The 115,343-nt window shown below is 39.9% G+C and carries 115 protein-coding genes, 1 tRNA gene, 1 other RNA gene, 1 pseudogene, 1 riboswitch and 2 other annotated features (2 of these 121 cut by a window edge); of the genes and pseudogenes, 16 read left to right on the plus strand and 102 right to left on the minus strand.

Annotated features, from left to right (window positions below; genetic code table 11):
• Nucleotides 1-624 carry the 3' portion of a cytochrome d ubiquinol oxidase subunit II gene (locus EDD58_RS06690; protein WP_131924088.1) on the plus strand. It extends 390 nt beyond the left edge of the window, so the window shows 624 of its 1,014 coding nt (coding positions 391-1,014); the start codon falls outside the window, past its left edge; it ends in the stop codon at nt 622-624.
• A gap of 40 nt (nt 625-664) precedes the next feature.
• Here EDD58_RS06690 and EDD58_RS06695 read toward each other — a convergent pair whose 3' ends face one another.
• From EDD58_RS06695 to EDD58_RS06750, 12 genes are all read right to left on the minus strand, one after another.
• On the minus strand, nt 665-1,414 hold the full coding sequence (locus EDD58_RS06695; protein ID WP_341539266.1) for a gamma-glutamyl-gamma-aminobutyrate hydrolase family protein: 750 nt from the start codon (nt 1,412-1,414) through the stop codon (nt 665-667).
• 108 nt (nt 1,415-1,522) lie between these two features.
• Nucleotides 1,523-1,741 (minus strand): DUF378 domain-containing protein, encoded by a 219-nt coding sequence (locus EDD58_RS06700; RefSeq protein ID WP_131924090.1) that lies wholly within the window; start codon nt 1,739-1,741, stop codon nt 1,523-1,525.
• A gap of 116 nt (nt 1,742-1,857) precedes the next feature.
• The gene (gene ispG, locus EDD58_RS06705) at nt 1,858-2,961 is read right to left on the minus strand and encodes a flavodoxin-dependent (E)-4-hydroxy-3-methylbut-2-enyl-diphosphate synthase (RefSeq protein ID WP_131924091.1); all 1,104 of its coding nucleotides are present in this window, start codon (nt 2,959-2,961) and stop codon (nt 1,858-1,860) included.
• A gap of 348 nt (nt 2,962-3,309) precedes the next feature.
• Complete coding sequence (locus EDD58_RS06710; RefSeq protein ID WP_131924092.1) at nt 3,310-3,513, minus strand: YqzE family protein; 204 nt, start codon at nt 3,511-3,513, stop codon at nt 3,310-3,312.
• 42 nt (nt 3,514-3,555) lie between these two features.
• Nucleotides 3,556-4,080, minus strand: a complete 525-nt coding sequence (locus EDD58_RS06715) for a shikimate kinase (protein ID WP_165875850.1) — start codon at nt 4,078-4,080, stop codon at nt 3,556-3,558.
• 23 nt (nt 4,081-4,103) lie between these two features.
• Entirely contained in the window at nt 4,104-4,484 is a 381-nt protein-coding gene (locus EDD58_RS06720; RefSeq protein ID WP_131924094.1) for a hypothetical protein, read from the minus strand.
• Complete coding sequence (locus EDD58_RS06725; RefSeq protein ID WP_131924095.1) at nt 4,468-4,785, minus strand: hypothetical protein; 318 nt, start codon at nt 4,783-4,785, stop codon at nt 4,468-4,470. The genes EDD58_RS06720 and EDD58_RS06725 overlap by 17 nt, the downstream gene beginning before the upstream one ends.
• A gap of 122 nt (nt 4,786-4,907) precedes the next feature.
• Nucleotides 4,908-5,318: a pilus assembly FimT family protein gene (locus EDD58_RS06730; protein ID WP_131924096.1), complete on the minus strand. Its 411-nt coding sequence runs from the start codon at nt 5,316-5,318 to the stop codon at nt 4,908-4,910.
• Nucleotides 5,315-5,767 carry a GspH/FimT family pseudopilin gene (locus tag EDD58_RS06735; RefSeq protein WP_131924097.1) on the minus strand — a complete coding sequence of 151 codons (453 nt, stop codon included), beginning with the start codon at nt 5,765-5,767 and terminating at the stop codon, nt 5,315-5,317. Before EDD58_RS06735 ends, EDD58_RS06730 begins: the two co-directional genes overlap by 4 nt.
• A complete protein-coding gene (locus tag EDD58_RS06740) occupies nt 5,757-6,107 on the minus strand; it encodes a competence type IV pilus major pilin ComGC (protein ID WP_165875851.1) in 351 nt (116 codons plus the stop codon). Before EDD58_RS06740 ends, EDD58_RS06735 begins: the two co-directional genes overlap by 11 nt.
• A 13-nt stretch (nt 6,108-6,120) precedes the next feature.
• Nucleotides 6,121-7,161 carry a type II secretion system F family protein gene (locus tag EDD58_RS06745; RefSeq protein WP_165875852.1) on the minus strand — a complete coding sequence of 347 codons (1,041 nt, stop codon included), beginning with the start codon at nt 7,159-7,161 and terminating at the stop codon, nt 6,121-6,123.
• The gene (locus EDD58_RS06750) at nt 7,133-8,233 is read right to left on the minus strand and encodes a GspE/PulE family protein (protein WP_165875853.1); all 1,101 of its coding nucleotides are present in this window, start codon (nt 8,231-8,233) and stop codon (nt 7,133-7,135) included. Before EDD58_RS06750 ends, EDD58_RS06745 begins: the two co-directional genes overlap by 29 nt.
• 415 nt (nt 8,234-8,648) lie before the next feature.
• Between EDD58_RS06750 and EDD58_RS06755 the strand changes: the two genes are divergently transcribed.
• A tRNA-Gln gene (locus EDD58_RS06755) sits at nt 8,649-8,723 on the plus strand.
• Between the two features lie 85 nt (nt 8,724-8,808).
• Here the strand turns inward: EDD58_RS06755 and EDD58_RS06760 are convergent.
• The 3 genes from EDD58_RS06760 to EDD58_RS06770 form a co-directional block, all read right to left on the minus strand.
• The gene (locus EDD58_RS06760; RefSeq protein ID WP_131924101.1) at nt 8,809-9,507 is read right to left on the minus strand and encodes a TerC family protein; all 699 of its coding nucleotides are present in this window, start codon (nt 9,505-9,507) and stop codon (nt 8,809-8,811) included.
• 291 nt (nt 9,508-9,798) lie between these two features.
• Nucleotides 9,799-11,001, minus strand: a complete 1,203-nt coding sequence (gene thiI / locus EDD58_RS06765; RefSeq protein WP_131924102.1) for a tRNA uracil 4-sulfurtransferase ThiI — start codon at nt 10,999-11,001, stop codon at nt 9,799-9,801.
• Nucleotides 11,001-12,161, minus strand: a complete 1,161-nt coding sequence (locus EDD58_RS06770; RefSeq protein WP_131924103.1) for a cysteine desulfurase family protein — start codon at nt 12,159-12,161, stop codon at nt 11,001-11,003. The genes thiI and EDD58_RS06770 overlap by 1 nt, the downstream gene beginning before the upstream one ends.
• A gap of 404 nt (nt 12,162-12,565) precedes the next feature.
• Between EDD58_RS06770 and EDD58_RS06775 the strand changes: the two genes are divergently transcribed.
• Nucleotides 12,566-13,849, plus strand: a complete 1,284-nt coding sequence (locus tag EDD58_RS06775; protein WP_243648668.1) for an MFS transporter — start codon at nt 12,566-12,568, stop codon at nt 13,847-13,849.
• 69 nt (nt 13,850-13,918) lie between these two features.
• On the opposite strand, the gene msrA is transcribed toward EDD58_RS06775, so the two are convergent.
• Nucleotides 13,919-14,389 carry a peptide-methionine (S)-S-oxide reductase MsrA gene (gene msrA, locus EDD58_RS06780; protein WP_131924105.1) on the minus strand — a complete coding sequence of 157 codons (471 nt, stop codon included), beginning with the start codon at nt 14,387-14,389 and terminating at the stop codon, nt 13,919-13,921.
• Between the two features lie 46 nt (nt 14,390-14,435).
• Nucleotides 14,436-14,981 carry a DUF6042 family protein gene (locus EDD58_RS06785; protein WP_131924106.1) on the minus strand — a complete coding sequence of 182 codons (546 nt, stop codon included), beginning with the start codon at nt 14,979-14,981 and terminating at the stop codon, nt 14,436-14,438.
• Nucleotides 14,982-15,021: 40 nt separating this feature from the next.
• Between EDD58_RS06785 and EDD58_RS15340 the strand changes: the two genes are divergently transcribed.
• Nucleotides 15,022-15,432 (plus strand): PGPGW domain-containing protein, encoded by a 411-nt coding sequence (locus EDD58_RS15340; protein ID WP_424321658.1) that lies wholly within the window; start codon nt 15,022-15,024, stop codon nt 15,430-15,432.
• Nucleotides 15,433-15,477: 45 nt separating this feature from the next.
• On the opposite strand, the gene EDD58_RS06795 is transcribed toward EDD58_RS15340, so the two are convergent.
• The 8 genes from EDD58_RS06795 to EDD58_RS06830 all read right to left on the minus strand — a co-directional run bounded on the left by EDD58_RS06795 (nt 15,478) and on the right by EDD58_RS06830 (nt 22,660).
• Nucleotides 15,478-16,047, minus strand: coding sequence for a DUF4126 domain-containing protein (locus EDD58_RS06795; protein ID WP_131924107.1), 570 nt, complete (start codon nt 16,045-16,047; stop codon nt 15,478-15,480).
• 59 nt (nt 16,048-16,106) lie between these two features.
• Complete coding sequence (locus EDD58_RS06800; RefSeq protein WP_131924108.1) at nt 16,107-16,736, minus strand: O-methyltransferase; 630 nt, start codon at nt 16,734-16,736, stop codon at nt 16,107-16,109.
• A 205-nt stretch (nt 16,737-16,941) separates the two neighbouring features.
• Nucleotides 16,942-17,514 (minus strand): DUF4190 domain-containing protein, encoded by a 573-nt coding sequence (locus EDD58_RS06805; protein WP_131924109.1) that lies wholly within the window; start codon nt 17,512-17,514, stop codon nt 16,942-16,944.
• Between the two features lie 131 nt (nt 17,515-17,645).
• Nucleotides 17,646-19,241 carry a peptide ABC transporter substrate-binding protein gene (locus EDD58_RS06810; RefSeq protein ID WP_131924110.1) on the minus strand — a complete coding sequence of 532 codons (1,596 nt, stop codon included), beginning with the start codon at nt 19,239-19,241 and terminating at the stop codon, nt 17,646-17,648.
• Between the two features lie 161 nt (nt 19,242-19,402).
• Complete coding sequence (gene dacB / locus EDD58_RS06815; RefSeq protein WP_131924111.1) at nt 19,403-20,743, minus strand: D-alanyl-D-alanine carboxypeptidase/D-alanyl-D-alanine endopeptidase; 1,341 nt, start codon at nt 20,741-20,743, stop codon at nt 19,403-19,405.
• 25 nt (nt 20,744-20,768) lie between these two features.
• Nucleotides 20,769-21,053: a DivIVA domain-containing protein gene (locus EDD58_RS15245; protein WP_341539267.1), complete on the minus strand. Its 285-nt coding sequence runs from the start codon at nt 21,051-21,053 to the stop codon at nt 20,769-20,771.
• 149 nt (nt 21,054-21,202) lie between these two features.
• Nucleotides 21,203-21,823 (minus strand): YhcN/YlaJ family sporulation lipoprotein, encoded by a 621-nt coding sequence (locus tag EDD58_RS06825; protein ID WP_131924113.1) that lies wholly within the window; start codon nt 21,821-21,823, stop codon nt 21,203-21,205.
• Between the two features lie 150 nt (nt 21,824-21,973).
• Nucleotides 21,974-22,660: a zinc metallopeptidase gene (locus EDD58_RS06830; protein ID WP_279389098.1), complete on the minus strand. Its 687-nt coding sequence runs from the start codon at nt 22,658-22,660 to the stop codon at nt 21,974-21,976.
• A 296-nt stretch (nt 22,661-22,956) separates the two neighbouring features.
• Between EDD58_RS06830 and EDD58_RS06835 the strand changes: the two genes are divergently transcribed.
• Nucleotides 22,957-24,174: a cation:proton antiporter gene (locus tag EDD58_RS06835; RefSeq protein WP_131924114.1), complete on the plus strand. Its 1,218-nt coding sequence runs from the start codon at nt 22,957-22,959 to the stop codon at nt 24,172-24,174.
• Nucleotides 24,175-24,230: 56 nt separating this feature from the next.
• On the opposite strand, the gene EDD58_RS06840 is transcribed toward EDD58_RS06835, so the two are convergent.
• Together EDD58_RS06840 and rodA are read right to left on the minus strand one after the other, a co-directional pair.
• Nucleotides 24,231-24,512: a hypothetical protein gene (locus tag EDD58_RS06840; protein ID WP_131924115.1), complete on the minus strand. Its 282-nt coding sequence runs from the start codon at nt 24,510-24,512 to the stop codon at nt 24,231-24,233.
• Between the two features lie 23 nt (nt 24,513-24,535).
• Nucleotides 24,536-25,678 (minus strand): rod shape-determining protein RodA, encoded by a 1,143-nt coding sequence (rodA, locus tag EDD58_RS06845; protein WP_131924116.1) that lies wholly within the window; start codon nt 25,676-25,678, stop codon nt 24,536-24,538.
• Between the two features lie 165 nt (nt 25,679-25,843).
• On the opposite strand from rodA, the gene ftsW reads away from it, so the two are divergent.
• Nucleotides 25,844-26,986 (plus strand): putative lipid II flippase FtsW, encoded by a 1,143-nt coding sequence (ftsW, locus tag EDD58_RS06850; RefSeq protein WP_131924117.1) that lies wholly within the window; start codon nt 25,844-25,846, stop codon nt 26,984-26,986.
• Nucleotides 26,987-27,080: 94 nt separating this feature from the next.
• Here ftsW and EDD58_RS06855 read toward each other — a convergent pair whose 3' ends face one another.
• From EDD58_RS06855 to EDD58_RS06875, 5 genes are all read right to left on the minus strand, one after another.
• Complete coding sequence (locus EDD58_RS06855) at nt 27,081-27,533, minus strand: GNAT family N-acetyltransferase (RefSeq protein WP_131924118.1); 453 nt, start codon at nt 27,531-27,533, stop codon at nt 27,081-27,083.
• A 19-nt stretch (nt 27,534-27,552) separates the two neighbouring features.
• Nucleotides 27,553-27,852 carry a 2Fe-2S iron-sulfur cluster-binding protein gene (locus EDD58_RS06860; RefSeq protein WP_131924119.1) on the minus strand — a complete coding sequence of 100 codons (300 nt, stop codon included), beginning with the start codon at nt 27,850-27,852 and terminating at the stop codon, nt 27,553-27,555.
• 158 nt (nt 27,853-28,010) lie between these two features.
• Nucleotides 28,011-28,622, minus strand: coding sequence for a DedA family protein (locus EDD58_RS06865; RefSeq protein ID WP_131924120.1), 612 nt, complete (start codon nt 28,620-28,622; stop codon nt 28,011-28,013).
• Between the two features lie 111 nt (nt 28,623-28,733).
• Nucleotides 28,734-29,474 (minus strand): isochorismatase family protein, encoded by a 741-nt coding sequence (locus EDD58_RS06870; RefSeq protein WP_131924121.1) that lies wholly within the window; start codon nt 29,472-29,474, stop codon nt 28,734-28,736.
• An 87-nt stretch (nt 29,475-29,561) separates the two neighbouring features.
• Nucleotides 29,562-30,626: a M42 family metallopeptidase gene (locus EDD58_RS06875; RefSeq protein ID WP_131924122.1), complete on the minus strand. Its 1,065-nt coding sequence runs from the start codon at nt 30,624-30,626 to the stop codon at nt 29,562-29,564.
• 194 nt (nt 30,627-30,820) lie between these two features.
• Between EDD58_RS06875 and EDD58_RS06880 the strand changes: the two genes are divergently transcribed.
• Nucleotides 30,821-32,524, plus strand: a complete 1,704-nt coding sequence (locus tag EDD58_RS06880; RefSeq protein ID WP_131924123.1) for a S8 family serine peptidase — start codon at nt 30,821-30,823, stop codon at nt 32,522-32,524.
• Between the two features lie 52 nt (nt 32,525-32,576).
• On the opposite strand, the gene EDD58_RS06885 is transcribed toward EDD58_RS06880, so the two are convergent.
• From EDD58_RS06885 to EDD58_RS06905, 5 genes are all read right to left on the minus strand, one after another.
• The gene (locus EDD58_RS06885) at nt 32,577-32,846 is read right to left on the minus strand and encodes a hypothetical protein (protein WP_131924124.1); all 270 of its coding nucleotides are present in this window, start codon (nt 32,844-32,846) and stop codon (nt 32,577-32,579) included.
• Between the two features lie 93 nt (nt 32,847-32,939).
• Nucleotides 32,940-33,305: a YidH family protein gene (locus EDD58_RS06890; RefSeq protein WP_131924125.1), complete on the minus strand. Its 366-nt coding sequence runs from the start codon at nt 33,303-33,305 to the stop codon at nt 32,940-32,942.
• 166 nt (nt 33,306-33,471) lie between these two features.
• An RNA gene (gene rnpB / locus EDD58_RS06895) (RNase P RNA component class A) lies at nt 33,472-33,887 on the minus strand.
• Nucleotides 33,888-34,086: 199 nt separating this feature from the next.
• The gene (locus tag EDD58_RS06900) at nt 34,087-35,193 is read right to left on the minus strand and encodes a Nif3-like dinuclear metal center hexameric protein (RefSeq protein ID WP_131924126.1); all 1,107 of its coding nucleotides are present in this window, start codon (nt 35,191-35,193) and stop codon (nt 34,087-34,089) included.
• Nucleotides 35,169-35,918, minus strand: coding sequence for a tRNA (adenine(22)-N(1))-methyltransferase (locus EDD58_RS06905; protein ID WP_243648685.1), 750 nt, complete (start codon nt 35,916-35,918; stop codon nt 35,169-35,171). Before EDD58_RS06905 ends, EDD58_RS06900 begins: the two co-directional genes overlap by 25 nt.
• 105 nt (nt 35,919-36,023) lie before the next feature.
• On the opposite strand from EDD58_RS06905, the gene EDD58_RS06910 reads away from it, so the two are divergent.
• Nucleotides 36,024-36,248 (plus strand): spore germination protein, encoded by a 225-nt coding sequence (locus EDD58_RS06910; protein WP_131924128.1) that lies wholly within the window; start codon nt 36,024-36,026, stop codon nt 36,246-36,248.
• 47 nt (nt 36,249-36,295) lie between these two features.
• On the opposite strand, the gene EDD58_RS06915 is transcribed toward EDD58_RS06910, so the two are convergent.
• The 27 genes from EDD58_RS06915 to EDD58_RS07045 form a co-directional block, all read right to left on the minus strand.
• Complete coding sequence (locus tag EDD58_RS06915) at nt 36,296-37,762, minus strand: M1 family metallopeptidase (protein ID WP_131924129.1); 1,467 nt, start codon at nt 37,760-37,762, stop codon at nt 36,296-36,298.
• 173 nt (nt 37,763-37,935) lie between these two features.
• A complete protein-coding gene (gene hppD, locus EDD58_RS06920) occupies nt 37,936-39,054 on the minus strand; it encodes a 4-hydroxyphenylpyruvate dioxygenase (RefSeq protein WP_131924130.1) in 1,119 nt (372 codons plus the stop codon).
• Between the two features lie 210 nt (nt 39,055-39,264).
• Nucleotides 39,265-39,879 carry a GNAT family N-acetyltransferase gene (locus EDD58_RS06925; RefSeq protein WP_131924131.1) on the minus strand — a complete coding sequence of 205 codons (615 nt, stop codon included), beginning with the start codon at nt 39,877-39,879 and terminating at the stop codon, nt 39,265-39,267.
• A 343-nt stretch (nt 39,880-40,222) separates the two neighbouring features.
• Nucleotides 40,223-41,869: an AMP-binding protein gene (locus EDD58_RS06930; protein ID WP_207903267.1), complete on the minus strand. Its 1,647-nt coding sequence runs from the start codon at nt 41,867-41,869 to the stop codon at nt 40,223-40,225.
• A 14-nt stretch (nt 41,870-41,883) separates the two neighbouring features.
• Complete coding sequence (locus EDD58_RS06935; protein ID WP_131924132.1) at nt 41,884-43,023, minus strand: acyl-CoA dehydrogenase family protein; 1,140 nt, start codon at nt 43,021-43,023, stop codon at nt 41,884-41,886.
• Nucleotides 43,024-43,223: 200 nt separating this feature from the next.
• A complete protein-coding gene (rpoD, locus tag EDD58_RS06940; protein WP_131924133.1) occupies nt 43,224-44,363 on the minus strand; it encodes an RNA polymerase sigma factor RpoD in 1,140 nt (379 codons plus the stop codon).
• A 31-nt stretch (nt 44,364-44,394) separates the two neighbouring features.
• Nucleotides 44,395-46,227 carry a DNA primase gene (dnaG, locus tag EDD58_RS06945; RefSeq protein ID WP_131924134.1) on the minus strand — a complete coding sequence of 611 codons (1,833 nt, stop codon included), beginning with the start codon at nt 46,225-46,227 and terminating at the stop codon, nt 44,395-44,397.
• A 606-nt stretch (nt 46,228-46,833) separates the two neighbouring features.
• Nucleotides 46,834-49,503 (minus strand): pyruvate, phosphate dikinase, encoded by a 2,670-nt coding sequence (ppdK, locus tag EDD58_RS06950; protein WP_131924135.1) that lies wholly within the window; start codon nt 49,501-49,503, stop codon nt 46,834-46,836.
• Entirely contained in the window at nt 49,500-50,321 is an 822-nt protein-coding gene (locus EDD58_RS06955) for a pyruvate, water dikinase regulatory protein (RefSeq protein WP_207903281.1), read from the minus strand. The genes ppdK and EDD58_RS06955 overlap by 4 nt, the downstream gene beginning before the upstream one ends.
• A 21-nt stretch (nt 50,322-50,342) precedes the next feature.
• Entirely contained in the window at nt 50,343-50,981 is a 639-nt protein-coding gene (gene ccpN, locus EDD58_RS06960) for a transcriptional regulator CcpN (protein ID WP_131924137.1), read from the minus strand.
• A gap of 474 nt (nt 50,982-51,455) precedes the next feature.
• On the minus strand, nt 51,456-52,010 hold the full coding sequence (locus tag EDD58_RS06965) for a GNAT family N-acetyltransferase (RefSeq protein ID WP_131924138.1): 555 nt from the start codon (nt 52,008-52,010) through the stop codon (nt 51,456-51,458).
• A gap of 177 nt (nt 52,011-52,187) precedes the next feature.
• The gene (gene glyS, locus EDD58_RS06970; protein ID WP_131924139.1) at nt 52,188-54,275 is read right to left on the minus strand and encodes a glycine--tRNA ligase subunit beta; all 2,088 of its coding nucleotides are present in this window, start codon (nt 54,273-54,275) and stop codon (nt 52,188-52,190) included.
• Entirely contained in the window at nt 54,268-55,158 is an 891-nt protein-coding gene (glyQ, locus tag EDD58_RS06975; RefSeq protein WP_131924140.1) for a glycine--tRNA ligase subunit alpha, read from the minus strand. Before glyQ ends, glyS begins: the two co-directional genes overlap by 8 nt.
• 306 nt (nt 55,159-55,464) lie before the next feature.
• Nucleotides 55,465-56,214, minus strand: a complete 750-nt coding sequence (gene recO / locus EDD58_RS06980) for a DNA repair protein RecO (RefSeq protein WP_131924141.1) — start codon at nt 56,212-56,214, stop codon at nt 55,465-55,467.
• Between the two features lie 12 nt (nt 56,215-56,226).
• Complete coding sequence (locus EDD58_RS06985; RefSeq protein WP_131924142.1) at nt 56,227-56,367, minus strand: YqzL family protein; 141 nt, start codon at nt 56,365-56,367, stop codon at nt 56,227-56,229.
• A 97-nt stretch (nt 56,368-56,464) separates the two neighbouring features.
• The gene (era, locus tag EDD58_RS06990; protein WP_131924143.1) at nt 56,465-57,370 is read right to left on the minus strand and encodes a GTPase Era; all 906 of its coding nucleotides are present in this window, start codon (nt 57,368-57,370) and stop codon (nt 56,465-56,467) included.
• Nucleotides 57,363-57,755: a cytidine deaminase gene (locus EDD58_RS06995; RefSeq protein WP_131924144.1), complete on the minus strand. Its 393-nt coding sequence runs from the start codon at nt 57,753-57,755 to the stop codon at nt 57,363-57,365. Before EDD58_RS06995 ends, era begins: the two co-directional genes overlap by 8 nt.
• 67 nt (nt 57,756-57,822) lie before the next feature.
• Entirely contained in the window at nt 57,823-58,512 is a 690-nt protein-coding gene (locus tag EDD58_RS07000) for a diacylglycerol kinase (RefSeq protein ID WP_131924145.1), read from the minus strand.
• Nucleotides 58,513-58,522: 10 nt separating this feature from the next.
• Nucleotides 58,523-58,996, minus strand: a complete 474-nt coding sequence (gene ybeY / locus EDD58_RS07005; RefSeq protein ID WP_131924146.1) for an rRNA maturation RNase YbeY — start codon at nt 58,994-58,996, stop codon at nt 58,523-58,525.
• A 6-nt stretch (nt 58,997-59,002) separates the two neighbouring features.
• Complete coding sequence (locus EDD58_RS07010) at nt 59,003-61,162, minus strand: HD family phosphohydrolase (protein ID WP_131924147.1); 2,160 nt, start codon at nt 61,160-61,162, stop codon at nt 59,003-59,005.
• Nucleotides 61,163-61,182: 20 nt separating this feature from the next.
• On the minus strand, nt 61,183-62,154 hold the full coding sequence (locus tag EDD58_RS07015; protein ID WP_131924148.1) for a PhoH family protein: 972 nt from the start codon (nt 62,152-62,154) through the stop codon (nt 61,183-61,185).
• A gap of 4 nt (nt 62,155-62,158) precedes the next feature.
• The gene (yqfD, locus tag EDD58_RS07020) at nt 62,159-63,370 is read right to left on the minus strand and encodes a sporulation protein YqfD (protein WP_131924149.1); all 1,212 of its coding nucleotides are present in this window, start codon (nt 63,368-63,370) and stop codon (nt 62,159-62,161) included.
• A 13-nt stretch (nt 63,371-63,383) separates the two neighbouring features.
• Nucleotides 63,384-63,641, minus strand: a complete 258-nt coding sequence (yqfC, locus tag EDD58_RS07025) for a sporulation protein YqfC (RefSeq protein ID WP_131924150.1) — start codon at nt 63,639-63,641, stop codon at nt 63,384-63,386.
• Nucleotides 63,642-63,814: 173 nt separating this feature from the next.
• Entirely contained in the window at nt 63,815-64,006 is a 192-nt protein-coding gene (locus EDD58_RS07030) for an alpha/beta-type small acid-soluble spore protein (RefSeq protein ID WP_131924151.1), read from the minus strand.
• A 154-nt stretch (nt 64,007-64,160) separates the two neighbouring features.
• Nucleotides 64,161-64,604, minus strand: a complete 444-nt coding sequence (locus EDD58_RS07035; protein WP_131924152.1) for a GatB/YqeY domain-containing protein — start codon at nt 64,602-64,604, stop codon at nt 64,161-64,163.
• A 15-nt stretch (nt 64,605-64,619) separates the two neighbouring features.
• A complete protein-coding gene (gene rpsU, locus EDD58_RS07040; protein WP_131924153.1) occupies nt 64,620-64,793 on the minus strand; it encodes a 30S ribosomal protein S21 in 174 nt (57 codons plus the stop codon).
• Between the two features lie 276 nt (nt 64,794-65,069).
• On the minus strand, nt 65,070-65,414 hold the full coding sequence (locus EDD58_RS07045) for a histidine triad nucleotide-binding protein (RefSeq protein ID WP_131924154.1): 345 nt from the start codon (nt 65,412-65,414) through the stop codon (nt 65,070-65,072).
• Nucleotides 65,415-65,591: 177 nt separating this feature from the next.
• Here EDD58_RS07045 and EDD58_RS07050 point away from each other — a divergent pair, with 177 nt between their 5' ends.
• Both EDD58_RS07050 and EDD58_RS07055 read left to right on the plus strand, forming a co-directional pair.
• On the plus strand, nt 65,592-65,897 hold the full coding sequence (locus EDD58_RS07050) for a hypothetical protein (RefSeq protein ID WP_131924155.1): 306 nt from the start codon (nt 65,592-65,594) through the stop codon (nt 65,895-65,897).
• Nucleotides 65,898-65,991: 94 nt separating this feature from the next.
• Nucleotides 65,992-66,954, plus strand: coding sequence for a Na/Pi cotransporter family protein (locus tag EDD58_RS07055; protein WP_131924156.1), 963 nt, complete (start codon nt 65,992-65,994; stop codon nt 66,952-66,954).
• A gap of 20 nt (nt 66,955-66,974) precedes the next feature.
• On the opposite strand, the gene deoC is transcribed toward EDD58_RS07055, so the two are convergent.
• The 15 genes and pseudogenes from deoC to gpr form a co-directional block, all read right to left on the minus strand.
• Nucleotides 66,975-67,646 carry a deoxyribose-phosphate aldolase gene (deoC, locus tag EDD58_RS15110; protein WP_243648686.1) on the minus strand — a complete coding sequence of 224 codons (672 nt, stop codon included), beginning with the start codon at nt 67,644-67,646 and terminating at the stop codon, nt 66,975-66,977.
• 93 nt (nt 67,647-67,739) lie between these two features.
• Nucleotides 67,740-68,078, minus strand: a pseudogene (locus tag EDD58_RS15115) (NUDIX hydrolase); the annotation flags it as partial.
• Nucleotides 68,079-68,254: 176 nt separating this feature from the next.
• The gene (mtaB, locus tag EDD58_RS07065; RefSeq protein ID WP_131924158.1) at nt 68,255-69,601 is read right to left on the minus strand and encodes a tRNA (N(6)-L-threonylcarbamoyladenosine(37)-C(2))-methylthiotransferase MtaB; all 1,347 of its coding nucleotides are present in this window, start codon (nt 69,599-69,601) and stop codon (nt 68,255-68,257) included.
• A 6-nt stretch (nt 69,602-69,607) separates the two neighbouring features.
• Entirely contained in the window at nt 69,608-70,342 is a 735-nt protein-coding gene (locus tag EDD58_RS07070; RefSeq protein ID WP_131924159.1) for a 16S rRNA (uracil(1498)-N(3))-methyltransferase, read from the minus strand.
• Between the two features lie 17 nt (nt 70,343-70,359).
• Complete coding sequence (prmA, locus tag EDD58_RS07075; RefSeq protein WP_131924160.1) at nt 70,360-71,304, minus strand: 50S ribosomal protein L11 methyltransferase; 945 nt, start codon at nt 71,302-71,304, stop codon at nt 70,360-70,362.
• 130 nt (nt 71,305-71,434) lie between these two features.
• On the minus strand, nt 71,435-72,553 hold the full coding sequence (dnaJ, locus tag EDD58_RS07080; RefSeq protein ID WP_207903269.1) for a molecular chaperone DnaJ: 1,119 nt from the start codon (nt 72,551-72,553) through the stop codon (nt 71,435-71,437).
• 151 nt (nt 72,554-72,704) lie between these two features.
• Nucleotides 72,705-74,534, minus strand: coding sequence for a molecular chaperone DnaK (gene dnaK / locus EDD58_RS07085; RefSeq protein WP_131924161.1), 1,830 nt, complete (start codon nt 74,532-74,534; stop codon nt 72,705-72,707).
• 48 nt (nt 74,535-74,582) lie between these two features.
• Nucleotides 74,583-75,212, minus strand: coding sequence for a nucleotide exchange factor GrpE (gene grpE, locus EDD58_RS07090; protein ID WP_131924162.1), 630 nt, complete (start codon nt 75,210-75,212; stop codon nt 74,583-74,585).
• An 18-nt stretch (nt 75,213-75,230) separates the two neighbouring features.
• Nucleotides 75,231-76,775 (minus strand): TCP-1/cpn60 chaperonin family protein, encoded by a 1,545-nt coding sequence (locus EDD58_RS07095; RefSeq protein ID WP_207903270.1) that lies wholly within the window; start codon nt 76,773-76,775, stop codon nt 75,231-75,233.
• 117 nt (nt 76,776-76,892) lie between these two features.
• On the minus strand, nt 76,893-77,924 hold the full coding sequence (hrcA, locus tag EDD58_RS07100) for a heat-inducible transcriptional repressor HrcA (RefSeq protein ID WP_131924163.1): 1,032 nt from the start codon (nt 77,922-77,924) through the stop codon (nt 76,893-76,895).
• Nucleotides 77,925-78,026: 102 nt separating this feature from the next.
• Complete coding sequence (gene hemW / locus EDD58_RS07105) at nt 78,027-79,169, minus strand: radical SAM family heme chaperone HemW (RefSeq protein WP_131924164.1); 1,143 nt, start codon at nt 79,167-79,169, stop codon at nt 78,027-78,029.
• Between the two features lie 63 nt (nt 79,170-79,232).
• The gene (gene lepA / locus EDD58_RS07110; protein WP_131924165.1) at nt 79,233-81,050 is read right to left on the minus strand and encodes a translation elongation factor 4; all 1,818 of its coding nucleotides are present in this window, start codon (nt 81,048-81,050) and stop codon (nt 79,233-79,235) included.
• Nucleotides 81,051-81,182: 132 nt separating this feature from the next.
• On the minus strand, nt 81,183-81,545 hold the full coding sequence (locus tag EDD58_RS07115; protein WP_165875855.1) for a DUF3679 domain-containing protein: 363 nt from the start codon (nt 81,543-81,545) through the stop codon (nt 81,183-81,185).
• 36 nt (nt 81,546-81,581) lie between these two features.
• On the minus strand, nt 81,582-82,643 hold the full coding sequence (gene spoIIP / locus EDD58_RS07120; RefSeq protein ID WP_131924167.1) for a stage II sporulation protein P: 1,062 nt from the start codon (nt 82,641-82,643) through the stop codon (nt 81,582-81,584).
• Nucleotides 82,644-82,890: 247 nt separating this feature from the next.
• Entirely contained in the window at nt 82,891-83,979 is a 1,089-nt protein-coding gene (gene gpr / locus EDD58_RS07125; protein ID WP_424321656.1) for a GPR endopeptidase, read from the minus strand.
• 158 nt (nt 83,980-84,137) lie between these two features.
• On the opposite strand from gpr, the gene rpsT reads away from it, so the two are divergent.
• Nucleotides 84,138-84,404, plus strand: coding sequence for a 30S ribosomal protein S20 (rpsT, locus tag EDD58_RS07130; RefSeq protein WP_131924169.1), 267 nt, complete (start codon nt 84,138-84,140; stop codon nt 84,402-84,404).
• Between the two features lie 56 nt (nt 84,405-84,460).
• Here the strand turns inward: rpsT and trpS are convergent, their stop codons facing one another.
• On the minus strand, nt 84,461-85,444 hold the full coding sequence (gene trpS / locus EDD58_RS07135) for a tryptophan--tRNA ligase (RefSeq protein ID WP_207903271.1): 984 nt from the start codon (nt 85,442-85,444) through the stop codon (nt 84,461-84,463).
• A 34-nt stretch (nt 85,445-85,478) separates the two neighbouring features.
• Nucleotides 85,479-85,704: a binding site (T-box leader), on the minus strand.
• Between the two features lie 178 nt (nt 85,705-85,882).
• On the opposite strand from trpS, the gene EDD58_RS07140 reads away from it, so the two are divergent.
• Nucleotides 85,883-86,392 carry a CcdC family protein gene (locus EDD58_RS07140; RefSeq protein ID WP_131924170.1) on the plus strand — a complete coding sequence of 170 codons (510 nt, stop codon included), beginning with the start codon at nt 85,883-85,885 and terminating at the stop codon, nt 86,390-86,392.
• Nucleotides 86,393-86,410: 18 nt separating this feature from the next.
• Here EDD58_RS07140 and EDD58_RS07145 read toward each other — a convergent pair whose 3' ends face one another.
• Nucleotides 86,411-86,881, minus strand: coding sequence for a 2-thiouracil desulfurase family protein (locus tag EDD58_RS07145; RefSeq protein WP_131924171.1), 471 nt, complete (start codon nt 86,879-86,881; stop codon nt 86,411-86,413).
• 323 nt (nt 86,882-87,204) lie between these two features.
• Here EDD58_RS07145 and EDD58_RS07150 point away from each other — a divergent pair, with 323 nt between their 5' ends.
• Nucleotides 87,205-88,509 carry a phytoene desaturase family protein gene (locus EDD58_RS07150; RefSeq protein WP_131924172.1) on the plus strand — a complete coding sequence of 435 codons (1,305 nt, stop codon included), beginning with the start codon at nt 87,205-87,207 and terminating at the stop codon, nt 88,507-88,509.
• Nucleotides 88,510-88,640: 131 nt separating this feature from the next.
• Here EDD58_RS07150 and EDD58_RS07155 read toward each other — a convergent pair whose 3' ends face one another.
• The 9 genes from EDD58_RS07155 to EDD58_RS07185 form a co-directional block, all read right to left on the minus strand.
• The gene (locus EDD58_RS07155) at nt 88,641-89,228 is read right to left on the minus strand and encodes a hypothetical protein (protein WP_131924173.1); all 588 of its coding nucleotides are present in this window, start codon (nt 89,226-89,228) and stop codon (nt 88,641-88,643) included.
• A 14-nt stretch (nt 89,229-89,242) separates the two neighbouring features.
• Complete coding sequence (locus tag EDD58_RS07160) at nt 89,243-89,968, minus strand: nucleotidyltransferase domain-containing protein (protein ID WP_131924174.1); 726 nt, start codon at nt 89,966-89,968, stop codon at nt 89,243-89,245.
• A 326-nt stretch (nt 89,969-90,294) separates the two neighbouring features.
• Nucleotides 90,295-91,317, minus strand: a complete 1,023-nt coding sequence (gene holA / locus EDD58_RS07165; protein ID WP_165875856.1) for a DNA polymerase III subunit delta — start codon at nt 91,315-91,317, stop codon at nt 90,295-90,297.
• A 19-nt stretch (nt 91,318-91,336) separates the two neighbouring features.
• Nucleotides 91,337-91,459 carry a hypothetical protein gene (locus tag EDD58_RS15250; RefSeq protein WP_279389099.1) on the minus strand — a complete coding sequence of 41 codons (123 nt, stop codon included), beginning with the start codon at nt 91,457-91,459 and terminating at the stop codon, nt 91,337-91,339.
• Nucleotides 91,460-91,517: 58 nt separating this feature from the next.
• On the minus strand, nt 91,518-93,932 hold the full coding sequence (locus EDD58_RS07170) for a DNA internalization-related competence protein ComEC/Rec2 (protein ID WP_131924176.1): 2,415 nt from the start codon (nt 93,930-93,932) through the stop codon (nt 91,518-91,520).
• Nucleotides 93,933-94,061: 129 nt separating this feature from the next.
• Nucleotides 94,062-95,699: a ribosomal protection-like ABC-F family protein gene (gene abc-f, locus EDD58_RS07175; RefSeq protein WP_243648670.1), complete on the minus strand. Its 1,638-nt coding sequence runs from the start codon at nt 95,697-95,699 to the stop codon at nt 94,062-94,064.
• Nucleotides 95,700-95,793: 94 nt separating this feature from the next.
• On the minus strand, nt 95,794-95,925 hold the full coding sequence (locus EDD58_RS15255; protein ID WP_279389100.1) for a hypothetical protein: 132 nt from the start codon (nt 95,923-95,925) through the stop codon (nt 95,794-95,796).
• Nucleotides 95,926-96,284: 359 nt separating this feature from the next.
• Nucleotides 96,285-96,842, minus strand: coding sequence for a dCTP deaminase (gene dcd, locus EDD58_RS07180; RefSeq protein ID WP_131924177.1), 558 nt, complete (start codon nt 96,840-96,842; stop codon nt 96,285-96,287).
• A 91-nt stretch (nt 96,843-96,933) separates the two neighbouring features.
• Nucleotides 96,934-98,094: an aminotransferase class I/II-fold pyridoxal phosphate-dependent enzyme gene (locus EDD58_RS07185; protein ID WP_131924178.1), complete on the minus strand. Its 1,161-nt coding sequence runs from the start codon at nt 98,092-98,094 to the stop codon at nt 96,934-96,936.
• Between the two features lie 149 nt (nt 98,095-98,243).
• Nucleotides 98,244-98,360, minus strand: a riboswitch (SAM riboswitch).
• 406 nt (nt 98,361-98,766) lie between these two features.
• Between EDD58_RS07185 and EDD58_RS07190 the strand changes: the two genes are divergently transcribed.
• Nucleotides 98,767-99,957, plus strand: a complete 1,191-nt coding sequence (locus tag EDD58_RS07190; RefSeq protein ID WP_131924179.1) for an ornithine--oxo-acid transaminase — start codon at nt 98,767-98,769, stop codon at nt 99,955-99,957.
• A 131-nt stretch (nt 99,958-100,088) separates the two neighbouring features.
• On the opposite strand, the gene EDD58_RS07195 is transcribed toward EDD58_RS07190, so the two are convergent.
• The 9 genes from EDD58_RS07195 to EDD58_RS07235 form a co-directional block, all read right to left on the minus strand.
• On the minus strand, nt 100,089-100,709 hold the full coding sequence (locus tag EDD58_RS07195; protein ID WP_131924180.1) for a helix-hairpin-helix domain-containing protein: 621 nt from the start codon (nt 100,707-100,709) through the stop codon (nt 100,089-100,091).
• A gap of 312 nt (nt 100,710-101,021) precedes the next feature.
• On the minus strand, nt 101,022-103,484 hold the full coding sequence (leuS, locus tag EDD58_RS07200; RefSeq protein ID WP_131924181.1) for a leucine--tRNA ligase: 2,463 nt from the start codon (nt 103,482-103,484) through the stop codon (nt 101,022-101,024).
• 65 nt (nt 103,485-103,549) lie between these two features.
• Nucleotides 103,550-103,790 (minus strand) — a binding site (T-box leader).
• 80 nt (nt 103,791-103,870) lie between these two features.
• Nucleotides 103,871-104,260, minus strand: coding sequence for a ribosome silencing factor (rsfS, locus tag EDD58_RS07205; RefSeq protein ID WP_131924182.1), 390 nt, complete (start codon nt 104,258-104,260; stop codon nt 103,871-103,873).
• Nucleotides 104,226-104,798: a bis(5'-nucleosyl)-tetraphosphatase (symmetrical) YqeK gene (gene yqeK / locus EDD58_RS07210; RefSeq protein ID WP_131924183.1), complete on the minus strand. Its 573-nt coding sequence runs from the start codon at nt 104,796-104,798 to the stop codon at nt 104,226-104,228. Before yqeK ends, rsfS begins: the two co-directional genes overlap by 35 nt.
• Nucleotides 104,788-105,372, minus strand: a complete 585-nt coding sequence (locus EDD58_RS07215) for a nicotinate-nucleotide adenylyltransferase (RefSeq protein ID WP_131924184.1) — start codon at nt 105,370-105,372, stop codon at nt 104,788-104,790. The genes yqeK and EDD58_RS07215 overlap by 11 nt, the downstream gene beginning before the upstream one ends.
• Before the next feature lie 30 nt (nt 105,373-105,402).
• Nucleotides 105,403-106,248, minus strand: a complete 846-nt coding sequence (gene aroE, locus EDD58_RS07220) for a shikimate dehydrogenase (protein WP_131924185.1) — start codon at nt 106,246-106,248, stop codon at nt 105,403-105,405.
• Nucleotides 106,249-106,344: 96 nt separating this feature from the next.
• Complete coding sequence (yqeH, locus tag EDD58_RS07225; RefSeq protein WP_131924186.1) at nt 106,345-107,451, minus strand: ribosome biogenesis GTPase YqeH; 1,107 nt, start codon at nt 107,449-107,451, stop codon at nt 106,345-106,347.
• A complete protein-coding gene (locus tag EDD58_RS07230; RefSeq protein WP_131924187.1) occupies nt 107,448-107,984 on the minus strand; it encodes a YqeG family HAD IIIA-type phosphatase in 537 nt (178 codons plus the stop codon). The genes yqeH and EDD58_RS07230 overlap by 4 nt, the downstream gene beginning before the upstream one ends.
• Before the next feature lie 109 nt (nt 107,985-108,093).
• Nucleotides 108,094-108,474 (minus strand): TM2 domain-containing protein, encoded by a 381-nt coding sequence (locus EDD58_RS07235; RefSeq protein ID WP_243648687.1) that lies wholly within the window; start codon nt 108,472-108,474, stop codon nt 108,094-108,096.
• A gap of 257 nt (nt 108,475-108,731) precedes the next feature.
• Between EDD58_RS07235 and EDD58_RS07240 the strand changes: the two genes are divergently transcribed.
• Nucleotides 108,732-109,949, plus strand: a complete 1,218-nt coding sequence (locus EDD58_RS07240) for an MFS transporter (protein ID WP_131924189.1) — start codon at nt 108,732-108,734, stop codon at nt 109,947-109,949.
• 35 nt (nt 109,950-109,984) lie between these two features.
• Here EDD58_RS07240 and EDD58_RS07245 read toward each other — a convergent pair whose 3' ends face one another.
• Nucleotides 109,985-110,587: a DedA family protein gene (locus EDD58_RS07245; protein WP_131924190.1), complete on the minus strand. Its 603-nt coding sequence runs from the start codon at nt 110,585-110,587 to the stop codon at nt 109,985-109,987.
• Nucleotides 110,588-110,908: 321 nt separating this feature from the next.
• Between EDD58_RS07245 and EDD58_RS07250 the strand changes: the two genes are divergently transcribed.
• Nucleotides 110,909-112,003, plus strand: coding sequence for an SDR family oxidoreductase (locus EDD58_RS07250; protein ID WP_131924191.1), 1,095 nt, complete (start codon nt 110,909-110,911; stop codon nt 112,001-112,003).
• Between the two features lie 113 nt (nt 112,004-112,116).
• On the opposite strand, the gene EDD58_RS07255 is transcribed toward EDD58_RS07250, so the two are convergent.
• Nucleotides 112,117-113,217, minus strand: coding sequence for a M24 family metallopeptidase (locus tag EDD58_RS07255; RefSeq protein ID WP_131924192.1), 1,101 nt, complete (start codon nt 113,215-113,217; stop codon nt 112,117-112,119).
• A 983-nt stretch (nt 113,218-114,200) separates the two neighbouring features.
• Nucleotides 114,201-115,343: the 3' portion of a nucleobase:cation symporter-2 family protein gene (locus EDD58_RS07260; RefSeq protein ID WP_131924193.1), read on the minus strand. The gene runs 159 nt beyond the window's last position; only the last 1,143 of its 1,302 coding nucleotides appear in the window; its start codon lies off the right edge, out of view — the gene reads right to left on this strand; its stop codon occupies nt 114,201-114,203.

Consider the following 115,343-nt stretch of genomic DNA (forward strand, 5'->3'; position numbering starts at 1 on the left):
CTTTCCACTGTATTAACCATCTCTGAAGGTGGTTTTATTGAAGAAGTAAATGGAAAAATCCATTTTTATGCAGAGCGTTTATTTACAAGCCCCTACTCGTGGGCAGTTGTCTTCTTGGCATTAGTGAGTGTTCTATTTATAAGTGCAAGCTTCCTCACCTTTTATGCACAGCGAGCGAAAGATGAGCAAGCAATGAATCTATTACGCCGATATGCCCTCTTTTGGGCAGGACCTACGATTTTGGCTAGCCTTTTAGTTTTTTGGAGTTTATCTAAACATAATCCACAGCATTTTGCAGCAGCTCTTGATGTCGGTTGGATGTTTGGGGCTTCACTTCTTTGCTTTATCGTTGCTGTCTATTTCATTTGGAAGAAACGAAATCTAGGACTCGCCTTTGTATCGGTCATGTGCCAATTTGCTTTCGCCTTTTTTGGTTATGGGATCTCCCATATGCCCTATCTACTTTACCCATATATCACCGTACAAAGTGCTCTCACCAACACCACAATGGGATGGGCCTTAGTAGCAGCCTTTATCGGAGGATTACTCTTACTCATTCCTTCCTTGGGACTATTGGCGTGGCTATTTCTTTTCAACCCTGATTATGTACGGGGAAAAAAATGACTCATGTGAAGACCACTTTTAGGAGTGGTCTTCTTTTTGATTACTTACATGCTTGAACAAAGGCTTGAAATAATTTTTTCGCATCCTCCGTGGTTTGAGTCATATGTTCAGGATGCCATTGAACTCCGATCATAAATGGATAGGAAGTTCCTTCAACCGCTTCAACCACACCATCACTAGCAGTTGCGGACACTCTTAGTGAAGGGGCAGGATTACGATTGGCCTGATGATGGTAAGTATTTACTTTTGTAGAGATTTTACCAATGATTTGATGAAGCAAAGTATTTTCTTCGATTCGAATGAGATGAGCACCATGACTTCGAGGTGCTCGTTGGGAATGTTGAAGTAACTCTTGCTTCTGACTTGGAAGATCTTGATACATATCTCCACCTAAAGCAACATTGAGGATTTGGCAACCCCGACAGATTCCAAAAATCGGTTTTTGATGAACCATGCATTGTTCAATTAAAGCAATCTCCATCTCATCTCTTTCTGGCTCGATGCCTCCTAAACCTGGGATGGGTTCTTCATCAAACAAAATAGGGTCAATATCTCCCCCACCAGTTAGTAGCAATCCATCAATATAATGAGCCCACTGATTGATGACTGTTTGATCCACTGTATATGGTAATAGGACAGGAATTCCTCCAGCTTGAATAATAGCATCCGTATATTGACGGGCCGTAAATTGTTTGTTTTCTTCCAAAGACATTGTTATTCCGATAATTGGCTTCATAAAGACACCTCTATTTTTTCTGATCTGGGTGTTGATTGTTTTTAACTCTCCCATAGTCGATTATATGCAATAGTCATTGATTTCAAAAGTCATTCGTTTTCAATCTAAATAAAAAGTAAAAACTCCAGACAAAACCGTCTAGAGTTTAAAATAAATATTATCTTATTCTACATTAGCTCGGGTACGATCATCTGTAAACAGGTATCTAATTGCATAAATTCCTGCTATGCCAACTAAGGTATAAATGAGGCGGCTAAATCCTGAAGATTCACGAATTGCATCGCCACCAAAAATGGCTGCAACTAAATCCCATTGAAAAATCCCCACTAATAACCAGTTAATCGCACCAACAATCACTAAGGTTAATGCTACTCTACCCATGATGATTGTCCTCCTTTAATTTGGGTCACAGTTAGTATGGGAAAGGGACTCTTTTTTTATACAAAAACAACCCTTAGTTATTTTAACTAAGGGTTGTAATGCTGATTCAAGCATTTTTATTTTGCATGGATCGCATTTTCAGCCTGTTGTTTTTGAAAATATTCTTCTGCTAATTTATCAATTTCTTTTTTCAATTCGGTGACCATGTCTTTCTCAGGGATTTTGCGGATAATTTCACCATGGCGGAATAAAAGTCCTTCTCCACGAGCCCCTGCGATTCCGATATCTGCTTCTTTTGCTTCACCAGGACCATTAACGGCACAACCTAGGACTGACACTTTAATCGGTGCGTGAATGGAGGAAATATACTCCTCAACTTCATTCGCAATACTGATCAGATCAATTTCAATCCGTCCACAGGTTGGACAAGAAATTAAGGTCGCTGCATTGGCTGCCAATCCAAATGATTTTAACAGTTCACGCCCTACTTTTACTTCTTCAACTGGGTCTGCGCTTAAGCTGATCCGCATCGTGTTCCCAATCCCCATAGACAAAATAGCACCTAATCCTGCGGCACTTTTAACTGTTCCTGAGAATAAGGTTCCAGACTCAGTAATTCCTAAATGCAAGGGATAATTAAACGCTTCAGATGCCTTTTTATAAGCTTCAATCGCTAAACGGACATCAGAGGCTTTTAAGGAGACAATAATATCATGAAAATCTAAGTCCTCTAAGATTCCAATGTGATACAAAGCACTCTCTACCATACCTTCAGCCGTTGGATATCCATATTTATCTAAAATTCTTTTTTCGAGTGATCCGGCATTTACACCAATTCGAATTGGAATACCACGTTCTTTCGCTGCCTTTACAACAGCCTCTACTTTTTCACGGCGACCAATATTCCCTGGATTGATTCGGATTTTATCAATTCCACCTTCAATCGCTTTGAGGGCCAATTTATAATCGAAATGAATGTCAGCAACTAAAGGCACTGAAATTTCCTTTTTAATTTCAGGTATCGCTTCAGCTGCTCTCATGTCTGGACAAGCAACCCTAACAATTTGACACCCCGCCTCGGTAAGACGATTAATTTCGGCGACTGTTGCTTTTACATCATGTGTTTTAGTCGTGGTCATACTCTGAATTACAACTTGATCATTTCCACCAATTTGTATATTTCCAACTTTAACTGGTCTAGTTTCCGTACGATGGTACATGAAGCAATCGCTCCTTTTATTCATACATAGAAGTTTCCACTGATGATACTCAATTTATGCGGTTGTTGCATCAACCCGTCACAGATCACTTTAAGTTTTGAACGAATGTCTTATTCCTTATTCCATTTATGCAACAAGCTCCAACTGATTAGAGGCTTCAGTAGAATGGCATAGTCAATGAATCGGCAAGTACCTTACTCCCAATTCATAAAAAAAGTATACCATACATCTACAACAAAAAAGGAGCTAACCTAGCTCCTTAACATAAAACTAAAGGTAATCTCTGTACTTGTCCAGTCATTTTTTGAAAAAAAGATAAATCCTAAAGAGAAAAATAAACTCATTTTTTTATTTTTCAGTGAACCGTCCACGTTGCAAACGGCTTTTTTGTTTATCCACATACATTTTCATTGAAAAAGGAATCATCCCAAACCATCTTGTAGACCAAGCTTCTCGATTTGATTTTTTAATCGCTTTTCTTTCAGTTCTAGGTGTTTCCATAAACCAAACCATTCGCTCCAATAAATAAGTAAACCAATCTCTAAATGACATATTCATACACCTCATCTATAGCATCGACGCATATGGAGAGATTTAAACTGTATTTGTCTGCCAATGGGTTAGGATCTCCTGTACAATTTCATCAATCGTTCGGTCGGTGGTATCAATCATCCAGTCTGCAAAGTCATACATACCCTCTCGTTCTTTCAACAATTGTTTTACACGTGTCTCAGGATTTCCCTTTAACAGAGGTCGATGGGGATCCTGTTTGACTCGACGTATGATCTCTGAAGGAGAAGCCGTCAGTTGGTACACCCAACCAGCTTCTTTCATTTGGGTCTGATTGATTGATCTTAGAACAATGCCACCCCCTGTTGTCACTACTGTGGGAGAATGCGACGGCTCAAGTGCTTTACAAAGAAGTTGAGATTCCTTTTGTCGAAATGAATCTTCTCCGTAAGTAGTAAAATACTCATCAATCGTCATCTTTTGTTGTTCCTCAAACCACTGATCTAAATCAACCCATGGGATTTCCATCTGTTTGGAGAGTTTTTTACCCACGGTTGTTTTTCCAGTCCCCATAAATCCAACTAAAATCAAGTGTTTTTTTGTATTCATCATTCACTCACCCAGTTTTTATCTTATCGAAACCACTTTTGAATAGCTAGTGTACGAGGTGAGAGATACACTTGAACCGTTTGCTTTACTCCTAACGAGCCAAATGCTGTTGCTTGTAGATGAATCTGATCTGAATCACGTGCTTTTACCTTCACATGAACTTTGAGTCCATCTACTTGATATTCAACTTCACTGGATCGATCCTGACTTTTACTTAATCTTTGCTGCATCAAAGCAATTCCACTTTCTGCTGCATACTGGACACGTAACTTTTCCCAGTATAAATTCTCCGTTTGCCGACTTCTAATTGATTCTGCGATTAGCAAAGACACCAAAATAAAAATAATGATAGAAACTGCTGATACAATGGGTAAAACCATTCCCTCTTCATCTCGCAGATGCATTGAGGTCTGACCTCCCCGAAATCGTGGTCATGATCTCTAAACTGGTATGCCAATTTTGTAAACCAATATCGAAGGTAACTCTATTTTGATCTGGAATGAAAACAACCATGTAGACATGGTTCATCAAAACTGTATAGCCTTGAAAAGTATTTTCTCCTTTGACTTTCACGCTTCGAATAATCTTTCGACCTTTTAATTGATATCGAATCTGGTCTCCATTGGATAAATCAAAGATGAGTGCTTGCTGTTGGTCTGTGTGGAATCCTTTTCCCTGTTTGATCTCTTCTTGTACCCAATTCATGAAAGATAGATACTCCATTTTTAAACGATGGGTACCCACCATTTGCTTAACTTCCATCTCAACTGTATGCGAAATCAAAAACAAAGAAGGGAGTAAAAAACATAGGATGGAAAGAGAAATGATCAATTCAATATAAGTAAATCCTTCTTCTTGTTGACAGAAGGAGCGAAATAATGCGTAACGAGATGGTATCTTTGCGTTTTTCCATTTGAATCTTTCCATGTAATTTCTACTTTCACCTCATTTAATGAACTAGAGGGGTGCTTCGTTTCCCATTTTAGATGATAGGTGAGAGATGATTGATTACGGCTATTCACCTTTTCTTCTCCATTTGCGGAAGCTACTTCTCGCACCTTTTCGATCTTTCCTTGAAGGAGTGCCAATGCTTCACCTTTTGCTTTGTCTCTTAACTGCTGTGACTTTAATTCACTAAAAAGCGGTATGGTAAATGAAACTAGTATCCCTAAAATGAATAACCCTGTTATCATTTCTGGGAGGGTAAATCCTTTTTCTCCTTGCCACAATTTCTTCATGGTTCAATCACCACCTCAGGAGTCCCTGAAGCCACTTGAACTCGAACCTCTCCAACCCTTTGACCATTTAACAATAGTTGAATGGTTCCTCCTCTGACTTGTCCACTTTTCCTAAATACCATCTCATCCTGTGGATAATTTGTGGTAATAAGGTAACGATTTGGAATCTTTGTTTGCCTGAGAATCGTATTTTTCTGTTGAACTATCATCTGGTGTTGGGAACTTTTAAAAATGACTTTCACTTCCTCTTCTCTACTGATCGCTTCAGTACGAGCAAATTGTAAGTCAGAAGCTAAAAAATCAAGAAATAATTCCCGCTCCATCCTTTCACCTAAATGAGCAAACGCTGGGTAAGATAACGTTACGATCATACCCAAGATTGATAAGGTAATGATTAACTCGACGAATGTCCAACCTGCATCGTTGCGAAAATCATTTCTATTTCCCATTCTTCTTACAGTAAATCCGCTCCTCAGGAGAAGCCTTTGGGGATGAGTTTATAACATATTTCCCTTTTCCACCTGGACATGGCGGAACAGATCGAAGATAACCTCTTTTCACCAACTCATCGACATTAGAAGGATATTCACCATATTCCAAATAATAATTATCCGCTTGTGCGCTAATCAGTCTTCGGTTCGCTTGGTCAGCACGCTCCTGAGCCGACTCCCCTGCAGATTTCAAGTTAGGTAATGCAATCGTAATAATAATCCCAATAATAAAGAGAACCACTAACATTTCAATCAACGTAAATCCATGTTCCTCATGAAGCTTGTTTTTCCACTTCAAAAAGATCTCCTCCTTAGATTGCCTTTACCAGTTGGAGTAAAGGTAAAAACATAGAAATAACTGTAATTGCAATCCAGACACCGATAACAAAGATTAAGATCGGCTCAAGGCTTCTTGTCCATTGTTCCGCCTTTCTTCGCATCATCCACTCAATACTTTTAGCTAAACTGAGTAGTGATTCATCCAACCTCCCTGATTGTTCTCCTAATGCAATCATCTTTGTTAATGTAGGTAAAAAGATATCGGGCTTGGACTGAATCGCAGTATATAATGGCATTCCTTTCATCAACTGTTCCTTAGTATGTTGAATACTTTTATTTAGACTTGCCCATGGAGCAGTTCTTTCAATTAGATTAAGTGAAGAGAGTAATGGGATGCCAGCTTGAAGCAAAGAACCTAATTGCAATGAATAAAAATGAGTAAATCGATATCGATATATTTTCTTGATCCATGGAAGATAAAATAACCTCTTTTCCCAGTGAGCTCTCATTTCTTTAGAGCTTTTTCGGATCAATATCACAAAGATCAGGAATAGAACAAACACAATAAAAACCCAAAAGACTAGAATGCGAAGATAGGAGTAAGCAATGATTAACCCTTGTGTAACTAGAGGTAATTCAATCCCCATCACTGTATAAAGCTCTGAGAAATTAGGTAAAACAACTGTAATCATAAATACAAATGCAATTCCTACCAAGATCAACACTATTGCTGGATAAAGAGAAGCTTGTACTAACTCTCGGTACAGCTTAGCTTTTGACTCATAATATTGTTCACACTGCTTTAAACCTTGGGCATAATTTCCGTATTCCTCAGAGGCTCTCATCAATGAGATACACAAATACGGAAGTTGTATCTTTTCTAATGCCTCTGAAAAACTAGAACCCTGTTGAATCATATGTATCAGACATTCTCCTTGTTGTTTTGCAATTAATTGTTGATCTATTAACAATTGAATGCTTTCCAACAAAGGAATCCCGCTTGCAAGTAAATTTCCAAGTTGTTGACTAAACAAAACCACTTGCTCAGACTTCCATCTTTTCTTTTTCCACATCATCCATCACCCGCAAATATTCAGTAAAAGTAGTCTGTTTTTCCTGAACCTTCAACTCTAGGATTTGATTGAGCGAACGCATTCCTTGTTGACGAAAATACTGACGAAGGTGTGTTAAGGTGGATTTTTGGATAATCATTCGCTCTACCTCTTCGTCGATTGTAATCACTTCAAATGCACCTTTTCTCCCTCGATACCCTGTCTCACTACATCGATCACATCCAACTCCCTTGCACTCTATACAAATCAATCGTACTAAACGCTGGGCAATCACTCCTGATAAAGAGGCTGCAATCCGATAAGGCTCTACATTCATATCTAACAATCGAGTGATGGCACTCGCTCCATCGACAGTATGTAAAGTAGATAATACAAGATGACCTGTTAACGCAGCACCAATTGCAATATCAGCTGTTTCACGATCACGAATCTCCCCAATCATAATCACATTAGGATCTTGACGAAGAACAGCTCTTAATCCTTGGGCAAAAGTAAATCCGATCTTCGGTTGAACCTGAATCTGATTAATTCCTCGAAGTTGCAGTTCGATCGGATCCTCAAGTGAAACTAAATTAATTTCAGTTCGATTCAGCTTTTGCATCATTGCATATAAAGTAGTTGTTTTTCCTGAACCTGTAGGCCCCGTTACCACTAACAAACCACTAGACCTTCTTAAAAGCTGTTCGATTCGTTGTCCTTCTTCGTCTTCTAACCCTAACTCCTCTAATACAACAGCTTCAGAATGGCTAGCTAATATACGTAGTACCATTTTTTCTCCGTAAAGGGTAGGAATCGTAGAAAGCCTTACATCCACTGTATCGTCCAAACAGTGAATGGACATGGCACCATCTTGGGGAATTCTCTTTTCACCAATATCTAAGTGTGCCATCACCTTCAGTCGTGATAAGATCGCTGAAGCAAACTCCATAGGAACTTGATCTGTTTGATGTAGAAAGCCATCGATTCTCTGTCGTATACGTAAATAATCTGCTTGGGGTTCAATATGAATATCACTAGCTCTTTGTTTGATTGCTTGGTGAAATAATTCGTTGATAAACGAAATGACATCCACTTCTATCCTCTCTTTTCACAAATGATTAATTAACTCTAAGCGATCATCTTAAGTAACAGATCGATCCAAATCCCATCAGGTCGCGTCAGGTCGCTGTTTCTCTGTCTCACTCTCGTAACGTATACGCAAAAGTCGTTCACCAGAGAAACATCTCCCCTCCTAGGTTCTCTGGATCAAGCCCCTTAGTTTCCAATTCATTCAAGTGATTTGGCTCAAGTTAAATAATTAAGTAAAATTTTGTATAATTTATTCGCCTTATTTTTCCAAATTCCTCCTTCATTCGACAAATTATTTTCTTGCCCTTTCATACAGGAGGTTATTACAACATTAAATCCCCCTCTGCATCCACGTTTTTTATGCAACCTTCTCGTATAAGATAAAAAAATAAGCACATACTAAGTTTATAAAACAATAATGGGAAGTAGCCAAGTGGTAAGGCAACGGACTTTGACTCCGTGATTCGAAGGTTCGATCCCTTCCTTCCCAGCCAATAAAAAAAGAGGTCTCCAATTATGGAAACCTCTTTTTTTATATGCGAAACTTAGCTTAAATAAATAAAACAGCCAAAACAATATTTAAACTGTTTTATGTCTAGATTGATTCCATTTAATTATAAATCCGGCTCCAAGAACCAAAATAGCCGTAACGATCGGGATGACAGTCGTATAAACTTCTTCACTTTGCAAAACACTTTTAAACACCATTGGATCTTCTGCTAACAACTGTCCACCAATATAGCCCAGAATTCCTGATCCTACATAAACCAACCATGGGAACTTGGTCATGATAAAAGAGACAAGTCTGCTTCCCCACATGATGATTGGAATACTTAAAGCTAATCCAAATAACACCAAGCCCATATGTCCTTTCGCAGCCCCAGCAACTGCCAATACATTATCTAAACTCATCACGACATCGGCGATCACAATCGTTTTAATCGCACTTTTCATGTTTGTCCCACCGGAAATATGAGCGTTCGTTTCCCCTTCATCTTCAAGCAATAACTTCATGGCGATCCACAGTAAAAGGACTCCACCAACCGCTTTAAGTAATGGAACTCCTAAAAGAAAAGTAGCAATAATCGTCAAAGAAGCCCTCAATAATACTGCTACTCCCGCTCCAAATAAAATTGCCTTTTTTTGTTGATCTTTCGGTAGATTTCGTGCAGCCATTCCAATAACGACTGCATTATCTCCACTTAATAAAATATCCGCAATAATAATATTAAATAAGGCAAGCAAAATTTCTGGATCTGAGAAAAATTGAGTATCCATAGGTTCTCTCCTTTAATTTATCCAAAACACCATCACGAACAAGGGATTCAGGTAAACGAATAAAACTCCTTCTCATTAGAGCCTATATCTGAAAAAACCTAATCCACTGGATCTAATAACCAAAGTGGTAAGGTCTCATTCCATTTCCAAATTCACTAAAAAGGTTTCTTACCCCTTGTCCTTAGTTTAGAAAGATACACCTAAAAATATGATTAAAACCAGTAATCGCTTTGATACTCATTTTCTCATATTGAGCATTTTCTTTGGGCTCATCCCATTCATGACAACAACTTAAAAAAACGAAAGTTCATGATCCAGATCCCTCTCGGGTGAGAGGTCAATCACTTCTGTCCCTAGAACAGCCTCTTGAACCAATTTTTCCACATCAAACCTAGCTTCTTGTCGAGCCGCTACATCTTTATCTGGCTTTGTCTTAGGAGCTTTAGGTAAGAAAACCGTACAGCAATCCTCATAAGGTAAAATTGATGTTTCATAAGTTCCAATTTTTTTAGAGATATCCACGATTTCATGCTTGTCCATTCCCACTAAAGGGCGAAGGACGGGGATCTGAACGACTTCATTAATGGCATTCATACTTTCTAAGGTTTGACTAGCCACTTGTCCAAGACTTTCGCCCGTGACTAAGGCTAAGGCTTTATTTTCCTTAGCTAGTTCTTGGGCAATACGAAGCATCATTCTACGCATAATCGTAATCGAATACGATTCATAACAATGCTTATTAATTTCTGTCTGAATTTCTGTAAATGGAACTACATGTAATCGGATGGAGCCACCATATCGAGTCAGAATTTGCGCTAAATCAATCACCTTTTGCTTAGCCCGTTCACTCGTAAAGGGATAACTATGAAAATGAACCGCATGAAGCTCAACACCACGTTTTAACGCTAAATAGCCAGCTACTGGACTGTCGATGCCTCCTGATAATAACAGCATGACACGTCCACTTACACCTACAGGTAATCCACCTGGGCCTGCATAATCTTTACCATAGATATAAGTATACTTTCCTCTTATTTCCACATGAAGCGGAAGATCAGGTTGATGAACATCTACATGTAAATCTTGGATATGATCTAATAGGAACCCACCCAACCGGCGATTCATTTCTTGTGAACGAATAGGGAAACGCTTATCAGCTCGTTTACTAATAACTTTAAAAGTACGAATCTCAGGTAGTTGCTGTTGTGTATATGCTAAAGCAGCCTGTTCAATTTCCTCGATGGTAGAGTGAACACGAATCGCTGGACTAAAAGCAACAAGTCCAAATACATTGGCCAGTTCCTCAATAATCTCATCCACCAATGACTCTTGACTCTCTACATAGATTCGACCTTGTGATTTAAACACAGAAACCCCTTTAAAAGGCTCTAACTGACGGCGAATATTTTGGACTAGTCGATCTTCAAATGCTGCCTTATTCTTTCCTTTTAACGCTAACTCGCCATATCGAAGTAAGATGGTATTACTTTTCATTATTTATGCACCCTCATGACTTGTTGTAATCGTGGGATCACTCGAATAAGTGCTTCTGCACATTTTTCTATATCCTCTTTCGTAGTATCATATCCCATACTAATTCGAATAGCACCAATCGATTCTTGATCTGATAATCCCATTGCTTTAAGAACTCGACTAGACACCTCTACTTTCGAGGAACAGGCCGATTTACTTGATACATAAACTTGTTCTTGTTCTAATGCGTGAACAAGAACTTCAGACTTCAAACCTGGAAAAGAGAGATTTAACAAATAAGAAGCTCCACCATCCCTCTGTAAATCTCCATTTACTTTCAATTGGGATAGTGAGCTATTTAATTTTTTCAACAATAATTCTTTCCACTCTTGTGTTCGTTGTAAAAAATCAAGTCGTTGCTCATGCGTCATGATTAATGCCTTAGCAAACCCAGCAATCCCTGGAACATTTTGAGTTCCAGAACGCAGCCCTCTCTCCTGTCCTCCTCCATGAAGTAAGGGGGTCAGTAATAAGTTTTTACGAATATAAAGCCCCCCAACCCCTTTAGGACCATGAAGTTTATGACCTGAAAAGGAAAGAAGGTCGATCTGTGATTGACTAGGAATCAAATCTATTTTTCCAAATGACTGTATAGCATCAACATGGAAAAATACTTTGGGGTATTTCTTTAATCTCTTCCCAATCTCTCGAATCGGTTGAATCGTGCCAGTCTCATTATTGGTGTGCATCACTGAGACAAGAACGGTTTCATCTGTTAGTGCTTTTTCCACATCATCTGGAGAGACTCTCCCCCATGAATCTACAGGAAGATATGTAACCTTCCAACCTCTGTTCTCAAGATGCCGGAACACTTCATGGATTGATGCATGTTCAATCTCCGTTGTGACTAAGTGCTTACCACGTTGGCAGTATTGCTCAGCAATTCCTTTAACTGCGATATTATTGGATTCAGTCCCGCCAGAAGTAAATAGAATCTCTTGGGGAGAACTTCGTAATACTTGGGCAACAACTTTTCTGGCTTGATCTACAAGTCGCTCCGCTTGCACACCTAGACCATGTAAAGAAGAAGGATTTCCAAATACTTTTTGCATGACATTGGTCATTACATCAACAACCTCTGGATAAACACGTGTGGTAGCACTGTTATCTAAATAAATCACTGTTTCGCCCTCCTTTCCTTTCCCATAACTTCACCATAATACCACAAAACAAAACCCCTGACACTGCACGTAAGAGGCCCATTTTTTATTGTAAATCGACTTGAGCAAAACAACTGAATGAATTGGAAATCATGCTACTTGATCCTCTGAATCTAAGAGGAGAGATGCTTCTCAGACGAACAACTTTTGCGGATTCGCTACGAGAGTGAGACAGCGAAACATCGACCCGACGGAATTTAGATCAATCTGTTACTTAAGATGTCATAGGGTAACTTAGAAAGCAAATCAAGAGCGATAGATTTTTTCCACTCTAATTTTTTTGTGCACATATTCAGAAGTGATATCTTTTGCTATATTTATTTAGGATAGCGAAATTTTCTTAGGCAGAAATGGATGGGAGAGCTTTGATCAGTCAAATATATGCCTACACGGAGCGTTTCAGAGAGTTTAATAAAAATATCAAATGGTTTTTTATCGGAAATATTCTTTTTCAAATTGGGTTGGGTGTTTTTTCTGTCATCTACAATCTTTATATCCAAGAGATTGGTCATGTAGCTAGTGTTAATGGCAGTATCATCTCAATCACCTCCATTGCTACAGCGATCGCTCTTGTTCCTGCTGGAATATTAAGTGATCGCTTAGGACGGAAACCTCTTTTTTTGTGGGGTGGAATAGTTGCTTCGGCAAGTCTAGGGATTCGTGCGATTGTCATAGAAGAACACTCATTACTTCTGTTTGCTTTTATTACTGGCTTTTTTACTGCTTTTATCCAAGTAACTGCCATTCCCTTTTTAGCTGAGAATTCAAGCCCCAAACAGAGAATTCATTTGTTTAGCTTAAATTTCGCATTAACGATGGTGGCTCAAGTGATTGGAAATTTGGGTGGTGGGGTCATTTCTGATCTATTTCACTATGGATGGGGTTTTAGTGGGCTGATGAGTGTACGTATCTCATTATTAGTGGGATGTTTCTTTTCTCTATTGGGATTTATCCCTTTATCATTCATTAAAGAGAATAAGCCTACTGTAGACCTGCCTCAGACCAAGGAAAGTTCATTCAAGCTATTATTATCCACACATCGCTCTCAAGCACGCTTAATTTTCCGCTTCACTTTAGCCAACCTCATAATTGGAATTGGGTCTGGACTCGTCATTCCCTATCTAAATTTATATTTTAGTGATCGCTTCTCAGCTAGCCACTCATCCATTGGGTTCATCGTTTCTTTAGGTCAAGCGGCAACCGCAGTAGCAATGATGATTGGTCCTTGGTTAGTTAGTCGTTGGGGACAAGTAAAGACAGTAGTCATTCTCCAACTAGCATCAATTCCTTTTCTATTGATTACAGGCTTTACAAATCTGTTCTGGCTCGCATGTGTGGGATTTTTAATTCGACAAGCGCTGATGAACGCAGCCAATCCCATTACTTCCACCATGCTTATGGAACAGGTAGACCATCGCTTTAAAGGATTAGCCAATAGCTTTGGACAGATGGTTTTCATGGTGGGCTGGGCAGTTACCGGGCCGTTCAGTACATCTATGGTAGCGACTCATGGAACTTATTGGGGATATGCCATTAACTTTGCTTTAACTTCGATTTGTTACATTGTGGGTGCTTCCTATTTCTATTTTGTTTTTCGGAAACTAAAAACAAGCCAAAAACTTGACCAAACTGACTCCATTGCCTCATAAAAAGATAGAAAAAACAAACACTCAGCTCCTTAAAACCAGAAAAGCTGAGTGTTTGTTATCTTATTCTACTTACATATGACAACTATTGAACCCACGCTTTTGTAAATAACGTTGATGATATTCTTCTGCACGATAAAAGGCGGCAACGGGTACAATCTGTGTCACAATAGGGTTCTTCCAACGCCCTGATTGATCCAGTTGTTTTAATGATATTTCTGCAATTTCTTTTTGTTCTTCAGTGTGATAAAAGATGACAGATCGATATTGTGTCCCGACATCGGGACCTTGTCGATTGAGGGTAGTTGGATTATGATTCTCCCAAAATACTTTTAGTAAATCCTCGTATGAGATCACTGTTGGATCATACTCCAAATGAACGACCTCTGCATGACCCGTTTGATCCGTACAAACCTCTTCATAAGTCGGTTGCTCGGTCTCTCCTCCCATGTATCCTACAGATGTCTCCTTCACGCCTAGAATCTGCCGGAATGTCTCTTCCACTCCCCAGAAACAACCAGCTCCAAAGGTAGCAAGCGCCATGTCATTTTCCCTCCCTATAAATATATCGTAGCAAATTCACACTTTTTCATAAAGATTGTTCCCTATTAGTTACCATATATAATTCTGCTTGCTTGCGATAGGCATGAATTTGTCTAACTTCCAGTTCATCCATCATCAATACATCCTCAGGTAAAGGAAATGGATGGACAACCATATCTAGATAAATCTTACCTTCTCTTCGGACTTCTCCTAGTATTCCTACTTGTATCAGAAGATGAATCCATTGGATCATCGTTTTTGGGTATTTAAAATGAGAACGATGAAGTACATGACGAACCGCTAATTCCCGCTCATAAATCGCAAAAAATTTTTCTTTCTCCTCTTCACATTCAAAAAACTTAGGGATTTCAAATGAAAACGGGAGTAAAGAAAGCTCTTTTTCTTCCGCTTTCATCAATTCAACAATTTCTGTTTTTGTATATCCATGAATAATAAAAGTCATTACACTAAGTAGAACAGAGCATGTACCATGGGGTAAAAATAGGTTCCAAGCATATGTAAAAAAACCTGAAGGTACATAAATCGAATCCTCTGACCAGCCTTGTGTGAGTAAAGTTTTAACTCCAAACACACTCTCAACTCCCTTTACCCTGCATTCTTTCTTCAGTCCAGTGTATTGGATTGATCCACTAGAATCTTTGATATTTTCTTATTTTATCCTTTTATGGAATAGAGGAAAAGTAAGTACTAAATATAAGAAAAACAACATTGCTCGTCCTCATATAACCGGTTATACTAAGAACAGAAAGATTACCCATCTCACATTAAAGGAGTTTAAATCCTTGTCACGGAAAAAACGACTTTGGTTTAATATATTAGGGTGGACATTCCTCGTTCTAGGAATTCTAGGGTGTTTCCTCCCCTTTTTACAAGGGATTTTGTTTATACTTGTAGGACTTTATTTCTTATCACACACCACACCTTGGGCTAACAAATTATTAATGAAATTGCGTAACCGCTATCCTAAAATCGCCACTAAATCCGAGGAATTTATAAAAAAATTCAGCTGGAAATCCACATAATGATAAAGACGAACCTGAAGTTCAGGTTCGTTATTTTTATCCCAGTTAAACGGCCCTTCTCATTTTTTTTCTGAATGACTGAATCAATTTATACAAGATAAACAACATGATGATGATGAGTACACCTGTAAGAATCGGCATCAATATAGCTAGAACTGATATAATCATCGAGCTTATATTTTCAATCAGACTCACTACAGGATTTCCCAATCCTCCTGTTGAAACGGTAGAAACCCCTCTTGCCGATGCCGTTAGAAGTTGTGTTGATGTAGCAGTCCCACCTCCAACAATTGCCGCCAACACCCATGTGAGTAGGGGGTTCATATCTGTAATTAAAGAAGCCGATATAACACTTCCTGCAACAACTGCAGTAGGTGTAGCAATCGTATCTAGAGCTTGGTCAACCCAAGGAATAAAATATGAAAAGACTTCAAGCAAAGTAGCCACTGCAAAAGTGATGAGGGCAACATTTGTTGTCATCCACTGAAATCCTTCTCCAAGCTCAATAAATTCGGCCTTTGCTCCAATACTGATCACTAAAAAAGGTACGAATACTCTAAATCCACAGGCGGCACTTAATCCAACTCCCATTAAAGTCGCTAACAACAGCTCCATCTATTTGACCACCTTTCGTAAATCTTTTCTTTTTTGTCTTAACGTTTTAATAAGGTAGGTCACTTGACTCGACAAATACCCAACCCGTCTCCAATTGGCAACAAGATTGATTCTAAGCGAGGATCTGTGGCAATTTTCTCATTGAACTGGCGGACAGTCGTTGGAGATGGTCCTTGATCCTCTAGATCAAAAATTCTTCCTGATTGAAGTAAATTATCAGCTGTAATAATCGTTCCAGGCCGAGCTAGTTGAATCGCCTTTTCTAAATAATTGATATAGTTCGGCTTATCCGCATCGATGAAAAAGAAGTCGAACTTCTCTTCTTTTTGGACAAAATCAGTTAGTATTTCCATCGCATCATTCACCATAAAAGTAACACGACTACTCAGTCCTGCTTTTTCTACATTTTCAATAGCAAAATCTGCATGTGCTTGTCTATTTTCCAAAGAAAGAACTTGTCCATCTTCAGGTATAGCTCTAGCTAACCAAATTGTACTATATCCGCCTAGAGCACCAATTTCACATATTTTTTTTGCACCTGACATTTTCACTAATAAGTATAATGTTTTCCCTATTTCTGGAGGGACTGAAATCTGTGGTAACTCCCGCTCTTCTAAACCTTTATAGATCGAATAAAGAATTTCATCCTCATGAACGAAAAGAGAACGTATATACTCTTTTTCTGACATTCTCAAACCCTCATTTCTCTTCAGATCAGAAACTTTCTCATTTATTCTAACCTAGTCAACAGTTGTTACACAATTCCACTACTTCATCGATTACAAAAAAATATACAGATAAGAGGTGGTATATTTTGAAGAGAATGATGGGAGTCAATAAAATTTAAAGAATAAGACCCCAGTAATTGGGGTCTTAAACGGGTCTGGTGATTAGTTAGAATAAGATTAAAAACGGGATTGCTAATGTAACCAAGATTATTGCAACGATTCCAACTGCTACACCCCACCAGCCTAGTGCACTTCCACGGCGGGCACTAATGACACCGACAATAATTCCTGCGGGTGCCATGATATAAGGTAAAAAGAAGAAGGAAAGTACAGACAAAATGATCGATGTGATGCCCAAGCCCCTTCCACGATCAGCAGTGTCATCTTCATCGCGATTTACACGTTTGTCGGCTAAGTCTGACCGGGGAGCTAATTCTTGAGCGTACTCCTCATCAAAATCATTCCGAACTCCAACGGGATCTACCTCAGGCTCATCATTACCCTCTGATAAGCCATCAAAAGCTGGGAAAGCTTGATCTTCTGCAAATTCTTCATCATCTTCAGCTCGGACCCCAACAGGTGTTGTTACTATTGGGTTTCCTTCTCCGCTTGGTGTTAAATCACCTAGTAACGGTGCTGACTCTTGTGCAAACTCTTCATCTTGAGCATCTCGCATACCTACAGGAGTATCATAGGTTACTAAATCATCAAGCTCTTTGTTGCGCTCGCGGTTTTCCATCTTGCCCCTCCCGTGTACCAGACCTAATCATATTGTCACCCCGAACCAACAAAACATAACTGGAAGGCATTTCCGCAAAAAAGCTATCCCAATATGGGATAGCTTTTCAAATCATATGGCTTAGATAAACCTTACTGTTTATCTGCTTGTGAATAGTCACTAGGACCAACTGGATGACGTAAAATACCAGTGACTCCTTTTTGCTCCAAAGCTCCTGAATTGTAATAGTACAATGGGAACACAGGTGCTTCATCAAATAGGATTTTCTCTGCTTGGTGTAAATATTGATCTCTTTCTTCTACATTCCCTGTATTGGCTGCTTTTTTCATCAACTCATCATACTGTGGATGGCTCCAGCCGGTACGGTTCATGGAATGATTGGTTTGGAAACTCTCTAAATAATTATAAGCATCATTGTAATCAGCCAAGAAACTGGAAGTAGTCATGATGTAATTTTTGTTTCGTTGATCATCGAAATAGACTTTTTTCTCTTTGGCTTGAAGGGCTACATCAACACCTAAATTTTTACGGTACATTTCTTGAATCGCTTCTGCCAAGGTTTTATTTTTGTCGCTGGAGTTACTATATAGTAGCGTGACTGGTGGAAGCTTAGCCCAACCTTCCTCTTGCATTCCTTCTGCTAATAATTTTTTTGCTTCTTCAAACTGAGCCTCTTGGATTAAGCTTCCGCCTTTTTCTCTAAATTGGTTAGGTACAGATGGTGCTACATAAGCATAAGCTGGCTTTTCACCACCACCAACAATTCGTTCAGTAATTAATTTCCGATCAAGTGCAAGAGAAAATGCTTTACGTACTTTAGCATTAGTAAATGGTGCTTTTTGCACGTTGAGACGGAAGAAAGAAAGTCCGTTTCCATCAGATGTTTTAATTTCTCCGCTTTTAATCAAAGACCCCACTAAATCGCTGGGTAATATCCCTTTCCCTACAACATCTAGTTCCTTCGTTTGGAAAAGAGAATAAACTGTTTTGCCATCAGAAACCATTGAGAATTGAATCCCACTTAATTTAACAAGATCTTTTTTATGATAGTGATCGTTTTTAACTAATTTAACTCGGTCATCATGTTTCCATTCACTCATTTTAAAGGGACCATTACTTACATAAGTTGAAGCTTCATTGTAAAGATTTTTGTTTGATTCAGCTACTTTCTTGTTGATTGGGAAATAAACAGGGTAGGAAACCAATTGCAAGAAAGAAGGAGTTGGACGGGCTAATTTCACTTCTAGGGTGGACTCATCTAATGCTTTGACTTCTACTTGATCCACTTTACCCTTTCCCGTATTATACTCTTCTGCACCTTTAATGAAATATAAAAGGAAAGCTGGATCTGCAGCTTCTTGAGGATCAAGAACACGCTTCCAAGCGTACTCAAAATCATGAGCAGTTACAGGTTCACCGTTTGACCATTGGGTCTGGTTTAATTTAAAAGTATAGGTCAATCCATCAGGACTCGTCTGTACTTCTTTAGCTACAGCGGGTTGAGGCTGATGGTTTTGGTCCAATTTCATTAAACCTTCAAATAAGGCATTGGTCACATCCAGAGAATCTTCATCAAATGCCTGTGCTGGGTCTAACGAAGAAGGCTCTCCACCTAAGTTAAGTTTGAGAACTTTTTCTGCTGAGTTACCGGCATCACTAGAACAGCCAGTTAAGATAGAACCAATCGTAAACAGCAAAATAAATGATAAGATCCACATTCTTTTCATTATAGAACCCCCCCGATCTCTTTCTGTCTGGGCTTGTTGTTAATCTCTTCTGATCTTACAACTGTTCCCATGACTAATTCATCTAACCCCAACTTTTTCGCTATCATCAAAAGTAATTCCTGCAATTTAAATAAAAGTATTTTAAATGGAATAAATTACTTTTATTTAGAAAGATTATGATCATCTAACGAGGCAATTAATTCTCTAATCAAATAATTACCCATCTCTGCACCGTGATCTTCTTTTATCAATCCATTAATCATGCACGAAAAAATGATCCGTACTTCTCCATGCTCATAAAGATATCCTGATAAGGTTTTTACACCGTTCACAGTTCCTGTTTTAGCTTTTAAATCCCAGCTGGAGGGTAATTCTAAATCACGATGCTCCAAAGTTCCTGATTTACCTAGCTGAGCTAAACTCTCTTGAAAAGTGAATGTATTAGGATGTTCTAACATATGTTCTAATAGCTTTCGGAGGGTGAGTGGAGAAGAAAAATTATACGTTGATAAACCTGACCCATCTACATATCTCCCAGGAAGCTTCAAATTCCAATGCTTACATACATCCTCAACAATTTTCACTCCTGCTTCCACTGATCCAACTCCATCCTGTTGAAGAGGTAATGTACGTAGTAACACCTCAGCAACTAGGTTACGACTATCTTGATTCACTAATTTTAAAACTTCAGCTAATGGTGGAGACTCATGGAAAAGGTGAATCGATGATGTTTCCAACAATTCTTGAGAAATAGGTTGAACGAAAAAAGAAACTTGTTCATCTATTTCAATCCCTGCATATTGACAAGCTGATCGAATTGCTAAATAGAAAAACTCTGGACCCGATTCAACAGCTGCTTCCATTTCTTCCTCATCACGAGCGATAACTCCACAAGCTACATAATCATAACGATTTTCCGTTCGAACTAATGTATATTCAGTTTCATCAGAGGGACTCACCTCTAATCTAGATGCATCCAGCCGAGATTCAACAAAGGAAAACGGATTTTCTAATTGAATCCCCTCATCTTGAAAACTGATTTGAAAAGGGATCCGGTTCTCTTCTAGGTTTAACGCATGAATCGGGGCAGCAAATCCCATGACTAGATCATCCCACATCCAGCCTGTTCCCCACCGTTCAGATTGAAACAGAGAATCATCCAAGCAGATCCTGTCAATTTTTTTAACTCCACGTTCCTTTAGACATCTAACCATGTGACAGACATCATCCCAGGAGTAAACAGGATCTCCTCCACCTATAACCCAAAGCGTTTGATCCGAAACACCAAATTGAGTGGTCCAACGATAATCAGGGCCTAGCTGATCTAAAGCCACAGCTGAAGTCCACAACTTTTGATTGGAAGCAGGGATAAACCACTCATTATCCTGCCAAGCAAGTGATTTCCCCGTCTTTTGATCAATAAGAGAGAGCCCCCATTTGGCCCCCTCTTCGCCTAAAGAGTCATGTAAATAATGAGTCACTTTGTGTATAAGTGAATTCAATTACATCTCCCTCTTTTCAGTATTTTCAACGTCTAATGACTTGTTCCAATCGTTCTAATCGAATGAGTATTTCATGAATGACTTCCCCATAGTCATTGTCCGCAGAAACAGCTACATTTCGATCCGTTGTACTTGCTCTATTTTGCTTTTCTAATTGCAACTGTTCTTTTAAATATTCGTTTTCTTGTAATACATCTTCATAACTTTTAATAACCAAATCTAGAAATTCATTTACTTCTGCTACATCATAACCTCGAATTGACTGTTTAAAATCTTTATTAAAGATTTCCATCGGCGTTAACCGCTTCACTTTCAACATCTCCTTTTTTCCCTTCTATTTTCACATTATAACGAAAAACAGCTTCATCTCAAGACAGAAAAAAGAAAACATAGATCAAGTCTGTCTAGGCCATCAAAGCTTAGACTTATTCAGATCTATGTTTCCTCAAATTCATAAGGTTACTTTGCCTCAGGAAAGGTACGGTTAATCACATTGGTAACGCCTTCAATAATTCCACCGATGGGTCTACCATTACGAAAATCATTTACATAACCGTTTAATTGCTTAACAAAATTGGGATTGGCAGATACAAAAACACGCTGGAGATTGGGATCAACTGAACGAGCTTCATCTGCAATTTTTTGTTTAAAATCGTCAGTTAGCAAACCATCTTTCCCCATGTCTCTCGTTGTCACACCAATATAGGCATAGTTACCTAAAACGACGGCTGCAGCAGTATCTACATTTTTCATATCTGCTACACGGTCAGCAATATCATCAGAGACTCGAAATCCTTTTGCCAAATTATTATTGGCTGTATTTCCTTGAGCATTTCTCATGGTATTTCCTAGATCTGTTTGAGCACGATCACCAGCATTCTTTGTTGGGAAAGCCTTCGTGTGATTATTCATCACGTTGTTCTGATTGGCCAATCGATTTTGGTCTGTCACTCTAACTGTACGCAACCGATTTTGTCCAGTTCGATCCTGTGCTTGTCGATCCGTGTTCATGGTACAGCCAACAACTGAAAAAACTAAACTGGAAGCAATAATTCCTTTGATCATGTTACTCCATAACATAAGATGATTCCCCCCTTATTTGTGATTTCATAGTTAGTATGAAAAAACAAGACATAGTTATGTTAGGGGGTTTATGGAAAGGAAACACATCAAGTCATTTTAGGTGAAAATGGGTTCCTCACCTGTTTATGAAGCAACACTATATTATGTTTAATCTTCATTTCTCTGTAAGAAAAGTATAAAAATATATTGAAGTAACTCCAACAAAGCAACCAATGCACCTGCCACATAAGTAAACGCTGCAGAGTTAAGTACACGATTCACACCCATCTCCTCATCATGACCACGAATAAAACCTTCAGCTACCATGATTTTTTTCGCACGTGAACTTGCATTAAATTCCACGGGAAGTGTAACAAGGTGAAATAGAACTGCTACTGAGAAAAAAATGATTCCCAAAAATAGAAGCCCTGTCGCCTTGAAAAAAATACCTGCCAGTAAGAGAAACGGGGCGGTTCCTGAGGTAAGATTTAAAATCGGAACCATCCGATGTCTAAGTACAAGTGCACCATATTGTTGTTGGTGTTGAATCGCATGACCACATTCATGAGCCGCTACAGAGATGGAAGCAATGGAATCTGAAGCATAAACAGACTGAGATAGACGAACAGCTGGAGCCGTTGGATCATAATGGTCAGAAAGTCTTCCAGGAACCATTTCTACGGGAACATGATATAAACCATTCCGATCCAGGATCAACCGAGCCACCTCAGCTCCTGTAAAGCCCGAAGAAGCTCTCACTGTTGACCAACGTTGAAAATTCCCCTTCACCTTCATTTGTGCCCAGAGGGTGATAATTAATCCGACAATTGAAACACTAATAAATATGAGATTCAACAATCTTAATCCTCCTCTCCTTTATACAATACCCCAATATTCACCACATCTATCTAGATGTCTATTATTACCATACATAGATCGTACTTCGATCTATATAGATCGAAGTACTAGATGAAAGTGAATAATTTGTGACATCTATATAAATGACACCATTTTTTTTAGGGGAGACTAAAAGTAGTCTGTTATAATTAACACTGTTACATAGTGATCGGACTTTTATTCTAAAACAGTTGTGATTCAAGTGAATAGTTAGATTTTACCGATCCATACATATCATCTAAAGGAGGAAGCAAATGGATTTTTTGAACCAACTTGTAGACACAGAAACATTAAAGAACTTCAGCTTCTTGTATGAATTGGTTATCATTTTATTCTTTGTAAAACTTGCAGGCCATCTTAGTAAAAAACTAGGTCAACCTGCTGTAATGGGAGAGCTATTGGTAGGGGTTATCTTGGGACCCATGGTATTGGGATGGCTTCACCAAACGGATTTCATTAAAGAATTAGCTGAAATTGGTGTAATCCTGTTAATGTTTATTGCAGGATTAGAAACGGATATTAATGAATTTAAAAAAACGGCTTATGGTTCGTCATTAGTAGCACTGAGTGGTGTTCTTTTTCCCTTTTTAGGTGGTTTAGGGATCGGATTGCTGTTCAGTTATAATCTTTCCACCTCCCTATTTATAGGTACACTTCTAGTTGCCACAAGTGTTAGTATCTCCGTTCAAACTCTCCGTGAACTCGGGAAACTACAATCCAAAGAAGGCGTTACTATTCTGGGTGCGGCAGTACTTGACGATGTATTGGGCATTATTATCTTATCTCTAGTGGTAGGATTTGCAGCTGGTGGTGCAGGTGGCGGTAGTGTACTAAGTATTGTTATTTTACTAGCTAAAATCTTAGCCTTCTTTATCCTGGTTTTTGTCTTAGGGAAGTATGTCATCCCACGCGTATTTAAGTGGGCTTCAAACTTAATTACTACAGAAGTTATTTTAACGTTTGGCCTTATTACCGCTCTCGGTTTTGCCTACATGTCTGAAATGTTCGGTTTGGCAGGAATCGTAGGTGCTTATTTCGCAGGTCTCATGTTGAGCTTAACTAAATATAAACATGAAGTATTTGAAAAGGTGGAAACGATTTCTTTTTCATTCTTTGTTCCAGTCTTCTTCGTAAGTATTGGTTTAGCCGCCAATTTTGGGAAAGTTGATTCTACGATGTTATTCCATATTGCGATCTTGACCATCGTTGCTGTGGCAACCAAATTATTAGGAGGCGCATTAGGAGCCCGCCTAGGTGGTTTTGATAAACGTAGCTCTATGGGAATTGGTGCTGGGATGATTGCTCGTGGAGAAGTAGGTTTAATTGTTGCCAAAATTGGGCAGGATAAAGGGTTAATCAATGATGAATTGTTCGCTGCCACGATTGTCATTGTTTTGGTTACAACCCTAGTTACTCCCCCCTTACTCAAAGCTTTCTTTTCAAAGAAAAAAGAAACCAATCCTTCTGTTTAATAGAAACGAGCGTCTTTAATCGAAAAGACGCTCGTTATCATTTACAGTTTCTATTTTTAAGAAGGTTGATCTTCTGTCTTATCTAGCTTTCTAAGTTCTTCCAACATGTTAGACAACCGATCAAAAGGAATTCCCTTTTCATTTCTAGCAGATACCAAAAGTGTCACATCTGGACTAAATGTAGGTACATGCTCCTTCACCTCTACTTCTGTCTCTCCAAACATTTTACGATAGACATGTTGATCACCTAGCTTCTTCCACCCATTTTTCAACATTTCCTCTTCATACAACTCATAATCTTCTTCTTCGATTCGCATTTGAATACTAGTAATTTTCAAGTGAAACACTCCTTATTTATCTATTAAAAAATAAGCCCCCGCTGTTGATGAATTCCTACATTTAATACAAATCCAATTCCAATCATTTGAGTCACTAGTGAGCTTCCTCCATAACTAATAAACGGCAAAGGTAAACCAGTAATCGGTAACAACCCTACCGTCATCCCAATATTTTGGATGACTTGAAATGAAATCATACCAATCACACCTGTCACCACAAATCTTTGAAAGGGGTCCTCTGCATGAAAAGCAATCATTATCATACGATAAATCATGAGTAAAAACAAAACGATAACTAGACTAGCTCCTAAAAAACCAAATTCTTCAGCAAAAACAGCAAAAATAAAGTCATTATGCGGCTCTGGAATCCAGTTGCCCTGTACTTGAGTTCCTTGATGCCACCCTTTTCCTAAGAACGAGCCTGAGCCAATTCCAATCTTCGCTTGTGTGAGTTGGTATCCTGCCCCTGTCGGATCTGCCGCAGGATTGACGAAGGTCTCAATCCTCTTAATTTGATGATCCTTTAAGATGATCTGTAAAAATGGGTGATCTGTAAAATAAAGAGTAAAGACACTCCCTACGGACAAGACAAGAGTTAGAATTCCTGTTAAAAACCATCGCCGTGGCATCCCCGCAATCCAACACATACTCACAGTAATCGCAATAAAAACCAATGCAGTTCCCAGATCAGGTTGTGATAAAATAATCAAAAAAGGAATCACTAATAAGATGAAAAGCTTTCCCAAATCACGTAGACGTTCACCATAAAATCCTGATCGTTCGGCTAACACTTTACCAAAAAGTAATATAAAGATCAGTTTCATCAGCTCGGATGGTTGCAACTGAAATGACCCTATGCGAATCCATTGTTGAGCCCCTTTCACTTTTACACCCAACCCTGGAACGAAGACAAGAATGAGAAGCAAAATTCCTACTATATACAGTAGGTATAGAAATCTCCCTTGCGACAAAATTTTTAAGTCAAACAGGAGAAAGCTTAACATACATAGAAAACCCAATATGTACCAACCAATTTGTTTTTCAACATAAGAAGAATCACTGGTGTAAGTTGCGCTTGAAATGGCTACAATGCTTATAGATCCAAGGATAAAGAGAATGAGGATCAACATAAAGTCTAGATGCATCAGACGCTTACTTGGCTTCATCTTCTTAACCCCTAATCTCCCATTACTTTTACAAAAGCTAATCAATAAGTCAATCGCTCAACTGATATATGTAAATGCTTTAATTTGATGGATCAATCTTATGGATCAGAACCAAGTCTATATGGCTTATATAGAGATCATTTTCTTTAAAAGGAGTTTTTCATCATGAGCAAGAAACAAAGAAAACCCGATTTCTGGCTAATCTTAATTACTTTTCTTTTATTCGGGTTTGGATTAGTCATGGTATTCAGTACAAGCTACTATAAAGGATTAACTGAATATCAGGACTCCTACTATTTTTTTAAAAAACAATTAAGCTTTGGCGTAATTGGACTCATCCTCTTTTTTATTGTGTCAAATATCCCTTATTCTTTTTATCGAAAACATGTCGGATTGATAACACTTTTTTGTTTGCTCTCATTAGTCATTGTACTAATTCCTGGTCTAGGGGAGTCAAGAAATGGCGCCACCCGATGGCTTGATCTCGGTTTCTTCTCTTTCCAACCTTCTGAATATGTGAAAGTGGGTTTAGTTATCTACACAGCTTCAATCATGGTGAAAAAACAGGAAGTGATCGACCAATTTCGCCGTTCTGTCATTCCCCCATTAATTGTGATTGGACTGTTTAGCTTACTTTTAGTCTCTCAACCCCATTTTAGTGCCATTGTAATTATATTCGGAACCTGCCTAACGATGATCTATTGTTCGGGTGTCAGAATAAAGCCTCTGATCACTCTCCTACTCGTCACTATTCCGATCTTAGTAGCGGTTATGTTATTAGCTGACTATCGATTGGATCGCGTTTTTACTTTGCTTGATCCATTGAGTGATCCCAAAGGACGCGGATATCAAATATCTAATTCTTTAATGGCGATTGGTCCAGGAGGATTAACTGGAGCAGGTCTCGGAAATAGCATTCAAAAAATGGATTATTTACCTGAGGCTCATACGGACTTTATTTTTTCAATCATTGCTGAGGAAATGGGCTTTATCGGTAGCGCACTATTGATCTGTCTTTATATTCTCTTTGTATTTAGAGGTGTCATCATCTCATTACAAGCCCCAGATCAATTTGGTACCTTGTTAGGAATTGGTATCGTGACACTAATTTCGCTGGAAGCCTTATTCAATCTTGGTGTTGTGACTGCCATTGTCCCAGTGACTGGAGTTCCTCTACCTCTGATTAGCTATGGGGGGACAGCTCTGATGATCAAGCTATTTTCTCTGGGTGTTTTATTGAATATTTCTCGCTCTCGAGTTAAGAAAGGGGCAGCGACTGCGAAGAATGTAAGTGCAACACCGCTATAGTCACTAAGAATCAATCAAGTAAAAGTAGGGAGACCGATGTTTATCCTTAAAACATCGACTCCTAAACTGCTCACAGCAACACAACTAAAAGCTTTTAATCTTTTTTCAAAAGATGAACAAGGTCAATTCCTTCTTTGGTTCCTGTTTCTTTGACAATCCGAAAACCGTATTTTTCATATAAATGAATAGCAGGCTTATTTGCTTTAGCAGTAGCAACTTCCCACTGATCGATTTGCGGCAAACTTAATACATGGGAAAGCAAAGCAGTGGCAATACCATTTCGGAAATACAAAGGATCAACAGCAAGGCGGTGTATATCACAGATGCAATGATCGTAGATTTTGTAAGAAATCAAACCAGCTAATTGATCTCGGATCATATAGCCAACCCATGTCTCTCCTGCAGATCGAACCTGTTCAGACGTTTCATGTAAAGGGGGCAAATTCATATTTTTAATATATTCAGCTTCAACTAAATAAGCTTTCTTCTGGATCTCCATCACACGAGATAAAAGGTGCTCATCCTCTAGGTGTACAGGTACTAACATTCTTATTCCCCTCACTTTTCTAACTAGTTTCTTTCATTGGTACGATTTCAATCAATAAATCACCTTGAACATAGGTTTGACAAGCTAAGCGATATCCAATATCTACTTGCTTATCTAAACGAACCGTTTCTTGGGTAGTGGGTAGATTTAGACCTTCTTCACCTTGTACCACTTTCATCTGACAAGTTCCACACCTTCCACTTGTACAGCGAAAAGGAAGCGGAATCCCTCGGGAAGCAGCTTCCAACAATAGATTGGCTCCTGTCGGAACTTCCATTTGATAAGTGACCCCTTCGATTTGAATCTTAACTTGATGCATGTCGCTCCCTCCTGTTTCTACAAATATACTACAACCTCATCTAGATAAATGTCTTCACTACAGCAAAAACCATCACCTTCTATTGATGATGGTTTTATATTTTGAAGAGAAATAACTTGTATGTAAGGAAAAGTTATTTGCTTCCCCTCAAACTCTCTTTATTTCGAATGTAGTGATTTCTTCTGATTAACCTTGATATAAACCCCAATCCCAATTCCAACGACTGGTAAGACACATAACAGAGCCTTCCAACCATATTGATGTAACAGAACAAAAACCATTTCCCAGTTGGCACCTAAGATATAACCTAAGCCTATGAAGGTTGCACACCAAACAATAGCTCCTGTATATGCATAGATGGCAAAGCGATGGAAAGACATCTTAGCGATTCCTGCTAGATATGCAGTGACATGACGTACCCCAGGAATAAAGTAACCTACAAAAAGTAACCAATTACCATATTTTCTAAATAGCAACTGGGAAATAAGAAGCCTTCGTCGAGTTATAAAAAACTTTTTTCCATACTTTTTTATAAAGGGATATCCAAGACGTTGTCCTAATATATAACTGACGGTAATCCCGCTCGCTGAACCAAGCAAAGCACTTATATAAGTGAAGGGGAGATTCAAGCTACCAATCGAAGCGAGATAACCAATAAAAGTCATCATAATTTCATCAGGTAAAGGCAACCCAACGATCCCTAAAACTAAGAAAAGAAAAATACCTATATAACCATATTGTTGTAACAAATCAATCAAAGATTGTTCCATTGGCCAACCCCGTTTTTTTCCTATACATCCAGAACGCTTCTAGAATATCATAATTACACAGTGAAAAAAAGAGTTTACCCTCAATACAAAAGTATGCCAATGGTTCTTTTTTTAGTCGACTGTTAGTTTAACCTCTGGAACCACTTGAATACCATTTAATTTCATGTGATAAAGGAAAACAAGGTCCAGTAGATCAGCGTCATGAGCCATAATCCCCAATTGTTCTGCTTGTTCAACAGGAATATCATAGGTACGAACGTGGGATTGTGGAATAATGATCTGAACATCAGCATTTTTCTCATTGGCAAGCAGTTGAATTCCCATCGCATTTTGATAGATGCATAGATCTGTACAATCCCCAATCATTAAGAAAAGGGGAGTTTCTTTAGTAAAGACTTGTTCCAACCACTCATGAAAACGAATGCCATCTGCATTGACCCCAAACATGCCACTGGTAGCATTTTTGTGAAAAATATTCACACCTGGTTGTTGAGCAAATGTTTGTAAAGGGTGAACAACTTCAGCCTCATCCGTTTCACGCACACAATGGGGAGGAAATGTTGAAAATTCCTTCGCATCCTGTGGATGGTGATCATTCAAAAAAATTACATGATCACTGGACAACCCTTTTTTCTGGAGGGCTTCAGCAAGTTGGGCTGAAGGTTGAACCATTTCGTTGACACGCGCACTAGATAGAGCTCCCATCTCACAAAAGCCTTTTAAAATATCTACGAAAACTAGATAGACATGATCCAATCCTCCCGCCTGTTTGATGAGATCATCGATCGAAACGGAAGGGACTTGTTGCATATGCTTGGACATATAATTGATGAAAACGTTTGCTTTTTCCATTTAAATCTCTCCTCTGTTTGAATCATGGAGGGCTCACTCTTCGCTCTCATCTTACCAAACTAGATGCAAACGGGAAAGGTTTGAACTCTAGACGTAGTTGGTTAGTTCCACTACTTTTTGTTGGTTTAAACCTTTGATCACTTCTACAAGAAGACGAACCGTATTCTCCAAATCACTTTTACTAATCATCGATACATGACTATGAATATATCTAGCTGCTACACCTACCACCAAAGAAGGAACACCACTCTTGAAAAGATGAAACTTACCAGCATCTGTTCCCCCACCTAACATGGTATCCACTTGATAAGGGATATTATTTTTTTCTGCTGTCTCAATCACAAAATCCCTCAGGCGTATATTAGGAATCATTGATGCATCTAGAAAAGTAATTAACGCTCCTTGACCCAGTTTCGGTTTATTAGAAGATTCACTACCAGGAGAGTCTTGAGCAATCCCAACATCTAGGGCAAATGATACATCAGGCTCAACTACATAAGGCGCTGTATTAGCCCCGCGTAATCCTACTTCTTCTTGAACAGTTGTCCCTGCAATCAAAGTATTTGGATGGTTTTCGTAAGCAAGCTGATGAAGTACTTCCATCGCTAGATAGCAACCAACTCGGTTATCTAATGCTTTTGCCAAAATCGTGTCACCATCTGGCATGATTTCAAAGGGGCAAATGGGGACAATAGGGTCACCAATCCGAATCCCCCACTCTTTCACTTGTTCATCACTATGTGCACCAATATCAATAAACATTTCGCGAATCGGAACAATTTTATTTCGTTCTTCTGGAGTTAAAACATGTGGTGGTCTTGAACCAATCACCCCTGTATAAACCCTTTTTTCTGTAACGATCGAAACTCGTTGAGATAATAAGACTTGACTCCACCAACCACCCAAAGGCGCAAAACGAAGGTATCCACCTTTCGTAATTTCAGTCACCATAAACCCTACTTCATCTAAATGACCTGCTATTAAAATACGCGGATTCCCACTCTCCCCCTTCTTCTCTCCAAAAATACCTCCCATTTGATCGGTAAGGATATTTGTATTTGCCTTTTGCAATTCACGATAGATAATCTGGCGAACTTCCTGTTCATAACCAGGTACACCTTTAGCTTCTGTCAACTCTTGCAATAGCTTCATAAAGTCAACTCCTACTCTTATCATCGATTAATCCCTAGGATTTGGTAAATCACTTATCATTATGCAATTAAAGTAAAAACTTTAGAAAATGGGTCTTCAGGACTATTGTGGAAATATACAGAAAAGGTATATTATTTTATTGAGTAGATGCAATAATTCTACTTAGAACATCGGGTTTATCAAGGAGGACAACCATGAAGAAAAAGATGTTACGTGTATGCTCGATCGCTTTGGCTGTTAGTTTTGGTTTAGCATCCATCGTGTTGTCAAGCCCTCTTTCTGGTCATGCAGCAGGTACTCCTTCTCCGAACAAAGATGCCACACCCATTCAAAAAGTCCAAGGCTCCAAACTACTAAGTAATCTTCAAAACAAAATTTCTAAAGTAAATCATTCTGAAAAATTACCTGTCATTATTACTTTTAAAAATCTCCAACAAACCTCAAATTTACAAGCTTCAAAAGCAAAAGTCCCTTCCTTAAAAGCCAAACACTTATACAAAAACATCCCTGCAATCGCCACTGAGCTAACAAAATCCGAAATCAATGCTTTAACTGCTTTACCTGAAGTCGTGCAAATTGAATACGATGAGCCGATCCAATCTTTCTCTTCTACTGCAAATCATTGGTATGGTACACAAAAAGCCCGTACAGATTTTGGTGTAACGGGTGATCGTGATGGATCATTAAATTCTTATTCTAAAAGTGATGTAACGATCGCTGTAATCGATACGGGAATCGATGCGAGCCATGTCGATTTAGATGGAGGAAAAGTGATTGGTTGGAAAGACTTTGTAAATAATCGTTCCACCCCCTATGATGATCAAGGGCATGGAACTCACGTTGCTGGAATTGCAGCTGGAGCTGGGGATGGAAACTCTTCCTATGTAGGAGTTGCTCCGGGTGCTGCACTCGTTGGGGTTAAGGTTTTAGACTCAAGAGGTAGCGGCTCTATGAGTAATGTCACCGCTGGAATTGACTGGTGTATCTCCAATAAAAGCACCTATGGAATTGATGTAATCAATATGAGCCTTGGAACGAGCGGGAGTTCGGATGGCTCTGATGCCACTTCATTAGCTACCAACCGTGCAGCTGATGCTGGTATTGTGGTAGCCGTTGCAGCAGGAAACAGTGGACCTTCTACCAAAACAATCGGTTCCCCTGGAGCTGCCGAAAAAGCATTAACTGTTGGTGCAATGGCTGATCCAGGTGAAAAAGGATTTAATCTTGCCAGTTTCTCTAGTCGTGGTACGACTGCAGATGGTCGGATCAAACCCGATATTTCCGCTCCTGGTGTAAATATCATGGCTGCTAAGGCTAATAGCGGTAATGGCTATGTTTCTTATAGTGGGACGAGTATGGCAACCCCTTTTACAGCTGGTGCTGTCGCTTTAATGCTAGATGCTAACCCTAATCTCACTCCAGATCAAGTGAAATCAACCTTAGCCTCTACAGCCACCGACTTTGGTCCAGCTGGTAAAGATGTGGATTATGGTTCAGGGAACTTAAAGGGTTATGATGCTGTAAAAGCTGCAGGTGGATATACTGGTGAAGGCCCCGCTCTCCCTGCTCATATGAAAGCACAAGGAACAATCGGTGGATCTGGGTTGAAAGACGAATATACCTTCCAATTGGACGCTACCTCTACACCTATAGCCATTACGATGATTATGCCTAATTGGAGCTGGTTCCAAGACTATGACTTGTATCTCTTTGACCCTTCTGGTGTACAAGTAGCAAGCTCCACTAGCTCTAGTCGTCAAGAAACCATCAACTTTACACCAACTGTGACAGGTCAATATACGATTCGTGTCCACTCTTATCTGGGTTTTGGCAGTGGAAATTACTTCTTTGACTTAAGTGCGAATGGTTCTGGATTAACCCAGACTGTTAATCAGTAACTTTTAAAAGACGCCCTTGATACTTTTAGGGGCGTCTTTTTGCTGAGAAAAATTATATAAGAATATCGAAGTTGTCAGAAGCATCAGCAATAGCCAACTGATTTTCTAGCTTATTAATGACTTGAGCATAGTAATTAGAAGCTTGATCCATTTGACCCATTTCCATTAGATCTTTGTAAGTCTGATAGCTTTCTTGTAGCAAACGAAACGTATTTTTGAACTCATCTGGACTTAATAAAGGGGGACGACCCTCTCCCTCTTCGTTATAAAACATTTTGTATCTTTCTATATAAGCCTCAAATGAGGAAAATTGAGTGTGCATCATCCATCTACCTTTGCTTAACTTTTTAATTATATGGCACACACCTTAGTTTGCCTGAAGATGAAATCGATTATGCAAACGGTCTATCATCAATCAAAAAAATAATAAATAAATAAAGAACAAAGCACCTAACAAAATCGTTCCGATACTATATAGCCAAATGGGTGTGACAGAGGTAGTAAACGTTTGTTCATTAATCGTTTTTCTTTTTCGCAAGTAATCAATCGTTGTATATATAATAATGATTAGGCCGAGAATGATCGAGCCTAATCCAATGAATTGAGCAAAAAGATCAGCTTGTTGATTCACAATGAGTGGAGAAAACAAATGCAATCTTGCAGCGACAAATCCTAAACCAATCGTGGCTATAGCAGTTCGAACCCATGCTAAATATGTCCGCTCATTGGCAAGATGTTGCTGAATATACTTTGATTCATGGCTAGGCTGTTGAGAATCCATAGACAAATCCTTTCCGACTACTATTTATTCTTTTCTCTTTATTTTACTCTTCATTCATTAATAGACTCCCTGGTTATATCAGGCTGTAAATATCATTTTTTACCATACCATAAAATAAAAAAAGACCCTACAAAGGTCTCTTTTACACGGAATGACACAAGCTCTAATGGAAAGCAAACAATAAGCCGAGTTCTGTTCTCCTAGTGGTCATCACGACGGCTTGTACGTCTCCCACCAATGGAGTAGTAATCATCTGTCTAGACCATACATTGCTATATGGTTCAAGCGACCTACCCGAGATCGCTGCGGGCAACAGCTGCACGGATGTGCAGATCTCCTATCAGGTCTTGCTCCGGGTGGGGTTTACCTAGCCAGCATGTCTCCATGCTGCTGGTGCGCTCTTACCGCACCGTTGCATCCTTACCTGTGAGGTAAAAAACCTCCATCGGCGGTCTACATTTCTGTGGCACTATCCTTAGGGTCACCCCCACCGGTCGTTAACCGGCACCCTGCCCTATGGAGCTCGGACTTTCCTCCCGTGGGACCTTGCGGTACACCACCGGCGATTACCTTGTTTACTTTCCTCTCTTCAACAGACCCTATTATAGCAATTAGAATCGTTTATATCAATAGGTAGATACTGGTTAGTCTATTCCTTAACATCACTCCATCCCAGTTGTGACGATTAAGTAATCATTGCATGTTCAATCAGGCGTCGGAGCTCAATATTCACTTTCTATGAGCTTGCCAGAGAGTGAACATCCATAGCAATGAATGACCCTTATACAAATCGAAATGGATTCGTATCGATCTGTGATGCCAAGATTGGAATCGATGCTTGTAATCTTTTCTTTAGTTGTTCACAGACTCGTTCTACCACTAGATGCTCCACATGATGACCTGGATCGAGAATCGCTAAACCAAGCGCATCTGCATCTTGTGCGGTATGATAGCCAATATCTCCTGTAATATAGACATCAGCTCCCATCTGGGCAGCATTTTTAATAAAACTACCACCTGAACCACCTAAGATGGCAACAGTTTGTACCGATTGGTTAAGGTCACCTACAGAATGAAGTCCTGAAATTTGATACGCTAGTTTTACCTTTTCTGCCAACTCTTTGAGAGTCATCGCTTTATGTAAACGACCAATTCTGCCAAATCCTTGTTCTTTTCCCTTGAGCTCTAAAGGATAAATATCATAGGCAACTTCTTCATATGGATGTGCCTCTAACATCGCCTCAATCACTTGTTTTTGATTGGCTTCTTGAATGACCGTTTCAATTCGAATCTCATTTACTTTTTCCAATTCATTTTGTTTACCGAGATATGGATTTGTACCTTTCATCGGTACAAAAGTCCCAATCCCAGAGGTTTGAAATGTACAATGGCTATAGTTTCCAATCCAGCCTGCTCCCGCATTTCCGATCGCTTCAAATACAGAGTCACGATGGGTTTCAGGAACAAACACAACTAATTTTTTAAGCTTTTCATATTGGCTGGGTATCAAAACCTGAATCTCTTCTAACTGTAACTTTTCAGCCAGTACATCATTTACTCCATCAAAGGTAGCATCTAAATTGGTATGTGCCACAAAAACATTAATCTCATGTTTGAGAAGCTTGCCAAACATTCGTCCAGTAGGGTGATCTGTCCGCAATGCTTTTAAAGGATGATAAATGACTGGATGGTGGGCAACGATCCAATTAGTTCCTTGTTGAATCGCTTCATCAACAACTTCTTCATTTACATCAAGAGTCACCAAAATCCCATTCACTTCTGCATCTGGCTTTCCCACTTGAAGGCCAATGGGGTCCTTCTCTACTGCTAAATGGGGTGGTGCATACTGATTCATCCCGCGGATCAAATCTCTGCCGCTGATAGCCATGCAATCACCTTCTCCCAAAGTTTCATCTCTTCTTCGATCTCCTGCTTTCGACGTTTAGCTTCCATCGTTCTTCCTTTTTCTAATTGTTTTAAAACATTCTTCTTACCTTTCAGGTCTTCTACCAACTTTTTTCGCAATAAGGAATGTTTCTTTTGCCATAGAATCGGACCAATTTCCATGAGTTGCTCTTGAGTCAAAAGAGGCTGTTCATAAATGGAATTGTTTTCTCCTGGCTCTGCCACAATGATCTCATAAAAGAGACCTGCCTCTTCGACAATCGTTTCCTCCACCACTGTAAACTGATGCTCAAATAGCCATTGTCGAACTCTTTTTCCACCAATATTGGGTTGAAGGATAAGACGCTCCACTCTAGATAATTTCTCTTTTCCTTCATCTAAAATTTGTGATATCAATGCTCCACCCATACCTGCGATCACGACAACTTCTACTTCTCCCTGTTGGAGAACAGCTAATCCATCACCTTTTCGTACTTCAATGAATGAAGATAAACCCATTCTTCTGATCCGATCTTGAGCGTTTTCGAAAGGACCTCGATTTAATTCCCCGACAATGCCTTTTTGTAAGCGTCCTTGTTTGGCTAAGTGGATGAACAGAAGGGCGTGATCCGCTCCAATATCAGCCACTTTTTTCTTGTCAGGAACATACTGGGCAATTGTCAGTAAACGTTGTGATAAATCTCCAAGCTCTAAGTTACTCGATTTCATTGAATCCACATACACTCCCTCTTCAAACTTGATTGGTATTTTACATTATATCATCACGAATTCCCACCTAAAGCATAAAATATTGCCTAGAAGGGAGTGTTTTGGATGACTGGTGTAGTGAATAATATTTTTAACACTCAATTTAATTTAGTGGCTACTGCTTCTAATGTGAACTTAGGTGATGCAGTCAATATAAAACCGACCTTTGACAGAAAACTTGTGGGTAGCTCTTTTCCAGTCGGATGTGGAAGCGTTAATTTGAACGCCTCCGTTAATGATTACTTCGATGCAGACGGAATCGATAGTCCCGTCATTGGCACTTTACTTTAGAATCCATGGCCCCATACAAAAAAGCCGGTTGCCCGGCTTTTTTGTATTTAAGAAGCTTGTTTAAAGTATAACCATTTTTGGAAGAATGGTGTTAAGTTCTTGCCAGAAACCTGATTCGCAATCTTGATAAAATCTTGGGTGGTTGCCGTTTGAAATTGATAAGTCTCATAGTAGGTACGCATGATTTTAATCACTTGATCCCGACCGATTTCATCCATCAAGCTGTACATCATAGCAGTCGGTCGGATATAAACCATTAATCCATACACATGATCTGGATATTTATATAATGAGTCGGCAGACGTGACCCCAACCGCTTGATTGATTTCATTCGTACGAAGAGTTGCCTTCTTGAGAAGCTCTTTTTCGTCTTCATTCATCTTTTCTTGCATATAGAGAAACTCCGAAAAAGTAGTTAGCCCCTCATCTAACCACGGTTCTTTTACCTGATTATTACCAACTACTCCATACCACCATTGATGAGCGAGTTCGTGCACAACTACATTAATCGCAGGAGTAGGTCCTTGGTGGGAAGGAACTGTCGGCAAGGAAGTAACTAGCCCTGGATATTCCATCCCAGCAATGCCATATCCCGTTTCCCCAAGCACGATATCAATTTCATCATAGGGATAAGCACCAAAAATCTCACTAAAATACTTCATCCCGGATACCGCGGCTTCATGAAGTACAGGAGCCTCTTTTTCCATTCCTTTTAAGTACCAGAGATTTACTTGCACTTTTCCCGATTTCCCTTTGATGACCTCATAATCCTTGGTTAAAACAGCAGCAAAGTCACGTACATTGTCCTGTTTAATTGTAACTTGAGACTTCCCCTCATGCCCCTGATTATTTCCTGTTGAAATCACTTGATATCCTTTAGGAATATGGAAAGTCACATCAAAATCAGACATCTGTGTATAAAAAGGATCTCCTGTAGTTGTATATGGATCTGTGTGCCAACCCTCTTGATCTTGAACAGCTAACATCGGATACCACTGTGCCAAAAAAGCAGTTTGTTTATAAGTATTTAAACGTGTTCCTCCATGCGGAAGCTGAAGACTAAAATCCATTGCAATCCGCGCTGATTCCCCCTGTTTCACTGGGTTAGGAAGATTCACTTTCATCACAGTCTCTTTGATATCTTCTTTCACTGCCTTACCATTCACTTTTAGGTTAGAAATCTGAATATAACCGGGTTTAGTTGGCCTAGACTCTTGGCCATACTTCCAATCCTTAAAAGCATTGGGGTATAAATGAAAATACACATGTGATTGTGGTTCTGTTCTCGTCTCTGGTAAAGTAACTACCATATGTCCAACAACCTGATCTTTTTTTTCATCATATGTAGCTTTAATCTGATATTGAGGGCGGGATTGATAAACTTGATTCATTGAAGAAGGGCTCTGGGAACTTGCTTGGTGCTCAGAAGGAAAAGCAGTTTCATGAAAGGTACTAATCATTGCCATACACACAAGTACAGCACTTATGCTAAACATAAAAAAACGACGCTTCATCTGTCAATCACCTCAGCTCTTGGGTTCTTCCATATAGGATGACCCAGAGAAAGAAAAATTATGACAGATGAAGTGCCGAATCAAATCCATATTCCATAAAAATCATGTTAATTCATGAGTAATCTTTCGTGCGAGATCAATTCGTACCCCAACAAACTTCATCTATTGATGAATTACAGATTCCCACGGCGTTCTTGCTCTCTCTCAATCGCTTCAAATAAGGCTTTAAAGTTTCCTTCTCCGAAGCCTTTCGCACCTTTTCTCTGAATAATTTCAAAAAATAAAGTAGGGCGATCTACAATTGGCTTCGTAAAGATCTGTAATAAATATCCCTCATCATCACGGTCCACCAAAATACTCAAACGCTTCAAATCTGCTATGTTTTCATCTATTTCTCCTACACGCGCTTGTAACTCTTCATAATAGGTATCTGGAGTATCTAAAAATGCTACACCTTGTTCTTTTAAGGCAGAGACGGTTTGAACAATATCATTGGTAATGAGCGCAATATGCTGAACTCCTGCTCCCTGGTAAAATTCAAGGTATTCTTGGATTTGTGATTTGCGTTTTCCTTCAGCGGGCTCATTGATCGGAAACTTAACTCGTCCTGTACCGTTGTACATCACTTTCGACATCAACGCAGAGTATTCGGTGCTTATATCTTCATCGTCAAAGTGGATCATTTGTTTAAAACCAAACACTTTTTCATAATAAGATACCCACTCTTCCATTCTTTCCACATTTCCAACGATATGGTCAATCGCCACTAATCCTGGAGTAACTTCAGGAAGGTTCAATTCGCTAGCTATAAATCCTGGAGCGAATAAGCCTGAGTAGTCCTTCCGCTCAACTAATGTATGAACAGTATCACCATAGGTTCCAATTACTGCTTTTTTAATAATTCCATGCAAATCTTTCTCTTCAAAAGGCTCTTTAACAACAATTCCACCTCTTGAAACCGCTTCCATAAAAGCCTGCTCAACATTATCTACACGTAAAGCAATATCTTTAACGCCATCCCCATGCTTAGTGACGAATTGAGTAATTTCATGTTCTGGGTGATAAGAACCACTGACCAATAGGCGGATATTTCCTTGTTCTAATAGATATGACGTTTTTTCTCGACATCCTGTTTCCAGACCACTATAAGCAACAGGCTTAAAACCATAGGTTCGGCAAAAGAAATAAGCAGCTTGTTTGGCATTTCCAGAGAAGTATTCGATATAGTCAATATCTAGGATCGGAAAGAAATCCCCTTTCAAATGAGCAGAATTAAATTGTTCCTTTGACATGGATCATTCACCCTCTTTTAAATATTCCTTATATTATTAGATTAATGAACAGAGGAAATAATCGCAAGCACATACTGTAGTGCGCCATCGCTTTTATGTAAAATAGTATACTCAGATCCCTGATCGATTGAATAAAAAGTGTCAGCCAAAGAATTCATCTCCCTTAGCCGACATTGAAACTTCTCTTTCCCTAAAATATAAAATAAGCACTCAAAATCCTATGCCATCATTTTTACTTGATGTAAGTGTGTGAAATTCCTCTGGAATCATCGAATAAACACATGTATTTTCAAGTTTTTGATCTACTGTCACACGATGATTTCGTAATATACCTTCTAATTTGTATCCCAATCTTTCTGCCACTTTTCGACTGCGAACATTTCGTTGATCGCATCGAATTTCGAGACGCTTAGCAAGTAAAATTTCAAAAGCGAATACAGTTAGACCTCGAACCGCTTCTGTAATATAACCTTTCCCTTCATCAGCTTTTCGACACCAATATCCGATTTCAAACTTTGGAACACTCCAATCAATTCGGTGTAAACCACTAATTCCAATAAAACGATCCGTCTTTCTTTCAAACAAATGAAAACGGAGATCAGATCGCTCCAAAAAGTTACAATGTGCTTTTCTTACATTGATTTCAGTATCCTTTTTGGTAGGCGCTTCCTTTGCCCATGGCATCCATGGTTGTAAGCTCTCCATAGACTCGATAATCCCTTCATAAACTTGAGTACCGTCCCCGGGTAAAGGATAACGAATTAATAACCTTTCCGTTTCAAAAGAATTAGGAAAGTCATTTAAAATGGGTGGGAGTGGGTCCATATCTCCATTCCTCATTTCATCACATTTTTAAACCTACTGTTCTCCATTTGTATGAGAGAGCAGATCCGCATTGCTTCAAGCCCCCAATGGGTACACCTAAAGCAACATTACTGTATTAGCCTTCGGTGATCCGCACGGATACTCAGTTCGTTTGGGGGAAGGTCGACTCCTTCATCTAGGTATCGACATCGACACTACAGAGGGTTAACTAAATGAATTTTATCAAATGACTCACAGACTGACTAGTCAATGACTCCTCGTCACCATGATCAATCGAGGTAAAAAGCCCTATTTCGGATTTGTGAACAAAACTCTCCGAAATAGGGCAAATATTACTACATAATTAATGAGTCGATTGCTGTTGTTCTAGGTATTGTTCACGTAGACGATATTTTTGGATCTTCCCACTAGCAGTCATTGGGTACTGGTCCACAAAAATCACCTGGGTAGGAATCTTGTACTTTGCAATTTGACCTTTGCAATAAGACTTGATCTCTTCTTCCGAAATATTGACTCCTTCTTTTTTTCGAACAAAAGCAATCGAGATTTCACCATATTTTTCATCGGGAATACCAACCACTTGAACATCTAATACTTTCGGATGGGTGTATATAAACTCTTCAATTTCCCTAGGATAAATATTTTCTCCACCACGGATGATCATATCTTTGAGCCTACCTGTAATCCGAAAATATCCCTGCTCGTCCATCACAGCTAGATCTCCCGTATGCAGCCAACCTTCAGAATCAATCGCTTCTGCTGTCGCTTCAGGCATATTATAATAACCTTTCATGACATGATAACCACGCGTACATAATTCTCCTTGTTCACCGGGAGGGAGCTCTTCTCCAGTTTGTGGATCGAGGATTTTCACTTCGACTTCTGGCAATCGTTTACCTACTGTGGAAACCCGGATCTCAATCGGATCATCTGTCCTGGTCTGTGTAATCACTGGAGAAGATTCTGTCTGTCCATAAGCAATGGTAAGCTCTTTAATCCCCATCTGATCTGTCACTCTTCTCATAACTTCAATCGGACAATTGGAACCTGCCATAATTCCTGTTCTTAAGGTATCAAAGCGAGTATGCTCAAATTGAGAATGATTTAACTCTGAGATAAACATTGTAGGGACACCGTGCAATCCAGTACATTTCTCTTGTTCTACAGCTTTTAATACTTTCTCTGGATCAAACATTGTCAACGGAACCATTGTCGCTCCAACACTTACACATGCCATCGTTCCAAGGACGCATCCAAAACAATGAAAAAAGGGAACAGGGATACACAAACGATCTTGGCTGGTCAATTTCATACATTCAGCAATATTTCGACCATTGTTAACAATATTGCGGTGAGTTAACATGACCCCTTTAGGAAAACCTGTTGTACCTGAAGTATATTGCATATTAATCACTTGATCAGGTGAAAGAGAGCGTTGACGCTGTTTTAACTCTTCATCTGATACTTCTTTCCCCATTTCTAAGATGTCTTCCCATAGGAACATCCCTGAATGACGTTTCTCACCTAGAAGAATCACATTTTTTAGACGAGGCAAACGAGAAGATTGAAGTTGACCTGGCAAACAATGATTTAGTTCAGGACAAATCTCTAATAACATATCTAAATAACTAGTACCACGCACTTGCTCCATTAAAATAAGTGTTTCAGTATCTGATTGACGTAGTAAATATTCTAATTCACGTGTTCGATAATTGGTGTTAACAGTTACAAGGACAGCTCCCATTTTTCCGGTTGCAAACTGCGTGATTAACCATTCAGGTTGATTCGTTGCCCAAATGGATAAATGATGCCCTGGCTCTAGCCCTAACCTCATCAAACCTTTTGCTGTCTGATTACACACTTCCTGAAATTGCCGATAGGTAAGGCGAACGTTTTCAAACTCCGGATAGACAACCGCTTCCTGATCTCCTACGAGCTTCACTTGTTCATCCAATAAATCGCCAACAGTCAGGTGGATCAATTCGGCCATCCCTGTTCCTCCTCTTAACAGCCAATTTCCCGGGCAATAATATTACGTTGAATCTCAGACGTTCCTTCCCCAATTTCAGTTAGTTTGACATCACGGAAAAAGCGTTCTACTTTATAATCATGCATATAGCCCCATCCTCCATGGATTTGTACGGCCTGATTACATACATTCATCGCTATTTCCGAAGCATATAATTTGCACATGGAAGCCTCTTTGGTAAATTTCCTGCCTTGATCTTTGAGCCAGGCGGCTTTATAAACCATGGTTCGTGCCAACTCAATTTGCATATGCATATCTGCCAATTTATGCTGAATAACCTGAAATTTTGAAAGAGATTGACCAAATTGAACACGCTCTCGTGCATATTGTAAAGCTAATTCATAAGCCCCCTGCGCAATCCCGACTGCCATCGCACCAATACCAATCCGACCACCATCTAGCGTGATTAGAAATTGTTTAAAGCCTTTTCCGATTTCACCTAACACTTCATGCTCAGGAATCCGTACCTGATCTAAGACTAATTCAGTTGTATTGGAGCTATGAAGACCCATTTTTATATATTGATCATGAACTGTAAATCCTGGAGCATCTGTAGGAACGATAAATGCCGTAATCTCACGAGTATTCCCCATATTTCCTGTAATCGCAGTAAGCGCTAAAAACTTAGCATAACTCGCATTAGTAATAAAACATTTGGAGCCACTAATGACCCATTCATTACCTTCTTTAACTGCCTTCGTCTTCGTGCCTCCAGCATCTGAGCCAGCATTGGGTTCAGTCAAGCCAAAAGCACCCAACGACTCTCCCTGGCATAACGGAATTAAGTATTTTTGCTTTTGCTCCTCGGTACCAAACAGATAAATAGGTGCACATCCTAATGAAATATGGGCCGAATAAGTAATCCCAGTAGAAGCACAAACACGACTCAATTCCTCAACTGTTATGGCAAAGCTAATGGTATCCGAACCACCTCCACCAAACTTTTCTGGAAAAGGAAGTCCCATCAATTGAAGCTCAGCCATCTTAGAGAAAATCTCTTTAGGAAACTGTTTTGTTCGATCACGTTCATCCGCATCTGGGGCGACTTCACCTTCAGCAAAATCTCTCATCAGTTTACGAATCATGTGTTGTTCAGCTGTAAGATCAAAGTTCATGGTACCCCACTCCTCTTAATTGTTAGCGCTTTCACTCTCATTATAGACAGTTTCGGTCTCATTCTTCAAGAATTTTTCGAATCTCCCTAACGGTTCAAGCTAAATTGTCGGAAACTTATTTGCATTGAGATGGGAAAAGGGATAAAATTGAGTCAATAAAAAAAAGCACCCCACGTTGAGGTGCTATCATAAAAAGTATGTTATTCAAGGAAATCTTTTAACCGCTTGCTTCGACTTGGATGCCGTAACTTCCGAAGTGCTTTAGCTTCAATTTGCCGGATCCGCTCACGAGTTACACCAAATACTTTTCCTACTTCCTCAAGAGTACGTGTTCGTCCATCATCCAAGCCAAAACGTAAGCGTAGTACGTTTTCTTCCCGCTCTGACAATGTGTCCAGAACATCTTTTAATTGCTCTTTAAGAAGCTCATAGGCGGCAGCATCTGCTGGGGCTTGAGCATCGTCATCAGGAATAAAATCGCCAAGATGAGAGTCGTCTTCCTCCCCAATCGGGGTCTCTAAGGAGACAGGTTCTTGTGCAATCTTCATAATCTCACGTACTTTTTCGGGAGTAAGTGCCATCTCGATTGCAATCTCTTCTGGAGAAGGTTCTCTTCCTAACTCTTGAAGTAGTTGTCGAGATACACGAATCAACTTATTAATGGTTTCCACCATGTGTACGGGAATCCGAATGGTTCGGGCTTGGTCTGCAATTGCACGGGTAATAGCTTGCCGAATCCACCATGTTGCATAAGTACTGAACTTAAACCCTTTACGATAGTCAAACTTTTCTACTGCTTTGAGTAGCCCCATGTTCCCCTCTTGAATTAAATCCAAAAAGAGCATTCCACGACCTACGTATCTTTTTGCGATACTCACAACGAGTCTTAAGTTGGCTTCAGCCAGTCTCTTCTTTGCTTCTTCGTCATGTTCTTCAATTCTTATGGCCAATTCAACTTCTTCTTCAGCTGATAATAAGGGGACACGTCCAATCTCTTTTAGATACATACGAACAGGATCGTTGATTTTAACCCCCGGAGGAACACTGAGATCTTCCTCCATATATTTATCACTGTGATCTTCCCCCATATATTTATCACTGTGATCATCATCTTCTTCAGAAAACCCATCATTATCTTCATTTAGAACTTCAATACCTTGCTCTGTTAGTTGTTCAAAAAACTCATCGATCTGTTGGGAGTCTTGCTCATATGGAGCTAATTTATCCATGATTACTTTATAAGTAAGAGCTCCTGATTTTTTACCAACTTCAGTAAGCCGATCCTTCACTTGATCTAAAGAGAGTTCCAACTCAGTATCTAAGTTTTGTTCGTTCGCCAAAGTATGTTTCCTCCTTTCTGATGAACCGTTTTTATGTCCGCATCTGTAGTTGTTTTCTCAGCTGGTTAATTTCAATAGATAGCTGGGCGGCTTTAACATGTTCATCAGCTCTCGTTAATTGTTCAACCATTTTCTCTTTTTTCTCAATCTCTTTAAGTACAGGATAACTTTGGATATGCCAAGCATAGTCATTCAAGGCGTCCTCTGATACCTCTTCTGGTAGGTCCAACATCGCCAATTCACTAGCTTTCGGGATTAACGATGGATCTTTAAGAGTACTAATAAACCTTCCCACATCATCGGGAACATCTTGTTCGTAATAAGCATATAGATATGCAGCTAAGGCCGCGTATACTTCCATGTGAAATTCAGCGCCTACATGCTTTTTCGCCCATTGAGTAATATATTTGCTTCGCATCATATAAGCAACTAAATACATCTCTGATTTCTCAGCCATTGACATTTTCCGTAAGCCGAGCATGTGTTTGCTATGCTCACGGTACCCATTATTCCACTTGGCTTGTTCTTTATCCCTATTCTTTTCCCTATTTTTCTTCTTTCGCACTTTTCGTTGCTCTTCTTTAATTGCATCCAGTGACAAGGAAAATTCTTCAGCCAACTTACGTAAATAATGGTCTTGTTCGATTGCCATAGGTAAATCAGTGATCACATGAATCGCTTCATGTAAATACTGTAGACGTTGATCTTCATCTTGTAATTGATAGTTCTTTTTTAGACTTTCCAGTTTAAAAGCGGTTAATGATAAAGTCCCAGCTAAAATTTCCTCTTTAAATGCATTTCCCCCAAATTCTCGGATATACTCATCTGGATCTTTACCTAAAGGAACTTGTGCAACTTTGATCGTTAACCCATGTTGGCGTAATATCTCCAAACCTCGAGCTGCCGCATTCTGTCCTGCTAGGTCAGCATCATAACAAATAATAGCCGATTCAGCATTTCGTCTGATCACCTTTGCTTGATCATCAGTGAGCGAAGTGCCTTGAGTTGCTACAACCTGATAGATCCCTGATTGCCATGCTGAAATGACATCCATATAACCTTCAAAAAGAATCGCTTGGTCTTCTTTTCGAATAAAAGTTCGTGCTCGATGTAAGTTAAATAAATGAGTCCCTTTATGAAAAAGTACTGTTTCAGGAGTATTAAGGTATTTAGGACGTCCTTCACCAAGTAATCTTCCAGCAAAACCTATCACTCTTCCTTGAGAGTCGTGCAAAGGAAACATCAGCCTGTTGCGAAAACGGTCAAAACATCTATGCTGCGATGGGGTATCCTTTAAAGCGACTAACCCAGCTTTTACAAGAATATCTTCTTGAAAGCCTCTACGAAGTAGAAATGAAAGGAGGAACTCATAAGAAGGAGGTGCATATCCTAGTTGGAATTCTTCAATTGTCTGTCGAGAAATTTGACGATTTGCCAAATATTTCCGAGCAACATCTCCATGTTTAGTATTTAAAAGGATATGGTGGTAAAGTTGGGAAGCTAATTTCAAGGCATTTCTTAACTGCCGACGTTCTTCCTCTTCATGATGATCTAAAGATGAGTCTATTTCGGGAAGAGGGATTCCTGCTCGTTCGGCTAAGTATTGCACTGCTTCAACAAAGGTGAGTTGTTCGATCTCCATCATAAACTTGATGGTGTCACCACCCACTCCACAGCCAAAACAATGAAAGATTTGCTTATCTGGCGAAACAGAAAAAGAAGGAGTTCTCTCAGAATGAAAGGGGCATAAACCAAAGTAATTTCTACCGCTTTTTTTTAACTGTACATAAGATTGAACAATATCTACGATATCGAAGTGTTTACGTACGCGGTCAATCACTTCTTCGGGGATTCTTACTCCCATGAAAACCACTGCTTTCTATCCCACCCGAATTTTGCACATCCGGAAATGTTTATTTTCCAGAACAACATCTATCTATTCGCCATCATTCGCCAAAGTCCTCCAGAAATTCTTTTCTTTGTTACTGGTAATGTTTTCTTTAAATCTCAAATTGACCTTTATAAAAATTCTCTATCCTCCTATTCTACATAAAAATAGGTTCTCCTTCTGCAACCTTTTTTTAGTATTTAAAAGACTAGATCGACTCATCAATTGTCGATTTATGTTTTTTAAATCTTTATACTGGCTGGAGGTTTATTCTGAAGTGAGGACAAAACCTCAAAATAAATTGGCTTTTGAAATCACTCATAAATAAGATGATCTGTTCTATTACTTATCTTAGAATCCTTTTCATAAAAAAATACCCGGAAGCATCCGGGCAAGGGAATTTCTGCGAAAAACATCACCATTAAAATAATAGCAAGTTGCTGATCAATGTCATTCCTACCACTTGAAGCATGTTCTATGCTTCAAGTGGTTAGATTTAAGTGTCTTCGCACGCCATCATGAATTATACCACAAATAATTGCTCTCAGTACCACTATGGGGAACGTTATCTAAACTTCTAGATTACCGATCGATTTCTTCGTCCTTTGAAGACCGGATGACTGCTTGTGCTGCGGATAATCGTGCCAATGGAACGCGGAATGGTGAACAACTGACATAGTTAAGCCCCGCTTCATGACAAAATTGGATGGATCTCTTTTCACCACCATGTTCGCCACAGATACCTGTTTTCAAATTTGGCTTCGTTTTACGCCCCCGCTCTACTCCGATCCGAACCAATTCACCCACACCCTCTTGATCCATCACAATAAAGGGGTTTTCCGGGAGGATTTTCTGATCAATATAGGAGTGTAAAAATTTACCTTCTGCATCATCCCGACTATAACCAAAAGTTGTTTGTGTTAAGTCATTCGTTCCAAATGAAAAGAAATCAGCTTCATTAGCAATTTCTTGTGCCGTAAGTGCAGCACGTGGTACCTCGATCATGGTTCCTACAGTAAATGAAACGGTAACACCTGTTTGTTTTTGAACTCGTTCTGCTACCTGGAAAACCAATGCTCTCATTTGTTTTAATTCATTTACATGTCCCACTAATGGAATCATGATTTCTGGTTCTACTGGACTCCCTTTTTGGACACACTCAGTAGCTGCTAACAGAATCGCTTCCACTTGCATTTCATAAATCTCTGGATAAATCATACCTAAGCGGCAACCTCGATGCCCCAACATCGGATTAAATTCATGTAGAGAACGAACTTTACGAAGCAAAGCTTCTTTGCGGAGCAACTCTCTATGATCTGCTTGAGGATCCATTTGCATTTTGGTTATTTCCACCAATAACTCTTCCATGTTGGGTAGAAACTCATGCAATGGAGGATCTAACAAACGAATATTCACTGGGAGCCCAGCCATCACATCAAAAATCTCTTTGAAATCATTTTGCTGAACAGGTAATAACTTTTGTAGTGCCTCTGTTCTCTCTTCTAAAGTTTCGGCAAGAATCATCTGTTGCACAATCGGAATACGAGTCGGTTCCATAAACATGTGTTCGGTGCGACATAATCCAATTCCTTCTGCCCCTAACTCTCGCGCTTTAGAAGAATCATTGGGGTTATCAGCATTCGCACGAACCTGTAAGGTACGAACCTCATCCGCCCAACTGAGGAGCTCTTTAAATTCATCCGATAACTCAGGATCAATCAGTGGCACTTCCCCTTTCATTACTTTACCTGTACTACCATCAATGGAAAGAAGGTCTCCCTCACTTAGTTTCAAATCACCCACATAAACCTCTTTTTGACGAAGATCTATTTTTAACTGTTCACATCCACAGACACAAGCTTTTCCCATGCCTCTAGCAACAACTGCCGCATGACTGGTCATTCCACCACGACTGGTTAAAATCCCTTGTGCAGCTAAAATTCCATGGATATCTTCAGGTGTGGTTTCTGGACGGACAAGGATTACTGCTTCTCCATGATTTGCTTTCTTTTCGGCATCATCTGCATCAAAAACGATTTGACCTGAAGCAGCTCCTGGTGAAGCTGGAAGTCCTTTAGCAATCACATCTAATTGCGCCTCTGGATCTAGGCGTCTGTGTAGCATTTGATCCAATTGATCTGGATCAATCCGTAATAGTGCTTGATGCTGATCAATAATTCCTTCACGCACTAAACTAACAGCAATTTTCACAGCTGCCTGTGCTGTCCGTTTACCCGCACGTGTCTGTAATATATATAACCGTCCTCTTTCAACTGTAAACTCGATATCCTGCATATCTTTATAATGTTGTTCCAGTTGCTCACTAATCTCTTGAAACTGCTTATAAATTTCTGGCATCTCTAATCGAAGTTGATGAATTTCTTGTGGAGTTCTGACACCAGCCACAACATCTTCTCCTTGGGCATTGATCAAGAACTCACCATACAACTCATTCTCACCAGTTGAAGGATTTCTTGTAAAAGCTACCCCTGTTCCAGAGTCATTTCCCATATTACCAAAAACCATTAATTGGATATTCACAGCGGTACCCAGATCATCAGGAATTTGGTGGATTTTACGATATATCTTCGCACGCTGATTGTTCCAAGATTTAAAGACAGCCGTAATCGCTTGTTTGAGTTGCATATTAGGATCTTGAGGAAATTCTGTATCGGTCCGTTTAGCGATTAATCTTTTAAATTCCTTGATTACCCATTTCCAATCTTCCGCTGTTAACTCTGTATCTTGCGAAACACCTTTATTCTCCTTACATTGGTTAATAATCATTTCAAAGTGATAATGATCTACTCCAAGTACGACATCACCAAACATTTGAATAAAGCGTCGATAACAATCATACGCAAAACGTGGATTTTGTGTTAGCTCTTTTAATCCCTCTGTGGTTTGATCATTTAATCCCAGATTAAGAATCGTATCCATCATCCCAGGCATAGAAAAAACAGAGCCTGAACGAACTGAGACGAGCAAGGGATTTTTCACATCCCCCAAAACTTTTCCCGATTCTTTTTCCAATTGTTTGATTGCTGAGCCTACTTGTTCCATTAATTCGGTGGATAAGCTTTCCCTCGAATCATAAAAGTCCTTACATGCTTCTGTGGAGATGGTAAAGCCAGGAGGAACAGGTAAATTCACATTCGTCATTTCTGCTAAATTTGCCCCTTTACCTCCCAGAAGCTTTCTCATGTCAGCGCGACCTTCCCGAAACAAATAGACCATTTTTTTGTTGGTCATACCATGTTTCCTCCTTTTTTGAACATATCTAAGATAATATTGGCAGTTTCTTCTACTGCTTTATTGGAAACGTCAATCAACGGACAACCAACACGACGAATCACTTTTTCTGCATACTCTAGCTCTTCAAGAATTCGCTCTAAATTTGCATAGTTGGCTCCCGATAATAGCCCCAGTGATTTCAGACGTTCACGACGAATGTTATTTAATTGATTCGGATCAATCGTCAATCCCACACACTTACTGGCCGGAATTAAGTATAATTCATCTGGTGGATCCACTTCAGGCACTAGTGGTACATTAGCCACCTTTAATCGCTTATGTGCTAAATACATGGAAAGAGGGGTCTTGGATGTGCGTGAAACACCAATCAGAACCACATCTGCACTTAGTAATCCCCTAGGATCTCGACCATCGTCATACTTAACCGCGAACTCAATGGCCTCCACCTTTTTGAAGTAGTCATCATCCAATTTGTGAAGTAAACCTGGTTCATATCGTGGGTCTTTTTGAAATAAACCAGCTAAACCATCAATCATGGGGCCCATAATATCTACATAAGGAACCCCTTTCAGATTCGCTTCCTTTTTGATTAATCTCTGTAATTCAGGCACAACTAAAGTGAATACAATCAAAGCATTTTCTTCTTTGGCAGCTTGTACCGTTTCAACGATCGTATCACGGTCCATGACATAAGGGATCCGGCGCACTTCAATATTTTCCCCATTAAACTGACTCGATGCTGCTCGCACTACAAACTCTGCCGTTTCACCTACTGAATCAGATACCACATATACAATCGGATGAAAATCTTTCATAGGTATCATTCACTCCTCCCCTTACACTTCAACTGATTGTCCTAGTTCAACAAATGCTCTCACCAATGTTGTTTTACTGATACGACCCATCACTTCTAACTCATTGGGGTGGTTATGAAAGGGGCGAACTACAGGCAAAGAGTCCACCTGATGCCTCATCATTTGTACTGCGGCATGGTATAACGTATCCTCAGGTAGACAAGTGACGATATTAGGCATGCGAGACATGATAACTCCCACTGGAACAGTGGTTAAATCTTGCTTTCCCATAGTCACTTGTAACAAATCTTTTCTAGAGATAACACCAGCGAGTTGCCCTTCATTCTTCGTAACATAAAGAGAACCCACATCTTCCAAAAACATGGTACAAATCGCATCATAAACCGATGACTCTTCTTTCACGACAATGGGTAACGATTTATAATCTTTGACGTATAAGTTGCGGACATGTTCACCTAGTAACTGATTTGCAGTTTTCCCTGAGTAAAAATAGCCTACACGAGGTCGGGCATCCAAAAATCCCGCCATGGTTAGTATGGCTAAATCTGGACGTAGAGTTGCACGCGTTAATTGGAGTTTTTCAGCAATCTGTTCTCCAGTAATCGGTCCCTCAGCTTTCACAATCTCAAGGATCTTTTCTTGGCGCTTCGATAGCTCGATCTTGCTGCACCTCCTATATGTAGTAGAACAGCATTTAAATATGACATACTTTTTAGCGCATTTTTCATATATAGTATATAATATTTATCGCAGATCTTTCCACTCTAAGTTTTTAATGAAAGGATCATTTTGGAGATTACATGATAAATTTTCCCTTTTATTTCTAATATAGTAGAACGACTTTGCTTTTAAAAAGGACTTCTCCTTTTTCTGTCCTTTCCATAAAATTCAACTAAATAGACGGATTCATTTAATTTTATAAATCACTTATTCACAAGCTGTGGATAACATGTGAATAATGTGGATAATTATATTTTTAATGAATGTTTCTTATGATTTTATGACAATAAATGATTAAACTCCTACGAAGCCTATCACCATTCAGTTTCAGAAATGTTACAAAAGTATCATTGAAAAATCATTGGATGCGAATCAATAAATATCCAACAAAAAATAGCTCACGAATCAAGTGAGCTATTTGGAGTCAATTGCTTGATATTGATCTTTAGTTAAACCGTAGATGACAAGGTTATGAAATCGATTGTAAAGCCATTCGCCATCCTTGATTATACCTTCTTGCTTAAACCCTAGACGCTCCGGAATCAACCTACTTTTATGATTCTCTTCTCCACAACGAATCTCAATACGGTGTAGATCATATTCCCGAAAGCCGATCTCAATCAGTGCACGACATGCCCTTGTCATGATTCCTTTTCCTTGAGCATCCTTGGATAGCCAATAACCGATTGAGCTTGAGCGATTTCGTTGACAAATCTTATGGAAGCCAATAATTCCAACAATCTCACCCTTGTAACTAATCCCTGTGGAAAAACCATCTTCATTCGCAAAGCTCTGTAGCCACATCTGAATAACTGTAACCGAATCTTCCACTGACTTTGTCGAATCTACCCATGGTAACCATTCACGAAGATGGGAACGATTCTTGTCGATGAGTTGGTATATTACAGGTGCATCTTTTTTCTGTAGCAAAACGAGCGAAAGTTCATCATCAATAAAATAAGAAAACATTTTTCATTTTTCCCCATCTATAAATTTTATAAGTAAATTCTATTCGATGAAGGCAAAGACGAGGCAACTCTTCTTTGAGAGACTTCTATGCCTTTTTCCTCCTCCCAGAATCAAAGAGTGGAGCAGACTTCTCCTCTTCTTTGCAAGGTACAAACTCAAACTGATTCTCACCTGTTTTTAAGAAGGAAAAACCAAATGTTCAAAGGAAGCAAATCGCTTCACTAAGTTCGTAATTTCTTTTAATAAAGCGAGTCGATTTTGTCTCACTTGTTCATCTTCAACCATTACCATCACATGATCAAAGAAAGAGTGAATTTCTGGAACCATGTGTACTAATGCTTGATACATAGCGGCTGAGTTTTGCTGTTCAAAGGCAACAAGATAGTCTGTCTTTGCTTCTTGATAAGATTTATAAAGGCTTTGTTCACTAGGTTCCAACAATCCTGATGGAGATAGTTCTACTTCACTTGCTTTCTCGGCTAAGTTGGCTGTACGGGTAAACCCTTCCACTTCATGTTTAAATGCTTCTCGTTCAAGCTGTCCCATCAGTACTTTCGCCTTTTCTAAGATCGATACAGGATGATTAATCCCAGCTGCTAACACTGCATCGATCACATCATAACGAATCTGCTCTTCCTGTAACACAGCCTTGATCCGAAGAGCAAAGAAATGCTCCAGATCGTTTTCCACGGTTTCTCTCTCTTCTTTAAGTAATCCATCTGATTCCAACTGATTTAGGGAATGTTGGATTAAGTCAGAGAGACTAAGCGTAAAACGATTCTCTTGTAGTAAAACTTGTACAATTGCAGCTGCACGACGACGTAATCCATATGGATCTTGGGAACCTGTAGGCTGAATTCCAATTCCAAAACTAGATGTGATGGAGTCCATCTTATCGGCAATCGAAAGAACAGAACCAATCATACTCTTTGGAATCTCGTCCCCATGGATCCGAGGATATTGATATTCTAAAATGGCATTGGCCACCTGAGAGGCTTCTTTAGCGTGTAACGCATAGATTTGCCCCATAATTCCCTCTAACTCTGGAAATTCATTTACAATCTGTGTCGCTAAACTAAACTTGTTAATCTCCGCAGCCCGTTGAAGATGCGTAAGATTCTCCTCATCCAAACCTACTTGTTGTGCAATCATCATCGCTAGCTTCTGTACTCGACGAGAACGATCACCAATGGAACCCAACTCCTCTTGGAAAACAATCGAATCTAATTTCTCCACAGCATCTTGAATCGGTAATTTAAGATCTTCTTCAAAAAAGAAGCGCGCATCTGCCAAACGTGCTCTAAGTACTTTTTCATTTCCTTTCGCAACCAATTCTAAGCCATGATCGTTTCCGTTTCGAACAGTGACAAAGTATGGGAGAAGCTCACCTTGCTCATTTTCGACTGAAAAATAACGTTGGTGCTCTTTCATTGTGGTGATCAATACAGACTTTGGCAACAATAAATATTCTTTTTCAAAGCTTCCACTAAGAGCTGTTGGATATTCGACTAAATACGTAATCTCTTCCAACAATTCCTCATCGACAGGAATCGACCAATGGTTTTCTTGTTCCAATTCTTTTAACTGGTTTAAAATCAATTCTCTTCGCTCAGTAGCATCTGCAATCACAAACTGTTCACGCATGATCTCTATATATTTGGACGGCTCAGGGATCATCACATCACTACCAAGAAAGCGATGTCCTTTTGAGAGATTACCAGCGGTCACGCCTGCCCACTCAACAGGAAGCACTTCTTTACCATATAGACAAACGATCCAGCGAACAGGGCGAATAAAGCGAGTTTTGTTAGTTCCCCAACGCATGGTTTTAGGGAAATGTAATCCTTGAAAAACTTTGTGGATTTCTTTATTCAATTGGTCTACTGTTTTGGCCCCTGGTTGATGAATTTTCGCAAATACATACTGCACACCCTTTAACTCTTTTAACACCAGTTGTTCAGTAGATACCCCTTGTTTTCGAGCAAACCCTTCTGCTGCCTTACTCCAATCTCCATCTGCTGTTTTGGCAATCCGAGCTGCTGGTCCTTTTACTTCATCCTCAAAGTCGGCTTGGTGATCAGCTACATCTTGCACGAACACGGTTAAACGCCTTGGTGTCGCAAATGTACGAATCTCTCCATATTCGATCCGCTCATGGATCAACCATTCTTCTATTTTGCTTGCTAATTGTTGGATTGCATCCGTAACGAAACGAGCTGGAATCTCCTCACAGCCCATTTCTAATAGAAAATCTTTTTTACTCATGATTCATGCTCCCTTCTTTTTTTAGTAGTGGGAAGCCTAGCTTTTCTCTTTCCTCGACAAATATTTTAGCCATTCGGCGTGCTAAATTTCTAACACGAGCGATATAGCCAGTCCGTTCAGTCACACTAATCGCTCCCCGTGCTTCCAATAAGTTAAAAGTGTGAGAGCATTTCAACACATAATCATAAGCAGGAAAAACCAAATGTTCATCAAGAGCTCGCCCTGCTTCTTTTTCATACTCATCAAAAAGTTGGAAGAGTAAGCTTGTATTAGACAACTCAAATGTATATTTGGAATGTTCATATTCAGGCTGTAGAAAAACATCACCATATTTTACATGTTCAACCCATTCAAGCTCAAAGACATTTTCTTTTTCCTGAATATATGAGGCTAACCGTTCAAGCCCATACGTTAATTCAACTGACACTGGATCGACATCTAAACTTCCCACTTGTTGAAAATAAGTGAATTGGGTCACTTCCATCCCATCCAACCAAACCTCCCAACCTAAGCCTGCAGCACCAAAGGTAGGGTTTTCCCAATTGTCCTCTACAAAGCGGATGTCATGTTCAAGGGGATTGATTCCTAATACCTGAAGGCTATCTAAATATAAATCCTGAATGTTGTCAGGGGAAGGTTTCAAAATCACTTGAAATTGATGGTGTTGATAGAGTCGATTAGGATTTTCTCCATACCGACCATCAGCAGGACGGCGTGATGGCTCCACATATGCAACTTTCCAAGGTTCGGGACCTAATGAACGTAAAAAAGTCATAGGATTCATCGTACCGGCACCTTTTTCTACATCATAAGGCTGAACTAAAATACAACCTTGGCTCGCCCAATATTCTTGTAACTTCCAAATCATTTGTTGTAAATTCACCGAATCCACCTCCATAAAAAAGTAAAAGCCACTCGTCACCATGATGCTGGCGAAAAATCACCAACAATCATAGGGACGAGAGGCTTTGTTCCCGCGGTTCCACCCTATTTGGTTAACTCCATTGTTAACCCGCTTTGCTAACCCTTGTCGCACTCAAGAAGCGCCATTCATCAAACACTGTGATCAGGCTCGCACCATCCCTGATTCGCTAACACACAGTTCTTGTTTGACTCCTTCTTCTCTCATCATGCTCCATGGGTTTCATCATACTTTCAGGTATAGCAAACCCTATTCGAAAAGTCAAGATTAAGTATCCCAACTCTTTTGAATCTGTTTTAAGATACTTCTTGACTTAAATGGGATCGATAAGTATTCGTCCATAAATGCCTGAATCATTTTTTCGAGCTGTCTGTTTGTTTCTGTTTTCACGTTTACTTCACCCAAGCGTTGGATGTTAATCGCGTGTAGCAAAGGAAATATCTTAGCCACAGCCTCTGTCACTGGAAACGATTGTGGATCTATCTCAACGCAGTTTTTACACAAAAAACCGCCCTGGCGAATGCTAAAACGAACAGGACGGGAAGTCGATTGACATTGAACACACTGATGTAAAACAGGACGAAATCCTGCATGATCCATCACTCTCAACTCCACGATACGTGTCAAAATTTCAGGGTCTGTTCCCTGTTCCAACAGTTGCAAGGCGGAAACGAGAAAATGGTATAGAGAAGGATGGGATTCTTTTTCCTCTGTGACTTTATCCATTATATCCAACCAATAAGCCCCATAAGCTGTAAGCAAAAGATCAGAACGAATTTGATGATGAGAATGAATAAGATCTGCTTGTGAAAGTGTTGCCATTCCGCTCCCCATAAAAAAGACGAAAAGTGCTTGTGAAAAGGGTTCCGTCACTGCTCCAAAACGACTGCGAGTCTTTTTGGAGCCGCGTGCCATAAAAGCGACTTTCCCTAAGGTTTCGGAAAAAATAATCACAATCTGATGACTCTCACCATAATCTTTAGTCTTGAGGACGATTCCCTCTACTTTTTTTAACATATTCGTCCTTCCTTATTGTAGTGATTCCTCCTCTTTGACATCCTGATGCTCAGAATTGCATTCATGTCTTGAAATGGCTTCACATTCTTTATACAACAGATAAGCCTCGATACTGCCAGTTACTTGGAAGCAACTCCAAACAAAATTACGCAACTAGCATCATCCTTTCAGCTGATGTCGTGGTTACAACTTATAGGATGACCCTAGTCAAAGAGGAGTATGAGATGGAAAAATTAACATTTATTTCTTTTTACTTCTCATCCCGATAGCCAAATTGTTTTAACATCATCGCTTCATTTCGCCAATCCTTTTTCACTTTCACCCATAGATCTAAAAAGATCTTTGAACCTAAGAGACGCTCCATCTCTTCTCGAGCTCGCTGACCTACTTCTTTTAAAAGGGCACCTTTTTTTCCGATTAAGATTCCTTTTTGAGAAGTCCGCTCGGTAAAAATAGTTGCACGAATATCGATCAAATCCCGATCTTCTCTTTTTTTCATCTCTTCAACCACAACAGCGACCGAATGGGGAATCTCTTCTCTTGTTAATTGTAGAACTTTCTCCCGAATTAACTCACCTACAATAAAGTATTCCGGATGGTCAGTAACTTGATCCGCTGGATAATACTGAGGTCCTTCAGGAAGTTCATTCAATATCAATTGAAGTAAAGTCGATGTATTATTCCCTTGCAACGCAGAGATTGGAACCACTTCTTTAAATGAATAAAGAGCACGATATTGATCAATTAAAGGGAGTAAAGCATCGGGATGAACCTGATCAATCTTATTCACAACTAAAAAAACAGGGGTTTGAATCTTTTTCAATTGTTGAATGATAAAACGATCCCCAGGTCCGATTCCTTCCTCCGCATCAATCAAAAATAGAACTAAGTCAACTTCTTCTAGGGCATCTTGAGCTGTCTTAACTAACCATTCTCCAAGCTTTGAATGCGGCTTATGAATTCCAGGAGTATCTAAAAATATAACCTGACCTTGCTCACCAGTATAAACGCCTCGAATCTGATTCCGTGTCGTTTGGGGTTTATCTGACATGATCGCTACTTTTTGTCCAATAACATAATTCATCAACGTAGATTTTCCTACATTGGGACGTCCAATTAAAGCAACAAACCCTGATTTATATGTATCTTTACTCATGTAAATCCTCCTTCGTAAAAGCACCTGGAAGTAATTCTCCGACTGTAGTTTCTGCCACTTCTCCCTGGAGATTAGATAGCCACACTTTCAGATCAGGTGGACAAAACTCTGCTAATACTTGACGACAAGCACCACATGGTGAGACTGGTCCCTCTGTATCCGCCACTACTGCCAATCCCTCAAATTGAAGTTGACCATCTGAAATGGCTTTAAAAATTGCTGTGCGCTCTGCACAATTGGTTAAACCAAAAGAAGCGTTTTCAATATTACATCCTTGAATAATTGTTCCTTGTTGAGTTAAAAGAGCTGCCCCAACTGGAAAATGAGAGTATGGCACATAGGCTCGTTCTCTCGCCTGTTTGGCTGCTTCAATGAGTTTCTCCATTTAACTATTCCCTCACTCTAACTTACTTGTTTATGAACAGAACATTGAAATACCTAGAATCCTCATCTTATAATAATTGCATTCCTAAAACGGAGACAAGGGTACCAATCAAAGCGCCTGATAGGATTGGAAATCCATTTGGCTGTAAACGAAATCTGGTTGCTACCAACATTCCCATTAATATAAAGACAAGCAAAGTAAGAAATAAATTTCCAATCACAGCAATAATTAATGTCCCCACGCAAAAAGTGATAGAGACAATCATACTGGGCTCTTTCTCTTCTTTTCCTCGCTGATGATACCAACCTTTCATCATCAAAGTAAGAATAAAATTGAATGCTATAATTGCTGCCAAACCCATATTTGCCGGATAAGAAGTATAGTCCATGAACCTCCTAAATAACACATCGATATAGGGATAAAAGATACTGATCCCGACCATCACGGCCAATCCAGCAGTTAACAAAACAGCACCTGCCGCTACATCTTTGGCGATTTTCGCCAAAGGATGATACTCTTGAGTGATCATATCCACAACCGTTTCGACTACTGTATTAATTAATTCAGCAAATAACACAATGATAATTGTTACAAATAAGATAAGTACCTCCACCTTGCTTACTGGGAGGTACAAACTTAGGAGAAGGACACCCAACGCTGCGATAAAGTGGATCCGCATGTTTCGTTGGGTAACCACAGTATAAATTAAGCCTTCCAAAGCATAACGAAAACTCTGTATTACTTTAGCGATCCACATACGGGAGCACCTACCTTTGGAGACCCGTCTGCTTTAAAATCTCCTCCTGTTTAGCAAACATTTCTGTTTCCTCTTCTGGGGTCTCATGATCATAACCGAGTAAATGTAAAAATCCGTGTGTAGCAAGAAAGCCGATTTCTCGATCTAAGGAGTGTCCATATTCTGCTGCTTGTTCCTCTGCTTTTGGCAAGGAGATGACAATATCACCTAAAGGAACTTCAGGTTCTTCCTCTGAAACAATCCACTCCTCATCGGGTTCCCAAAGTGGAAAAGATAAAACATCAGTGGGACGATCTACTTGTCTATACTCTTGATTCATGTTATGGATCGTCTCATTATCTACAATCGTTACCGAAACCTCAACAGGTGGTAACTGTTCCACCTGTGATGCAGATGTGAAAACTTTTTCGATCCACTGGAGTGCTTGCTGTTGTTTTTCAGTTAATTCTAGATCGACTTGTAGTTCAACTCGAACATAACTCATCCTTATTTAACTCCTTTTAGCTGCTGGTTCATCTGGATATTCAATACGATTATGGAAAATTCCTTGCAATGTCTCACAGATCGATTGGGCAATTAAGTCTAATTCTTTGAGTGTTAAATCACACTCATCAAATTGTCCATCTTCTAACCGATCTTGAATAATCTTTTTAACCATGTTTTGAATCCTTGAAGGGGTGGGTCGAGATAAAGAGCGCACAGCAGCTTCTACACAATCGCAAATTCCTACAATTGCTGCCTCTTTAAACTGTGCCTTAGGACCTGGATAACGGTAATCTTCTTCTTCGATTCGCTCCCCATCCTTTTGTTGATTTAGTGCTTTGTAGTAAAAATACTTGAGCAAAGTCGTTCCATGATGTTGCGCAGCTATATCTTGCAAAGGTACAGGAATCCGATATTGCTTCAATAACTCAACCCCATCACGCGGGTGAGAAATAATAATCGTTTTACTGAGATTTGGGGATATTTTATCATGAGGGTTATCTCGATGAATTTGATTTTCTATAAAGAATTGGGGTCGTTTTGTTTTTCCAAGATCATGATAATAAGCTCCTACTCTCGCTAAAAGCCCGTCGGCACCAATCGACTCTGCAGCCGCCTCAGATAAATTGCCCACAATGATAGAATGATGGTATGTTCCCGGAGTTTCGATGAGTAATTTTCTTAACAGAGGATGATTGGGATTACTTAACTCTAATAACCGAAGTGGAGACAAAAGACCAAAGACTGTCTCAATATAAGGCAGAAAGCCAATGGTGAGGACTGCTGATAAAATTCCACTCCCAATCCCAAATGAGATGGACATTACTAAATCTCTCCACGTACCCTCGATGGGAAGAATCAAGTACATCGAAATAATGGCAAGCGTACTAGCTACAGATGCGATTAAGCCACCTAGTAGGATTGAGCTCCTTTTTTTAGCCCCCGACAAGCCAAACGCACTGGCAACTCCACTAACCAATGCTACTAATCCATATTGAAAATCAAATAGTAGATGCTGGTCTGCATTAAATAGGATACTCGTAGAGATCGACAATAAGACTACACAAACTAGTGATAGCTGTATGTTGAGTAACAAAGTAATCAACATCGCTCCTAAGCCAATCGGTGCGAGATAGCCAATCGTACTCCATTCCAAATTTTGCCCAATTGCCACCATCTTCATGCTTACAAGTGTAAGTAATAACACAGAGAACAATAAAATCATGTTCATATTGTTTTTATATAATTTCACTTGAAATCTCTTGATATAGTAGTAAAGCATTGCAATCAACTGAAAAACAAAAATCGCTAATCCAAAATAAACTTGCATATTGGATTCTTTTTTTAATAAGCCCAATTGTTCTAATTTACGATACTGGTCTTTGGTTACAAGCTCTCCAACTGAAACAATGATCTGACCTTTATTGATTGGAATCGTTTTTACAGCTTCTCTGGCAGCATCTTGAAGATGTTTCGTTTTTTCTTCATCATAGATTTCATTAACAATAATACTTTTCTTAGAAATTTCTCTTACATTATTTCGGACTTTAGGGTCATTTTCGTTGTCTAGTAACCGATTAAGCAAAGTGCGATCTACTTGTTCTCTTTTTTCTTCAAGATTAGATTTTCTTACACCCGTGTTCAAGATGTCAGTGACAATTTCCCTGGTTTGAAGACGAATTTCGGTCAATTGCTTGGGAGAGACGTTGACTAAATTTTTTAAAAAAGCGTCTGAAAAAGTTTGATTTGTATAATTTTCGGCAAAGAGTTCATTTACTCTTATCTTTTGATCCTTTTCGCTAAGATTGGGATCAGTGATCACTTTTCTAATCTCTGCAAAAAGATTGTCGATCCGATCGATTTGTTTACTTGTAATCGTATCATCTTTTGTATATTGCAACTCAACCATTTTTGCAGCTTGATCTTTAGCTTCTTGGGTTGCGATATCATCTGCTTTGGTAATGGGAGAAATAATCGTATTCTTACTAACTGTTCCTACTTGAATATCGTATTGTTCGGGCAAGATATGATTGATAAGTAATAAATAGAACGCGATCCCAAAGATCGCGTATAAAAAGAATTGTATGTGGATACTTGATTTCCAATCCTCTTTCACCAACCATCGCTTCAACCATGGCGATGAGGGTTCGATCTTATCCTTCAACATGCAAACCTGCTCCTTGTTAGTTAATCCTCCGATGCCGCCTCATCTTCATAAGCATCAATGATTTTTTGTACCAAGGTATGGCGAACAACATCTTCTTGACCTAAAAATACAAATCGGATCTCAGGAATTTGTGATAAAATACGTTGTGCTTCTCTCAAACCGGATTTCTTTCCTCTAGGTAGATCAATCTGGGTCACATCCCCCGTAACCACCATCTTAGATCCAAATCCTAAGCGAGTTAAAAACATTTTCATTTGTTCAGGTGTCGTATTTTGAGCTTCGTCTAAAATGACAAACGAATCTTCTAAGGTGCGACCCCGCATATACGCAAGAGGTGCAATCTCAATTAAGCCTCGTTCCATCATTTTAGTTACTTGTTCAGTACCCAACATGGTATATAGTCCATCATATAACGGACGTAGATATGGATCTACTTTTTCTTGAAGATCACCAGGTAAAAAACCCAAATTCTCTCCTGCTTCCACAGCTGGACGAGTCAATACAATCTTTTTAACCTTATTCGATTTTAAAGCGGTCACTGCCATGACGACAGCCAAAAAGGTTTTTCCTGTTCCTGCTGGACCAATTCCAAAAACAATATCCGCTTTTTTGATCGCGGTGATGTAATGGCGTTGTCCTAGTGATTGTACACGGATTGGTTTCCCCTTATGTGTCGTTCCAATCACTTCATGAAATAAGTCTAATAACTCTTCTGCTTGTCCTTGCATAGCAAGCCGATGAGCATATAAAATGTCACGCTCCGTTAAGGTAATCCCTTTACGGATCAATTTCAGTAAAACTTGAAATAGGTGTTCAAGTGCATCTACTTCTTTGAATGAGCCAATAATGACCAGCTCTTCGCCTCTCGAAAGGATTTTGGCTGACGTATGTGTTTCGATCTGCTTTAAAAAAGTGTCATGAGGTCCAAACAAACTGAGTGCTTCCGCTTGGTCGCGCAGACGAATTTTTACCGTTTTTTCGTTTGTTGGCAATGGTTCATTCTCCTTGCAAGATCGGTTGAGGAACCGCTATGTTTTCTACAGCATCAAAGTGTACTTTCAAATAAACTTTACCATTGTCTACACGTTGGTGCAAAACTTTTTCCTCTAGAATTCGCCCATCTCTACCTAATTGATTCACTAATTCGTCACGAGCTCGAACAACTCCTAACTGAATGGCTTCTTTCTGCGTTAAAGGCTGATTAACCCAATTCATTTCCAAATACTCTTCTTCTAAAACTCCTATAGGTAGTTCTTTCCCTGCGATTTGAAGTCTTTTAATCCGCTGCTCAGTCTCATATTGAACAAACGGTTGATCATTGGAAAGGGGGTTTTTAATGATTAAGGTATGTATTAAAGGGTACTTGGTCTTCTTTCGTTGTCCTGTATAAACCTTCCTTTTTTGTTGCAACGGGACTTCTACTTCTGATACATACCAAACTTCTCCCCATACCTTTCCCTTCGCGCCCACGATTTTACCAGAATCAGGTTGTGTAGGATCTCCATATTTTCCTGATACAAGTGTTTGCCCTTTTTTCACAACTTCATTTACTTCAACGATTGGATTTCCTTGTTGAATCCGCATATCATAAATAAGTGCATCGCGATTGGCTACTAGATCGACAGGACCTGGAGGCTCATATTGAAGATCTTCTTTATCTACTTGTTTTTTTTCAACCACAGTGACGATCACCCGTGTCCCCTCAACTCTCATGCCGATCCATGATGCCTGCGGCAATTTAGATAAAATATAATATTGAATCTGCTCCCGATCTGGAAGTTTTCTTTTAAATTGCCCTGTAAAAACACCTTGCTCTGATAACAATTGACGAACTTGTTGTTCAGGAATGTTTTCAGTTCCTTCTACTTCCACATTCCAAACCAGAGAGGACATCACAAATAGTAAAATAACAAATAAAAAACTACCAATGACAAAAACTTTACGTTTCTTGATCCGTTCAATCCAAAAAGGAGCTCCAATCTTTTTTATAATCCTTAGTCGTCCTTGATGTTGACGTAATAAAGTTACTAATCTAAAAAAATCTGACAAAATAACTGTGAGCCGAAGCCGTTGCTCGTCCACCCAAAAGATATTCTCCATGAGAATACCCTTATTCACAGCATGATTAATAAAATCAATCAGATGATTTCCTCTACATTCAATATCTATTTTTCCTTTCAACCATTTTGGCCATGAAATGCCCAGCAATCTCGCTCTCCCCTTATTTCATATATCTCAATTCATGAATCGTTCCCTCAATCCATATCACATCTGGATGGATCGCCTTAATTTTTAACTGTTCCCCCATGATTGCTAGTTGGCCTTGCGATACCTTTACCTTCATTTCGTGATGGCTGAAATGTACAACTCCTTGATGATTTTCTATTTGTAGTCGGTATGGACCAATCATTTCAATGCGGGGGACTTCACTTGTCACATCAGGTGGTAAATCAAACCAATCGGAAGCCCATTTGCGCATCGGTCCCCTCCATCCTCCTATGCCACGCCCTCATTCTCATCTAAAGGTATGCGAAATCTACTTTAAATATGATGGGTAAAAGCTTGCTATAACTTCCTGTCTCACACATTTGTACTTAAATCTTGTAGACAAAAAACGCGAGCTCCATCTGGATCCCGCGTTTTGCATCAAGATTATGATTTAATTTGTTGTTGAGATTGAGCGACTAGCCGTTTGGTAATTTCGCCACCCACGGAGCCATTGGCACGAGATGTGGTATCAGAACCTAGGTTGACCCCAAATTCAGCAGCGATTTCTTCTTTAAATTGATTAACTACAGCTGATGCACCTGGCACCAACAGACGATTGGTATTACTACGAGCCACATATATCACCTCCTTCATCTTAGTATGAAATAGGAGGCTTTAAACTATGAACACTAGAAGTTATTTCAAAATAGTCATATGCTCATTATTTTCTCATGAATCGTAAACACCAAAAAAACAATAAAAAAAAGCAGCGCGACATTCATCGCACTGCTTAATTGAGAGCTTCTTGAACCAAGCGACTGATCAGACGACCATCTGCCCGACCTTTTACCTTCGGCATCATCGCTCCCATCACTTTGCCCATATCAGCTTTCGAAGTAGCACCCAATTCTTGAACAACTTGCTCCACCATAGAACGAACTTCTTGCTCAGATAGTTGTTCGGGGAGGTAGATCTCAAGAATGGCCAATTCTTCTTTTTCTTTTTGTGCTAAATCTTCACGACCAGCTTTTTCGTATTGAGTGATGCTGTCCTTGCGCTGTTTGATTTCACGAATAATCACTTCAAGGACTTCTTCATCATTCAGCGCACGACGCTTATCAATTTCTTCTTTTTTGACTGAAGCTCGAAGCATACGAATGACAGAGAGGCGAGTCTGTTGCTTACTCTTCATCGCAGTCTTCATATCTTCCATCAATTTTTCGAGTAGAGTCATAATGATGACACCTCTCTAGCGACGCTTTTTACGAGCCGCCTCGGATTTCTTCTTGCGACGAATACTCGGCTTTTCATAACGCTCACGTTTCCGCACTTCAGAAAGCACTCCATCTTTGGCACAGGAACGCTTGAACCGGCGCAATGCGGTGTCTAGCGATTCATTTTTCCGAACGCGTGTTTCGACCATGCTATTCCCTCCCTCCACGGGTCAGCTTGACCACTTGGGCACAATGGTCAATGCTTGAAGGAAAAGACCCACACATTTACGCAAGCAGCGGCCTTATCCCCTGAGGAGACGGTCAGCATCCACAACACCTGCATAATGATAAATAAAATTATTCCAACGATGCCCAGCTAGAGTCCTTGGGAGACTCCTTTGTTCAGGTAGCTGATCCCCTGAACATACGTTGGGACCAAATAAGTCAACTTTTATTATATCTCAGATAAACCAACGCTGTCAAAATCAACCTGGGGGCCATTGAAGCTCCCGACCACCAAGAAGATGAAAATGAATATGGAAGACAGTTTGTCCACCATCAGATCCTGTATTATTAACTACCCGAAAACCCTTTTCGTCTAAACCTAATTGACGAGCCACTTTTTGAAGTCCAAGTAGAATCTTCCCTGATAAAGCTTGATCTTCTTCTTGTAACTCCAAGAGGGAGGAAATATGTTTTTTTGGAATCACTAGGATATGAACAGGTGCGGCTGGATACAAGTCACGAAATGCTAAGATATCATCATCTTCGTATACTTTTTCCGAGGGAATCTTTCCCTCTACGATCTGGCAGAAGATACAGTTGTCCATGGTTATCCCTCCTATTTGCTATAAATAAGAATTTTTCTTGATGATTACAAAAGTGATTTCGCTTTATATCAAGCCTATTATAGCAAAAATTCAGTCGCCTTAACTGTAACACCGTGAATTTACTTCGTGCATATATTATAAAAAAACTTTAATGAACGTTTAAAGAGGTGAAACCATTTGTCCAAAATAACTTTTAATGATGAAAAGGAATTAGTCTCCTTGATTCGACAAATTGTTCAAGAAGAGCTCTACTCTTTGCCGAATGACTCTGAAGAAGAAGTGAATTCTCTTCATGGTTCTTCAAATGAGACTGATTCCAGTTCGTGGTTTGTGATTGGAAAGCCCCAACCTGACCCAGCACAACAATTTCACGAAAAGAAAGAACGTCCTCGCCCAGTACCTGTCGTTTCCCAGCCCTATCGACCTGATCTCACCCATCTGGAGACACTTCCTTTTTCACCAAGCATCCCCTTGTTTCTTTAATAATGATCATTCTAAGTAGAAAAGAACTTATTTGGTCATGCCTGTCCTTCTCCCCCCATATATATAACTAACCAGACAAGGGGGGCTTGAGGAAATGAAAGATATAATCATTCCCTTTGCTACAGGGTTAATGATTTTTTTATTTGGTCTACAATTGATGCGAATGGGGTTAGAAAGTTTTGCGGAAGACCGATTAAGGGAAGTTTTGCTTCGGTTTACTCGGACACCCCTGCGTAGTTTTTTTACTGGAATTGGTTCAACAGCTATTTTACAAAGTAGTAGTGCTGTCACTGTATTAACAATCAGCTTTGTTAATGCAGGTTTACTTACATTTACTCAATCTGTTGGGATTATCTTAGGAACCAATATTGGTACAACGGTTACAACTGAGATTATGGCACTCAAAATTGAGGATTTCGCCATTCCCATGATGGTCTTAGGGGCAATCATCCGTCTGCTACCGTTAAAGCAATTTTCTCAGCTTGGTTTAGTCGTGGGTGGATTTGGCTGCATCTTCCTTGGTATGGAAACCATGCAATGGATTGCATATCCACTCAAAGAGCGTGGCTGGATTAGCTGGTTGCTTGAAAATGGTGGAAATCCGATCTTGATGGGAATCTTAGTCGGAGCCGTTTTGACTGCCCTGATTCATAGTAGTAGTGCGTGTATTGCTATTACGATGGGTTTCTATGCTTCAGGACTGATCACATCACCCTTTGCCATTGCTGTTGTATTTGGTAGTAATATCGGTACCTGTGTAACAGGCTTAATGGCCACTTTTCAAACAAATATAGCCGCCAAACAAGTAGCTGTTTGTCATATTATTTTAAACGTAGCAGGAGTAATCGTTTTTGCTCCTTTAATTCCGATCATTAGTGAGTGGGCTCCAGTACTTTCAGATAATCCAGCATCCCAAATCGCCCATATCCAAACCTTATTTAATGTGATTTGTTCTCTATTAGTTCTCCCATTTGTCAAACCATTCGCCAATGGAATCACTTGGTTAGTCCCTCATCGAACTACTGCATGGAACGCTCAAGTGATCAACCGCCATTGATCATTTGAAAGATAGAACCATTAATAACCTTCTTTACCCTCTTTACCTGTTACAATCGCAACTCCTGAACTTGCTCCAATTCGGTTTGCACCTGCTTCAATCATTTGTATAACGGTAGCATGATCTCGAACACCACCTGAAGCTTTTACACCTAAATCCGCACCTACTGTTTTTCTCATCAATTGAACTGCTTCAACCGTTGCACCTCCATGTCCAAATCCTGTGGAGGTTTTGACAAAATGTGCTCCTGCTGCTTTGGAGAGCTCACAAGCCTGAACGATTTCATCATCGGTTAGTAATCCCGTTTCTAAAATGACTTTTACCGTCATCCCTTGGGCAGCTTCAACAACTGCAACAATATCTTCTTTTACTTGGTCTACATCGCCTGACTTTAGTGCTCCGATATTTAAGACCATATCGATCTCAGTCGCCCCTTGTTGAATTGCTTCACGAGTTTCAAATGCCTTAACTTCTTTGGTGGTGGCTCCTAAAGGGAAACCTATAACTGTACAAACTTTTACTTCTGTTCCTTTTAGTAGAGAAGCTGATTCTTTTACCCAGTAAGGATTTACACAAACGGAAGCGAATTGATGAGTTTTAGCCTCTTCGCAAAGTACTTGAATCTGTTCTTTAGTAGCCTCAGGTTTAAGCAATGTATGATCAATCATAGAGGCAATTACCTTTAAGTCCATAGATAACATTCCTTTCATTAGTAAACGTTGATAAGCCAGTTGGAAAATCCATTGATTATTTAAGTATCCATACGCTTGTTGCCGCTTCCAAGCTTCTTCAGCTGACAACCATGTTACGCCTTGGATTTCTTCTAATTGAGGGGTTTCTTGATTACTAATTGCCTCGACAAGATAGTAGGTGACTTGTTTCTCCACCAAACCATGTTGGGGATGGTCATACTGATAGTGAACCGTATGCAATCGGTCCATAATCTTACCATCGATCCCCGTCTCTTCTTTAATCTCTCTTAAGGCATTTTCCTCGTCTGTTTCCCCTGCCTCTCTTTTCCCTTTTGGTAGCGTCCAACGACCATAGCGATCTTCAATTAATAGAACCTCTAATTGCCCACCATGGTTATGATAGACGAGACCACCTGCTGAGATTTCTATCATTGGTTCTCATCCTTTTTCTATATGTAGTTTGCCAAGAGATAATAGCATATCATCCAGCAAACTAACAAGACTCATGACACTTTTTTAGTGATTCAAACATTTTCCTAGATTAATTAAAGCTATTTCCTCATAGTTAAACAGGTTGTTAACTACGATGAGTTAACAACCTGTCATAATTAAGATGCAGTAGCAGGGCGAGGAACATCATCGACGACCCGAACAAAAGTCCCATGATTATACTCAACACCCGCTTGATCAAGACGGACACGACATACTTTTCCGATTAGATCTTCGGTTGCTGGGAACACAACTTGTAAATAATTATCAGAGTATCCCATGTAGAGTCCGCTTTGTGGATCTTCTTTATAAGGACGTTCTGGAATAACTTCTAACACTTCCCCTACAAACTTTTCCGCATAGTTAAACGTAAGACGATTTGATAGCTCAATCAACCGTTGTACCCGTTCGTGTTTGATTTCGTCAGGTATTTGGTCATCCATCCGTGCCGCTGGAGTTCCTGTTCGTTTGGAGTATGGGAACACATGTAATTGATACATATTCAACTCTTCGATAAATCGATAACCAGCTTCAAACTGCTCATCGGTTTCACCTGGAAATCCTACGATCACATCTGTGGTAATCGCTACATGAGGCATTGCTTCGTGAAGACGTAAGATCGTATCTTTGTACTCCGCCACTGTATATTTGCGGCGCATCCGTTTGAGTACTGCATCATCCCCTGCTTGAAGTGGGATGTGAAGATGTCGACACATTTTGTCCGATGCATTGAGCACTTCAATCACTCGTTCGTCAATCTGACTTGCTTCGATTGAACTGATCCGAATCCGATTTAGGCCCTCCACTTGGTCGAGATCCCATAAAAGGTCCGCCAGCTTATAATCCTCAAAGTCATCTCCATAACCACCTGTATGAATCCCTGTAAGTACGATTTCTTTATAACCCGCTTCAACGAGCTGACGAGCCTGTGTCAGTACATTTTCAGGTTTACGACTGCGAGATAACCCTTTGGCCCAAGGGATAATACAAAACGTACAGAAGTTATTACATCCCTCTTGAATTTTCAATGAAGCACGCGTACGATCTGCGAAAGCGGGTACATCTAACTCTTCAAATTCACGTTGTTTCATGATGTTACCCACTGCTTGGATCGGTTGACGCTCACGTCGGAACTGCTCCACATAACCTACCAATTGATCTCGTCCTTGTGTACCCACTACCACATCAACACCAGGAATGGCGGCGACTTCTGCTGGAGATGTTTGTGCATAACAACCAGTTACTACGATCACAGCGTCAGGGTTTTTACGAATAGCCCGGCGTATGACTTGTCTACTTTTTTTATCCCCTGTATTGGTGACTGTACAAGTATTGATCAGATATACATCTGCTTTTTGTTCAAATTCTACTTTTTCATAGCCTGCTTGTTTAAATAATTGCCAAATCGCTTCAGTTTCATAAGAGTTCACCTTACAACCTAATGTATGGAAAGCAATAGTGCTCATCCTTTTTCACCTCCCAAAATCATTTCGTGCAAATAAGATACATGATAAAGCAGCAAGTGGTGCTGTTTCTGTGCGTAAAATTCGTTTACCAAGCGTAATCGGCTTTGCACCTGCCTCAATCGCTTCTTGAACTTCGCTCTCGGAAAAGCCTCCTTCGGGACCAATAATCAATAAGATATCATCTGAAGAAGACGCTATCTCCTCTGAAAGAGCTTCTCCCCCTTTTTCATAGGCGATCCAGGAAGTCGAAGAACTCCTAATTTCACGCAATAAGTCCTTCCAACTGAGCACAGCTCCAACCTCAGGAACACGACCTCGGTGAGCTTGTTCTGCAGCTTCCTGAACAATTCGTTCCCATCGTTCCTGCTTTTTTACAGCTTTCCGAGCATCTATTTTAACAACCGTCCGTTCTGATTGAAAGGGAAGAAATCGAACCGCTCCAATCTCCGTCCCTTTTTGCAAAATCCATTCCCATTTATCCCCTTTCGGAAAGGATTGAGCAATCGTTACTTGGGTTAGAGGTTCACCTTGAGAGGGTCTCGTTTCTAGGATTTCACAAAGAACGGTACCTTTCGATATTTCTATGATTTTTGTTATATAATCAGAGCCAAGTCCATCACAACAAATCAACTGATCATCCAAGCGTGAACGCAACACATGAGTAAGATGATGTGCAACATCTTCCGTTAATCGGATGATCTTATTTTCTATCTGACTTGGTTGAATAAAATATCTTTGCATGAGACACTCCTACCAGTTTACCATTTTTTTGCGGCAATCGCTACCCAGCCTTCTTGGTGAACGATTTCCAATACTTCTAACCCATTCTTCGTTAATGAGTCTACGATTTCTTGTTCTTTCTCCTCGATAATCCCTGATGCAATAAAAATCCCTCCAGGAACTAACACTCTAGGAAGTTCAAAAGTAAATCGTAAAATAATGTCAGCTAAAATGTTAGCAACCACTAGATCAGCTGTATGCGAAACTCCTTTAAGAAGATCTCCCTCTTCTACCTTGACAATGGCTTCAACTCTATTTTGTTTCATATTTTGCTTTGCATTTTGTACGGCTACTGGATCTAGATCAAGGGCAAGCACTTCCTTTGCCCCTAATTTCGCAGCAGCGATACTCAAAATACCACTTCCACATCCTACGTCGATAACTTGAGATGAAGGGGAGAGATATTGATCCAACAATTTTAGACTCAAAACGGTTGTTGGATGTGTTCCTGTTCCAAATGCCATTCCTGGATCTAACTCAATCACTTGCTCTGTTGCAGAGTTTGGTGAATACTCTTCCCACACAGGTTTTACAGACAAACGTTCTGTGATTTGTACAGGCTTATAATAATTCTTCCATTCATGCGCCCATGATTCTTCATCCACTTGTTGTGTAGTGATAAGTGAAGCTCCCAGATTAAGACCTAGTTCCTTTAATTGATCAAAACCAGCTTGAATCTGTTTCACCAACGCTTCTACATCTGAAATTTCCAGCTCTGACAAATAAGCTTTAACAATGACTCCTTCTTCAGGATAATCATCTTTAGACAAAGCGATGATTTCGCCATACTTATTTTCCCATGTTCTTTTAAGCACTTCAGCATCTTCAATCGCAACTCCATCTGCCCCAAGTTCTTGTAATAGAGCACTGATGGCTTCAAGTGCTTCATGACTGGTATGTACACTGACTTCAATCCAATTCATCTAAACCCTCCTGCAAATGATGGCTTTTCCTGATTACTTGATTCCAATGTCTTTCAAGTTCAATCATCTTCTATGCTAATGATAGCAAAAAAAACAAAAACGGGCATAGCGCCCGTTCCTGTCTGGAAGGTTAATCTCCCCGAAAAGCTTTTTTCATTTTATCAAAGAAATTGTCATGCTGTTCGTTGATATATTCACCACAAAGGCGGTTAAATTCACGTAATGCCTGTTTTTGTTCTTCATTTAGCTTTGTTGGGACAACCACACGCACTTTGACTCGAAGATCGCCTTCTCCATAGCCTCGTAAGCGTGGAACCCCTTTTCCTTGCATCCGGAACTCAGTGCCTGTCTGGGTTCCAACTGGAATTCGCAGTTTAGCACGTCCATTCAAGGTTGGCACAACTACTTCATCTCCCAATGCTGCTTGTGCAAAAGAGATTGGCAGATCACAAGTTAGGTCGTCCCCTTCCCGTTTAAAGTAGTCATGAGGCTTCACCATGATGGTGATATAAAGATCTCCTGGTGGTCCACCATTTATTCCTGGTTCACCTTCACCACTGACACGCAATTGTGCACCTTCATGAATCCCCGCTGGAATTTTAACGTTGATTTTCTTCTTCCTCTTGATGCTCCCAGAGCCTGAACAGTTCGAACATTTCTCACGAATATATTTACCTGTCCCATTACAACTATGACAGACGCGACGATTGACAATACGACCAAATGGTGTATTTTGAACCACTTCAGCCTGTCCGGTCCCTTGACATACAGCACATACTTCTGGTTTTGAGCCAGGCTTAGCTCCATTACCATGACATGTATCACAAGTTTCTGTACGGGGAATCACTACATCTACATTTTTACCATATACAGCATCTTTAAACTCGATTTGCAGGCGATACTCTAAATCAGATCCTTGACGAGGGGCGTTCGGGTTGTGGCGACGACCTCCTCCAAAAAACATATCGAATATATCACCAAATCCGAAATCTTGTCCTGTAAATCCTGTTCCACCATTAAACCCACCAGTAGGATCTGCGTGTCCAAATTGATCGTAGTGAGCTTTTTTCTGTGGATCACTTAATACTTCATAAGCCTCTTTAACCTCTTTAAACTTCTCTTCAGCATCTGCTTCTTTATTCACATCAGGATGGTACTTGCGAGCTAACTTACGATACGCTTTACGGATTTCTTCATCTGAGGTATTACGGCTTAACCCAAGCACCTCGTAATAATCGCGTTTACTCACCCGATCACCTCCTCTTCCTCTACCTACATCAAAAATAAAGATAAGAAAAAATGAGTTCATATGCTGCATCAAAAAAAATGGAAAGCCAAGTCAAGACAGAGCCTCGACATTGACTTTCCAGCCGAGGAGATCTTCCGTCCCCTCCTAATCACTATTTATCTTCTTTAATTTCCTCATACTCTGCATCAACAACATTATCTTTTTTACTACTGTTTGACTCTTCAGCTTGTTGTTGACCTGATTCTTGTTGCATTTTTTCATATAGCTTTACGGAAAGTTGTTGCACTTCTTGCTCTAGTTTTTCCGTTGCTTTTTTGATTTCTTCGTAGTCATCGCCTTCGAGGGCTTTCTTCAATTCATCTTTAGCTTCATTGGCTTTTTCTACATCTGCTGAATCAACTTTATCTCCAAGATCTTTCACAGTCTTTTCTGTACTGAAGATCAATTGGTCAGCTTTATTCCGGACTTCCACTTGCTCTTTGCGCTTTTGGTCTTCATCAGCGTGCATTTCAGCTTCATTGACCATTTTTTCGATTTCTTCATCACTTAAACCACTGGACGATTGAATCGTAATATCTTGACTCTTATTCGTTGCTTTATCTTTTGCTGAAACGTTAACAATTCCATTAACATCGATTTTGAAAGTAACTTCAATCTGTGGGATTCCCCGTGGTGCTGGTGGAATTCCAGTGAGTTGGAAGCGCCCTAATGTCTTATTGTCAGAAGCCATTTGGCGTTCCCCTTGTAACACATGAATATCTACCATCGTTTGGTTATCGGCTGCTGTGGAGAAGATTTGAGATTTTTCAGTAGGAATCGCTGTATTCCGATCAATCAGCTTCGTGAATACTCCACCAAGTGTTTCAATTCCTAAAGAAAGAGGAGTTACATCAAGCAATACAATATCTTTCACATCGCCCGCTAAAATACCACCTTGGATGGCTGCTCCCATAGCGACCACTTCATCAGGGTTTACACCACGACTTGGATCTTTACCGATCAGCTTTTTGATCTCTTCTTGAACAGCTGGGATTCGAGTCGAACCACCCACTAGAACTACTTTGTCAATCTCACTAGGATCCAGATTGGCATCTCGGAGAGCTTGACGAGTTGGATCCATTGTGCGTTCAATTAGATCCGCACTAAGTTCTTCAAATTTTGCACGGGTCAGTGTTACTTCTAAATGTTTAGGTCCTGTTTCATCTTGTGCTAAGAATGGTAAAGAAATGGTTGTGGTTAATACACCTGATAAATCTTTTTTAGCTTTTTCAGCTTCTGTTTTTAACCTTTGCATCGCCATACTATCTTGACTTAGATCGATTCCGTTTTCATTTTCAAATTCTTCAACTAAGTAGTCAATAATCACTTGGTCAAAGTCGTCTCCACCTAGTTTATTATCTCCACTTGTTGCTAGAACTTCAAAGACTCCGTCTCCAAGTTCAAGAATTGAAACGTCAAAAGTACCTCCACCTAAGTCAAAGACAAGGATTTTATGTTCTTCTGTTTTTTCTAAGCCATAAGCAAGTGCGGCAGCCGTTGGCTCGTTAATAATCCGCATTACTTCAAGTCCTGCAATTCTTCCTGCATCTTTGGTAGCTTGACGTTGGCTATCATTAAAGTATGCAGGAACAGTAATAACTGCTTTATTTACTTTCTCTCCTAAGTATGCTTCAGCATCAGATTTCAATTTTTGTAAAACCATTGCTGAAATCTCTTGTGGAGTATATTCTTTTCCATCAATATCTACGGTATGTCCATATCCCATAAACCGTTTAATCGAGCTAATGGTTTTATCCGGATTGGTGATCGCTTGGCGTTTTGCAGCGTCACCGACTAAACGTTCGCCTGACTTGGAAAAGCCTACAACAGAAGGAGTCGTTCTTCCCCCTTCAGCATTAGGAATAACAACTGCTTCGCTACCTTCCATGAATGAGACGCATGAGTTTGTGGTTCCTAAATCGATCCCGATGATTTTACCCATTCGACTGCAACCTCCTACATGACCTTAACAAAATTAGTATATCAAAAATTAATTGCTGATTTTGACCATTGATGGACGAATGACACGGTCCAGAAATCGATAACCTGATTGAACTTCTTCTACTACCAATCCCGGTTCTACTCCTTCAACAGGAACAAGCATCACTGCATTATGTTGATGAGGATCAAATGGTTTTCCTTCTGCTTCAATAAGGCTTAAACCCGCTTGGGAAAGAGAGCCGAGAAATTGACGATACACCATTTCAACGCCTTCTTGCAATCCTTGATGATGCTCACTTTGATCCGCTGCATCTAGTGCACGTTCAAAGTTATCTAAAACAGGCAATAGTGATTCAAGCAGAGGAACAGCTGCATACTTGAGTGCGACTTCTTTTTCTTTACGAAAACGGCGCCGAGAGTTTTCTAAATCAGCTCTTGCGCGGAGCATCTGCTCATGATTTTCGTCTGCTTGCTTCTTCAATTGTTGCACTAATGCCTGGTATTGATCTAATTGTTGTTTTAACTGCTCAAACTCTTCAAGAGTAGGTTGGTAACCCTTCGGATTAACCTCTTCTTCAGTACGAAATGACTCCTCTTGGTTTCTGTCATGATCGTAACTTTCATTCTTGGAAGTCTGAGTCCGTTTCTGCAATTGGAGCTCTTGGTTTTCCAATTCCATTACAAGTCCTCCTTACTGTTAGAAGACAGGCATGTCTTTCATTTGAACAATGGTATGAATTCGTAGAATAGCTGTACTCACTTCGCCTGCCGTTTGTAATGCATGATATTTAACAAGAAGCGGATCAACAACTCCCATTTCAATCATATCCGCAACGGTACCACGATCACAATCTATTCCAAGGGAGTCAGACTGACGTTTTAGCTGGAAAGCTTTAACCAACTCAATCTTTTCAAGTGGATTAAATCCAGCATTGGCTACAACCTGTGTCATCGGTCTCTGAAGAGCTTCAGATACTACTGATACACCAAAGCGTTCCATTCCTTGGACAGTGTCTCTAAAGTTCTCTACATCGCGAGCTAGAGAGAGCTCGATGGCTCCACCACCTGGAACATATCCCTCACGAAGAGCAGCTTGCACAGCTGCAGCCGCATCTTTGCAAATCCGTTCCCGCTCCTCTACTACCTCTTCAGTTGCTGCACCAACCAAAATGGTAGCATAAGGTTTCCCTCTACCGCCACTGATTCGTACCTTTTCAAGAATTTCATCATCTTCTACTTCAGCACAAAAGCCTAAGATCGCTTCTAACTCTTCCAGAGATTTAAACAAGCCACTACGTTTTACAAGTCTAGCTCCAGTATGTACAGCTACTTTACTCAGATCCTCTCGAGTCACGTGTTGAACTACCATGATACCTGCATCAGTAAGAACTTCTTCCGCATGGGGGTCAACACCTCTAGCTGTCACAATCAATCCTACATTGAGATGAATCAAATGTTCTAATGACACTAAAAACTCTTCTTTAGATCTTTCCTGTTTGATAGCTTCTACATCAGTTCTACTTGCCTCTTCATCACTCAGATCTGGTTCCAATGCATCTGCCAAAACAAGGACACGAATATCTTGCTTGTAATCGAGCATTTGAGAATTCATCCTGGCTTTATTAATCAAAATACCCGAAAAAACATGACTTTCAACATGAGGATGACCCACAACTGTACTGGATAGCTTAAAATTTTTCTCTTCCATCAGCTTTTCACGCCCAATTAGTTGAGCAGCCTCAATAACGGAAAGCGTAATGTCCTCATTTTCACGACTAGCAGTATAGGCGATCCGTTGCAACCATTCATCCTCAAGTGCCCAAATGGGACGTGCTTTTTCTTTCATCTTATGTAAAGAAAATCTGATCCCTCGTTGCATACCTGTGATGATTTTTGCAACTGGAACACCACGAGCAACCTGTTTGGCACCTTCTTCGACAAGAGCAGTTGCAAGCAACGTTGCTGTTGTAGTTCCATCACCCATAATTTCTTGTTGAGCCTTAGCTACATTTACAATCATACTAGCAGCAGGGTGTTTGACTGCCATTCGGTCTAAAATGGTAAATCCATCATTGGTAACAATCACTTTACCTCCACTGTCAACTAACATCGTGTCTAGACCTTTAGGTCCCAATGTTGTTTCGACAGTTGCTGCTACCGCTTTCACGGCATTTCCATTACTTTGAAGAGCAGATTGAAGTGACTCCCCTTCTCCTAGATTGATATGATCCTTGTCAGGCACCCAACTTCCATCCTTTCTCTAAATCGGGACAGGGATTCGCCAAAGAATCCAGGTCATGAATAGACCTATTCACTGGTCAACCGCCTATTTCGTCTATTTGTACAAGAGCTAACTTAGTTAATCTAATTCAAATAGGGTGCTTAAACGCCGTGAAAAGTCTTTAGATAATAGATCGATCAACCCAATGACCCTTCCATAGTCCATACGAGTAGGTCCAAGGACACCAATGGTACCGACAGGTTCGCCATTAATCATATAAGAAGCAGAGATAATACTACAATTAGTTACTGCATTATGATGAATTTCATTTCCAATCCGAACTTGTACCCCATTTGTAGTGGGCTCCATGAGTTCCACCATGGTTTGATTCTCTTCAATCAGATCTAAAAGCATTTTAACCTTTTCTACATCTTGGAACTCCGGTTGATCGAGCATACGCGTTGCGCCACTTGTATAAACACGTTCCTGTTTTTCTGCTTGTAAAACCTGGTTAATTAAGCCACTTAACTCCCCATACTTAGAAAACTGGTGTGCCAGTTCAGTTTTTAACTCTTGGGCAACAGCTTTTCTCAAATGGGGTAACGGGATTCCATTTAACCGATAGTTAAGTAAGTGAACTAATCTTTCTGCTTCGTGATACGGAACTTTCTCTGGAATCATAATACGTTTCTGATAAACATAACCTGTATCTGTAACTAAAATTGAAATAGCTGAACGATCAAAAAGCGGGACAATTTGTAAATGTTTCAATCTGTTTTCAGAAATCTTAGGCCCTAGGATGATCGTCATATAATTAGTTAAGTTAGAAAGAAGAGATGTTGTTTGCTGAATAACCTCTTCGATACGATCCATTTGTAACGTATAACTTTCATGCAAAATAATCAGATCTTCTCTTCTCCACAAACGTGGAGTCAAAAGGTGATCTACATAGAAGCGATATCCTTTTTGAGAAGGTATTCTCCCGGCAGATGTATGCGGTTGCTCTAAAAAACCCATCTCTTCTAAATCAGCCATCTCATTGCGAACCGTAGCCGCACTAAACCCGACTCCTTCTTTTTTCGAAACTGTTCGGGAGCCGACTGGCTCAGCTGACACGATGTAATCGTTGATAATCGCCCAGAGAATTCGTTTTTGCCGCTCGGTTAACATCTGCCTCCCCTCCTTGTTAGCACTCCACTACTCCGAGTGCTAAAATAACTATATCTAACTTACCAAACGCAGAAATTGATGTCAATGTTCCTTTTTAAAACATTACCCATCTAAAAATGAAGCAAATACTTCATTTCCAAACAATAAGCCCTTTTCTGTTAATCGAATGTTATCATTTTCTTCAATAATTAGACCAAGTTTTTTTAATTGCTGCACTTGTCCACCAAAAACCTCATCGACAGTTTGTTGATACAATGAGAAAAAACGATCCTTATTTACCCCTTGCATCAACCGTAAACCCAGCATCATAAAATTTTCACGATCTTCTTGATCACTCACCTGATAGGATTCCACAACGGGACGATGTCCACCATTCACACGTCGAATATACTCTTTGATTCCTTTCACGTTAGCATGACGTATTCCATTCATATAACCATGTGCTCCAGCACCTAGCCCATAGTATTCTTCATTTAACCAATAAGTAGAATTATGTTTACTCTCATATCCTGGTTTTGCAAAATTACTCACTTCATATTGTTCATATCCATGGCTTTGAAGTTCGGAGCGAATCAATTGATACATGGTTAACTCATCATCTTCGGTAGGAAGTGGGAGCTGTTTACGTTCATATAATTGATGAAACAATGTTCCTTCTTCAATTTTCAAGCTATAACAAGAAAAATGATCTGGCTTTAATGATCCAGCGTGTTGTAGTGTTTCTTTCATATCTTGAACGGTTTGCTCAGGTAGCCCAAACATCAAGTCCAGAGATATGTTATGAAACCCAGCTTCACGAGCTTGAAAAACACTTCGTTTGATATCTTCCACCTCATGAATTCGACCAATTCTTTTCAATAATTGCGGACGAAAGGTTTGTGCACCAAAACTGATTCGATTGATCCCACCTTCATGCATCACACGAAGTAATTCAGGACTGGTCGTTCCAGGGTTCGCTTCAATCGTAAATTCAATCTCCTCACTCCACTTCGGAAAGTAGAGACGAATCTTTTCACAAAGTAACTCCATCTGTTGAGGTGTTAATACTGTTGGAGTTCCACCACCGATAAAAATCGCTTCAATTTCTCGTGGAGGAACCTCTGCCACTGTTAAGGCCATTTCACGAAACAATGCATCCAAGTATTTGTCAACGGGTTGTCCCTCAACCACATAGGCAGTAAAGTCACAGTAAAAACACTTATTCGTACAAAAAGGAATATGAATATAAACCGCTCGTGGGGTCATTTGTTTCTTCACCTCCAAGACACAAGAAGCCGTAAGTGGAACTGGTCCACATACGGCTTTGCTCTATTTATTTTCATCCATTTGAAGTACAGCCATAAACGCTTCTTGAGGAACTTCTACATTTCCTACAGCTTTCATTCGCTTTTTACCTTCTTTTTGTTTCTCAAGTAACTTACGTTTTCGGCTGATGTCACCACCATAACACTTTGCCAATACGTTTTTCCGAATCGCACTAATCGTTTCACGAGCTACAACCTTTGTTCCAACTGTTGCTTGAATAGGTACTTCAAACATTTGGCGGGGGATCAACTTTTTCAATTTCTCTACTAAGAGGCGACCCCGATGATAAGCCCGATCACGGTGAACGATAAAGGAGAGTGCGTCAACGACTTCCCCGTTTAATAAAATATCCATTTTAACCAAGTTGGAAGGTTTATAACCGATCAATTCATAGTCGAAAGACGCATAACCTTTGGTGTTAGACTTTAATTGATCAAAGAAGTCGTAAACAATTTCGGCGAGTGGTAATTCATAGACGATATTGACACGATTGTTATCCATATAACTCATGTCAATATAGGACCCTCGCTTATTTTGGCAAATTTCCATCACTGCACCAACATAGTCATTAGGAACCATAATGGCAGCTTTTACATAAGGCTCCTCAACTCGGTCAATTTTTTGTTGAGGTGGCATCAGGGTCGGATTTTCGATCGAAATCATACTGTCATCTGTTTGGTAAACATTATAAACAACACTAGGAGCTGTGGTAATCAATGGAATCCCAAATTCACGCTCGATCCGCTCTTGAATAATTTCCATGTGAAGAAGACCTAGGAATCCACAACGGAATCCAAATCCTAAGGCATTAGATGTTTCTGGTTCATAGGAAAGTGAAGCATCGTTAAGCTCCAACTTTTCAAGTGACTCACGTAGATCATCATAGTCAGATGATTCCACTGGGTAAAGCCCACAGAATACCATCGGATTGATTCGACGATAACCTGGTAATGGTTCTGATGCTGGGTTATTTGCATCTGTAATTGTGTCTCCAACTCGGGTATCTTTCACGTTTTTAATACTAGCAACTACAAAGCCTACTTCCCCAACTGATAGTTCATCCATCTGCACGGAATGTGGTGCATAAGCACCCACTTCTGTTACTTCAAAAGTTTTTCCCGTTGCCATCATTTTGATCTTCATACCTTTTTTAATGGTTCCTTCTACTACCCGCATGTAAATAATAACGCCTTTGTAGGAATCGTAGAAGGAGTCGAAGATTAGAGCCCGAAGAGGTGCCGAAGAATCACCTGTAGGAGCAGGCACTTTTTGAACGACCTGTTCCAAAATGTCCTCGATCCCAATTCCTGATTTAGCAGATGCGAGGACAGCATCACTTGTATCTAAGCCAACCACATCTTCAATTTCTTGTTTGACTCGCTCAGGTTCAGCACTAGGCAAGTCAATTTTATTAATGACTGGGATAATCTCTAAATCATTTTCCAGTGCTAGATAGACATTGGCTAATGTTTGCGCTTCCACACCTTGAGCAGCATCAACGACGAGTAAAGCCCCTTCACAAGCCTCCAAACTTCTTGAAACTTCATAAGAAAAGTCTACATGCCCGGGTGTATCGATCAGATTAAGGATATATTCCTGACCATCTTTTGCTCGGTAAGGAAGACGAACCGACTGCAATTTAATCGTAATCCCACGTTCCCGTTCCAAGTCCATCTTATCTAAAAATTGGTCTTGTTTTTCTCGAGCGGATATCGCTCCAGTAAAATCTAATATTCGATCTGCTAGCGTAGACTTTCCATGGTCAATATGAGCAATAATTGAAAAGTTACGGATCATCTGTTGACGTTCTTTTTTATCCATCCCCGATTTATTCCCTCCTGCGTAACGAGCAAGACTGCATTTTTTAATTATAACAGTCCATTAGAAGCGCTTCAATCATTCTCATCTCATCAAAAAATGAGCCCTTCCATACAAGGAACGACTCATCCAAGTTTAATTTGCCCAACTGAATATAGACTCAACCAGCTTTCGAGTGATTTGACGAATCGCTGTTCCAGCATGATTACCTACCAAGGCCAGCTGACTTGTTTCATTTTGTATGGTTCCTTTCACTTTTTGACTGGCTTCTTTTATTTTTTGATCATCAAGATTTTCGACTGGATTTTTTGTTTCTACCACTTGCCCCATCACTGAAATTTCAATTTTCCCATTCTGTTGAGGTGTAATCTGGATTGCGCGAGGTGACCCCTCTACTCCTTCCAATTTTTGAATGTTTTTTTCTGCCGTATCAATACCTAAAAAAATCCCGATGATCAACATGATTCCAAGTCCTAATAATTGAATGGAAGCGCGCATTCCTTCATTCACCTCATCCTTTTCCATAAATGATGATTACTTTGGTTGGCTCATCACAGGGGTCGCTGGATTTATTCTCTCTGCTATCAATTTTGCCAAAAGATCTAGGGATCGATACCCTTCTTCAAAATTATTATCCACTCCGCCTACTTCAACAAGCATGCTGTTTGGTGATAGGGATTGATTATACTCTCCATTATTTCCATGTGCTCGCTCTTTCGTAATGACAGCTCTTGAAATTCCTGGTACCAACTGATTAAGTTCATTATGGAGTTGGCGGGCCAATTGCAGATTTTCCTCATAATTCTTACTCGATTTGCCGACGATAAAGGCAAGTCTTGCATAAGATTTCCCATCATGTGTCAATGTAGTTTTGTTTCTTCGTAACGAGTCTCGATGAATATCAATTAAATAAGTAATATCTTGATTCTGCTTCATAACAGTTTGTACCATTTTTCGAGACTTTCCATAGGAACCTTCCCAAGTATATTTTTTATGTGTGGCGATTGCTCCTACACCCTGCTGTTCCAATCTTTGTGCTAAATAATTACTTAAAGTAGTTACATTCACTTTTAAGTCGCTCGCTTTATTAGCACTTCCTTTTTCCTTTAACTCAGGAAGATAAGATTCCCAAAAATGAGTAGTGTAGATCAAAACACGTTTGGATAAGCCACTTTCTTTAGCCACTGAAGGCGGCTCTTCTTCTTGGCTAGATTCCAAACCTTTTAAAATCTCTTTTTCTAGTTCTGGCGGTGGGGGAGACTCCACAGGGATTGAAGTATAATCCACATCAGAACTGGCTAAAACAATCTCTGAATCAAAGAGAGCAAAGAGTGGCAACTCTCTCCCTAAAAAAGTTCGTGGATCTCGAAAATCAATACTTGTAGCTAAATCAATGAAGAGTCGAGAGGCTAATCCCTCCATGTCAGGTGCGTCCACACTCTCTTTTAGATATGGAATCTCTCCACCCATCACCATGACGAGCGTCTGATCTGGAATCCGTGATGTTACCTTACCTATACTAGATGTTTGCAAACTATTTTCTGCTTGCAAGACTACTAGAGATCCCACAACTGCAAAGATCACAGCTATTCCCATCAATATAAACACCAAGGTTTGTCGTGTTCGGGGTCTCGATATATTAATAATTTTAAATCCTCTCAACTTGTTCACCCTCTATCAACAGGTTCTATCTAAAAGTATGTAGTCGTTCATAGAGTTAGAACTTTTAAATATAATCAGATGTTTTGCGAGGTAAGGGTTTCTATTAATATATTTCCTAGTATATCCCCATAGGTTGCTGTATAAGCCCACAAGAAAGGGGATCAATCCCATTGATCGATCCCTATTGTAAATGAGAAGCCACATTATCCATGGTTACAGTCTCATGAAGGGCACAGTTAACTCCATTAGCAACCATTTTGGCAATATTCGCGATGAATGAATCTACTTCTTTTGGAGTTACGATTAGGTTTTGCCCTAATGGAGATAAAACTTCATGGATGAGTTGTTTTTTCTCTGCTGAATCTAGTCCACCTAACATGCCTAACAATTGATTCTGGGTTTCAGTTGGCACTTGATGTTGTTGCAGATCTTTCACAGAAGGGCGATTATAGGGGTCAAGTGGATTGGAGCGAACCCCCTGCATCTCTCGACTCACATGGGAAAGTACAAAGTCGATCGTATCGTGGGCAATCGTAACAGCGTCTACTACTGTGGGGACACCAATAGCAATGACGGGGATTCCTAATGTTTCTTTATTTAAAGCCTTACGCTTATTCCCTACTCCTGATCCTGGATGGATTCCTGAATCAGCGATTTGTATGGTTGTATTCACTCTAGACAAAGCACGAGAAGCTAATGAATCAAAAGCGATTACAAAATCAGGCTGGCTTTGTTCAACAACCCCTTTTACAATCTCACTGGTCTCCATCCCTGTGATTCCCAAAACTCCCGGTGAAATCGCACTAACGGAACGATAGCCCTCAGCGACTTGTTCAGGAACAAGCTCAAATAAATGACGAGTGATCATCGTATGTTTAACGACCCATGGACCAAAAGCATCAGGAGTGACATTCCAGTTCCCCAATCCAACAATTAACGCTTGATCGTTGGACTTTATACCAATCTCATGAAGAAATCGGCTAAACTCTTCTGCAAAATGAGTTGCCACACGATGCTCTAACATTGAATCTTTAGATCGTAGTCCTGGAATCTCAAAAGTTAAATAAGTACCTGGAACTTTCCCCAATTCCCTAGCGCCTACCTCATCATCAATCTTGATCCAGCTAGTTGTAATCCCATCTTTTGTTGTTTCTTCAATCTGTACACCAGGAATCTGGTCCGTATGCTTCAATCTCTCTGAAGCCATTGCGTGAGCTTCACGAGCTAAATCAGTGCGGATGGAGTATCCACTTAAATCAACTTGGTGCAAACCTACTCCCTCCTTCCATCTTCTATTAACTAGTGTTACCATTTACTTGTTTTAATTATTCCCGTTCTTCGATTATTGCTTTTTGCCCTTGCTCATGCTAGAATATTGCATGTTGCATGAAATGGGATGCGTATCTTTGAACTCAGGAGGTGAATCGGTTGGCAAATATTAAATCCGCAATTAAGCGTGCAAAAACCAACGAAGTACGTCGTGCACATAACTCAGCACAAAAGTCTGCGATGCGTACTTCTGTGAAAAAGTTTTTGGTTGCTGTTGATCAACAAGAAAAAGAACAAGCAGCTGTTTTACTTAAAGAAGCAAGCCGTAGCTTAGATAAAGCTGTAACTAAAGGCTTAATTCATAAAAATGCTGCTGCTCGTAAAAAATCACGTCTTTCTTCCAAATACAATGCATTAAACGCTTAACACCCACATAAAAAAGCGACCCGATGAACTGGGTCGCTTTTTTATGTGGGTTTAACTTATAAAATCCCCATCGCATCTTTCATCTTACGAACGGTTTGTTCCGCTACTTCATTCGCCTTTTCAGCACCCTGTTGTAAAATACGAATTAACTCGTCAGACAGCCGGATTTCGTGGTAACGTTGTTGAATCGGAGTAAGATGATCAATAGTCGCCTCAATCACATCTTTTTTCAATTGACCATAACCAATTCCCTCGTATTTTCTTTCTAACTCGCAAATTGAGATATCAGCAAAGCGACTGTACAGAACAAGTAGGTTACTCACGCCAGGTTTCGTTTCTGGATCATAGCGAACGATATTTTCTGAATCAGTAACTGCTCTTTTTAATTTTTTCTCAATCAATTTGGGTTCGTCTAACATGGTAATATAGTTAAAGTGGCTATCCGCACTTTTACTCATTTTTTTCTCTGGTTCATCAAGCCCCATGATCTTGGCACCTTCTTTTTGAATCAGGGCTTCGGGAACCGTTAACACATGACCATAATCACGATTAAAGCGTTCTGCTAACTCCCGTGTCAATTCAATATGTTGTTTCTGATCTTCACCTACAGGAACCTGATCCGCCTGATAAAGTAAAATATCTGCTGCTTGTAAGACTGGATACGTATATAAACCAGCCACCACAGAGTCGGAGCCTTTACTTTTCTCTTTGTATTGAATCATCCGATTCAATTCGCCAATCCGAGCCAGACATTGTAATAACCATCCAGCCTCACTATGTGCCCTAACTTGAGATTGGACAAATAAGGTAGCTTTCTTAGGATCTAATCCAACAGCCAGATACATAGCAGCAAGATCCAACGTTTTCTCTCTTAACTCCTGAGGATCACGCGGAATAGTAATCGCATGAAGGTTTACTACACAGTAGTAACAATCAGCTTGATCTTGAAGTTTTACAAATTGTTGAATGGCTCCTAAATAGTTTCCCAAGTGGACAAAATTTGTAGGTTGGACACCTGAAAATACACGTTTCACTTTCATCACTCCTTTTTAAAAATAAAAAACCCGTCCCCACAAAAGGGACGAGTTGAGCTCGCGATACCACCCTAATTCACCTAACATTAAAAAGGTACACTCATTGAATAACGGGATTCTATCCCGACTTGCTCCTAGTAAAAGCAATCGCTTCGTTCAGACAAGCAGCTCCAAAGCCCATTCACATAGGTTACTGATTGGCTTGCACCTTCCGCCAACTCTCTGCACAGACTCTCCATGCTACTCTTCTTTGTCATCGCTTTAAGTATTTAAGATTATGATACCATAAACCAACATTCATAATGAGAGAGTATAACCTTTTACAAACTTCCTCATCATAGGATATAAGTTATATTTTCCAGCAAGTTCAGTTTGAAGTCAAGCATATCTTATTTACAAATGCATTAAAGTGTGCTAATTTTTCTATGATAAGGAGGGACGGTTATGGGACAAGTCATTCCTTACTATATACAAATTCTTGCGCCGATTGTTGCGTTAATCATGGCTACGGCTGTCGTGGTTATTCGCTTGCGTGCAACTAAAAAGCCCACATCCGCCAAAAAAATACTCATTCCCCCTCTAGGGATGAGCACAGGGTTTATGATGTTCGTCTACCCACCTACACATATTCCGTGGAGTTGGGCATTGATCGCATTTGTAGCAGGGATTATTTTTTTAGCCATTCCACTGATTCAAACATCCAAGTTTGAAATCATTGATAACCAAATCTATCTCAAACGCTCCAAAGCTTTTGTAGTCATCTTAATCATTTTATTAATCATTCGGATGGCTCTACACAACTATATTGAACAACATATTAGCATCTTTCAAACCGCAGGAATTTTCTTCGTCCTAGCATTTGGCATGTTATTACCATGGCGGCTAGTCATGTTTTATCAATATAAACAATTAAAAAAAGAGCTATCAAATGAATCCATTGTACCTAATAAATAATCTCCTTAATCTAGGAGATTATTTATTTCTGTTCTGATCAAACAATGCTTCCTCTGATCTCACTTGAATTTGATGTCGTCGTAACAACGCAGCTGTCACCCCCACTCCTGCCTTTTTGATCCCTTTAAATTCTCCATTATAAATGGTACAGCTCCCACAAGATGGACTTCGTTCTTTGAGAATCGCTTCTGTGGCTCCAATCTCTTTAGCGATTTTTAAAGTCTCATAAGCTCCTTGAACAAATGCTTTTGTTACATCGTTACCATGAATATCAATCACTTTTGCTGTCCCATCTAGCACATCCTCCCCATCTCCACCTACGATCTCTGCTGGGGGGCGCGGGGTAGATAATCCACCCATTTGCTCAGGACAAACCGGGAGTGCCTCTCCACACCTTACTAATTCTAGGATATCATCGGCTTTTTGATGTTTTTGATCATAGCGACACTGAATCCCCGCTAGACATGCACTTACTATTTTTCGAGACATCTTTGTCAATCCTTTCATTGTTGGATCATAACATATCATCATATAGCCCCTTAACCATTGGAACTTGATGTTCGCTTTTCATGAACTTGTACCTTACGAAGAAGTGAAGAAGTCGCTCATCCTCCGATTCTAGGAGGAAGCAAACTACACAATTTCATCACTACACCGCGAAGAATCATCGAAGTGAGTATATAGTGAAAGTTGCGAACTCATCTAAAGACCTACTCGTATTGTGTAGAACTTGTTACAATAATATCGAGAAGGATTAAAATTAATTTAACACAAAAATGACTGTAACCGTTTACTAGAGGAGTGTGTTCCTAGTGTCTGAAAAAGTTGTTGTGGTGGGTGGAGGTTTGGCAGGGTTAAGTGCTGCTGCTCGACTCGCACACAATGGTTACCAAGTAACTTTACTCGAAAAAGCCCCTAAATTAGGCGGTCGAGCCATTTCAATTCCGTTGAAAGGCTTTAATTTCAACTTTGGAGCTCATGCCATCTACGCTCGAGATAAATCGATTCTTCGCAAATTTGAAAGCGAAATGCCACTTCATGTCGATTGGAAAGACTTTACACCTTCTAAAGCTTTCTATGATATGGGAACTTTTACAACCCCTATGCCAGCTACATTAGAAGGATTGTATCGTACAAAAGTGCTGGATTCACAAAATAAAATCCGTTTTGCTTACGAAGTTTTCAAAACGATGACTTCGATTGAACGTGGAGAAGATGGCGTTCTTATCGGCGACTATCTAAAAAATGAACCTGAACAGATCCGTGACCTTCTGTTAACTGTTGCCTCTTCAAATTTCTTTACCAACGAACCTGAAAAAATACCTTCTCCTCTCTTTTTCCAGTACTACAAACGTCTTTTTTCTACTAACCGAGCGGTCTCCTATATCGGAGGTGGTTGGCAAGCAATTGTAGACTCGTTTGCTAAGATTATTGAAGATAATGGTGGAAACATTGTAACGAAAGAAAAAGTTATGGAGGTACAGTTGGAAGGAAAATGGATCCGCACTATTGTAGGCAAGAACGATACCTACCAAGCTGACCATTTTATTTTCTGTATTCCACCCAAAGAGTTAAGTAATTTATTTGCAGATAGTTCATATCAAAATTATTTCACGGAGTACCAAAATTTTTCTCCAACCCAAGTGGTTGTCTACGATATCGGATTAAGTGAGCGAATCGCAAGTCCGTATACCTATATCTACCAAAAAGCTCACCGTGTATTTATCACAGATATCTCCTATTACGATGAAACCTGTGTTCCAAAAGGTGGGCAATTAACACAAGCCATTGCTTACTTGAACGCTGAGGAGATCGCTGAAGGAAAAGCAGATGAGAAAGTAGTATTGATTGAATCCATTTATGACAAACACTTCCCAGGCTGGAGAGAAAAGCTTGTCGCAAAACGCGTCTCTAAGAAAGCTACTGTTCAAGAAATCAAATGCATTGAAGATCAACGATTAATGCCAGTTAAGTTTTATGGTCTCCCCAATGCCTTTTTTGCAGGTGACTGGTGTCAAGGGGAAGGACAGTTATCTGAGCTCTCCTTCACTTCGGCCTATGATGCAACCAGTCGAATTATGAAAAACTCCTCACTCAATCAAACACATTTAGCATAATTTTTAAACCTATAAGTTATATAACTAGAGCTATAGAGTCATCATTATAAGAAAAAAGCTCTTCCAATGAAAAGGCTGCTACTTCATATGAGTAGCAGCCTTTTTTCATCTATAAGATTGATCTGTTCACACTACTGCACTTGAATGGAAGTAAATACCTTAACGATCACAGCACCTACCAAAATAAACACGAGTGCTACCGAGAAAAATACTGTTGAGAATAACATCTTATCGTAAGCGTATTCTTTTAATTGTTCAACTGATTTGCCATCCATACGACGGATGTGAAAACGAAGGTTAACATTTCCCACGACTAACATCACAATGGGAGTAGCAATGAAATACCACATCGGAATTCCTTCGATAAAAGCACCATCACCCGCTCTAAAAAATGCTTGAACGATGAAAAAAATCCCTAGAGCCGCCTGCATGAGAAAACCAGAAGTATAATAGCGCCGCCAATTTTCTCCTAGCTTCTCCTTTTCATATTGAAAAATCTCTTTCATTTGTGGAAACAAAAGAAGTGGCGGATTATTTACTTTTATAAAGTATAAGAGCAAGGGAAGGAGTATAAAAAATCCACCTAAAACCCCATACAATACTGGTGCACTCAATTGTGAGATAATTAAGCCAGCAATAATTCCCATATAAGCGATGTAAAGAATATTAGAATAGAGAATCTGCTTTTTTCTAAGAGTAGCTAATCGACTTTCCTCCATATGTCAAAACTCCTTTACTCCGTTTGTGACACCTGCTCTTTCCCAAGAGCAAAGCCCGCAAAAAGTCTTCCACCAAACGGTTCTATTAGTTCTTCCATCCCATGAATGAATGGTTGTTCTTGTTTACTTATATAATAGTCCTCAAATATCTTAACATACTTTTTTCCTAAACGATGGTCCAGTTGTTGCAATCGGCGGAACAACCACTTACTTTTCCCATTCCAATATCCATTCATTCGTAAGAGAAACTCGGCCACCAAGGGAAATAAAGCCTGAACTGCACACAGAGCCTCTTCAGGTACTTGAGCGCCAGCCACATCATCAAGAAGATCTGTAATTCTATAACGAAACTGAAGTACATCTTCTTCGGTGAGTGCTTTAGGTCCTCGTTGATACCATTCTTCCGCCTCTTTTTTAAGCTGATTGGCAAAACCATCATCCCGAATTACTTTCCCTTCAATGCACATTCGCAATAATGATGGATTAGCTGTCTCATATCCAATTTGAAAGTAGTCAAGGTAGGAGCTTTGATTATAGACAAATGTTTCAATCATCCAACCTAAGACTTCAAAACTTTCTCGATAAGCGTATGAAATCGTGGGATCAATGATCACTAGATCTAATTCTGAAAACGGCGTTTCCTCTCCTCTACCACTACTACCACCTAATAAGACAACTGAACTGTGGGGGAACTGATCATCGATAAACTGATCAGCCGCTTCGATTGGAGACTGCTTCACTTTCATTTCTCCTTTATCTTTAAGTCCTCTATATGAGCATTTTAGTAGCATATGGATCCAAGTCCCATCGAGGCACTATTTCTCTGTCTCACTCCCGTAGTGCGATCCGCAAAATTCGCTTGCCAGAGAAATATCTCCCCTCCTAGGCTCATTGAAGCAATCTGTAATTTCCAATTTATCTAAGTTATTTTATTAAGTCAAAGAAGTATTTATCTTCTTCCACATATGAGGAGGAGTCTCACTTGAACAAAAAGACTACAGATGAATTTCGATCTGTAGTCTAGTTTCCCTAATGAATTCAAGTGGTATTGTTCAAGTCGAATATATTAAACGGGTACATTCATATGTAGAAGTAGACGCTCAATGGCCAAAATCTTATCTGAACGGCCTGATTTAATATCTTGATCCGCTTGGATCGCTTGTGCCAATAGTGACCGTAACATCTTTTCTGAAAAGTGGGTCACTTGTTTAAGCGCAAGCTTTACAGGGTAAGGGTGAACTTTTAGCTGAGAAGCAATCTCTTTCTCTGGATAGCCTTGCTGGGATAGAACCTTAACCTGAAGCATTAGCCGAAACTGGCGGGTAATCAAGGCCAAGATACGAATAGGTTCTTCTCTCTGGTAAAGCAGGTCATACCAGATCGAGAAGGCTTCCTCCATCTGACGGCGAGCAATGTGATCCGTTAGCTTAAACACATCCTGCTCCAAAGTACGGGGAACCAACTCGGTTACATGGTTGGGATTAATTGTTCCCCGTTGTCCCACATAAGTAGCTAACTTAATACACTCCTGTTGAAGTAAGCGAAGGTCATTGCCAACGAGCTGGATCAATTCTCCGATCGCATCTGGTGTTATCTTCACTTCTAGTTGGTGACATCGTTTGTTCACCCACTGACTTAGTTCATTCCCTTGGAGTGGATTAAACTGAAGCGTTCGTGCTAGCTTTTGTAGTTGTTTGACTACTTTTTTTCGTTTATCCAATTTATCAGCAGGAGCAATTAAAATAACAATATTAGGAGTAAATGGTTGTCCTATGTAATCGATTAGTACATCTGCCTGATGATCTACACCACTTTTTCTTTTCGCCGAGGTTAGAAAGTAAGCATTTTTCCCGATAATCAAACGTCGCTCTCCAAAAAAAGGAGGAGTCTCCGCTTCTTGAACGAGCTCTTGAATCGAAATCTCCTCTAAATCTAGCCAAACTTCATTGCCAAACTCATCTTCTTCTGGCATCAACTGTTGTCGAATCCAATGTACCGTTTCGTCTATTAAAAAGGTTTCAGCACCATAAAAAAAGTAAACCGGATGTAGTTTATTTTTCTTGATGTCTTCAAAAAGTTGCCGATCCATCCATGAGTCACCTCTCATCCTAGTTTACCTGTTTTCCATTTTTTCTTCTATCTTTATTCTTTAGGTTTTTCAGCTGAAGTTGATTTTCGATGTGAATCTCAGTGGTGTCTACTCGATCATATTTACCTTTACTATCAAACATCGGAGTTCGATTTGCCAAGGAAAAGTCCGCTCTACCCTTCGATTCCGAGAGGACACTTTTATTTAATCATTGCTTCTAATTGATATTTTCCAGACGGATCTACACGAACACTAATCGCACCCTGTTCATCCGTTCGCCAGATGATAGCTTGATGTTGCTCAAGACGCTGGAGTACATCGGGAGTTGGATGACCGAAGCGGTTCTGTTTTCCTACTGAGATCACTGCATGCTTGGGTTGAGTCGCAGATAACCATGGCTCGTGTGTGGAAGTTCGACTCCCATGATGTGCGACCTTTAAAACATCTACAGATGGCAAATCCCAGTGGGTAAGTAAAAATTGTTCCGCCTGTTTTCCAATATCCCCTGTCAGTAGAATCTTTACCCCGTATACTTGTAAAAGTACAACGACAGAGTCCTCATTTGTCTGCTTTCCATCACTGAGTAACTGTTTGGAATCAGGGTGGAGGAATTGCCAAGAGACCCCTGACTCCAACTGCCAACCCTTTCCTGAAGGAACATGTCCAATCGGAACGCCTTGTTTTTCTAGTGAATTTATTAACATCGCCTCGATCAGTGATCGTGGTGGATGCGGATTTCGAATCACCTGCTTCACGGGAAAACGTTCCACAACAGCCAAGAGACCCCCAATATGATCTGCATCCCCATGGGTAAGAATCAGTTGATCAATCTGACGAATCCCTCGATAAGATAAGTATGGGACAAGTACTCTCTTCCCTACATCATAGGAGCTAGTTCTTTGTTGCCATTTTTCTTTGGCATAAGATACACTACCTCCTCCATCAATCATAATGACTTTCCCATCCTTGGTCTCTATGATGATTGCATCGCCCTGTCCTACATCCAAAAAAGTAATTCGCGTCTCCTCTCGCTCCCATAAATGGATCTGATGTGCATATACGAAGAGTGCGACAAGGAATCCCATAGAAATCCAACGATGTTTAGAATGAACAAAATACGATTTGACCCAAGCCCCCCAAAGATAAAGAAGAATGATTATATATGCGAGTAACCATAGTAGAGAAGGTGGTACCCATGATGTATGAGCCCAGCTCCACGCCATCAACAAGTCTACACCTTGATCGACTCCATCCAAGACTAGAGAGGGAAAAAGAGCGATCCCTTTCGCCAAAGAGGAATTTATAAAGCTGAGAAAAAGACTTCCCATCCCGATTGGAAGAACCAATAAACTAAGCACAGGCACAAAAAGTAGATTAGCCAACCAAGAAATGAAAGAAAACTGTTGGAAATGCCAGATCAAGATGGGAAAAGAAACAACCTGAGCAATGATCATGACTGCAATCGTTGAACGTAGCCAGCTCCAATCCAATGGTAAACGGTCCGCCAACTCTTCTACTCCAATAATTAAAGCAAAAGTAACAAGATAACTCAGTTGAAAGCCAACTTCTAGCCATTGATAGGGATTCCATAACAATTGAACGATCAACGCTATAGCTAGGAAAGAGGCCATATCCTTCCATTTATTTAGATAAATCGCCAACAAGGCTAACCCTCCCATAAGCGAAGCACGAATCACGGGAACCCCCGCCCCTACTAACATCGCATAAAGAGGAAGGACACATAGAGTAACTAATGCTGCCTTTTCCCTTGTCAACCCAATCCATTTAAGAGCGACATATAAGCAACTCACAATGACCCCAACATGTAATCCTGAAATAGATAAAATATGTATGATTCCTAGTTGCTGATAATTCTCTTGGGTGTCTTCGTCCACTTGCTCTCGTTGTCCTAACAACATTCCTTTCATAAGCCCTGCATGCTCCTGCGAAAAAATCGTGTCCAGCTGTTGGGACAAGTGTGCTTGTAGATGGTCTAACTCTACACGAAGATGAAAGGAAGAAGAAGATTGAACGATGGGTTTCCAGCCATCCATTTTTCCTATCCAATGAATTTGTTGGCGATAGAGATATTCTTGATAGTGAAAGGCACCTGGATTCCGTGGTGGAGAAGGTCGCTCGATCACCATAGTCCCACGAAGGTAATCATACCTTTGGAGAGTCTGAGCCTGTCTCCACTCATCTACATCTTTCAATTTTGCAGCCACCCGAATCCGCTCATTGGAAAGGGGATGGACAGTGCTCTCATTCGATATGTAACTCACATCCATATCAAACGTCACACGATCTCCATCTACAATCGGTTGACTGATCACTTTTCCTGTTACAATACCCACACAAGTTTCAGTACAAAATGAAGAAATCATCGAATGATTATGCTGATCTACATATGCAAACCGAGCAGCCCCCAAAAAAATACCGATCAAAAAAAGAGTTACCATCAGCCCTCTTCGATAATAGTAAAAGACCCATCCTCCAATGACCATCACTAAGATGAAAAAAACGATGTAGCCTAGCCAATTTTTCCAGAGCCAATAGCTGATCATGCTACCCGCTAACCATCCCAATCCAATGACTACAAATGGTCTCTGTAACAAACTTTATTCACTCCAACGATCTATTTTGTAAATAATTCCATACCATTCGACATTTTCCTGTCTTTTTGTACAAAAAAAGCCTGTCGAATTCTTTCAACAGGCTTTTCCATTTAAAATCAAAACGAAAAATTACTTCCCACCTTCTCGTCTACTTTTCGCCCAATCATAATTTCCTTCATAGCGAGTTAATCGTTGGTCTTCTAGCCAATAGATTTGGTCCACAATCCGATTCAAAAAATAACGATCATGGGAAATCATCAACACAGTTCCTGGAAACTCTAGGATGGCCTCTTCCAATACTTCTCTCGAATCAATATCTAGATGGTTGGTCGGTTCGTCCAAAATGAGTAGATTGATATCTTGGTGCATCAACTGAGCCAATCGCAAACGCATTCGCTCACCACCGCTAAGATCTTTCACTTTTTGAAATACAGCATAACCATGAAATAAAAATCGTGCGAGCAGATGACGTGCATCGCTTTCTGCTACATGGACTTCATCTCGAAAAGCTTCGATCACTGTTCGGTCCAGATCTCCTTCAAAAGCTCCTTGTGACAAATAGCCCACTTTTACTGATGTACCCATCCGTACAGTTCCTTCATCCGCCTCAATCTCCCCCTGAATAATTCGTAAAAGTGTCGTCTTCCCTGTACCATTGGCTCCAACAATTGCACATCGTTGACCAAATGAAATCACAAGATCAACATTGGAAAATAGTAAACGATCCTCCGCCAATTTCCCAATCTGTTCAGCAACAATGACATCCTTCCCACTTCGGGAACTCATTTCGAATTGTAGATTCATCTTTTTTCTTTCTAAAACAGGACGTTTGACTTTTTCAATCCGCGCAAGTGCTTTTTCCATACTTTTAGCCTGACGGTGTAACCCTGCATTAGGGGGATTGGAACGATTCGCCCACTCTTTTAATCGCTTGATGGTCTCTTTCATTTTCTTGATTTTACGTTCTTGTTGTTGATACTCTTGAAACTGTGCTAATAGCCGTTTCTCTTTTTCTTGAACAAATGAAGAATAGTTACTTTGATAAACGGTGATTTCTCCTTCTTCCAGATCCCAAATCTCTGTAACAACCCGATCCAGAAAATAACGATCATGTGAGACAACAATGACTGCTCCTTGATATTTACCTAAAAAGTCTTCCAACCATTCAATCGATGGTAAATCTAAGTGGTTGGTGGGTTCATCGAGTAAAAGTATTTCTGGCTTTCTAAGAAGCAATGTAGCCAACCCAATCTTGGTTTTCTCCCCTCCACTACATTCAATAAAGGGACGATCCCACATCGTTGTTGGAATACCTAAGCCACTTGAAACTTGGGCGATCGCAGATTCAATCTGATAACCACCCTCATCGGCAAATTGCTGTTGATATTGATCCCAACGTTGATATAACCGGTTAAGCCGTGCTTCATCCTGAGAATGTTCGCTGATTTCAAATGCAAGCTGCTCTATTTTTTTCTCCAGCTCCATAAGTTCAGCAAACGACTGTAGTAGAACATCTTTGACTGTCAATGATCTAGCAAACTCAGGAATTTGTGCTAGATAGCCAATTTTTACTTGTTTGCGAACAAAGACATCCCCTTCATCCGGGCTCTCAACCCCAGAGATACACTTCAGTAATGTTGTTTTTCCACTTCCATTGGCACCCACCAATCCAATTCGGGCTCCCGCTTGAACTTCAACATTTATTTGCTTGAGTACCCACTCAGCACCCAACATTTTTTTAAGTTGATGACACGCACATACGATCATGAACAAGACTCTCCTTTTGTAGACAGCAAAAAGCCATCAGCAAGAAAACCTCGCCGATGGCTCTCTGTCCTTTATTTGAGAACGATGAGGATTCTTACGAAATCATAGAATAGAGGTCATTTGTATAGCTAAAAATGGACACACTGATCCCGTTAATTGCTTTTTTATGGGTAATGGCATGTTTTTCCACTGCCAACCATGTGATGAACTCTATTCCTGTTCGCAAGATCCTCACCTCCTTGTCATTGATCGTTTGATTAATATCTTTAAATTATATGAAAACAAATAGTAATATGCAACCCATTGTGCTAATTTTTTATATCCTATATTTATCTAATCACTCTAAATGAGCATTTTAAGTAACATATATATCCCAATTCCGTCGAGTTGTTTCTCTGTTTCACTCTCGTAGCAGATCCGCAAAAGTCGTTCGCCAGAGAAGCATCTCCTCTCCTAGGTTCTCTGGATCAAGCCACTTAGTTTCCAATTCATTCAAGTGATTTTGCTCAAGTCACGCTAATTAGTATTCATGGCTTCATTGAATAGAGCCAACAGAGCTACATGTCTGTTGGCTCTCACCATCGTTTATACACGTGGTAATGTAATTCCTGTTTGATTCTGATACTTCCCTTGCTTGTGGCGATAAGAGACTTCACAAGCTTCATCACTTTCAAAGAAAAGTACTTGACAAAGTCCTTCATTGGAATAAATCTTGGCTGGTAAAGGAGTCGTATTAGAAATTTCTAATGTTACGTAACCTTCCCACCCAGGCTCAAAAGGAGTCACATTGGTAATAATCCCGCATCGGGCATATGTAGATTTACCAACACAAACAGCTAATACATTATCAGGAATGCGGAAATATTCAACTGAACGTGCCAATGCAAACGAATTGGGAGGGATAATGCAAACATCCCCTTTAAAGTCGATAAACGAATCAGAATCGATCTTTTTAGGGTCAATCACTGAGTTTAAGGCATTATGAAAAATTTTATATTCATCTGCTACACGCAAATCATAGCCATAGCTACTTAAACCAAAGCTTACGGCTTCCCCTTTGCCTATATTTCGCTCGATAAAGGGCTCAATCATTTTGTGTTCCAAGGCCATTTGCCGAATCCATTTGTCCGATTTTATCGTCATCTCTTTAAGACTCCTCACTTTTTTCTTTACTCCTCATTTTACATGATGACAGAAAAAAGAAAAACGCCTCAGAGACAAGAGATTTTCTACATCATTTTCCAATTCCTATTTCCACCACTGATTCCATCGCTTGTTTAAGATCTGCAATCAAATCATCTACATGCTCCAATCCTACAGATAATCGTAGCAGTCCATCTGTAATCCCATGCTTTTCTCTCACGTTTTCAGGCATTGATGCATGAGACATTTGTACTGGATACGAAAGAATACTCTCCACTGCACCTAAACTAACAGCGACGATCGGCAGTCGAACTCTTTTTAAGATTTGCTTAGCTTTCTCTGGTTCTCCAATATCAAAAGAGAGAACCGCTCCATGCCCACTCGCTTGAATCGACTGTAAATAATATCCCTCATGTGTAGGTAAACCCGTATAATAGACTTGCTTCACCCTAGGATGTTGTTGTAACCAACAGGCAACAATCTCTGCACTTCGTGTTGACTTCTCCATTCGTGCTTGGAGCGTCTTTAATCCACGTAACACCAGCCAGCAATCTTGAACACCTAAAATAGCCCCAAAGGCATTTTGTAACATTCCAATCTGCTGAGCGATCCCTTCGTCATTGGTTGCGACTAACCCCGCAACCACATCACTATGACCACTGATAAATTTAGTGGCACTATGAATCACAATATCTGCACCTAGACGAAGAGGTTGTTGATAATATGGAGTGAGAAATGTATTATCAACAATCGTAAGTAAGCGGTTGGCGTGAGCAATCCCAACAACTCCCTTGATATCAGTCACTTTCAGTAGTGGGTTAGAGGGGGTTTCGATATAAATCGCTTTGGTATGTGGACGAATCGCCTGATGAATTTGACTCAGATCAGAGGTATCTACAAAAGTCGTTTCAATGCCCATTCGTTTAAAAACTTGGGTAAGAACTCGATAAGTCCCTCCATAAACATCTTGGGAAACGATTAAATGGTCACCGCGAGAAAATAACAAGAAAACTGTTGAGATCGCTGCCATTCCTGAAGCAAAAGCAAATCCTCTCACTCCCACTTCCAGACGAGCAATGGTCTCTTCTAGTGCTTGACGTGTTGGATTACCTGAGCGTGCGTAGTCGTATTTACTAGGTTGATCCAACTCAAATTGATGGTACGTAGATGCTTGGTAAATGGGAATACTCGATGCTCCCGTATATGGATCTATTTCGTTCCCATTGTGTAAAACCTCGGTTTCAAATCTCATCACTCTCTCCCCCTTATTTCATCCATTGAATCCAAGCTTCCATGCAACCATTCATCTCTCACCAGAAGAGAAGCATCCGCTCTTACGCCTAAATAAAAAAGCCTCTTCTACAATAAAGAGAAGAGGCTTTGATTCAATCAGAGCTTCTCCTCTTATCTCTCAAGAACATAGTTGTTCTTGCAGGATTTGGCACCTTCCGATCGGAATGTTCCCATCGAGGTTGCCGGGCTTCATCGGGCCAGTCCCTCCGCCACTCTGGATAAGAGTATGAATCTGCATATATCATTCAATTGTCAAACAGTTCGCTTTCAGTTGAGATGATTATACTAAGGGGATCATACTCACGTCAAGCGGACTTAAGATTATACAGTAGCCCGTTTAGACATACAATTCGTTGATTTCCTTTCCTTTTTAAGCTTACAATATAAATAGAGCCTTCTCCCGATGAACTTTGTGTACATAGGAGAATACTATCTTTAAACTCAGTAGTGTCAATAGGGAACTATCACTCATATACTGGCGCGCGGAGCACAATTTTCATCCCTCATAGGCTTGTGCCTTTGGCTAAACAAGAGGTACAAATCTATTTTGGGCGAAAAACGACTCCTAACGGTTGGTACATAGACGCTATTGTTTTAAATACGTTGTCAATAAATTAGAGGAGGGTATTTGATGTCGAAAAACCAGGCTTTGATTGAGCTAACAGATAAATACGGAGCCAGAAATTATCACCCACTACCGATCGTGATTTCTAAAGCAGAAGGAATCTGGGTGGAAGATGCTGATGGAAAGCGTTATATGGATATGTTAAGCGCTTACTCCGCTTTAAACCATGGACATCGTCATCCCAAGTTGATCCAAGCTCTAAAGGATCAAGCCGACTTAGTCACACTCACTTCTCGTGCTTTCCACAATGATAAACTAGGACTCTTCTATGAAAAAGTGGCACAGATCACAGGTAAAGAGTTAGTCTTGCCGATGAATACTGGTGCTGAAGCAGTTGAAACAGCGATCAAAGCGGTTAGACGTTGGGCCTATGATGTGAAAAAAGTTCCAGACAATCAAGCAGAAATCATTGTATGTGAAGAAAACTTCCATGGTCGTACCCTTGCAGCTATTTCCCTTTCCTCTAATGAAGAATATCAACGCGGATTTGGACCACTTACTCCTGGATTTAAAGTGATTCCTTATGGAGATGTGGAGGCACTAAGAAAAGCAATTACTCCAAATACCGCTGCATTTTTACTAGAACCCATTCAAGGCGAAGCTGGAGTGATCGTTCCACCTGAGGGATATCTCAAAGAAGCTGCTGCGATTTGTAAAGAAAACCAAGTCCTTTTCGTTGCAGATGAAATTCAAACAGGCTTTGGACGTACAGGACAAAATTTCGCTTGTGACTGGGAACAAGTGAAACCAGATATGTACATTATGGGTAAAGCATTAGGCGGAGGTGTCATGCCCATCTCTGCAGTAGCCGCAGATCAAGAAATTTTGGGTGTTTTTGAGCCTGGATCACATGGTTCCACTTTTGGAGGAAACCCACTCGCCTGTGCTGTTGCAATCGCCGCCTTGGAAGTATTAGAAGAAGAAGAGTTACCCAAACGCTCTCGTGAGCTTGGAGAGTATTTTATTCAAGAGCTTCGTAAGATCAATCATCCAAAAATTAAAGAGGTCCGTGGAAAAGGATTATTTATCGGTGTTGAATTACACGAACCTGCGCGCTCCTATTGTGAGCAGTTGATGGAAGAAGGATTGCTCTGTAAAGAAACACATGAAAATACAATCCGTTTTGCTCCCCCATTAACGATTACTAAAGAAGAGCTCGATCTCGCCTTAGAAAAAGTACGAAAAGTCCTCTCTTAAATAGACCCTCATCAAAGAGATCTGTCCTAACTCAGATCTCTTTTTTTATACTAGATAAACATCTCCCCTTCTAGGTTCTTGTATCAAGTAACTTGATTTCCAATTCATTCAATTGTTTTGCTCAAATTGAGTTATGAAGTAACTTCGTCACGAAATTTTTCCAATGTTTTTTCACCAATCCCGGGCACTTGTGTTAACTGGTCTACAGATCGAAAAGGACCATTCTCTTCTCGATATTTGATAATGGCTTCAGCTTTTGAGGGACCTACACCTGTCAGTTGCTGTAACTCTATAGCTGTCGCTTGATTGATATTTACCTTTTTAGGGTGTGACGAAGAAGATGTTGCAGAACCTTCCCATGCCCCTGATCCTTGTTCTCCCTTTTTTGGAATATAAACTACCATTCCATCAAGTAAACTTTGAGCTAAATTTACCTGATTTAGATCAGCCGTTGGCAGAGTTCCTCCAGCCCGTTCAATTGCCTGAAACACTCGAGCTTGATGGGATAACTGATAAATCCCTGGTTGTTTAACCGCCCCTTTCACATCTACAACGATTTCTTGAGGTGCTTTTTCCTTTGTGGGAGTGTTTGTCTCTTTGGAGACAGGTGCAGCCTGATACGTTTCTATCGATGTTGAAGCTGGATCAATTTCTTCTTTTCCCCACTGGGTATATGCAAAAAACAATACAATCGCTCCCACTAATACCCCCACTAGAATCTTTTCTCGAGTCGACCACTCCATCCGAACCATCTACACCATCTCCTACTTTTATTCATTTAGCCCTTGCTATGGATTTCCATTCACCCGAAACCAACTAGTGCTTCACACTTTGTAAGCTTGTCCCTTACAATGAAGAGGAGAAGTCCGCTAAGTAGCAGTACAAAGTCATTTCGTGAGAAAGATCAACTCCTAACTTTTAAATCGACACGACTGCTAAAGACTACTGATTCACGGAAAACCTCGACAGGTATAATTATCTAATTATTCCATTTATGTCTATTATAGTAAGATTATATAAAAAGAACACCCCGAATCCAATCTAGTGGAATCAGGGTGCTCTTTTTATTTCGCTACAATATTAACTAACTTTCCAGGAATAACAATCACTTTCCGCACCGTTTTATCAGCAATTAAAGCTTGAATACGCTCTTGCTCCATCACTTGTTTTTCTACTTCTTCTCGAGATGCTGATGTTGAAACAATTAACTTTTCACGGACTTTGCCATTGATCTGCACGGCGATCTCTACTTCATCTAAGATCAGAGCTTCTGGATCATAGGTTGGCCATGCTTGAAGATGAACACTTTCTGAATGTCCCATCATATGCCAAAGCTCTTCTGTAATATGAGGAACCATAGGTGCTAATAAAATAACAAGCTTCTCTAAGGCTTCTTTTAAGATTGTCCGATCCGCATGTTTTGGATAGCTATAGATTCCATTAACTAGTTCCATGGTCGCACTAATTGCAGTGTTAAAATGGTTCCGTTCTCCCATATCTCCAGTCACTTTTTTAATGGTTTGATGGAGCAGACGACGAAGCTCTTTCGCTTCCCCTTCATAGTTTACGGGAGTGGTAAGAGTTTGACTAAATAGATCTTTATGCTGATCAATAATCCGCCAGACCCGATTTAAGAAGCGATAACTTCCTTCAACTCCCGATTCACTCCATTCCAAATCACGATCGGGTGGTGCGGCAAATAAGATAAAGAGTCGGGCTGTGTCCGCTCCGTATTTATCTACAATTTCCAATGGGCTTACTACATTCCCTTTGGATTTCGACATCTTGGCACCATCTTTTAAAACCATGCCTTGTGTGAGTAAACTGGTAAAGGGTTCATCTACAGCTACCATGCCCTCATCAAATAATACTTTTGTGAAAAAGCGAGAATAAAGCAAATGAAGAACCGCATGCTCCACTCCACCGATATACTCATCCACTGGTAACCACTGATTCACTTTATCAGGATCAAAAGGTTGTTCACTGTTCTGCACATCCGCATACCGGAAGAAGTACCATGAAGAGTCGATAAAGGTATCCATCGTATCTGTTTCTCTCCGAGCTTCTCCACCACATTGTGGACATGTAGTATGAACAAAAGAGTCAGATGTTGTTAGAGGATTCCGCTTTCCATCAAAAACGACATCTTCAGGCAAAACTACAGGCAATTGATCTTCAGGGACAGGAACGACTCCGCAATGATCACAATAGGTCATCGGGATGGGAGTTCCCCAGTAACGCTGGCGAGAGATCAACCAATCACGTAAGCGATAATTTACAGTGGGACCACCTTGTTGATTTTCATTTAAATGCTTGGCAATCGCTTGGATCGCTTCACGATTCTTCATTCCATCAAATGGACCTGAAGAGACAAGCACACCATCTCCCGTATACGCTTCACTGATCGGCTCAATCAATGAATCATCTTGTGGTTGAATTACCACTTGAATGGGTAATTCATATTTTTGAGCAAATTGGAAGTCCCGTTCGTCGTGGGCAGGTACACCCATCACCGCACCCGTGCCGTAATCCATTAAAACATAGTTGGCAATCCAGATCGGAATCTTTTCACCTGTCAATGGATGTTTGGCATAGGCTCCTGTAGCTAATCCTACTTTTTCTGCTTCTGTCGAAGTCCGCTCGATGTCACTTGACTTTTTAATTTGTTCAATAAACTCAAGTACTTTCGTTTCACTAGCTTTTCCTTTAATTAGTTGAGGAACCAATGGATGTTCAGGAGCCAACACCATATAGGAAACTCCATATAATGTATCTGGTCTAGTGGTGAACACAGTAACTTTTTCATCTTGTAACTCCGGGATGGTAAAAGTGACATGAGCCCCTTCACTTTTTCCAATCCAGTTCCTCTGCATCGCCCTTACTTTATCTGGCCAACCTGGTAAACGATCTAATCCTTCCAGTAAGCGCTCAGCATAGTCGGTAATTTTCAAAAACCATTGTTCCAACTCTTTTTTCGTTACTTCGGAGTCACAACGCCAACATTTACCGTCTTCCACTTGTTCGTTTGCAAGAACGGTATGACAATCTGGACACCAGTTAACAAAAGCTTTTTTACGATAAGCTAGACCCCGTTTATAGAAGAGTAAAAATAGCCATTGGGTTAATTTGTAATAATCAGGTAGACATGTCCCCAAGTAACGATCCCAATCATAAGAAACTCCTAGTAAAGATTGTTCTTTACGGATTTTCTCCATATTGTTTATGGTCCACTCTCGCGGATTCACTCCACGATGAATTGCAGCATTTTCAGCAGGCAAGCCAAATGCATCAGCTCCCATTGGATGTAACACTCGATATCCATTCATTCTCCGGAATCGAGCGACTACATCCCCAATGGAGTAGACTCTCATATGCCCCATATGAAGTCCATCTCCTGAAGGATATGGGAATTGTTCTAGAGCGTAATATTTCGGCTTTGCTGGATCTTCATCTGTACGATTCACCCCCGCTTGCTCCCAATATCCTTGCCATTTATCTTCGATCTGTCTCGGATTGTAATCAGCCATCTCTTTTCCTCCTTGAAACAAACATTTTCAACAAACTAAAAAACCTCCCGCCCCCAGCTTCTACGGCTAGGGACGAGAGGTTGTTAACCATTCCCGTGGTACCACCCTAATTAGTGTTTACCAAATAAAAAACACTCACTTATTAGCATCCCATAACGTGGATGAACCGCCAAAGAGTACTCGTCCATGATGATTTTCCCCTTTAGAGCGATAAGGTGAGTTCTTCTGCCGTTTCAGGTTGACTCACACCCTCCGTCAACTCTCTGCACTGACGTACAAAATACTAATCCTTATCATGGCTGTAAAAATATTTAATTCAAATTATATGCAACAAGACTTTATCATGTCAATCATTTTTTTAACTAATTTTTAATTCTTTATTCATATTACTGAACTTGCACTTGTTGGGCATCGCCCCACAACCGTTCTAAATCATAAAATTCACGCTCATCTTTGTGGAAAACATGAACAACCACATCCCCGAGATCGATCAATACCCAACGAGCATCCTGATAGCCTTCGATTCCACGTAATAAGATGTTAGATTCCAAAACCTTGTCCTTAATGGCTGTCACAATGGCTTGTACTTGGGTCTGAGATTTTCCATGACAGATCACAAAGTAATCCGCAAATACGGATAGCCCCCGAATATCCAAAATCGTTACCCCTTGGGCTTTTTTCTCCTCGGCAGCGGTGGCTGCTAATTGAGCGATTTCCACTAGATTCAAATAGATTCCTCCCTTAATCCTTTTGAACAACTTGATCCAGCATGTCATTGCGAGCCAACAAAGTAAGAGGATATACCTTTTGCTTCCGCTCAATTAAAAAAATGATGGAGTTGTTCATGGCCTTCAAGACAGCTTGGTCCAAGTCGTATTGAGCTAACTCCCGTACTTCCCCTACGCCTGGAAACCGACGACCAGGTTCAATATAGTCTGCCAAATAGATAATCTTTTCTAGTTTTGACATGTGGGGTCTTCCTGATGTGTGGTATCGAATGGCATTTAATATATCTTCGTCTTCAATCCCCAATTCAACTCGTGCAACTTCAGCTCCCACAGGTCCATGCCAAAGTTCCTTGTGATGATGGAGTAGATCTTGCGGCAACTTATACTTTTCAATCCAAGAACGAAGGTGTTCCTCTGACCAGAATTTACAATAATCATGTAAAATTCCCGCGATATCCGCCTTTTGCGGCTCACTTCCTTCACGTTCTGCCAAAGCTACCGCTGTTTCTGCTACACGCAACGTATGCTCCCAACGTTGAGGAGTTAATTGCTTCTGTGTAACTTGTAATAGAAAATCACGATCCATACAGTCCTTGCTCCTTCACATATTGACCAACCGCATCTGGGACTATATATTTGACAGATCTGCCTTGCTTGATCTGATCTCGAATATAAGTGGATGAAATATTCGTTTCAATTCCTTCTTCAATCCAAGTCACTCGATCTAAAATCATAGGTGATAGTCCTTCTAGATCAATCCCAGGTCGTCCAAGAGCAATCACTTGGACAAATTGAAGGATTTCCTTTATTTTATACCAATGTGGTAAATCTTTCACCATGTCTGCCCCAATTAATAGAAAAAATTGATAATTTGTATACTTTTCTATTAAGGCTTGAATAGTGTGTATGGTGTAAGAGGGTCCTGATCGTTCTAATTCAATCTGTGACAAACAAAAATCGGTATGATTGGCGATAGCTAGTTCTACCATCTTCATACGGTGATGAGCAGAGGTAACTCTCTTTCCTTTTTTATGAGGTGGTTCTCCAGTGGGGATAAACCATACCTGATCCAGGGAAGCAGACTGGCGAGCTTGATCTGCTAATATTAAGTGTCCAAGGTGAATGGGATCAAAGGTTCCTCCAAAAATACCTACTTTCATAGTTATTCCCTCATTCATTATGATTTAAGCTTACTTTTTCAAGCTCTGTTTTAATATTTGACGCATCAGTGAAATGGGTGCTTGTTGTCCAGTCCATAATTCAAAGGCAACTGCCGCTTGGTGAACTAACATCCCCAACCCCGTATGGATGAAGGCTCCACGTTTCTTTGCTTCTTGTAAAAGTAGAGTCTCCTGAGGATGATAAATTAAGTCACTCATTATCTGTTCAGCAGAAATCCATGAACTCGAAATGGGCATTTCATCCACATGCGGAAACATTCCAACAGATGTTGTATTCACAATCAACGTGGCATTCTCTACCTGTTTTCTACATTGATCTAGCGGAACCGCCTGTGTCATAGTGAAGCGAGAAAGATGATCTGCCAATGCTTTCGCTTTAGCAAGCGTACGATTAGCAATAGAAATCTCCTTGACACCCACTTGTGCAAGAGCATAACCCACCGCACGCGCCGCTCCACCAGCACCCACGATCAACACTCGAGCCTGACTCAACTCCAACTCAACCTCTTCTTGAAGGGAACGCACATACCCAATCCCATCCGTATTATATCCAACACAGGTTCCCTCTCGGACAACAACTGTATTTACAGCACCGATCTCCTGTGCATAATGATCCAGCTCATCTAAAAAAGGAATGATAGCCACCTTATGAGGAATGGTTACATTCCATCCCCGCATCGTATAGCGAAATCCACGAACCACTTCTTCCAACACACTGGGTGCTACATCATGAGCGAGATAAACATACGGTTGCTGTAAAGATCGTAATGCAGCATTCATCATCTCAGGCGATTTGGAATGACTCACTGGATGTCCAATCAGACCGAGTGCACGTGTTTGACTTGTGATATCCATCTTGTCCCCACCTTTTATAAAAAAAGAACGCCCTATCTAAGGACGTCTAAATATGAGCGTTTTTTGTAAAGACTAACCTACTAACCCGTTGTGAATCTAAATAATCGCTGCTCGCGTTAGCACTTGAATCCCTTCAGGAGCCCAAACTTCTATTTTTGCTCGATGTTGACCACAAGTAATCCATCCCAATCCTGATATCACAATATCTTGTTTTTCCTTCCCCGATAGATGGAGCACATGTTTTTTCCAAGACGGTAGGCAATTTGGATCGGTAGGAGGAGCAAGCATTCCCCCTCGATGTCTCTGTTGAAACGAATCAGCTTGTTCCTGTTTGGTTCGGTGTATATAGAGACGATTAGAAACATAACAAACAAATGATTGCCGTGGACCACTGATAAAATCAAACCGTGCTAAACCACCAATAAATAAAGTCTGTTGATCATTCAATTGATATACCTTAGGTTTAACCGTCGATTGAGGGACAACCATTCTCAACTCTTTTGGATCAATCCACTCACTCAATCGATCTTTTCTTACAATCCCTGGAGAATCAATGATCGCTTTACCATCATCCAGAGGAATCCGAATCATATCTAAAGTGGTCCCTGGATATGGAGAAGTGGTAATTACATCCTCGTTGATTCCACCTAAATCTCGGATCAAACGATTAATAAATGTAGATTTCCCCACATTAGTCGTACCAACAATATAGACATCCCGTCCTTGACGATGACGCTCTATACTGGAAACTGCTTGATCAATCCGATCTCCTTTTGCCGCACTACAAAAGACCACATCGATCGGATGAATTCCATAGTCATTCGCTGATTTTAATACCCATTCACGTAATCGTCCCCACTTGGTCGTTTTGGGAAAAAGATCGATTTTGTTTGCTAATAATAAAAGTCGGTTATTCCCAATATGTCGATGAATCCCTGGAATCCAACTACCTGTGAAATCAAATAAGTCAATGACTTGGACAACTAAGCTATCGGTGTTGGCAATTTCACCCAACAGATGCAGATAATCATCTGGGTTCTGTTGAATGCTTTCCATTTCACCATAATTTCGAATCCGAAAACATCTTTGACATAAGAGATGCTCTCTCTTTAATGCAGCTGAAGGAACATAACCGACTTGGGCAGGGGATTCCGTTTGGATCTCTACCCCACACCCTTCACATTGAACTCTCTCGTCACTCAATGACTTTCCTCCCAACGAAGTAACCCACGCTTTCGCAACCGACGAAAAACAAACCGTTCCACTCTGCGGTTCATTCTTGTTGCAAAACCTTCGACATTCGAAACGGGGACAACTAGAATGGTATAGATCCCCATCCGATTGCCTCCTAGAACATCAGTTAATAATTGATCACCAATCACAACTGTCTCTTGCTTTTGTACATTTAGTATTCTTAATGCTTTGCGAAAAGCATGTGAAAAGGGTTTTTTAGCTGTGTAAATAAATGGGATATGTAAGGGCATCGCAAATTTAGAGACCCGCATTTTGTTATTATTTGACACAATCATAACTTTAAAACCCATCTGTTTGATCTGATCTAACCACTCAATGAGTCCCGGAGTGGCGTCAGCTCTTGACGACTCTACTAACGTATTGTCCAAATCTACAATGACTGCTTTAAAACCACGTCGTTTCAACTCAGCAAAATCAATCGCATAGATGGATTTCACATACATATCAGGAATCATTGATTTAAACAATATTGTCCACCCCATCAAAGTTGGTGCTTTTCGGCAATAAATATATCATAGGACCTAATGACTTGCAAAGCAAAACCCAGAAATTCAAAGTGATTTCCGGGTTTTGAGAAGCTCCTTGATGAACTTACATCATTTGAGCACGTTGATTATATACATGCTGTAGGATTTCTTTTTCAATGCCTATATTGATTTCATTGACACGACCATGTAGCCAAACAAGGTCGATAATAAACCAGATAAATAAGGGCGAAAAGAAAATAACACCGAAGAAAAAACCTATTATGGGAAGAATTAAACCAGCGATCAATTCTATAAAACAAGCACCAACAAAACAGACTAGCATGGCAATCGCTGAACCAACATTACCCGTATAGAATCGATGGGCACCTACCAATCCTAAAAAAACGCAGAGTATGTATGCAATAGCCATTGATTTTTTCCGCTTTTCAAATTCACTATTCACGATTAACAATTCTTGAGTAGTAAGGTTGCTTTTAATCTCCATAGTATTCAAATATTCCAACCCCTCACAAAATACTTAATAAAGCAAACACCAAATAATAATAACATATTTCTAATTATGATCCTACATCTGAATGATTTCTGATAAAAACTATTCAACATTTATTCATTTCAGTTAAAATAATAATACATAAGCCCTTTGGGTCAAAATGCTAGGAAGGAATGTATCATTGATGTAAAAGTCTATATTATTGATCTATTAGCGATCACTGTGCAGTTACAAATTAAAGGGGTTTATCAATGACTAAATCTTTCCGTTTTCTATGGTTTGGACAATCTTTAGCCAACTTAGGTGATTCATTATATATTTTAGCTATTATCACAATGATCTATCGCTTAACAGGATCTGCTACCTTATCTGCATTAGTCCCTGTAATCAATCTGAGCGCTCGATTAATTAGTGGTGTGTTATCCCCACTCTTGTTTCAAAAATTTGATTTGGTTCATTTACTTATCTTCTCCCAGTTCGGACAAACTTTAGGATTAGCCTTGTTATCCATCTGGCTGATGAACTTTTCGTCTCTAGTTGGACTATGGTTCCTTTTACCATTGATCTCCTTTTTAGATGGATGGACCGTTCCTGCGAGAAACTCTTTAGTCCCTCGATTAGTAGATGAAAAAATATTAGTCAAAGCAAACGGAATTTTGTCGACAACAGATCAAGTACTCTTATTGATTGGATGGTCACTTGGGGGGATCTTGGTAGTCTGGTTAGGTTCCATTCCACTATTATGGTTAACGGTTATCTTCTATCTGATTTCTTCGATCTCACTATTCTTTATTAAAGATCCTATGCAAACAATAAAAAGCCAAACCAAGCCTAAACAACAAAAATGGCAGAGCATCAAAGAAGGTTGGAGCATCTTATTGACACATCCCATCTTAAAACGACTCGCTCTAATGGATGTTTTCGAATATCTTGCTGGAACCGTTTGGGCTGGAGCCATCGTTTTAGCTTTTGTAGAAAAGGTACTTCATCAAGATGAGAGTTGGTGGGGATGGATCAATGGCGCTTACTTTGCTGGTACAATCTTGGGGGGATTGCTTATCATCCATCTCTCCAATCAATTAGAACCTCATCTATTCAAAGCATTGTGGATCGGTTCACTGAGTATGGCTATTTTCACACTCTTTTTTGCCTGGAATACAATTCCCATCCTCTCTCTAATTCTCTGTGTATTGATGGGTCCACCTTATCAAGCTCGAGAAATCGCTGAGCGAACGTTACTACAACAGCATACTTCTATGGAAGATATGCCTAAAGTATTCTCCGCCTATAGTACTTTGGGGTATACCTTATTTGGTTTGGGAGTTTTAATAGCTGGCTGGATTGCAGATCATGTTCATGTGCAATGGGTGTATATGGGTGCTACAGTTCTAAGTGGAATCTCAGGTATTATCGCTTTAACCCTCCGAAAAATAACTCAATATAAAGGGAATGATCCAAGGATTCTTTAATTTTAAAAAATGGAGCCTGATTAGGGCTCCATTTTTTAACCTTTTTCGCAATGATGTTGACTCTCTTGTTTTTGTTTGCTTTTCTTCACAATCAACCAGATCACCAAAGCAATCGCAATCACGCCGAACAAAATATAGCCAATGCGACTCGACATCGTGAGGAAGTTCTGTACTGAGTCTAAAGTACCTAGATGTCCTACAAATAATAAAAGGGTGTTCCAAGGAAATACACCAATAAAAGTAAAAAATAAAAATCGCCAAGGTTTAATTTGGCTCATACCCGAAATAAAGGAGACATAGTTCCCTAAACTGGTAGGCCGAGATAAAGCAATACTCCACTCGCCGTATTTTTTAAACCACTTTTGTGCTTTCTCAATTTTCTTCTCATCTAGTTTTTTCTTTGTAAACTGTTCAATCCGTGAACCAATGTAATAAGGAATCATGCTAAATATAGTGTATACCACGCTATTAGCTGCCCCGATCAGAACTAAGTTCCAAGGATTCGCTTGAAAAATATAACCGTAAATTAACACAAATAAAGCTCCTGGAAAAGGGAGAGCTGAAGCTTCAATCGCTGTAGCAAGCAATAATCCCCATATCCCAAATGACCCCAAAAAATCTAACGCTTCAGTCAGCATATACCCACTCCCTGATGCAATGTCATTTACAAGTATAAAATGCCTCTACAAATTATTCAAAGCTAAGCTTAGATGAAATAGTCACAGATATAAAAAGCATTTCATTAAAAATAACGACAAGATTTAGTATATCACAGCTTCTCCCATTTCATTTATCTTCATAGAAAAACGTCAGGGTGATTGATCTATTATATTCTAACAGGTTTTAACGTTTTCTTGAAAGTATATCCTTTTTTAAAAGGATATAAAAAAACTATGGATAAGTAATACTCATAGATATTCTTATGAAAAACGTAAGGGGATTGGAAGGGAGATAAGGGTATGGGTACCTATTTAATCACAGGATTCCCAGGATGTATTGCGACATCTATTTTACGTCAACTAGGGAAAGGCGGCCATCCGATCAAACATGTTTACCTACTAACCTTACCTGAATCGATTTCAAATGCGGAAGAGATTACACGTCAAATCGTGAGAGAGGCAAACCAATTTAAACATAAACTCACAATTATCCCAGGTGATATCACCTATCCATTTATGGGACTTAGTGAAGATCATAGCCAAGCACTACAAAATCAGATCGAGTATGTCTTCCACCTTGCAGCCATCTATGATCTATCCGCTTCCGCTGAAATGGCCTACCAAGGGAATGTAATTGGAACCAAGAATGTTAACGAGTGGGTGCTTACCCTCCCTCGATTGAAACGATATGTCTATTTTAGTACCACATCTGTTTCTGGAACAAGAAAAGGACGCATCTATGAACATGAACTAGAGATGAACCAAAGCTTCAGAAATCATTATGAACAAACCAAATTCGAAGCTGAACTCCTAGTTCGCCAACTAGACCGTCAGCTTCCTACAACCATCATCCGTCCGGGAATTATGAAAGGAAACTCAACAATAGGATCTACGATTAAGTTTGATGGACCCTATCTCATGTTAAATGTATTTGATCGTCTACGGTACTTACCTTGGATTCCTTATGTCAATCATTCTCAAGCCATCGCTAACTTCGTACCTATAGATTATGTTCTTCAAGCCTCTCTTTATTTGGGCCATTCTCCACTAGGAATCGGAAAAACCTACCATTTAACTGATCCGCATCCATATACCATGCATGAAATATACGAGATGATGATGAACGAATATCTCGGTAAAAAGCCCAAAGGAAATATTTCTCTAAAGGCTTTAAAAAACGGTTTATCCATTCCCCCATTTCGTAGGTGGTTACGTATTGAAAAAGAGGTCATGGATTACTTTTCCGTTGAAGCAATCTATGATTGTACACAAACACAGCAAGATTTAAAAGGCAGTGGCATATCCCTTCCAGACTTTAAAGATACCATCCGCTCCATCGTTCATGTCTATAAACAACATAAGCGAAATGAACGGAAACAGTTGCCCATCCGCTGAGGAGTCATAAACAGTAAAAGAAGCTCCAATCATCTACATGGAGCCATCATAAGAAACCATCCTTGGCTCAATCATATCATACAACCAGAGACAAGGATGGAGGACCCGTTCCGTTACCGAACAATCAACAATTCTTTCGGGAATTGTGTTAATATTTCACAGCCTTCTTCAGTGATCAAAATATCATCCTCAATCCGAACCCCAGCAATCTCTGGAACATAGATCCCTGGCTCAATCGTAAAGACCATACCTGGTTCTAATCGTGAGTCATCGGTTTCAATGATGGAAGGAAATTCATGAACGCTAATCCCTAATCCATGTCCAATCCGATGCGGGAAGTACTCACCGTATCCCGCTTCGCTAATGATTGAACGGGGAATTCGATCAATCTCTCCCATTCTTACTTCAGGACGACAAGCTTCTACTGCACTTTGTTGAGCTTTTAGAACAGTTTCGTAGATTTTCTTTTGTTGTTCATTCACATGTTGAAAAGCTACTGTACGAGTAATATCTGAACAATAACCATCTACAATGACACCAAGATCAAATAAAACTAAGTCACCCTCTTTTAATGCACGACTGCCTGGCTCTCCATGTGGAAGTGCCGCATTTTCTCCAAATAAAACCATCGTCGAAAAAGACATCTCGCGGATTCCTTGCTTTTTGAGTCCTAACTCAATATGAGCCAACACTTCCAACTCTGTGCATCCTAGACATAAAGAATCAATTCCTAGTTGGATTGCTACATCTGCAAATCTTGCTGCCTCGCGGAGAGCTTGGATTTCCTTTTCGTCTTTGATTAGACGCATTTGATTTAGGGTCTCATCTACAGATTGAATCTGTGAAACCGTTATGATGGATTGTAAAGCTTCCAACCGATGATAGGTCAGTTGTTCTTTTTCAATGGCCACCACAACATTCTCCGTCAATCCTCGTTTAGCTAGTTCATTAGAAATCTTTTGCCATGGATTTTCGACATCATCAAAGCTGATAATATTCCCTTGCCATCCAGCACTTCTTGCTCGCAAAATTTCCATCTCTGGACAAACCAAAAACGGTTCTTGATCAGGAAAAACAAATAAAGCCAAAAGTCGCTCATGAGGGTGACATAAAAAATTAGACAAATAAAAAACATTGGGTGTAGAACTGACCAGCGCCATATCTACGTGATTTTCTTTTAGCCAATTAGAAATTTTCCCAATACGTTCATTCATTCCCCATCACTCCAGTCATTAACTTACTTCATCGATCCAAATAAATCCCTCTCGAAAGCTACATAGAGGGATTCACTTCATTATACTCCTATTTTTAAGACAACAAAATAATAGACAAATTAGAGAAAAATCCTCCCTCGACCAAAGAACAAATCAGTCATAAACTCTTTACAATTGGAACGAAATATTATATGATTAATTATTACTTCATCCACTTGGGTAACTGAAGTAATAAAATCTCTCACCATGCACACATTTTTAGAACCAATAATATGTTTGAAATATCGAAAAAAGGGAAAATAAAGATTATTCCTCTTCTTTATCAGAAGGTATGTTTATGCTCTTTGTCGAATAAATATAAAGGCTCTTTTTATACAGCCCCTGATAAAACGATCATGTTTGGTCCCTAAAAATTTGCTTTTTTATACTCAATAGAAAGGAGTTGACATCTCTTGATCAAAGGATATCTATGCGAACACTGCCATCAAAAAGCAGCTAAATATGAGCATCGTTCATTTATTGAAGGTAAAAATCAATTGGTATGTTTCGACTGCTTGCAAGAATTAAGTCGCTGGAAAAAAAGCTCATCCTCAGTAGCAGCCAAGTCTAACATACTTCCGTGGACCACAAGCCGAGGATCTCATCACTCCATTCCATCTATACGTTCGAACCACTAACATTTTGCAACTGCCCTCCGTGATCCACAAGAATTCTTCTTGTCCTATCATTGTTTTTACCACATCATATAATCACTCTCACTCTAGCCCTTTACCTTATTGCGGAAATCAAAGAGGTATCCAATTGAATAAAGCTTTTTATTCATAAAAAAGCCTCTCTTAGAATGGCGCTCTAAGAGAGGCTTATGATTTATAAACTCCTATGGGCATTTTTGGATCCAAACTCCGTCAGGCACTGATTAGGAAGAATTTTGCACCCCCATCACGACTTCATTTCCAATTCATTCAAATATTATTCAAACCAAGTTACGAAGTAGCTTCAGCAGTAGGCTGTTCGTCTTTTCTCTTCAAAAAGTAAAGAAACCAATTTAAAAAGATCGCAGTGAAGCTTCCTAAGACAATCCCGTTTTCCGCTAGTAACTTCACAGTATCTGGCATTTCTTTAAAGACTCCTGGAACAACAGCAGCACCTAATCCAATTCCTACCGAACACGCAACAATGAGTAAGTTCTCATTCTTTTTAAAATCTACTTGGGTTAACATACGAACTCCCGAAGCAATAACCATTCCAAACATCGGGATCATCGCTCCACCTAAAACTGGTGTTGGAATAATCGTTGTTAAAGCAGCTACCTTAGGCAAACAACCAAGGATAATCAGAATGACACCAGCCGCAATCACTACATTACGTGTCTTCACCTTACTTAAAGCAACCAGACCTACATTTTGCGAGAAAGTCGTATAGGGAAAGGCATTAAAAATCCCACCGATGACAGCAGCTAAACCTTCAGCTCGCAGACCTTTCTTTAGATCATGATCCTGTAATTTTCGTTCACATATTTCTCCTAACGCAAGAAAAACCCCCAACGATTCAACCATACTGACAATTGCCACCAAAGTCATCGAAATAATCGAAGTAAGATGAAACTCAGGGACTCCAAAGTAAAAGGGTTGAACCATACGAAACCAACTTGCTTCTGACACGGATCGAAGATCAACCATCCCCATAAAAGCAGCAACCACAGTTCCTAGAACTAATGCAATAAGTACAGAAATAGCTTGAATATATCCACGAAAGAAACGATTAATAAGAATAACAACTAAAAATGTAAAAGCAGCTAAAGACAAATTCTCCCACTGACCAAAGGTTGGAGAGCCTTGCCCACCTGCTACATTATTCATCGCAACAGGAATCAGAGATACCCCAATCGTCATCACAACCGAACCTGTCACCACTGGCGGAAACCACTTCAATAACTTGCCAAAAAATTGAGAGATAATCATAACTATAATTCCAGATGCAATAATCGCTCCATAAATCGCAGGGATCCCTTCCAACTTACCAATGGCAATCATTGGACCTACCGCAGTAAAGGTACACCCTAAAATGACAGGAAGCTTAATTCCTAAATGACGCCCTCCGATTACTTGAATCAAAGAGGCAATACC

It is taken from the genome of Hazenella coriacea, assembly GCF_004341825.1.
GTDB classification, from domain to species: domain Bacteria; phylum Bacillota; class Bacilli; order Thermoactinomycetales; family Thermoactinomycetaceae; genus Hazenella; species Hazenella coriacea.

Coding starts and splice junctions, on each gene's coding strand:
- EDD58_RS07055 (WP_131924156.1), top strand. CDS start 65,992: ATGAAAGATATAATCATTCCCTTTGCTACAGGGTTAATGATTTTTTTA.
- EDD58_RS06835 (WP_131924114.1), top strand. CDS start 22,957: ATGGATTTTTTGAACCAACTTGTAGACACAGAAACATTAAAGAACTTC.
- hppD (WP_131924130.1), bottom strand. CDS start 39,054: ATGTCAAAGGAACAATTTAATTCTGCTCATTTGAAAGGGGATTTCTTT.
- EDD58_RS06865 (WP_131924120.1), bottom strand. CDS start 28,622: ATGGAACAATCTTTGATTGATTTGTTACAACAATATGGTTATATAGGT.
- EDD58_RS06725 (WP_131924095.1), bottom strand. CDS start 4,785: ATGAATTGGGTACAAGAAGAGATCAAACAGGGAAAAGGATTCCACACA.
- EDD58_RS07230 (WP_131924187.1), bottom strand. CDS start 107,984: ATGGGGTGGACAATATTGTTTAAATCAATGATTCCTGATATGTATGTG.
- EDD58_RS07035 (WP_131924152.1), bottom strand. CDS start 64,604: ATGACTCTACTCGAAAAATTGATGGAAGATATGAAGACTGCGATGAAG.
- trpS (WP_207903271.1), bottom strand. CDS start 85,444: ATGAAAGTGAAACGTGTATTTTCAGGTGTCCAACCTACAAATTTTGTC.
- yqeK (WP_131924183.1), bottom strand. CDS start 104,798: ATGGATCGTGATTTTCTATTACAAGTTACACAGAAGCAATTAACTCCT.
- holA (WP_165875856.1), bottom strand. CDS start 91,317: ATGGATCGGCAACTTTTTGAAGACATCAAGAAAAATAAACTACATCCG.
- EDD58_RS06745 (WP_165875852.1), bottom strand. CDS start 7,161: ATGTGGAAAAAGAAAAGATGGAAGTCTGAGCAAGTGGTTTTGTTTAGT.
- EDD58_RS06870 (WP_131924121.1), bottom strand. CDS start 29,474: ATGGAAAAAGCAAACGTTTTCATCAATTATATGTCCAAGCATATGCAA.
- EDD58_RS06855 (WP_131924118.1), bottom strand. CDS start 27,533: ATGTTAGTACCTGTACACCTAGAGGATGAGCACCTTTTATCTCGTGTG.
- EDD58_RS07215 (WP_131924184.1), bottom strand. CDS start 105,372: ATGAAAGTAGGTATTTTTGGAGGAACCTTTGATCCCATTCACCTTGGA.
- abc-f (WP_243648670.1), bottom strand. CDS start 95,699: ATGATCGTATGTGCGTGTCATCAACTTAAAAAAATGTTGGGTGCTGAG.
- EDD58_RS06860 (WP_131924119.1), bottom strand. CDS start 27,852: ATGCATCAAGTTAAGATTCAAATCGAAGGGGTCACTTATCAAATGGAA.
- EDD58_RS06880 (WP_131924123.1), top strand. CDS start 30,821: ATGAAGAAAAAGATGTTACGTGTATGCTCGATCGCTTTGGCTGTTAGT.
- EDD58_RS06905 (WP_243648685.1), bottom strand. CDS start 35,918: ATGAAATCGAGTAACTTAGAGCTTGGAGATTTATCACAACGTTTACTG.
- ispG (WP_131924091.1), bottom strand. CDS start 2,961: ATGTACCATCGTACGGAAACTAGACCAGTTAAAGTTGGAAATATACAA.
- EDD58_RS07185 (WP_131924178.1), bottom strand. CDS start 98,094: ATGAGATTTGAAACCGAGGTTTTACACAATGGGAACGAAATAGATCCA.
- EDD58_RS06875 (WP_131924122.1), bottom strand. CDS start 30,626: ATGAAGCTATTGCAAGAGTTGACAGAAGCTAAAGGTGTACCTGGTTAT.
- EDD58_RS06800 (WP_131924108.1), bottom strand. CDS start 16,736: ATGTCAGAAAAAGAGTATATACGTTCTCTTTTCGTTCATGAGGATGAA.
- yqfC (WP_131924150.1), bottom strand. CDS start 63,641: ATGCGCAAATGGGCTTCCGATTGGTTTGATTTACCACCTGATGTGACA.
- EDD58_RS07000 (WP_131924145.1), bottom strand. CDS start 58,512: ATGTGGATCGCTAAAGTAATACAGAGTTTTCGTTATGCTTTGGAAGGC.
- EDD58_RS07190 (WP_131924179.1), top strand. CDS start 98,767: ATGTCGAAAAACCAGGCTTTGATTGAGCTAACAGATAAATACGGAGCC.
- EDD58_RS06910 (WP_131924128.1), top strand. CDS start 36,024: ATGACTGGTGTAGTGAATAATATTTTTAACACTCAATTTAATTTAGTG.
- prmA (WP_131924160.1), bottom strand. CDS start 71,304: ATGAATTGGATTGAAGTCAGTGTACATACCAGTCATGAAGCACTTGAA.
- EDD58_RS06730 (WP_131924096.1), bottom strand. CDS start 5,318: ATGAAGAAATTGTGGCAAGGAGAAAAAGGATTTACCCTCCCAGAAATG.
- era (WP_131924143.1), bottom strand. CDS start 57,370: ATGAGTAAAGATACATATAAATCAGGGTTTGTTGCTTTAATTGGACGT.
- dnaK (WP_131924161.1), bottom strand. CDS start 74,534: ATGGGTAAAATCATCGGGATCGATTTAGGAACCACAAACTCATGCGTC.
- mtaB (WP_131924158.1), bottom strand. CDS start 69,601: ATGAGCACTATTGCTTTCCATACATTAGGTTGTAAGGTGAACTCTTAT.
- EDD58_RS06955 (WP_207903281.1), bottom strand. CDS start 50,321: ATGAAAGATTTTCATCCGATTGTATATGTGGTATCTGATTCAGTAGGT.
- EDD58_RS07255 (WP_131924192.1), bottom strand. CDS start 113,217: ATGAATGAACGTATTGGGAAAATTTCTAATTGGCTAAAAGAAAATCAC.
- EDD58_RS06965 (WP_131924138.1), bottom strand. CDS start 52,010: ATGTTTTCTTATTTTATTGATGATGAACTTTCGCTCGTTTTGCTACAG.
- dcd (WP_131924177.1), bottom strand. CDS start 96,842: ATGACGATAAAATCGGACAAATGGATTCGGCAAATGGCCTTGGAACAC.
- EDD58_RS15250 (WP_279389099.1), bottom strand. CDS start 91,459: ATGTTTGATAGTAAAGGTAAATATGATCGAGTAGACACCACTGAGATT.
- EDD58_RS06925 (WP_131924131.1), bottom strand. CDS start 39,879: ATGGACCCACTCCCACCCATTTTAAATGACTTTCCTAATTCTTTTGAA.
- EDD58_RS06810 (WP_131924110.1), bottom strand. CDS start 19,241: ATGAAAAGAATGTGGATCTTATCATTTATTTTGCTGTTTACGATTGGT.
- thiI (WP_131924102.1), bottom strand. CDS start 11,001: ATGAAAAGTAATACCATCTTACTTCGATATGGCGAGTTAGCGTTAAAA.
- rpsU (WP_131924153.1), bottom strand. CDS start 64,793: ATGGTCGAAACACGCGTTCGGAAAAATGAATCGCTAGACACCGCATTG.
- EDD58_RS06695 (WP_341539266.1), bottom strand. CDS start 1,414: ATGGGAGAGTTAAAAACAATCAACACCCAGATCAGAAAAAATAGAGGT.
- EDD58_RS06885 (WP_131924124.1), bottom strand. CDS start 32,846: ATGCACACTCAATTTTCCTCATTTGAGGCTTATATAGAAAGATACAAA.
- ppdK (WP_131924135.1), bottom strand. CDS start 49,503: ATGACCAACAAAAAAATGGTCTATTTGTTTCGGGAAGGTCGCGCTGAC.
- EDD58_RS06735 (WP_131924097.1), bottom strand. CDS start 5,767: ATGGGAAATAGAAATGATTTTCGCAACGATGCAGGTTGGACATTCGTC.
- EDD58_RS07250 (WP_131924191.1), top strand. CDS start 110,909: ATGGGTACCTATTTAATCACAGGATTCCCAGGATGTATTGCGACATCT.
- EDD58_RS07115 (WP_165875855.1), bottom strand. CDS start 81,545: ATGCGCGCTTCCATTCAATTATTAGGACTTGGAATCATGTTGATCATC.
- leuS (WP_131924181.1), bottom strand. CDS start 103,484: ATGGCTGATTACAATCCGAGACAGATCGAAGATAAATGGCAAGGATAT.
- EDD58_RS06930 (WP_207903267.1), bottom strand. CDS start 41,869: ATGGCCGAATTGATCCACCTGACTGTTGGCGATTTATTGGATGAACAA.
- grpE (WP_131924162.1), bottom strand. CDS start 75,212: ATGGAATTGGAAAACCAAGAGCTCCAATTGCAGAAACGGACTCAGACT.
- EDD58_RS07245 (WP_131924190.1), bottom strand. CDS start 110,587: ATGCTGACTGAAGCGTTAGATTTTTTGGGGTCATTTGGGATATGGGGA.
- lepA (WP_131924165.1), bottom strand. CDS start 81,050: ATGGATAAAAAAGAACGTCAACAGATGATCCGTAACTTTTCAATTATT.
- EDD58_RS07010 (WP_131924147.1), bottom strand. CDS start 61,162: ATGTTGAAGGATAAGATCGAACCCTCATCGCCATGGTTGAAGCGATGG.
- EDD58_RS07195 (WP_131924180.1), bottom strand. CDS start 100,709: ATGGTTCGGATGGAGTGGTCGACTCGAGAAAAGATTCTAGTGGGGGTA.
- EDD58_RS06710 (WP_131924092.1), bottom strand. CDS start 3,513: ATGTCATTTAGAGATTGGTTTACTTATTTATTGGAGCGAATGGTTTGG.
- EDD58_RS06795 (WP_131924107.1), bottom strand. CDS start 16,047: ATGGAGCTGTTGTTAGCGACTTTAATGGGAGTTGGATTAAGTGCCGCC.
- EDD58_RS06825 (WP_131924113.1), bottom strand. CDS start 21,823: ATGTTATGGAGTAACATGATCAAAGGAATTATTGCTTCCAGTTTAGTT.
- rodA (WP_131924116.1), bottom strand. CDS start 25,678: ATGAAGCCAAGTAAGCGTCTGATGCATCTAGACTTTATGTTGATCCTC.
- EDD58_RS07145 (WP_131924171.1), bottom strand. CDS start 86,881: ATGTCTCGAAAAATAGTAAGTGCATGTCTAGCGGGGATTCAGTGTCGC.
- EDD58_RS07140 (WP_131924170.1), top strand. CDS start 85,883: ATGGGACAAGTCATTCCTTACTATATACAAATTCTTGCGCCGATTGTT.
- EDD58_RS07240 (WP_131924189.1), top strand. CDS start 108,732: ATGACTAAATCTTTCCGTTTTCTATGGTTTGGACAATCTTTAGCCAAC.
- rsfS (WP_131924182.1), bottom strand. CDS start 104,260: ATGACATGCTGGATCAAGTTGTTCAAAAGGATTAAGGGAGGAATCTAT.
- EDD58_RS06900 (WP_131924126.1), bottom strand. CDS start 35,193: ATGGCTATCAGCGGCAGAGATTTGATCCGCGGGATGAATCAGTATGCA.
- EDD58_RS07070 (WP_131924159.1), bottom strand. CDS start 70,342: ATGCAAAGATATTTTATTCAACCAAGTCAGATAGAAAATAAGATCATC.
- EDD58_RS06890 (WP_131924125.1), bottom strand. CDS start 33,305: ATGGATTCTCAACAGCCTAGCCATGAATCAAAGTATATTCAGCAACAT.
- EDD58_RS06715 (WP_165875850.1), bottom strand. CDS start 4,080: ATGAATACAAAAAAACACTTGATTTTAGTTGGATTTATGGGGACTGGA.
- deoC (WP_243648686.1), bottom strand. CDS start 67,646: ATGGACTTAAAGGTAATTGCCTCTATGATTGATCATACATTGCTTAAA.
- EDD58_RS06915 (WP_131924129.1), bottom strand. CDS start 37,762: ATGAAGCGTCGTTTTTTTATGTTTAGCATAAGTGCTGTACTTGTGTGT.
- aroE (WP_131924185.1), bottom strand. CDS start 106,248: ATGGATATCACAAGTCAAACACGTGCACTCGGTCTGATTGGACATCCA.
- ybeY (WP_131924146.1), bottom strand. CDS start 58,996: ATGAGTTATGTTCGAGTTGAACTACAAGTCGATCTAGAATTAACTGAA.
- spoIIP (WP_131924167.1), bottom strand. CDS start 82,643: ATGGGAATAGCTGTGATCTTTGCAGTTGTGGGATCTCTAGTAGTCTTG.
- ftsW (WP_131924117.1), top strand. CDS start 25,844: ATGAGCAAGAAACAAAGAAAACCCGATTTCTGGCTAATCTTAATTACT.
- EDD58_RS07045 (WP_131924154.1), bottom strand. CDS start 65,414: ATGGACAACTGTATCTTCTGCCAGATCGTAGAGGGAAAGATTCCCTCG.
- EDD58_RS06805 (WP_131924109.1), bottom strand. CDS start 17,514: ATGGAAAACCGCGAGCGCAACAAAGAGCTTGATGATTTAGTAACCTAT.
- glyS (WP_131924139.1), bottom strand. CDS start 54,275: ATGAGTAAAAAAGATTTTCTATTAGAAATGGGCTGTGAGGAGATTCCA.
- EDD58_RS06760 (WP_131924101.1), bottom strand. CDS start 9,507: ATGGATACTCAATTTTTCTCAGATCCAGAAATTTTGCTTGCCTTATTT.
- hrcA (WP_131924163.1), bottom strand. CDS start 77,924: ATGTTAACCGAGCGGCAAAAACGAATTCTCTGGGCGATTATCAACGAT.
- hemW (WP_131924164.1), bottom strand. CDS start 79,169: ATGACCCCACGAGCGGTTTATATTCATATTCCTTTTTGTACGAATAAG.
- msrA (WP_131924105.1), bottom strand. CDS start 14,389: ATGGCGCTTGCTACCTTTGGAGCTGGTTGTTTCTGGGGAGTGGAAGAG.
- dnaG (WP_131924134.1), bottom strand. CDS start 46,227: ATGGGAGTAAGAATCCCCGAAGAAGTGATTGACCGCGTACGTAAACAC.
- EDD58_RS06995 (WP_131924144.1), bottom strand. CDS start 57,755: ATGGAGAAACTCATTGAAGCAGCCAAACAGGCGAGAGAACGAGCCTAT.
- EDD58_RS07235 (WP_243648687.1), bottom strand. CDS start 108,474: ATGGAGATTAAAAGCAACCTTACTACTCAAGAATTGTTAATCGTGAAT.
- recO (WP_131924141.1), bottom strand. CDS start 56,214: ATGTTAAAAAAAGTAGAGGGAATCGTCCTCAAGACTAAAGATTATGGT.
- EDD58_RS07155 (WP_131924173.1), bottom strand. CDS start 89,228: ATGGAGGAAAGTCGATTAGCTACTCTTAGAAAAAAGCAGATTCTCTAT.
- EDD58_RS06935 (WP_131924132.1), bottom strand. CDS start 43,023: ATGAACTTTGATCTTACAGCTGAACAACACATGATTCGTAAACTGATG.
- EDD58_RS06700 (WP_131924090.1), bottom strand. CDS start 1,741: ATGGGTAGAGTAGCATTAACCTTAGTGATTGTTGGTGCGATTAACTGG.
- EDD58_RS06720 (WP_131924094.1), bottom strand. CDS start 4,484: ATGCATCTGCGAGATGAAGAGGGAATGGTTTTACCCATTGTATCAGCA.